Source organism: Ruegeria sp. CF2 (genome assembly GCF_056537385.1).
The window spans coordinates 1,340,797-1,453,452 of record NZ_JBQFRL010000001.1; the positions used below are offsets into that span (position 1 = coordinate 1,340,797).

The 112,656-nt window shown below is 63.1% G+C and carries 107 protein-coding genes and 2 tRNA genes (2 of these 109 cut by a window edge); 55 read left to right on the plus strand and 54 right to left on the minus strand.

From position 1 onward, the window contains the following. Positions 1-697, minus strand: the 5' portion of a protein-coding gene (locus tag ACR0IR_RS06655; protein WP_170363378.1) for an ATP-binding protein. 623 nt of this gene lie to the left of the window's left edge; 697 of the gene's 1,320 nt are visible here — the first part of the coding sequence; its start codon is at positions 695-697; its stop codon lies beyond the left edge, outside the window. Between the two features lie 44 nt (positions 698-741). Here ACR0IR_RS06655 and ACR0IR_RS06660 point away from each other — a divergent pair, with 44 nt between their 5' ends. After that, positions 742-1,656 carry an MBL fold metallo-hydrolase gene (locus ACR0IR_RS06660; RefSeq protein WP_170363377.1) on the plus strand — a complete coding sequence of 305 codons (915 nt, stop codon included), beginning with the start codon at positions 742-744 and terminating at the stop codon, positions 1,654-1,656. 74 nt (positions 1,657-1,730) lie between these two features. Continuing rightward, positions 1,731-1,805: transfer RNA gene (locus tag ACR0IR_RS06665), tRNA-Asn, on the plus strand. 259 nt (positions 1,806-2,064) lie between these two features. Here the strand turns inward: ACR0IR_RS06665 and ACR0IR_RS06670 are convergent. After that, on the minus strand, positions 2,065-3,387 hold the full coding sequence (locus tag ACR0IR_RS06670; protein ID WP_217357070.1) for a metal-dependent hydrolase family protein: 1,323 nt from the start codon (positions 3,385-3,387) through the stop codon (positions 2,065-2,067). Positions 3,388-3,643: 256 nt separating this feature from the next. Between ACR0IR_RS06670 and ACR0IR_RS06675 the strand changes: the two genes are divergently transcribed. Beyond that, positions 3,644-3,718 (plus strand) — tRNA-Asn (locus tag ACR0IR_RS06675). A 21-nt stretch (positions 3,719-3,739) separates the two neighbouring features. Here the strand turns inward: ACR0IR_RS06675 and ACR0IR_RS06680 are convergent. From ACR0IR_RS06680 to ACR0IR_RS06700, 5 genes are all read right to left on the minus strand, one after another. Then, complete coding sequence (locus tag ACR0IR_RS06680) at positions 3,740-5,359, minus strand: long-chain-fatty-acid--CoA ligase (protein WP_170363376.1); 1,620 nt, start codon at positions 5,357-5,359, stop codon at positions 3,740-3,742. Between the two features lie 175 nt (positions 5,360-5,534). Further along, positions 5,535-7,145: a glucose-6-phosphate isomerase gene (gene pgi / locus ACR0IR_RS06685; RefSeq protein WP_170363375.1), complete on the minus strand. Its 1,611-nt coding sequence runs from the start codon at positions 7,143-7,145 to the stop codon at positions 5,535-5,537. Positions 7,146-7,149: 4 nt separating this feature from the next. Then, positions 7,150-7,821 carry a 6-phosphogluconolactonase gene (gene pgl, locus ACR0IR_RS06690; RefSeq protein WP_170363374.1) on the minus strand — a complete coding sequence of 224 codons (672 nt, stop codon included), beginning with the start codon at positions 7,819-7,821 and terminating at the stop codon, positions 7,150-7,152. Beyond that, complete coding sequence (zwf, locus tag ACR0IR_RS06695; protein WP_170359052.1) at positions 7,818-9,272, minus strand: glucose-6-phosphate dehydrogenase; 1,455 nt, start codon at positions 9,270-9,272, stop codon at positions 7,818-7,820. Before zwf ends, pgl begins: the two co-directional genes overlap by 4 nt. A gap of 293 nt (positions 9,273-9,565) precedes the next feature. After that, positions 9,566-9,835, minus strand: coding sequence for an usg protein (locus ACR0IR_RS06700; RefSeq protein ID WP_093962206.1), 270 nt, complete (start codon positions 9,833-9,835; stop codon positions 9,566-9,568). Positions 9,836-10,059: 224 nt separating this feature from the next. Between ACR0IR_RS06700 and gyrA the strand changes: the two genes are divergently transcribed. From gyrA to ACR0IR_RS06715, 3 genes are all read left to right on the plus strand, one after another. After that, entirely contained in the window at positions 10,060-12,762 is a 2,703-nt protein-coding gene (gyrA, locus tag ACR0IR_RS06705; RefSeq protein WP_170363869.1) for a DNA gyrase subunit A, read from the plus strand. Between the two features lie 138 nt (positions 12,763-12,900). After that, entirely contained in the window at positions 12,901-13,626 is a 726-nt protein-coding gene (locus ACR0IR_RS06710) for an ArsR/SmtB family transcription factor (RefSeq protein WP_170363373.1), read from the plus strand. A gap of 56 nt (positions 13,627-13,682) precedes the next feature. Beyond that, entirely contained in the window at positions 13,683-14,129 is a 447-nt protein-coding gene (locus ACR0IR_RS06715; RefSeq protein ID WP_170363372.1) for a YqfO family protein, read from the plus strand. Positions 14,130-14,167: 38 nt separating this feature from the next. On the opposite strand, the gene ACR0IR_RS06720 is transcribed toward ACR0IR_RS06715, so the two are convergent. Genes ACR0IR_RS06720 through ACR0IR_RS06730 form a run of 3 tightly spaced genes read right to left on the minus strand, consistent with a single transcriptional unit; the run spans position 14,168 to position 17,591 of the window. Beyond that, positions 14,168-15,637: a carboxypeptidase M32 gene (locus ACR0IR_RS06720; protein ID WP_170363371.1), complete on the minus strand. Its 1,470-nt coding sequence runs from the start codon at positions 15,635-15,637 to the stop codon at positions 14,168-14,170. 4 nt (positions 15,638-15,641) lie between these two features. Next, positions 15,642-16,787, minus strand: coding sequence for a heme A synthase (ctaA, locus tag ACR0IR_RS06725; RefSeq protein WP_170363370.1), 1,146 nt, complete (start codon positions 16,785-16,787; stop codon positions 15,642-15,644). Between the two features lie 60 nt (positions 16,788-16,847). Continuing rightward, entirely contained in the window at positions 16,848-17,591 is a 744-nt protein-coding gene (locus ACR0IR_RS06730; RefSeq protein WP_170363369.1) for an RNA methyltransferase, read from the minus strand. Positions 17,592-17,753: 162 nt separating this feature from the next. Here ACR0IR_RS06730 and ACR0IR_RS06735 point away from each other — a divergent pair, with 162 nt between their 5' ends. Next, on the plus strand, positions 17,754-18,383 hold the full coding sequence (locus ACR0IR_RS06735; protein ID WP_170363368.1) for a thiamine phosphate synthase: 630 nt from the start codon (positions 17,754-17,756) through the stop codon (positions 18,381-18,383). On the opposite strand, the gene ACR0IR_RS06740 is transcribed toward ACR0IR_RS06735, so the two are convergent. Continuing rightward, a complete protein-coding gene (locus tag ACR0IR_RS06740; RefSeq protein ID WP_170363367.1) occupies positions 18,380-19,516 on the minus strand; it encodes a HupE/UreJ family protein in 1,137 nt (378 codons plus the stop codon). The genes ACR0IR_RS06735 and ACR0IR_RS06740 overlap by 4 nt on opposite strands. A gap of 143 nt (positions 19,517-19,659) precedes the next feature. On the opposite strand from ACR0IR_RS06740, the gene ACR0IR_RS06745 reads away from it, so the two are divergent. From ACR0IR_RS06745 to ACR0IR_RS06755, 3 genes are all read left to right on the plus strand, one after another. Further along, the gene (locus ACR0IR_RS06745) at positions 19,660-20,553 is read left to right on the plus strand and encodes a PfkB family carbohydrate kinase (protein WP_170363366.1); all 894 of its coding nucleotides are present in this window, start codon (positions 19,660-19,662) and stop codon (positions 20,551-20,553) included. Next, positions 20,550-21,464 carry a pseudouridine-5'-phosphate glycosidase gene (locus ACR0IR_RS06750; protein ID WP_170363365.1) on the plus strand — a complete coding sequence of 305 codons (915 nt, stop codon included), beginning with the start codon at positions 20,550-20,552 and terminating at the stop codon, positions 21,462-21,464. The genes ACR0IR_RS06745 and ACR0IR_RS06750 overlap by 4 nt, the downstream gene beginning before the upstream one ends. A gap of 70 nt (positions 21,465-21,534) precedes the next feature. Beyond that, a complete protein-coding gene (locus ACR0IR_RS06755) occupies positions 21,535-22,212 on the plus strand; it encodes a DUF502 domain-containing protein (RefSeq protein WP_093962217.1) in 678 nt (225 codons plus the stop codon). On the opposite strand, the gene ACR0IR_RS06760 is transcribed toward ACR0IR_RS06755, so the two are convergent. Both ACR0IR_RS06760 and ACR0IR_RS06765 read right to left on the minus strand, forming a co-directional pair. Next, positions 22,213-23,241 carry a patatin-like phospholipase family protein gene (locus tag ACR0IR_RS06760; protein WP_170363364.1) on the minus strand — a complete coding sequence of 343 codons (1,029 nt, stop codon included), beginning with the start codon at positions 23,239-23,241 and terminating at the stop codon, positions 22,213-22,215. It lies immediately after the preceding gene. A 28-nt stretch (positions 23,242-23,269) separates the two neighbouring features. Beyond that, positions 23,270-24,043: a 3-hydroxybutyrate dehydrogenase gene (locus ACR0IR_RS06765; protein ID WP_170363363.1), complete on the minus strand. Its 774-nt coding sequence runs from the start codon at positions 24,041-24,043 to the stop codon at positions 23,270-23,272. Positions 24,044-24,357: 314 nt separating this feature from the next. On the opposite strand from ACR0IR_RS06765, the gene ACR0IR_RS06770 reads away from it, so the two are divergent. Continuing rightward, positions 24,358-26,184, plus strand: coding sequence for an extracellular solute-binding protein (locus ACR0IR_RS06770; RefSeq protein WP_170363362.1), 1,827 nt, complete (start codon positions 24,358-24,360; stop codon positions 26,182-26,184). Between the two features lie 478 nt (positions 26,185-26,662). After that, entirely contained in the window at positions 26,663-26,890 is a 228-nt protein-coding gene (locus ACR0IR_RS06775) for a hypothetical protein (RefSeq protein WP_093962974.1), read from the plus strand. Here the strand turns inward: ACR0IR_RS06775 and ACR0IR_RS06780 are convergent. Next, a complete protein-coding gene (locus tag ACR0IR_RS06780) occupies positions 26,887-27,510 on the minus strand; it encodes a helix-turn-helix domain-containing protein (protein WP_093962221.1) in 624 nt (207 codons plus the stop codon). The genes ACR0IR_RS06775 and ACR0IR_RS06780 overlap by 4 nt on opposite strands. Positions 27,511-27,575: 65 nt before the next feature. Here ACR0IR_RS06780 and ACR0IR_RS06785 point away from each other — a divergent pair, with 65 nt between their 5' ends. From ACR0IR_RS06785 to ACR0IR_RS06805, 5 genes are all read left to right on the plus strand, one after another. Continuing rightward, positions 27,576-29,093, plus strand: coding sequence for a class I adenylate-forming enzyme family protein (locus ACR0IR_RS06785; protein ID WP_170363361.1), 1,518 nt, complete (start codon positions 27,576-27,578; stop codon positions 29,091-29,093). Beyond that, complete coding sequence (locus ACR0IR_RS06790) at positions 29,090-29,749, plus strand: DsbA family oxidoreductase (RefSeq protein WP_170363360.1); 660 nt, start codon at positions 29,090-29,092, stop codon at positions 29,747-29,749. The genes ACR0IR_RS06785 and ACR0IR_RS06790 overlap by 4 nt, the downstream gene beginning before the upstream one ends. Positions 29,750-29,825: 76 nt before the next feature. After that, entirely contained in the window at positions 29,826-31,034 is a 1,209-nt protein-coding gene (locus tag ACR0IR_RS06795) for a multidrug effflux MFS transporter (RefSeq protein ID WP_170363359.1), read from the plus strand. 55 nt (positions 31,035-31,089) lie between these two features. After that, positions 31,090-32,754, plus strand: coding sequence for a tetratricopeptide repeat protein (locus ACR0IR_RS06800; RefSeq protein WP_170363358.1), 1,665 nt, complete (start codon positions 31,090-31,092; stop codon positions 32,752-32,754). Next, positions 32,751-33,428 (plus strand): SH3 domain-containing protein, encoded by a 678-nt coding sequence (locus ACR0IR_RS06805; RefSeq protein WP_170363357.1) that lies wholly within the window; start codon positions 32,751-32,753, stop codon positions 33,426-33,428. Before ACR0IR_RS06800 ends, ACR0IR_RS06805 begins: the two co-directional genes overlap by 4 nt. A gap of 9 nt (positions 33,429-33,437) precedes the next feature. Here ACR0IR_RS06805 and mfd read toward each other — a convergent pair whose 3' ends face one another. Next, entirely contained in the window at positions 33,438-36,896 is a 3,459-nt protein-coding gene (gene mfd / locus ACR0IR_RS06810) for a transcription-repair coupling factor (RefSeq protein ID WP_170363356.1), read from the minus strand. Positions 36,897-36,917: 21 nt separating this feature from the next. Next, entirely contained in the window at positions 36,918-37,442 is a 525-nt protein-coding gene (locus tag ACR0IR_RS06815; RefSeq protein WP_170363355.1) for a component of SufBCD complex, read from the minus strand. Positions 37,443-37,562: 120 nt separating this feature from the next. Here ACR0IR_RS06815 and hemB point away from each other — a divergent pair, with 120 nt between their 5' ends. The 4 genes from hemB (at position 37,563) to ACR0IR_RS06835 (ending at position 42,397) form a co-directional block, all read left to right on the plus strand. Continuing rightward, positions 37,563-38,561, plus strand: coding sequence for a porphobilinogen synthase (hemB, locus tag ACR0IR_RS06820; protein ID WP_170363354.1), 999 nt, complete (start codon positions 37,563-37,565; stop codon positions 38,559-38,561). 144 nt (positions 38,562-38,705) lie between these two features. Then, a complete protein-coding gene (locus ACR0IR_RS06825; protein WP_170363353.1) occupies positions 38,706-39,278 on the plus strand; it encodes a lipid-binding SYLF domain-containing protein in 573 nt (190 codons plus the stop codon). Between the two features lie 152 nt (positions 39,279-39,430). Beyond that, the gene (locus ACR0IR_RS06830) at positions 39,431-41,893 is read left to right on the plus strand and encodes a penicillin acylase family protein (RefSeq protein WP_170363352.1); all 2,463 of its coding nucleotides are present in this window, start codon (positions 39,431-39,433) and stop codon (positions 41,891-41,893) included. Between the two features lie 108 nt (positions 41,894-42,001). Further along, positions 42,002-42,397 (plus strand): nuclear transport factor 2 family protein, encoded by a 396-nt coding sequence (locus ACR0IR_RS06835; RefSeq protein WP_170363351.1) that lies wholly within the window; start codon positions 42,002-42,004, stop codon positions 42,395-42,397. A 3-nt stretch (positions 42,398-42,400) separates the two neighbouring features. Here the strand turns inward: ACR0IR_RS06835 and hflX are convergent, their stop codons facing one another. The 4 genes from hflX to trkA form a co-directional block, all read right to left on the minus strand. Further along, positions 42,401-43,672, minus strand: coding sequence for a GTPase HflX (gene hflX / locus ACR0IR_RS06840; RefSeq protein WP_093962232.1), 1,272 nt, complete (start codon positions 43,670-43,672; stop codon positions 42,401-42,403). Then, entirely contained in the window at positions 43,672-43,911 is a 240-nt protein-coding gene (hfq, locus tag ACR0IR_RS06845) for an RNA chaperone Hfq (protein ID WP_005982826.1), read from the minus strand. Before hfq ends, hflX begins: the two co-directional genes overlap by 1 nt. Positions 43,912-44,044: 133 nt before the next feature. Beyond that, the gene (locus ACR0IR_RS06850; RefSeq protein ID WP_170363350.1) at positions 44,045-45,583 is read right to left on the minus strand and encodes a TrkH family potassium uptake protein; all 1,539 of its coding nucleotides are present in this window, start codon (positions 45,581-45,583) and stop codon (positions 44,045-44,047) included. Continuing rightward, complete coding sequence (gene trkA / locus ACR0IR_RS06855; protein ID WP_093962234.1) at positions 45,583-46,959, minus strand: Trk system potassium transporter TrkA; 1,377 nt, start codon at positions 46,957-46,959, stop codon at positions 45,583-45,585. Before trkA ends, ACR0IR_RS06850 begins: the two co-directional genes overlap by 1 nt. 96 nt (positions 46,960-47,055) lie before the next feature. Between trkA and ACR0IR_RS06860 the strand changes: the two genes are divergently transcribed. Next, positions 47,056-47,535: a hypothetical protein gene (locus tag ACR0IR_RS06860; protein WP_093962235.1), complete on the plus strand. Its 480-nt coding sequence runs from the start codon at positions 47,056-47,058 to the stop codon at positions 47,533-47,535. A 10-nt stretch (positions 47,536-47,545) separates the two neighbouring features. On the opposite strand, the gene ACR0IR_RS06865 is transcribed toward ACR0IR_RS06860, so the two are convergent. The 7 genes from ACR0IR_RS06865 to dusB all read right to left on the minus strand — a co-directional run bounded on the left by ACR0IR_RS06865 (position 47,546) and on the right by dusB (position 56,654). After that, complete coding sequence (locus ACR0IR_RS06865; protein ID WP_170363349.1) at positions 47,546-48,727, minus strand: MFS transporter; 1,182 nt, start codon at positions 48,725-48,727, stop codon at positions 47,546-47,548. A gap of 43 nt (positions 48,728-48,770) precedes the next feature. Then, positions 48,771-49,343 carry a helix-turn-helix domain-containing protein gene (locus ACR0IR_RS06870; RefSeq protein WP_254441518.1) on the minus strand — a complete coding sequence of 191 codons (573 nt, stop codon included), beginning with the start codon at positions 49,341-49,343 and terminating at the stop codon, positions 48,771-48,773. 40 nt (positions 49,344-49,383) lie between these two features. Then, the gene (ntrX, locus tag ACR0IR_RS06875) at positions 49,384-50,793 is read right to left on the minus strand and encodes a nitrogen assimilation response regulator NtrX (protein WP_170338876.1); all 1,410 of its coding nucleotides are present in this window, start codon (positions 50,791-50,793) and stop codon (positions 49,384-49,386) included. Further along, positions 50,790-53,078 carry a sensor histidine kinase NtrY-like gene (locus ACR0IR_RS06880; protein ID WP_170363348.1) on the minus strand — a complete coding sequence of 763 codons (2,289 nt, stop codon included), beginning with the start codon at positions 53,076-53,078 and terminating at the stop codon, positions 50,790-50,792. Before ACR0IR_RS06880 ends, ntrX begins: the two co-directional genes overlap by 4 nt. Positions 53,079-53,177: 99 nt before the next feature. Further along, positions 53,178-54,545, minus strand: coding sequence for a response regulator (locus tag ACR0IR_RS06885; protein WP_170338872.1), 1,368 nt, complete (start codon positions 54,543-54,545; stop codon positions 53,178-53,180). A gap of 16 nt (positions 54,546-54,561) precedes the next feature. Beyond that, the gene (locus ACR0IR_RS06890) at positions 54,562-55,641 is read right to left on the minus strand and encodes a two-component system sensor histidine kinase NtrB (RefSeq protein ID WP_170363347.1); all 1,080 of its coding nucleotides are present in this window, start codon (positions 55,639-55,641) and stop codon (positions 54,562-54,564) included. After that, positions 55,638-56,654, minus strand: coding sequence for a tRNA dihydrouridine synthase DusB (dusB, locus tag ACR0IR_RS06895; RefSeq protein WP_170363346.1), 1,017 nt, complete (start codon positions 56,652-56,654; stop codon positions 55,638-55,640). The genes ACR0IR_RS06890 and dusB overlap by 4 nt, the downstream gene beginning before the upstream one ends. 152 nt (positions 56,655-56,806) lie before the next feature. Between dusB and ACR0IR_RS06900 the strand changes: the two genes are divergently transcribed. The 17 genes from ACR0IR_RS06900 to ACR0IR_RS06980 all read left to right on the plus strand — a co-directional run bounded on the left by ACR0IR_RS06900 (position 56,807) and on the right by ACR0IR_RS06980 (position 72,695). Further along, positions 56,807-57,937: a bifunctional 2-C-methyl-D-erythritol 4-phosphate cytidylyltransferase/2-C-methyl-D-erythritol 2,4-cyclodiphosphate synthase gene (locus ACR0IR_RS06900; RefSeq protein WP_170363345.1), complete on the plus strand. Its 1,131-nt coding sequence runs from the start codon at positions 56,807-56,809 to the stop codon at positions 57,935-57,937. Further along, on the plus strand, positions 57,934-58,431 hold the full coding sequence (locus tag ACR0IR_RS06905; protein ID WP_170338864.1) for a phosphatidylglycerophosphatase A family protein: 498 nt from the start codon (positions 57,934-57,936) through the stop codon (positions 58,429-58,431). Before ACR0IR_RS06900 ends, ACR0IR_RS06905 begins: the two co-directional genes overlap by 4 nt. After that, positions 58,428-58,904, plus strand: a complete 477-nt coding sequence (locus ACR0IR_RS06910) for a CinA family protein (RefSeq protein WP_170363344.1) — start codon at positions 58,428-58,430, stop codon at positions 58,902-58,904. Before ACR0IR_RS06905 ends, ACR0IR_RS06910 begins: the two co-directional genes overlap by 4 nt. A 180-nt stretch (positions 58,905-59,084) precedes the next feature. Further along, entirely contained in the window at positions 59,085-60,266 is a 1,182-nt protein-coding gene (locus ACR0IR_RS06915) for an ammonium transporter (RefSeq protein ID WP_170363343.1), read from the plus strand. A 146-nt stretch (positions 60,267-60,412) separates the two neighbouring features. Further along, entirely contained in the window at positions 60,413-61,090 is a 678-nt protein-coding gene (locus tag ACR0IR_RS06920) for an orotate phosphoribosyltransferase (RefSeq protein ID WP_093962247.1), read from the plus strand. A 201-nt stretch (positions 61,091-61,291) separates the two neighbouring features. Further along, the gene (locus tag ACR0IR_RS06925; protein WP_170338856.1) at positions 61,292-62,782 is read left to right on the plus strand and encodes a replicative DNA helicase; all 1,491 of its coding nucleotides are present in this window, start codon (positions 61,292-61,294) and stop codon (positions 62,780-62,782) included. 231 nt (positions 62,783-63,013) lie between these two features. Further along, positions 63,014-64,048: an alanine racemase gene (gene alr / locus ACR0IR_RS06930; protein ID WP_170363342.1), complete on the plus strand. Its 1,035-nt coding sequence runs from the start codon at positions 63,014-63,016 to the stop codon at positions 64,046-64,048. Beyond that, positions 64,045-64,827: an MlaE family ABC transporter permease gene (locus ACR0IR_RS06935; RefSeq protein ID WP_170338351.1), complete on the plus strand. Its 783-nt coding sequence runs from the start codon at positions 64,045-64,047 to the stop codon at positions 64,825-64,827. The genes alr and ACR0IR_RS06935 overlap by 4 nt, the downstream gene beginning before the upstream one ends. Continuing rightward, complete coding sequence (locus ACR0IR_RS06940; protein WP_170363341.1) at positions 64,824-65,570, plus strand: ABC transporter ATP-binding protein; 747 nt, start codon at positions 64,824-64,826, stop codon at positions 65,568-65,570. Before ACR0IR_RS06935 ends, ACR0IR_RS06940 begins: the two co-directional genes overlap by 4 nt. After that, the gene (locus ACR0IR_RS06945) at positions 65,567-66,124 is read left to right on the plus strand and encodes a HEPN domain-containing protein (RefSeq protein WP_170363340.1); all 558 of its coding nucleotides are present in this window, start codon (positions 65,567-65,569) and stop codon (positions 66,122-66,124) included. Before ACR0IR_RS06940 ends, ACR0IR_RS06945 begins: the two co-directional genes overlap by 4 nt. Further along, positions 66,124-66,576 carry a paraquat-inducible protein A gene (locus tag ACR0IR_RS06950; protein WP_170363339.1) on the plus strand — a complete coding sequence of 151 codons (453 nt, stop codon included), beginning with the start codon at positions 66,124-66,126 and terminating at the stop codon, positions 66,574-66,576. Before ACR0IR_RS06945 ends, ACR0IR_RS06950 begins: the two co-directional genes overlap by 1 nt. Before the next feature lie 149 nt (positions 66,577-66,725). Continuing rightward, positions 66,726-67,508: a kinetochore Spc7 family protein gene (locus ACR0IR_RS06955; RefSeq protein ID WP_170363338.1), complete on the plus strand. Its 783-nt coding sequence runs from the start codon at positions 66,726-66,728 to the stop codon at positions 67,506-67,508. Positions 67,509-67,641: 133 nt separating this feature from the next. Then, positions 67,642-69,006 (plus strand): DNA repair protein RadA, encoded by a 1,365-nt coding sequence (radA, locus tag ACR0IR_RS06960; RefSeq protein ID WP_170338845.1) that lies wholly within the window; start codon positions 67,642-67,644, stop codon positions 69,004-69,006. 40 nt (positions 69,007-69,046) lie between these two features. Next, positions 69,047-69,616 carry a CvpA family protein gene (locus ACR0IR_RS06965; RefSeq protein ID WP_093962256.1) on the plus strand — a complete coding sequence of 190 codons (570 nt, stop codon included), beginning with the start codon at positions 69,047-69,049 and terminating at the stop codon, positions 69,614-69,616. Between the two features lie 495 nt (positions 69,617-70,111). Further along, positions 70,112-71,572: an amidophosphoribosyltransferase gene (gene purF, locus ACR0IR_RS06970; RefSeq protein ID WP_170363337.1), complete on the plus strand. Its 1,461-nt coding sequence runs from the start codon at positions 70,112-70,114 to the stop codon at positions 71,570-71,572. Positions 71,573-71,756: 184 nt separating this feature from the next. Next, the gene (locus tag ACR0IR_RS06975; RefSeq protein ID WP_093962257.1) at positions 71,757-72,005 is read left to right on the plus strand and encodes a hypothetical protein; all 249 of its coding nucleotides are present in this window, start codon (positions 71,757-71,759) and stop codon (positions 72,003-72,005) included. Between the two features lie 42 nt (positions 72,006-72,047). After that, positions 72,048-72,695: an SDR family NAD(P)-dependent oxidoreductase gene (locus ACR0IR_RS06980; protein WP_170363336.1), complete on the plus strand. Its 648-nt coding sequence runs from the start codon at positions 72,048-72,050 to the stop codon at positions 72,693-72,695. 57 nt (positions 72,696-72,752) lie between these two features. Here the strand turns inward: ACR0IR_RS06980 and ACR0IR_RS06985 are convergent, their stop codons facing one another. The 4 genes from ACR0IR_RS06985 to ACR0IR_RS07000 form a co-directional block, all read right to left on the minus strand. After that, the gene (locus ACR0IR_RS06985) at positions 72,753-73,595 is read right to left on the minus strand and encodes an ATP-binding protein (protein ID WP_170363335.1); all 843 of its coding nucleotides are present in this window, start codon (positions 73,593-73,595) and stop codon (positions 72,753-72,755) included. Between the two features lie 115 nt (positions 73,596-73,710). Continuing rightward, positions 73,711-74,592, minus strand: a complete 882-nt coding sequence (tatC, locus tag ACR0IR_RS06990) for a twin-arginine translocase subunit TatC (protein ID WP_170363334.1) — start codon at positions 74,590-74,592, stop codon at positions 73,711-73,713. Beyond that, complete coding sequence (gene tatB / locus ACR0IR_RS06995) at positions 74,589-75,047, minus strand: Sec-independent protein translocase protein TatB (RefSeq protein ID WP_170338835.1); 459 nt, start codon at positions 75,045-75,047, stop codon at positions 74,589-74,591. The genes tatC and tatB overlap by 4 nt, the downstream gene beginning before the upstream one ends. Positions 75,048-75,053: 6 nt before the next feature. Further along, positions 75,054-75,269 carry a twin-arginine translocase TatA/TatE family subunit gene (locus ACR0IR_RS07000; RefSeq protein ID WP_170338833.1) on the minus strand — a complete coding sequence of 72 codons (216 nt, stop codon included), beginning with the start codon at positions 75,267-75,269 and terminating at the stop codon, positions 75,054-75,056. A 219-nt stretch (positions 75,270-75,488) separates the two neighbouring features. Here ACR0IR_RS07000 and ACR0IR_RS07005 point away from each other — a divergent pair, with 219 nt between their 5' ends. Then, entirely contained in the window at positions 75,489-75,794 is a 306-nt protein-coding gene (locus ACR0IR_RS07005) for a hypothetical protein (RefSeq protein WP_170363333.1), read from the plus strand. A 21-nt stretch (positions 75,795-75,815) separates the two neighbouring features. Beyond that, positions 75,816-76,487: a helix-turn-helix transcriptional regulator gene (locus tag ACR0IR_RS07010; protein ID WP_170363332.1), complete on the plus strand. Its 672-nt coding sequence runs from the start codon at positions 75,816-75,818 to the stop codon at positions 76,485-76,487. A 44-nt stretch (positions 76,488-76,531) separates the two neighbouring features. Here the strand turns inward: ACR0IR_RS07010 and ACR0IR_RS07015 are convergent, their stop codons facing one another. The 7 genes from ACR0IR_RS07015 to ACR0IR_RS07045 form a co-directional block, all read right to left on the minus strand. Beyond that, positions 76,532-77,683 (minus strand): M23 family metallopeptidase, encoded by a 1,152-nt coding sequence (locus tag ACR0IR_RS07015; RefSeq protein WP_170338325.1) that lies wholly within the window; start codon positions 77,681-77,683, stop codon positions 76,532-76,534. 63 nt (positions 77,684-77,746) lie between these two features. After that, on the minus strand, positions 77,747-78,397 hold the full coding sequence (locus ACR0IR_RS07020; protein ID WP_170338827.1) for a protein-L-isoaspartate(D-aspartate) O-methyltransferase: 651 nt from the start codon (positions 78,395-78,397) through the stop codon (positions 77,747-77,749). Then, positions 78,394-79,176 (minus strand): 5'/3'-nucleotidase SurE, encoded by a 783-nt coding sequence (surE, locus tag ACR0IR_RS07025; RefSeq protein ID WP_170363331.1) that lies wholly within the window; start codon positions 79,174-79,176, stop codon positions 78,394-78,396. The genes ACR0IR_RS07020 and surE overlap by 4 nt, the downstream gene beginning before the upstream one ends. Before the next feature lie 123 nt (positions 79,177-79,299). Then, on the minus strand, positions 79,300-80,385 hold the full coding sequence (locus ACR0IR_RS07030; RefSeq protein ID WP_170338320.1) for an ABC transporter ATP-binding protein: 1,086 nt from the start codon (positions 80,383-80,385) through the stop codon (positions 79,300-79,302). 86 nt (positions 80,386-80,471) lie between these two features. Further along, on the minus strand, positions 80,472-81,584 hold the full coding sequence (locus ACR0IR_RS07035; protein ID WP_170363867.1) for a hypothetical protein: 1,113 nt from the start codon (positions 81,582-81,584) through the stop codon (positions 80,472-80,474). Between the two features lie 2 nt (positions 81,585-81,586). Next, complete coding sequence (locus ACR0IR_RS07040; protein ID WP_170363330.1) at positions 81,587-82,366, minus strand: SDR family oxidoreductase; 780 nt, start codon at positions 82,364-82,366, stop codon at positions 81,587-81,589. 75 nt (positions 82,367-82,441) lie between these two features. Beyond that, positions 82,442-82,804: a nuclear transport factor 2 family protein gene (locus ACR0IR_RS07045; protein WP_093962268.1), complete on the minus strand. Its 363-nt coding sequence runs from the start codon at positions 82,802-82,804 to the stop codon at positions 82,442-82,444. A gap of 109 nt (positions 82,805-82,913) precedes the next feature. On the opposite strand from ACR0IR_RS07045, the gene ACR0IR_RS07050 reads away from it, so the two are divergent. The 3 genes from ACR0IR_RS07050 to ACR0IR_RS07060 all read left to right on the plus strand — a co-directional run bounded on the left by ACR0IR_RS07050 (position 82,914) and on the right by ACR0IR_RS07060 (position 87,080). Continuing rightward, positions 82,914-84,521, plus strand: coding sequence for a peptide chain release factor 3 (locus ACR0IR_RS07050; RefSeq protein ID WP_170363329.1), 1,608 nt, complete (start codon positions 82,914-82,916; stop codon positions 84,519-84,521). A gap of 43 nt (positions 84,522-84,564) precedes the next feature. Next, positions 84,565-85,506, plus strand: coding sequence for a glycosyltransferase family 2 protein (locus ACR0IR_RS07055; protein WP_170363328.1), 942 nt, complete (start codon positions 84,565-84,567; stop codon positions 85,504-85,506). 185 nt (positions 85,507-85,691) lie between these two features. Continuing rightward, the gene (locus ACR0IR_RS07060) at positions 85,692-87,080 is read left to right on the plus strand and encodes a DEAD/DEAH box helicase (protein ID WP_170363866.1); all 1,389 of its coding nucleotides are present in this window, start codon (positions 85,692-85,694) and stop codon (positions 87,078-87,080) included. A 59-nt stretch (positions 87,081-87,139) separates the two neighbouring features. Here the strand turns inward: ACR0IR_RS07060 and ACR0IR_RS07065 are convergent, their stop codons facing one another. Genes ACR0IR_RS07065 through ACR0IR_RS07075 form a run of 3 tightly spaced genes read right to left on the minus strand, consistent with a single transcriptional unit; the run spans position 87,140 to position 89,162 of the window. After that, positions 87,140-88,042: an EamA family transporter gene (locus ACR0IR_RS07065; protein WP_170363327.1), complete on the minus strand. Its 903-nt coding sequence runs from the start codon at positions 88,040-88,042 to the stop codon at positions 87,140-87,142. 21 nt (positions 88,043-88,063) lie between these two features. Continuing rightward, positions 88,064-88,966 carry a fatty acid desaturase gene (locus tag ACR0IR_RS07070; protein ID WP_170363326.1) on the minus strand — a complete coding sequence of 301 codons (903 nt, stop codon included), beginning with the start codon at positions 88,964-88,966 and terminating at the stop codon, positions 88,064-88,066. Continuing rightward, entirely contained in the window at positions 88,959-89,162 is a 204-nt protein-coding gene (locus tag ACR0IR_RS07075; protein ID WP_149774534.1) for a DUF2061 domain-containing protein, read from the minus strand. Before ACR0IR_RS07075 ends, ACR0IR_RS07070 begins: the two co-directional genes overlap by 8 nt. A 110-nt stretch (positions 89,163-89,272) precedes the next feature. Between ACR0IR_RS07075 and ACR0IR_RS07080 the strand changes: the two genes are divergently transcribed. Beyond that, positions 89,273-90,139, plus strand: a complete 867-nt coding sequence (locus ACR0IR_RS07080; protein WP_170363325.1) for a helix-turn-helix domain-containing protein — start codon at positions 89,273-89,275, stop codon at positions 90,137-90,139. A gap of 90 nt (positions 90,140-90,229) precedes the next feature. Beyond that, positions 90,230-90,412: a hypothetical protein gene (locus ACR0IR_RS07085; RefSeq protein ID WP_093962276.1), complete on the plus strand. Its 183-nt coding sequence runs from the start codon at positions 90,230-90,232 to the stop codon at positions 90,410-90,412. On the opposite strand, the gene ACR0IR_RS07090 is transcribed toward ACR0IR_RS07085, so the two are convergent. The 3 genes from ACR0IR_RS07090 to bcoG all read right to left on the minus strand — a co-directional run bounded on the left by ACR0IR_RS07090 (position 90,409) and on the right by bcoG (position 93,626). Next, on the minus strand, positions 90,409-91,170 hold the full coding sequence (locus ACR0IR_RS07090; RefSeq protein WP_170363324.1) for an SDR family oxidoreductase: 762 nt from the start codon (positions 91,168-91,170) through the stop codon (positions 90,409-90,411). The genes ACR0IR_RS07085 and ACR0IR_RS07090 overlap by 4 nt on opposite strands. Next, positions 91,167-92,630 carry a carnitine 3-dehydrogenase gene (locus ACR0IR_RS07095; RefSeq protein WP_170363323.1) on the minus strand — a complete coding sequence of 488 codons (1,464 nt, stop codon included), beginning with the start codon at positions 92,628-92,630 and terminating at the stop codon, positions 91,167-91,169. Before ACR0IR_RS07095 ends, ACR0IR_RS07090 begins: the two co-directional genes overlap by 4 nt. Positions 92,631-92,711: 81 nt before the next feature. Next, a complete protein-coding gene (bcoG, locus tag ACR0IR_RS07100) occupies positions 92,712-93,626 on the minus strand; it encodes a 3-dehydrocarnitine:acetyl-CoA trimethylamine transferase BcoG (protein WP_170363322.1) in 915 nt (304 codons plus the stop codon). A gap of 133 nt (positions 93,627-93,759) precedes the next feature. Here bcoG and ACR0IR_RS07105 point away from each other — a divergent pair, with 133 nt between their 5' ends. Further along, positions 93,760-94,746 carry a GlxA family transcriptional regulator gene (locus ACR0IR_RS07105; RefSeq protein ID WP_170363321.1) on the plus strand — a complete coding sequence of 329 codons (987 nt, stop codon included), beginning with the start codon at positions 93,760-93,762 and terminating at the stop codon, positions 94,744-94,746. A 70-nt stretch (positions 94,747-94,816) separates the two neighbouring features. On the opposite strand, the gene ACR0IR_RS07110 is transcribed toward ACR0IR_RS07105, so the two are convergent. The 3 genes from ACR0IR_RS07110 to ACR0IR_RS07120 are packed head-to-tail and all read right to left on the minus strand — an operon-like array spanning position 94,817 to position 97,852. Then, positions 94,817-95,863, minus strand: coding sequence for an aldo/keto reductase (locus ACR0IR_RS07110; RefSeq protein WP_170363320.1), 1,047 nt, complete (start codon positions 95,861-95,863; stop codon positions 94,817-94,819). Between the two features lie 56 nt (positions 95,864-95,919). Further along, complete coding sequence (locus tag ACR0IR_RS07115) at positions 95,920-96,381, minus strand: DNA polymerase III subunit chi (protein ID WP_170358951.1); 462 nt, start codon at positions 96,379-96,381, stop codon at positions 95,920-95,922. 4 nt (positions 96,382-96,385) lie between these two features. Further along, on the minus strand, positions 96,386-97,852 hold the full coding sequence (locus tag ACR0IR_RS07120) for a leucyl aminopeptidase (protein ID WP_093962283.1): 1,467 nt from the start codon (positions 97,850-97,852) through the stop codon (positions 96,386-96,388). A 228-nt stretch (positions 97,853-98,080) separates the two neighbouring features. Between ACR0IR_RS07120 and lptG the strand changes: the two genes are divergently transcribed. From lptG to rsmA, 5 genes are all read left to right on the plus strand, one after another. Then, the gene (gene lptG / locus ACR0IR_RS07125; RefSeq protein WP_170363319.1) at positions 98,081-99,181 is read left to right on the plus strand and encodes an LPS export ABC transporter permease LptG; all 1,101 of its coding nucleotides are present in this window, start codon (positions 98,081-98,083) and stop codon (positions 99,179-99,181) included. After that, positions 99,181-101,349 (plus strand): LPS-assembly protein LptD, encoded by a 2,169-nt coding sequence (locus ACR0IR_RS07130; RefSeq protein WP_170363318.1) that lies wholly within the window; start codon positions 99,181-99,183, stop codon positions 101,347-101,349. Before lptG ends, ACR0IR_RS07130 begins: the two co-directional genes overlap by 1 nt. After that, complete coding sequence (locus ACR0IR_RS07135) at positions 101,340-102,593, plus strand: peptidylprolyl isomerase (protein WP_170363317.1); 1,254 nt, start codon at positions 101,340-101,342, stop codon at positions 102,591-102,593. Before ACR0IR_RS07130 ends, ACR0IR_RS07135 begins: the two co-directional genes overlap by 10 nt. Next, positions 102,590-103,555: a 4-hydroxythreonine-4-phosphate dehydrogenase PdxA gene (gene pdxA, locus ACR0IR_RS07140; protein ID WP_170363316.1), complete on the plus strand. Its 966-nt coding sequence runs from the start codon at positions 102,590-102,592 to the stop codon at positions 103,553-103,555. Before ACR0IR_RS07135 ends, pdxA begins: the two co-directional genes overlap by 4 nt. An 84-nt stretch (positions 103,556-103,639) precedes the next feature. After that, positions 103,640-104,482, plus strand: coding sequence for a 16S rRNA (adenine(1518)-N(6)/adenine(1519)-N(6))-dimethyltransferase RsmA (gene rsmA / locus ACR0IR_RS07145; RefSeq protein WP_170363315.1), 843 nt, complete (start codon positions 103,640-103,642; stop codon positions 104,480-104,482). A gap of 68 nt (positions 104,483-104,550) precedes the next feature. On the opposite strand, the gene ACR0IR_RS07150 is transcribed toward rsmA, so the two are convergent. The 3 genes from ACR0IR_RS07150 to prfA form a co-directional block, all read right to left on the minus strand. Beyond that, on the minus strand, positions 104,551-105,123 hold the full coding sequence (locus tag ACR0IR_RS07150; RefSeq protein WP_170338278.1) for a DUF4167 domain-containing protein: 573 nt from the start codon (positions 105,121-105,123) through the stop codon (positions 104,551-104,553). A gap of 239 nt (positions 105,124-105,362) precedes the next feature. Next, positions 105,363-106,208, minus strand: a complete 846-nt coding sequence (prmC, locus tag ACR0IR_RS07155; RefSeq protein ID WP_170363314.1) for a peptide chain release factor N(5)-glutamine methyltransferase — start codon at positions 106,206-106,208, stop codon at positions 105,363-105,365. Next, a complete protein-coding gene (prfA, locus tag ACR0IR_RS07160; protein ID WP_170363313.1) occupies positions 106,205-107,260 on the minus strand; it encodes a peptide chain release factor 1 in 1,056 nt (351 codons plus the stop codon). Before prfA ends, prmC begins: the two co-directional genes overlap by 4 nt. Positions 107,261-107,322: 62 nt before the next feature. Between prfA and ACR0IR_RS07165 the strand changes: the two genes are divergently transcribed. Beyond that, the gene (locus ACR0IR_RS07165) at positions 107,323-107,625 is read left to right on the plus strand and encodes a hypothetical protein (protein WP_260063104.1); all 303 of its coding nucleotides are present in this window, start codon (positions 107,323-107,325) and stop codon (positions 107,623-107,625) included. Here the strand turns inward: ACR0IR_RS07165 and ACR0IR_RS07170 are convergent. From ACR0IR_RS07170 to ACR0IR_RS07185, 4 genes are all read right to left on the minus strand, one after another. Next, positions 107,551-107,958, minus strand: a complete 408-nt coding sequence (locus tag ACR0IR_RS07170) for a DUF1499 domain-containing protein (protein WP_170363311.1) — start codon at positions 107,956-107,958, stop codon at positions 107,551-107,553. The two genes, ACR0IR_RS07165 and ACR0IR_RS07170, sit on opposite strands and share 75 nt — an antisense overlap. Before the next feature lie 66 nt (positions 107,959-108,024). Further along, complete coding sequence (gene speB, locus ACR0IR_RS07175) at positions 108,025-108,972, minus strand: agmatinase (RefSeq protein ID WP_170363310.1); 948 nt, start codon at positions 108,970-108,972, stop codon at positions 108,025-108,027. Between the two features lie 69 nt (positions 108,973-109,041). After that, positions 109,042-110,019 (minus strand): agmatinase, encoded by a 978-nt coding sequence (gene speB / locus ACR0IR_RS07180; RefSeq protein ID WP_170363309.1) that lies wholly within the window; start codon positions 110,017-110,019, stop codon positions 109,042-109,044. A 35-nt stretch (positions 110,020-110,054) separates the two neighbouring features. Further along, on the minus strand, positions 110,055-111,218 hold the full coding sequence (locus ACR0IR_RS07185; protein WP_170363308.1) for a M20 aminoacylase family protein: 1,164 nt from the start codon (positions 111,216-111,218) through the stop codon (positions 110,055-110,057). Between the two features lie 66 nt (positions 111,219-111,284). On the opposite strand from ACR0IR_RS07185, the gene mazG reads away from it, so the two are divergent. Next, complete coding sequence (gene mazG / locus ACR0IR_RS07190) at positions 111,285-112,142, plus strand: nucleoside triphosphate pyrophosphohydrolase (protein ID WP_170363307.1); 858 nt, start codon at positions 111,285-111,287, stop codon at positions 112,140-112,142. A gap of 61 nt (positions 112,143-112,203) precedes the next feature. Then, positions 112,204-112,656, plus strand: the beginning of a protein-coding gene (locus tag ACR0IR_RS07195) for a nucleoside hydrolase (protein WP_170363306.1). It continues 489 nt past the right edge of the window; 453 of the gene's 942 nt are visible here — the first part of the coding sequence; its start codon is at positions 112,204-112,206; its stop codon lies beyond the right edge, outside the window.

Consider the following 112,656-nt stretch of genomic DNA (forward strand, 5'->3'; position numbering starts at 1 on the left):
CGATCTGCCGCTCGATCCGGGCGCGCATGTCAAGAAACGCGCTACCGGCGGCCCGCACCTCGACGGCCCCTCCGGGGGTGAACGGCACGACCCGACCGCGACCAAAAGCCTGCGCCGCATCGGCCAGCCGAGTGATCGGCCGCAACTGATTGCGCATGTACAAGAACGAAATCGAGGTCATGATCACCGCAAAGAACAGCATCGTGACGATCAACTGGTGCGGGGCGACCGTCGACAGACGCCGGCGATCAAAGCCAAGCTCCAACACACCCAGATGGGTGTTCAAGAACAAAGTCGCGACCTGACTGTCCGGCAACGATACCGCTACGAGGTTCGGCAGCAGCTCTCGAAGATCAGCGTCGATCTGCGGTGCGATGAAATCATACCAGCGCCGAGGTTCAATCGTAGGCGTTTCGTTGATCCCCAGAAAACGGGCCTGCATGTCCAGCACCCTCAGATCCGGACGCACCGCGGCCAGCGCCTGCTGTTGGGTTTCGGCACCCTGAATGTCTTCCAGAACCAGCCGCACTTCGCGCGACGCCGCCCGGGTCATCTGACCGGTCACATCCTCGAGGTGTTCACGCACGAATGCCACCGACACCACCAACAGAACCACGATCACCGGCAGCACCAGAATCAGGGCCGCCCGGGCATACAAGCTGCGGGGCAAATAGGGTTTGAGCCAGCGCGAGGACATGCGCTAAACCTAGCGGGCTGCCCCGCCAAGAGAAAGAGGCCAAGATGCTGCAAGCAGACGATTTCAACCCGAAACCGGGGATCCCTGTCGCCCTGCAGCCGGGCCTCAGGCTCTTGCTGGCCCCAAACCCGTCGCCGATGACCTATCTGGGGACAAATACATACCTCCTGGGCACCAGCGACCTTGCCGTAATCGACCCCGGACCGTTGAGCGACAGTCACATGCAAGCCATTCTGGATGCGCTGCAGCCCGGGCAAAAGATCAGCCATATCGTGGTCACCCACAGCCACTTGGACCATTCGCCGCTGGCTGCTCCGCTGTCAGAGCGGACAGGTGCCCCGATCTACGCCTTTGGCGGGCCACAGGCAGGGCGCAGCGCGATCATGTCCCAACTGGCCGAGCAAGGCCTCGCCGGCGGCGGCGAGGGAATCGACACGGAATTCCGCCCGGACATCGAGTTGGCGGACGGCGACCGGATCGAGGGGAACGGATGGGGCCTTGAGGTCATTCACACGCCGGGTCATCTGGGCAATCACATCGCGCTGGCCTGGGGAGACGTGTGTTTCACCGCCGATCACGTGATGGGCTGGGCCAGTTCGCTGGTTTCGCCTCCGGATGGCGATCTGACAGACTTCATGAAAGCCTGCCACCGGCTACGCGCACGCGACTGGTCCGTCTTCCATGCCGGACACGGCGCGCCGATCACAGACCCCTCGGGAAGGCTTGACTGGTTGATCCGCCATCGGCTGGAACGCGAGGCACAAATCCTCGACGCGCTGGCCGAGCGCCCGGGCACAGCCCGGGATCTGGCCCAGCGGATCTATGTCGAAACCCCGCCTGCCCTGCTTCCAGCGGCCGAGCGCAACGTGTTTGCCCATCTGGTGGATCTGACCGGAAAAGACCGCGTCGCTCCCCGGGGCGCGCTGTCGGTGCAGAGCAGTTTTCACCGCATCGCCTAAACGCGCAAAAAATTCACCCTGGGTGCTTTTCCCCTCTGGACGCCGAAAAACCGGATTGCTATATGCGCCTCAGTTCCGGCGTAGCTCAGCGGTAGAGCAGTTGACTGTTAATCAATTGGTCGTAGGTTCGATCCCTACCGCCGGAGCCAAAATCCTCTGATTTCAGAAGTTTGTGGCGCTCCCAACCGCTCGCGTCCCGTGTATGGTCGGTTGCCGATCCAACAGGCCGGGTTTTCAGCTGGTTCAAGGCATACAATCAGCCTGCCCCCAAGGACCTGCGCCGCAGAGATCGGAGTTGGTCTTTCGATCAGCCCAATCCTGCCAACCACACCCGGGAAACATCAGAGAATTTTCCAGCGCCTTTGACGCAAGTTTGGTCCGCCATGCATTTGCACAGCAGATCGTCCGCTACAGTTCGTTTTTGTAGATCACCCCGCCTTTCATGATCAGATCGAAGCGCTCTTCGTATTCGGTCATGACAGACATGTTCTCCAGAGGGTTGCCGTCAATCAGAAGGATATCCGCATGAGCACCTTCCGCAATGACACCCAGCGCCCCGGGATAAGGATTGCGCGGCCCCGACAAGGCAAGCAACTCGGCTGATTTCGAGGTTGCCTGACGGAGTATTTCGGCATTGTCGAACCATTCCGTTCTCAGAACGAACTCCTCGTTTGCGCGCTTGATCATCTCAGGAGAAGTGATCACGTCCGTGCCGAAGACGATATTCTCGAATCCAAGCTCCTTGGCCATGGTGAACATCTGGTTGATGCCGTCATAGGCTTCGTCATGCTTGGCTTTTTGTTCGTCGTTGTAGCCTGCCGGATGGAATGTGTAGACGATGACCTGCGGCGACAGCCAGGCATCATGCTCCATCATCACGCGCATGGCCTCTTCGCTCATCAGATTGCCATGCTCGATGGACTTCACCCCATTCTCGACGGCGCGGATGATGCCATCCGAGTTGTAGACATGGGCGGTAACGTAGGTGTTCCAGTCTTCGGCCGCCTCGACGGCTGCACGGATTTCGTCTTCCGTGTACTGCGTGGTATCCAATGGATCAGCAAATGACCCGGTGCCGCCACCGACCGAAATCTTGATCTGCGAGGCTCTGCGGCGCAACACCTCGCGTACGGTTTTCAGAACCTCGTCACGCCCATCGGCAACTGCGACATGGAAGTATTTCATCGGAATGCTGGGCTCGAACACCAATGAACCGGGCTCGTTTGCGTCCGTCCGATGATCCGAGTGGCCCGAGCTCTGCGAGATCATGGGACCCGAAGGATAGACCCGAGGCCCCGTCAGGATGCCCTCGTCTATGGCGCGTTTCAGTGAAAACGAGTTCCCGCCGACATCGCGGACCGTCGTGAACCCCTGCATCAGGTATTGTTCGGCGACGGTTGCGGCAACATAGGCCCAGTATTCGCGATCGGCATTGAATGCGATACCGAACGGCATCTGAAACATCAGATGCGCATGCATGTCGGCAAATCCGGGCATCAGGAACCGACCCTGCGCATCGATCACCGTCGCCCCCTCCGGCGCATCCAGATCAGGGCCAATGGCCGTGATCATGCCGTCTTGGATCAAAACGTCCTGACCCTCGATCAGGTCGGAACTGACCCCGTCGAAAATCCGAGCGCCGGTGATCAGGGTTCCGGCCTCTTGGGCGATCCCCGGCGCGGCAAGAACAAAGAAGAAAAGCTTCGCTACAATCCTGCAAGCTGTCCGCATCTTGGGTTCCTTTCCGGTTTCAACAGGTTCACCGAAGCATGGTGCATTATCGAGAGGCTAGTCTCTTTCTGATCCGGATGAAACGATCACGTCGCGGCCGGCGCGTAGATCAACGCAACGATTCACTGCCGCAGGAAACAACAAACCTGTGCAGCCCGATTGAAATCCGAAACGGAAACCTGGAGCGCGCAATTCGTCCGGAGAAAGCAATTTTCGTCTGGACCTCGTCTTTGCAGATTGGTACACGCCCCTCAGTTCCGGCGTAGCTCAGCGGTAGAGCAGTTGACTGTTAATCAATTGGTCGTAGGTTCGATCCCTACCGCCGGAGCCAAAAATCCTTATAAATCAAGCGTTAACCTGCCAAGGCGTCCTTGAATTCATCCCGCAGTTTGCGTTTCAGGACCTTGCCCGTCGCATTGAGTGGCAGCGCGTCGACGAAGACCACTTTGTCCGGCACCTGCCACTTGGCAATCTTGCCGTCGAAAAACTCCAGCAGCTCGGCCTCGGACGGATCTTCGCCCTCGGCCTTGACCGCCACCAGCAGCGGGCGTTCGTCCCATTTGGGATGCGGCACGCCGATCACCGCCGCGGTGGCCAGTTTCGGGTGCGCTACGGCGATGTTTTCCAGCTCGACCGAGCTGATCCACTCACCGCCCGACTTGATGATGTCCTTGGAGCGGTCGCGGATGGTCATGTAGCCATCGGGGTCCAACGTCGCCACATCGCCGGTGGCGAACCAGCCATCCTGCAGAAGATCTTGATCCTGCAGCTGAAAATAGCTGTCCAACACCCAATGGCCGCGCACCATCAGGTCGCCCTGCGTGACCCCGTCATGCGGCAGGTCGTTGCCGTCGTCATCGACGATCTTCAGCTCGACCCCAAAGGGCGGACGACCCTGATTCTCGCGCAGTTTGTGCTGTTCCTCGATCGGCAGCTTGCGATGCTTGGCCAGCGGAATGTTGGCAGTGCCCAGCGGGCTCATCTCGCTCATCCCCCAGGCATGCACGGTGTCGACGCCGTATTTTTCCCGGAAGGTCGCGATCATCGAGGGCGGGCACGCCGCGCCGCCGATCACCGTACGTTCGAGGCTTTCCAGCTTGGTGCCGCATTTGGCGGCATGGGCCAGCAAACCCTGCCAGATCGTGGGAACCCCCATCGCCAGAGTCACGCCATAGGTGTCGATCAGGTTCACCAGCGCCTCGCCATGCAGGTCCGGCCCGGGCAACACCATCTGCGAACCGGACATGGCGCAGCCATAGGGCGACCCCCAGGCATTGACGTGGAACATGGGCACCACCGGCATCACCACATCTATCGCCGAATACCCGATCACGTCGCGGGTGTTCGAGGCAAAGCTGTGCAGAACGGTCGAACGGTGCGAATACAGCACGCCTTTGGGGTGGCCGGTCGTGCCCGAGGTGTAGCACAGGCTCGAGGCGGTGTTTTCATCGAAGACCGGCCATTCGAAATCGGCGTCGCCGGTCTCGATCAAGTCGTCATAGAATTCCAGTCCGGGGATCTGCTGCAGTGCGTCCTCGCTGCGCGGTCCCATCAGGACGAAATGCTTCACTTCGGTCAATTGATCGCGGATCGCGGCAACCAGCGGGATGAAGGTGGCGTCGAAGAACAGCACCCGGTCCTGCGCATGGTTGATGATGTAAACCAGCTGTTCGGGGAACAGGCGCGGATTGATCGTGTGGCAGACGAACCCGGCACCCGAGGCGGCATAGTAGATTTCCAGATGCCGGCGGTTGTTCCAGGCCAGAGTGCCGATCCGATCCTGCGGCTGCAGGCCCAGTTTGGTCAGCGCTGACCCCATGCGCCCGGCCTTGGCGGCGATCTCGCCCCAGTTCGTCCGGGTGACGGTTCCGTCGGTTTCGACCGACACGATCTCGGTCTGACCATGATAGCGCGCAGCATGATCGATCAGTGACGAAATCAACAGCGGCTGCGTCATCATCTGTCCCAGCATGGACATCCTCCCATTCATCGCGCCGGCTTGATGCGGCGTCTGTTGCGGCCCGGCGGCACGGCGGCGTGGCCGGCCCCAGGGCTTCTCCTCGGGGCCGATCCTGCCAATCATTTAATTGTCTGACAATAAAAGAATGCGGCCTGCCGTGGCGGCAGGCCGTCAGATTTGCAGGGCTTCAGCCCCGGTGCCGCAGCGCATAAGCCACAAGTGCGGCGGTCGAGCCGTCCTTGCCCTCGGTGCCCGCATCGCCATCGACGATCGGCCCCAGCGAGGTGGCTAACTCCTTGCCCAGTTCCACCCCCCACTGGTCGAACGAGTTGATGCCCAACAGCACGCCTTCGACGAACACCCGGTGTTCATACAGCGCAATGATCTGGCCCAGAACGAAGGGCGTCAGCTGCGGATAGATCAGCGTGGTCGAGGGCCGGTTGCCCGGGAACACGCGATGCCGGGCCTGACGCTCCAACTCGTCGCCCTGCAGGCCCATCTCGGCCATGCGCGCTCGCGCTTCCTCAAGCGACCGGCCACGCATCAACGCCTCGGACTGAGCCAGGCAGTTGGCCAGCAGCAGACGGTGATGATGGGCCAGTTCGGGCTCGTGGCCTTCGGCGGCCACCATGAATTCGCAGGGGATCACGTCGGTGCCCTGATGGATCAGTTGGTAAAACGCGTGCTGCCCGTTGGTGCCGGGCTCGCCCCAGACCACCGGTCCCGAAGGCACGCTCAGCGCCGAGCCGTCCATGGCCACCGATTTCCCGTTCGATTCCATCTCGAGCTGTTGGAAATAGGCCGGCAACCGCAGCAACCGTTGATCATAGGGCAGCACCGCGCGGCTGGCATGACCCAGCACCTGACGGTGCCAGATGCCCACCAGAGCCAGCATCACCGGCATGTTCTCGGCCCAGTCCGCGGCGCGGAAATGCACGTCCATCGCCTGCCCGCCGCGCAGGAACGCGTCGAAGGCGTTCGAGCCCACCGCGATCATCACCGGCAGCCCGACCGGACCCCAGACCGAATAGCGCCCGCCGACCCAATCGGCAAAGCCGAACACGCGGTCCGACGGGATGCCGAAGTCTGCCGTCTTGTCCACGGCGCTGGACACGGCCGCGAACTGCCGCCCCGGGTCGCCGCCGCCGTCCAGCATCCAGGCCCGCGCCGTCCGCGCGTTGGTCATGGTTTCGATGGTGGTAAATGTCTTGGACGCCACGATCACCAGCGTCCGCGTCGGGTCCAGTTCGCGCAGCGTGTCGGCGATGTGCGCGCCATCCACGTTCGAGACATAGTGCAGGCGCGGCCCGTCGTGATAGGGCGCCAGCGCCAGCGTCGCCATCACCGGCCCAAGGTCCGAACCGCCGATGCCGATATTCACCACGTCAGTAAAGCTGCCCCCTGCCCCCTGGGCCGTTCCGCCCCGGACCTCTTCGGCGAACACGCGCATGCGCTGCAGGGTGTCCAGAACGTCGGGCATCACGTCCTGGCCATCAACCTCGACCGGGCCGCCGTCCAGATTGCGCAGCGCAGTATGCAGCACCGCGCGGCCCTCGGTCTCGTTGATCTTGTCACCGCGGAACATCGCGTCGCGCCGCTCGGCCAGACCGGCTTGATCGCACAGGTCGATCAGCGCCGCGCGGATGTCCGCGTCGATCAGGGTCTTCGAATAGTCGAACAGCAAATCGCCGGTCGAGGCCGAGAAGCTCTGCGCCCGGTCGGGATCCTGCGCAAACAGGTCGAGGATGCGGGTATCCGCCGCCTGCGCTGCAAGGGTTCTGAGAGTGTCCAGTTGCATGAGATCAATCCGCCCAGTGTACCGTCATTCCATCCAAGACTGCCGCAATTGGCGCCTCCTCGGGCGGCAGGCTCATGGCACGCTCAAGCGCTGCGCGCTTTTTTTCACCATAGATGACCAGGTGTTTGGACAGGGCCCCATCCAGAACCGGACCCGTCAGAGTGATGCGCGTCTCGGGCTGTGTCTGGGGCCGAGCAACGGCCAATGCCGGTGCGTTGCTTGCCAATGCCTGCGCCAGCCCCTCCATCCCCGGAAACAACGAGGCCGTATGCATGTCGTCGCCCATTCCAAGAACCAGCACCGCCAACGGGCGCAGCGGCTCGATCAGAGCTTCGATTTGGGGCAGAACCTCTTCGGGCGCCTTGCCGGGAATATAGAGCGGGACATAGTCCGCCGCCGCCGCCCGGTTGGTCAGAAGACGGTCGCGGATCAAGCGTTCGTTCGACCGGTCACTGTCTGCCGGGACGCAGCGTTCGTCGGTGGGCAGCACACGGACACGCTCCCACTCAAGATCCGCGGCGCACAGGCTGTCGAAGATCGGTCCGGGCGTGGTGCCGCCGGGAACTGCAAAGGCCACGACATCGTTGTGCAGCAGTGCGGCCTCCAACTCTCCGGCCAGAACGTTGGCAACATCAATGGCCAGCATGTCCCTGTCGGCATATTCCTGAATCTTCATGGCTTGATCCCTTGCCAATGGCGACCGTCGCGTTTCATCAGCAGTTCGGCGTCGCCGGGACCGGTACTGCCGCTGTCATAGGGTTTTGGCACGTCGCCGCGCGCCTGCCACCCCGCAATGATAGGGTCGGTCCAGGCCCAGGCGGCCTCGACCTCGTCTCCGCGCATGAACAGGGTTTGGTTGCCCCGGATCACGTCCATCACCAAACGCTCATAAGCATCCGGCGCTTCCTGGTTTTCGGGCCCGAGCGCTTCGGCAAAGCTCATGTCCAACGGGACGTCGATCAAACGCATTCCGCCCTGCCCCGGCTCTTTGATCGTGACTTTCAGCGTGATGCCTTCGTTCGGCTGCAGCCGGATCGACAGCGTGTTGGCATGCCGCCCGGCCTCGGCCCCGAAGATCGAATGCGGCGCGTCCTTGAAGATGACGTTGATCACCGAGGACCGCGCCACCAGCCGTTTGCCGGTGCGCAGGTAGAACGGAGTCCCCGCCCACCGCCAATTGCTGACATGCGCCCGAAGCGCAACATAGCTTTCGGTGGTCGAGCGCGGATTGCCCACCGCTTCGCGGTAGCCCGGCCCGTCGGGACCACCCGAATACTGCCCACGCACGATATGGTGCGGCTGCACCGGGTCCAGCGCGCGGATTACCTTGAGCTTTTCATCGCGCACGGCGTCCGAATCGAACTTGGCAGGCGGCTCCATCGCGATCAGGCACAGAAGCTGCATCAGGTGGTTTTGCACCATGTCGCGCATTGCCCCAGCGCGCTCGTAATACTCTTCGCGACCATCCACGCCGACGGTCTCGGCGACGGTGATCTGGATATGGTCGACATACTGACTGTTCCACAGCGGCTCGAACAGCATGTTGCCGAACCGGACTGCCATCAGGTTCTGGACGGTTTCCTTGCCCAGATAATGATCGATCCGGTAGATTTGGTTTTCGCTGAAATATGAGGCCAGCGTGGCATTCAACGCCCGCGCGCTGTCCAGGTCGTGACCGAACGGCTTTTCGACGACGATCCTCGTCTGCTCGTTTGCCAGACCGTGCTGGCGGATTTTCTCCGCCAACGGGGCGAACAATCCGGGTCCGACCGAGAAATAGAAGGCGCGGATCCGCGAATCCGTCAACAGACCTGAAAGGTTTTCCCACCCATCATCAGAGCTGGCATCCAACCGCAGATACTGCAGCCGGTTCAGGAACCCATCAAGGTTGCCGGGATCTGCCGCTTGACGAGGTGCGTGCTGGGCCAGCGACTCAGCGACGATCGCACGATAGCCCGCCTGATCATGTGCGGACCTTGCTGCGGCGATTATCCGAACATCGTCATTCCACTGTCCCGCGCAATAACGACGAAACAAGGCAGGCAAAATCTTGCGCTGCGCCAGATCCCCGGTGCCACCAAAAATGACCAGATCAAATGGGTCGACGGGTATAACGCGAGAAACCATGAGCCGTCCTTAACGCGCCATCGCCGGCATGTCCAATGTTAGCGCAATCATATCCTGGACTTTCTCTGGTTTTCCAATCTGTACCAATCGTGTGCGCCGCACCGGACCGCCACCGAAACGCACAAGAATATTCAACCGCTCAACGCGTCCGCCGTCAACGGATTGCCAAGATCTGGTTGTGTTCAGAAATTATGAGAGTGAGTAACCTGCGCCGAAACGCAGGTCGGCATTCATTCGATGATCCATCGGCCGGATCAAGGCGCATTGGCCTCGAGCGCAACCTGGCCGAAACGCTAGTTCAGCCGGTATTCTCCGACGACGTTCCGCCATTCTCCGGGTGCGATCATCTTGCGGTGGGTAAAGCGCACCGAATGCAGCGGACCCTCGATTTCGCGCTGCCAGAACTCGATGAAATTGAACAGCTTGGGATGATCCGGCGCCAAGTCGTAATCCTGCCAGATGAACGTGTTCAGAACATGGATGTAATCCGGCATGCGATAGAAAATTTCAGCCGTTGTCAGGCCATACCCCTTCAGCATCAATTCGGTTTCGTTTTTCTCCATTCAGACCTCCAGATTTCCTCAAAGGTCCCTTCAGGGTAACATGATTCCTTTTCAATCCGTATTAAAACAATGTGTTACCCGAAAAACACCGCGGTTTCAGGCCACTTCCGGGTTGCTTGCTTGCACCCTATGTGCCGGGTCTGATAAGATGCATCCACAAGATATAGACCCAGCACAATAAACGGGCAGTTTACGTGAGCGATACGCCAGAAATCCCCGAAAACATGGATGAAACCCCGCCCGAGCGCCCGGTTTATGACGGCCCGACGGTATCCATCGAATCCGAGATGCGGACGTCCTATCTGGACTATGCCATGTCGGTCATCGTGTCCCGTGCGATCCCCGATCTGCGCGACGGCTTGAAACCGGTGCATCGGCGCATCCTCTACGCGATGCACGAGACCGGGAACACCCACGACAAAGCTTACCGCAAATCGGCCCGTCCCGTGGGCGATGTGATGGGTAAATACCACCCGCACGGGGACAGCGCGATCTATGACGCGCTGGTGCGGATGGCGCAAGATTTCTCGATGTCGCTGCCGCTGCTGGACGGCCAGGGCAACTTCGGCTCGATGGACGGCGACAACCCGGCGGCCATGCGTTACACCGAGGTCCGCATGGACAAGCCTGCCGCCGCTCTGCTGGCGGATATTGAGAAAGAGACGGTAGATTTTCAGGACAACTACGACGGCAAGGACAAGGAACCCACCGTCCTGCCCGCGCGGTTCCCGAACATGCTGGTCAACGGCGCCGGCGGCATCGCGGTGGGTATGGCCACCAACATCCCGCCGCACAACCTGGGCGAAGTGGTCGACGCGACGCTGGCGCTGATCGACGATCCGGACCTGACCAGCGAACAGCTGATCGAATACATCCCCGGCCCCGATTTCCCCACGGGCGGCGTGATGCTGGGCCGGTCCGGCGCGCGCAAGGCCTATCTGGAAGGCCGCGGCAGCGTCATCATCCGCGCCAAGACCCGCGTCGAGGAACTGCGCAAAGACCGCTATGCCATCATCGTGGACGAGATCCCCTATCAGGTGAACAAGGCCTCGATGATCGAGAAGATCGCCGAAGCCGTGCGCGAAAAGCGCATCGAAGGCGTCAGCCACGTTCAGGACGAATCCGACCGGAACGGCGTGCGGGTGGTGGTCGAGCTGAAGCGCGACGCAACGCCCGAGGTGGTGCTGAACCAGCTGTACCGGTTCACGCCGATGCAGACCTCGTTCGGCTGCAACATGCTGGCACTGAATGGTGGCCGCCCCGAGCAGCTGACCCTGCGCCGGTTCCTGACCAGCTTCATCGACTTCCGCGAAGATGTCGTTGCCCGCCGCACCGCATACGACCTGCGCAAGGCGCGGGAACGCAGCCATATCCTGTGCGGTCTGGCCGTGGCAGTCTCGAACGTGGACGAGGTCGTGGCCACGATCCGGTCCTCGGCCGACGCGGCCGAGGCGCGCGAAAAGCTGATGACCCGCCGCTGGCCGGCAGCCGAGATCGAGAGCTATCTTCGCCTGATCGACGATCCGCTGTCCAAGATGAACGACGACGGCACCTACAACCTGACCGAGGTTCAGGCCCGCGCGATCCTTGATCTGCGCCTGCAACGCCTGACCCAGATTGGCGTCAAAGAGGTCACGGACGAGCTGGAAGACCTCGCTGCCAAGATCAAGGAATACCTGGACATTCTGTCCTCGCGCGAGCGCATCATGAGCATCATCGCCGACGAGCTGCGCGAGGTTCGAGAGCAGTTTGCAGTGCCGCGCCGCACTGAAATCGTCGACTGGTCCGGCGATATGGAAGACGAAGACCTGATCGAACGCGAGGACATGGTCGTAACCGTGACCTCGGGCGGCTACATCAAGCGTACGCCGCTGGCCGACTTCCGCGCGCAGAAGCGCGGCGGCAAGGGTCTGTCGGGGATGCAGACCAAGGAAGAGGACGTCGTCACCAATCTGTTCGTGGCGAACACGCATACGCAACTGCTGTTCTTCACCACCGATGGGATGGTCTACAAGCTCAAGACATGGCGCCTGCCCCAATCGGGGCGCACCGGCAAGGGCAAGGCCATCGTCAACATCCTGCCGATTCCCGCCGGTGTTTCGATTGCGGCGATCATGCCGGTCGATGTGCCGGATGAAGAGTGGGAAAACCTGCAGATCGTCTTCGCCACCAGTGCCGGCGACGTGCGCCGCAACGCGCTGAGCGATTTCACCAACGTCAAGCGCAACGGCAAGATCGCGATGGATCTGCCCGAGGGTGTGGAACTGGTCAACGCGCGCATCTGTTCCGAGGATGACGACGTGATGATGGTCACCAACGCCGGCCGGGCGATCCGCTTCCCGACCACTGCCGTGCGCGTGTTCAAGGGCCGCAAATCGACCGGTGTGCGCGGCATCAAGCTGACGAATGGCGATCGGGTCGTCTCGATGTCCGTCATTCGCCACTTCGAGGCCACGGCAGACGAGCGCGCCGCCTACCTGAAGATGCGCCGCCTGATGGCAGGCGTCACCGAAGAGACCGAAACCGACGAAGACGAAGGCAACGCAGACAGCATCCTGCCTCAGGAGCGCTATGCCGAGATGTCTGCGGCGGAAAACCTTATCCTGACTATCACGGCCGGCGGGTCGGGCAAGCTCAGCTCGTCGCATGACTACCCGGTGCGCGGCCGCGGTGGAATGGGCGTGATGGCGATGGACAAGGCGATGCGGGGCGGCCCGCTGGTGGCCTCGTTCCCCGTCGAAATCGACGACCAGATTATGCTGGCCACGTCCAAGGGGCAGTCGATCCGGGTTCCGGTCGACGGTATATCGTTCCGGTCCCGCAGTGCGGGCGGGGTCAAGGTGTTCAACACCGGCAAAGGCGAGGAAGTCGTCAGCGTCGCTTGGATCGCAGACCAGGGTGACGAGGAAGACGATAGCGAAACGTAAGGATGGCCGCCTCTGATCGGCGGCCCTCATTTCAACGACGACGGAGTGGCTCTGCAACAGCAGCCGCTCCTTTTCGTTTCGGCGAATGTCGAAGCGTTCTTTCTGGGGTCAAGCCGGGCTTTGCGATAGGCTCATCCAATGAGACCCGAACCCAGACTCGACATCATCGGCGCCGCCCTCGCCGACCCAACCCGCGCACGCATCCTGTGCGAACTGATGGATGGGCGGGCGTTCACCAACAAGGAGTTGTCCTGCGCAGCCAACATAACGCCGCCAACTGCAACGGCCCATCTCAAGCAGTTGGAGCAGGCCGGCCTGACCACTTCGATACGCAGCGGCAGGCACGTCTATCACCGAATCGCAAACGCACAGGTCGCATCGGCTTTGGAAAAGCTGTCGACGCTAACCCCCAGCGACCATGTCCGACGGGCCGCGAAACCGGACTCGGGCGTCCTGTTGACCCGTTGCTGCTATAACCATCTTGCCGGGCGTCTCGGTGTGTGGATCACGGACAACCTGCTGGATACGGGTGTTCTGCAACTGGCACATGGGGTTCTGGCGCCGGGTCCGCGATATCACGCGTTTCTGACCGATCTCGACCTTGCCCCACCGCGGGTCAACGCCCACAGGCCGATCGCCAATTTCTGTCTGGACTGGACGGAACGCCGCCATCACATCTCAGGACCCTTGGGAATCGCGATTCTGGAAAAAGCTCTGAAAGACAAATGGTTGACGCGCCAGAGGTCCAGTCGCGCCCTGACCATCACGCCGGACGGCAAGATCGCACTGACTCGCCATTTCGGCTTGTCGGACTCCTTGCTCGATTGCCTCGGGCCGTCAGTTCGGTCGATGGCGAAGCGATAAGTCACACTTGAGGTGCAAACCCGGTCATTCTGACGTTGCTTGGTTAGGAGACTGGAATGACCCAAAAAACACAGGACACCGAACGATATCTGACAGACGAAGGTTGGCGCGTGATCGTTCAGGTCCCCGAGGACCGCGCGCAGGCGGTGATTGATGCTGTTTTGGCCGAAGCCAACCTGGTTTACGGGGATTATGATCACGTCACCTTCCGGTCGACGCCCGGAACTCAGAGCTTTCGGTCACTCGGGACCGGACGCAATGCCGTCACCTGCGACACGGTGGATGTTCCCTGCGTCGAAGTCTCGTTCTTTCTGGATAGGTCGGACGGCGTGCGGTCGACCGTGCTGCGCGCAATCTACGCGGCCCATCCCTATGAAGAACCGGTGATCTTTCTGCACCCGTGTTTTCGAACGCTGCACATCCGCGGGCAGGATGAAGACAACCCGAACCGGTTCTGGAACCGGCCTCTGGAAGACTGGGTGCCCGATGCACACCGCAGCTAGATGACCCCCATCATACCCATAGCGGTCATCTTTCCAGATCAAAGGCCGTAGAGCGTGCCAAATTTGTCTTCGAGATAGGCCAACAACGGCTCAGGTCCGGGTTCCATGCCGCTGGCGCGGCGGATGACATCGCGTGGGGCATACAGACCGCCGTGTTGCTGAACATGCTCGCGCAGCCAGCCGGTTGCAGTGGCGGTATCGCCCTGCGCCAGTTGATCGTCCAAGCTTGGAACTGCCGCTCGGAGAGCCTGATACAGACAGCCTGCGTACACATTGCCCAGCGAATAGGTCGGGAAGTAGCCAAACAGACCGACCGACCAATGCACGTCCTGCAGACACCCGTTCGAAGGCTTGTCGACCGCGTAGCCGAAATCGGCATGGAAGCGGTCGTTCCACGCGGCCTCGAGGTCCTTCACCTGCAGTTCGCCCGACATAAGTGCGCGCTCCAGATCGAACCGCAGCATTACGTGCAGATTGTACTGAACCTCGTCCGCTTCGGTTCGGATGTATCCGTTGTGCACCCGGTTTACGGCGGCATAGAAGGCATCTTCATCTGCTATGCCGAAATCGCCGAAGGTGTCCATCATCTGCCGGAACAGCCAGCCCGTGAAGGCGCGCGAGCGGCCCAGCTGATTTTCATAGATGCGGCTCTGGCTTTCATGAACGCCCATTGACACGCCCTGGCCCAGCGGTGTCAGCGCGTAGGCCGGGTCGATGCCCTGCTCATAGCAGGCGTGCCCGACCTCATGGATGGTCGAATAGAAACAGTTGAACGGGTCGGTTTCGCTGGTCCGGGTGGTGACGCGCACGTCGTCGCCGCTGCCCGAACAGAACGGGTGTACGGCCTTGTCCACCCGCCCCCGGTTCAAGTCGTACCCGAAAGTCTCCGCCAGCTTTTGCGTCAGCTTCATCTGGGCCGTTTCGTCAAACGTTCCGGTCACTCCCGCGGGGGACGGCCGGTCAAAAACCGCGGAGCGCAGCGCAACCAGACGCGGGCGCAGGGCGTCGAAGATGCCGGCGATCTGGGCAGCGGTCGTGTAGGGCTCGTAATCCTCGACCAGCGCGTCATAGACATCGCCGCTCTGTGCCAGAGCCGCCCCTTCCTCACGCCGCAGCGCCACGACTTCCTCCAGAACCGGAAGAAACGCGGCAACATCCTCGTCAGCGCGGGCCTGTGCCCACTTGCCCTGCGCGGCCGATGTCACGCGGGCGATGGCCGTGGCAAGATCGGCGGGCACCTTGACCGTGCGCTCGTATGTGCGACGGATTTCGCGCAACTGCGCCTGACCAACCTCGGTGTCGGCATGGGCATTCTCCAGCCACTCGGCCACGCGCGGATCCGAACGGCGCGCATGCAACACGGCTTCGATTGCGGCCATCTCCTCGGCGCGCTGGTTGGCGGCCCCGCGCGGCATGACGGTCTCCTGATCCCAGCCCAGGCGCCCGGCGATCTGTGCCAGGGCCGAGGTTTCGCGCTGAAAGGCCATCAGGTCATTGAATGCAGTCATTGGGTCAAGCTCCGCGCAGCGAGGTTGCGATGGGATAAGCGGTCAGGAACCGGGCGCGCAGGATCAGGGTCCAGACGACCACGGCCATAAACTGGTGAAAGATGGCGATCTTCCAGGGCGCGCCATAGACCACGGTGAGGATGCCTACGACCACCTGCAGCGAAAGCGCCGCGAACATGGCGTTGAAGGCGAACCGGGTCTGCGGGTGGGCGCTGCAGCTGCCGCGTCGCCAGACGAAGATGCCGAAGGCGAACAGCACATAGCCCACGCAGCGGTGGATGAACTGCACCAGCCCCGGACTTTCGAAAAAGTTGCGCCACATCGGTTCAAGCGCGGTGGCGTCCGGCGGCAGCAGTTGCCCGCCGATCAGCGGCCAGTCGGTATAGGACCGGCCGGCGTCGATACCCGCCACCAATGCACCGATCAGGATCTGCAGAAAGGCAAAGTGCAGCAGCCCGGTCGACAGCGAGAACAGCCGCGCCTCTTTCGCGCGACGGGCCTGCATCAGGTCGCGTTCCTCGCGCCCCAGCATGAAGATGTACCAGGCCAGAAAGCCCAGGATCACGAACGCGAGGCCAAGATGGGTGGCCAGACGATAACTGGCAACGGCGGTCATCCCTTCGCCCTGCGTCACCCCCGAGGCCACCATCCACCAACCGACGGCGCCCTGCACGCCGCCCAGCAGTCCGGGGATCGCAAGGCGCCCGGTCCAGCCTGCGGGGATCTTGCGCAGCACCAGAAAGCCAAAGAACCCAAGCGCCCAGACCAGGCCGATCACGCGGCCCAGTTGCCGGTGACCCCATTCCCACCAGTAGATGGTCTTGAAGTCATCCAGCTCCATCCACTGGTTCATGATGCGCCACTGGTCGATCTGTTTGTACTTGTCGAACTCGGCCTGCCAGTCGGCCCCGGACATCGGCGGGATCGCTCCGGTGACCGGTCGCCATTCGGTGATCGACAGGCCGCTGTCGGTCAGGCGGGTCAGCCCACCCACCGCGATCATCACGACGACAAGCGCGAACAAGATCATCAGCCAGATACGGATGGCCTTGCGTGCACCGCCCCGGCCGCGGTCGATCATGCCGGGCTGGACCGTTTCCTGCTTTTGTTCACCCGAGACTTCTTCGAAGATGCTGCGCTTGCCGCTCATGCTGTCCTCATGTCCTTGATTTTCCCGCAAGCTAGGGCCAGTGCCCGGGAAGGTCCAGCCTCAGCCCTTGTCCTTCCAGCGGACCATCTGACGCATGATCCCGTGCAGCATCTGCACATCGGCCCGCGTCATGCGCATGCGCGACCACAGGTTGCGCAGGTTCACCTTCATCCCTTCGGCCTTTTCCGGCGGGTAGAAGAACCCGGCCTCGTCCAGCCGCTGCTCATAATGCTCGACCAGTCTCTCGACCTCGATGCCGGTGGCCCAGTCGCCTTTGCCCAGATCGGTGGCCTCGTGCACCACGTCGCCGGTCTGGCGCATCCACTCATAGGCGGTCAGCAACACGCACTGCCCCAGGTTCAGCGAGGCGTATTCGGGGTTCACAGGCACCGAGATGATCGCATTGGCCTTGGCGATGTCTTCATTCTCCAACCCTGCCCGCTCCGGCCCGAACAGCACGGCCACCTTTTCGCCCGCCGCCACCTTTTGGGCCGCGATCTGCATGGCACGCTCGGGGCTGTAGACGGGTTTGGTCAAGCCGCGCTGACGGGCGGTGGTGGCGAAAACGTATGTGCGGTCGCCCAACGCGCCGGCCAGATCGTCGAACAGCTGCGCCTCGTCCAGCAGCCGCCCGGCACCGCTCGACATGGCCACGGCCTTGGGGTTGGGCCAGCCGTCGCGTGGGGCGACGATGCGCATCCGGTCCAGGCCGAAATTCCACATCGCCCGCGCCGCGGCGCCGATGTTTTCGCCCATCTGCGGGCGGACAAGCACGAATGAGGGCTGGGGTCTGTCGCTGGGCATTCTGATCTCCGAAAGTTGCGCCTGCCATACTGCCGCCGCTGGCACAGGGCAAGCCCGGCCGCCCTGCCCGATTGCAATTCACACGGTCTGCGGGCAATAAAGTTTGCTTCGCCGCCGCAATCGGCTAAACCGCGCCAAAGACCAACCGCGAAGGATCCACCAATGGACACCCCCGAGCAGCCTCAGATCTATCTGATCACCCCGCCGACCATCGACCCGGCCACCTTTCCCGACCGGCTGGCCCGCGTTCTGGACGGTACCGAGATCGCCTGCATCCGACTTGCGCTGGCTGGCAGCGATGAGGATGTCATCGCCCGCGCAGCCGACGCCTGCCGCGAGGTGGCCCATGCGCGCGACGTGGCGCTGGTGATCTCGAACCATGTCCTGTTGGCGCAACGGCTGGGGCTGGACGGGGTGCATCTGGACGATGCTGCCCGCTCGGTCCGGGCCGCGCGCAAAGAGCTGGGGGCGGATGCTATCGTGGGCAGTTTCTGCGGAACCTCGCGCCATGATGGGATGAACGCGGGCGAAGCCGGGGTTGACTATGTGGCCTTTGGGCCCGTTGGAGAGGTGTCCTTGGGCAAAGGGACCCGTGCCGAGCGTGATCTGTTCCAATGGTGGTCCGAGATGATCGAGGTTCCGGTTGTCGCCGAAGGCGGCCTGGCACCCGAACTGGTTGCCGAACTGGCTGAATGTACCGACTTCTTCGGTATCGGAGACGAGATCTGGACCGCAGAGGACCCGCTCAGCGCGCTGAACACGCTGATCGCGCCGATGAAAACCGGCGGTTAGGACATAACCGCCCAGTACAGCCCCAAGCCCGCCAACAACAGCGAGGCGACCGTGGAAATTCGGCCGCGCAGCCTGGGCGAATCCGGCAAGAGCACGGTCAGGGTGGCGAGGATCAGGATCGCGACTCCGCTCAGCGCCAACAGGATGCCAGCTGCAAAACCCAGCACCGCCGGCGCGACATGATGCGGCGGCACACCCAGGCGCGACGATGCTTCTGACAGTGTAAGGCCAAGGACCGCACCGGCCGCCAAAAGGAACAGCACGCGCCAGACCCCCAACCGGTCGGTGACGAGGTTCCAAAGCGCCAACAAGGCGATGGCCGCCGGCACGACCGGCCACGGCAGGAACGGCCTCGCATTCAACACGTCGAACATCCCAAGCGGCAGCGTCAACAGAACGCCCAGCCCCAGCGCGGCAAGCTGAACAACGACCGGGCGCAACTTCAGTGACAAGAAAACCAGCACCGAGGCCAGCGCCAGAAGCTGTGCCCCCGCGCCCGCGACATGCAGCAGCCCGGCCCGGAAAAAAGCCTCGGCCGCTTGCTGCGCCCCCAGCCCGGCCCCGCCTGCCAAGGGAATGCGAGGACTGACCTCGCCGCCGCTCAGAAACCCGGTATAGGGCGCCTCGACCCCTTGCTGGCGCAAGACCACGGGGCCGATCCCTTCAGGCCAGGTCAGGCGCAGGCTGCTTGCATCAGGCGGCAGAGGACCGGCCAGCAGCACTCGGGAAATCCGCGGCACGTCAGGATTGCCGACCACCGGAATACTTGCGCCTTCATAGGACAACGCAACCGGCCCGTTCACGTCAATCTGCAAGGATTGCTTCCAATTCGTCACAAAATCGTGGACGTGTTCCTCAAGCTCGGACGAGACCAGCCGACGCAACTGTGCGTAACGCGCGCTCCCGCCGCCGCCGCCCTTCGCGACCTCTTGCGGATCGACCCCGGCCAGAACGGCCTCGGCGTTCATGGCGATTTCGACCAGAAGCCGACCGTCCCGGACCTGAAAGTCAACGATTGTCCGTCCGCTCTGTTGCGCCCATGCCGGCATTGCCAAAAAAATACATGCCAGCAATGGCGCAATGATCGAGGCGCGAAACCGCAGGAAGGTCAGCAAACGGATATTGAGACCCATCCGAAAATATCCAAAAGAACCAAAAAACACTGTGTCTGAGTGTTTCGTCCTTCCAAACAATTGGCAAGCCAAATCGCCGACGCGGACCCAGCCCGCGCAGCTTCCGGCTTGCGCGCGCCCTGCGCCTGCGGCATGACGAGGAAATGACTCAGAACAGCGACATCCTGTGCATCGGATCCGTCCTGTGGGACGTGATCGGACGATCCGCCAGCCACATGCGGCAAGGATCGGACGTGCCCGGCCGCATCACGCGCCTGCCCGGTGGCGTGGCGATGAACATCGCCATGACCCTTGTGCGCTTCGGCATGACCCCGACCCTTCTGACCGCCATCGGCAGCGACCCCGAGGGCGACGAGTTGGTCCATGCCTGCAAGCGGCTCGGTATGGACACGACCCATATCTATCGCTCGCAGGACCTGCCCACCGACCGTTACATGGCGGTCGAAGGCGCAAACGGACTGATCGCCGCCATTGCCGACGCCCATTCGCTGGAGGCTGCTGGCGCCAAGATCCTGCGCCCGCTGATCCATGGCCCGCTGGGCTATGAAAACACCCCGTTCGAAGGGCAGATCGCGCTGGACGGCAACCTGACGCTGGACCTTCTGGAAGAAATCGCCGTCAGCCCGGCCTTCGCTCGTGCCGACCTACGCGTCGCCCCGGCCTCGCCCGGCAAGGCCGAGCGGCTGCTGCCGTTCCTCAAGCACAGCCGGGCCACGCTGTATGTGAACCTCGAAGAAGCCGGGCTGCTGTGCCAGCGCGAGTTCGACGATTCCGAATCCGCTGCCCGCGCCCTGCTGGACCGAGGTGCGCTGCGTGCGCTGGTGACCGACGGGGGCAACTCGGCCACCGTGGCCAGTGCCGAAGCGGTCATCACCCAGAAACCCCCGTCGGTTCTGGTCACGCGCGTGACCGGCGCAGGCGACACGTTCATGGCGGCCCATATCGCCGCCGAAGCCAATGGCGCCAGCATTGACGAGGCGCTGACCCGCGCCTTGCATGCCGCTGCAACCTATGTATCCGGAGAGACCCCCCTGTGATCGACATCCAGTATTCCGCCGAAGTGCGCGCGGCCAAGGACGACGGAACCCCCATCGTTGCCTTGGAGAGCACCATCATCACCCACGGCATGCCCTACCCTCAGAACATCGAGGTGGCGGCCCAGGTCGAGCAGGACATCCGCGACGCGGGCGCCGTTCCGGCCACGATCGCGGTGATCGACGGCCGGCTGCATGTGGGGCTGGAACCCGATCAGTTGAAGGATTTGGGACAGGCGCAGGGCGTGGCCAAGATTTCGCGCGCGGATATGGCAGCCTGCATCGCTTCGGGCGGAACCGGGGCCACCACCGTTGCCGCCACGATGATCGCCGCCCATTTCGCGGGGATCCAGGTCTTTGCCACCGGCGGCATCGGCGGGGTGCATCGCGGCGCAGAAACCAGCTTTGACATCTCGGCCGACCTGCACGAACTGGCGCAGACGCCGGTCACAGTCGTGGCCGCCGGGGCCAAGGCCATCCTCGATCTGGCCAAAACGCTCGAAGTGCTTGAGACACTGGGCGTGCCGGTCATCGCCCATGGGCAGGATGAATTCCCAGCCTTCTGGTCGGCCAAGTCGCCCTTTGCCGCGCCCCTGCGGATGGACACGGCCGAGCAGATCGCCAAGGCCCATGCGACGCGCCGCGCGCTGGGTCTGCCCGGCGGACAACTGGTGGCCAACCCGATCCCGTTGGCCGACCAGATCCCGTCCGAGGAACTGGACCCGATCATTGCCTCGGCGCAGCAGGACGCCGAAGCGCATCGCATCACCGGCAAAGCCGTCACGCCCTATCTGCTGCAGCGCATCTACGAGCGGACCGAAGGCCGATCGCTGATCGCCAACATCGCCCTGGTGCGCAACAATGCGCGCCTTGCGGCTGGTATCGCCAAGGCTTTGAAGGCTCAGGCTGACTGAACGTCAAACGGACCTATTGTACCAAGACGCCGGACTGATTAACTAGTCCGGCAAACCGCTCGGAACCGCGATGAACACACCGTTTGATGAAGAACCCCACCGCCGCCCCGGCCTGCTGTCGCGGCTACGCGCATCGTTTCTGACGGGTATCGTCGTCATCGCACCGGTCTGGCTGACGCTGTGGCTGATCCTGTCGGTGGTCGGTTGGATCGACAGCGCGGTCCTGCCCCTGATCCCACACCAGTTCCGCCCCGAGCAATATGTTGGCATCAACCTGCGCGGCGTGGGCGTGCTGTTCTTCCTGATCTTCACGGTTCTGGTCGGCTGGATCGCCAAAGGTATCCTGGGCCGGTCACTGATCCATTTTGCCGAAAGCCTGGTCAACCGGATGCCCGTCGTCCGGTCGATCTATTCCGGGATCAAGCAGATCTCGGAAACCGTTTTTGCCCAGACCGAGCGGTCGTTCGAGAAGGCCTGCCTGGTGCAGTATCCCCGCCGGGGCATCTGGGCCATCGGCTTCGTCTCGACCGAGGCCAAAGGCGAGATCAACAAACGCGCCGAAACCGGCGGCGGTCTGCTGAGCGTGTTCATCCCAACCACGCCGAACCCGACTTCGGGTTTTCTGCTGTTCTTCCCCGAGGAAGACGTGATCCTGCTGGACATGTCGATCGAGGATGCCGCCAAGCTGGTGATCTCGGCCGGGCTGGTCTATCCGAACCAGAAAGACCCAACCCAGCCGCCCGAGTGATCAGCCGAACATCGCGGGCAGATCAACGGTGCTGCGCACTCCCAGATCGGGCTTGTGATCGGCCAGAAACCGGTCGGCCGCGGCCCGTCCGGCCTGTTTCAGGCCGTGCAGAACCACCGGGTTGGGCACCGTCTTGGTCGCCACCGACAGGCTGTTCATCAGGGCGTTATCGGCAATCATGTGCACGAAGACCCGGCTCATCTCGCCCGCCTGCAGTTTGCCATCGGCCAGCAGGCGCTGCACGAAGTTGATCGCCCGCAACTCGCGCAGAAGGGACGAATTGAAGCTGATCTCGTTGATCCGGTTCTGAATCTGCTGCGGGGTCTTGGGAACCTCGTCGCGCTCCAGCGGGTTGATGTTCACGATCACCACATCTTCGGGCAGGCCCGCGTTGAACAGCGGAAACAGCGCCGGGTTGCCGGTATAGCCGCCATCCCAATAGGCTTCGGTCCGGTCGGTTTCGGGGTCGTGGATTTCAACCGCCTGGAACAGGTTCGGCAGGCAGGCCGAGGCGAGAATCGCGTCAGTCGTCACCTCATCGCCCGTGAAAACACGGATCTTGCCGCTGCGCACACAGGTGGCGCAGACGAACAGGCGTGGCCCCTGATCGGCGCAGACCTCGCCAAAATCAAACGCCTCGACCACCGGGGCCAGCGGATTGCGGTAGAACGGTCCATAGGCATAGGGCGACACCATCCGCGACCAGGTATCAGCCACCGAGAACGGCAGGGAATACTCCATCGCCTGCGCGATCTGGGCGGGTTCCATCCCGGCCAGCCAGTTTGCGATACGCATGTCGCCCACCGCGCCCATCCTCTCCCACAGGGCGTTCAGGGTCTCGCGCGCGCCATCGCGACCGGCATGAACCATGCCGGCCTTGAACGCGGCTCCGTTCAGCGCCCCGGCCGAGGTTCCGGTAATCGCCGCAACCTCGATGTCTTCGTCGTCCAGCAGACGGTCCAGCACGCCCCAGGTAAAGGCGCCATGCGCGCCGCCGCCCTGCAGGGCAAGATTGATGCGCTTTACCATGTCCGCCGGCCCCGGCGCGCGCCGCGGATCACAACGCGGTCCAGCCGCCGTCGACCGAGATCGTAGTGCCGGTGATCTGGGCCGCGGCGTCCGAGCACAGGAACACGGTGGTTCCACCCAGCTGTTCGACAGTCGCGAACTCTTTCGAGGGTTGCCGTTCGAGCATGACGTTCTTGATCACGTCCTCGCGGCTCATGTTGTATTCCTTCATCGTGTCGGGGATCTGCGCCTCGACCAACGGCGTCAGCACATAGCCCGGACAGATGGCGTTGCAGGTGATGGGCTCCTGCGCGGTTTCCAGCGCAACAGTCTTGGTCATGCCGACGACCCCGTGCTTGGCCGCCACATAAGCCGCCTTGTAGGGCGATGCAGTCAGCCCATGCGCCGAGGCGATGTTGACGATCCGCCCCCACCCGGCCTTGCGCATCATCGGCAGCGCCGCCGCCATTGTGTGAAAGGCCGAGTTCATGTTGATGGCGATGATCGCGTCCCATTTCTCGACCGGGAACTGGTCGATCGGCGCGACGTGCTGAATGCCTGCGTTGTTGACCAGGATGTCGCAGGCTCCGGCCTGTTCGATCAGCGCGCGGCACTCCTCGCCCTTGGACATGTCGGCCTTGATGTAGCGCGCGTTGGTTCCGGTCTCCTTGCTGATCTCGGCCGCCAGCGCGTGATCTTCATCGCGGTCGGTGAACGAGTTCAGAACCACGTCGGCCCCCGCCTTGGCCAATTCGCGCGCAATGCCCAACCCGATGCCCGAGTTCGATCCGGTGATGATTGCTGTTTTTCCCGACAGGTTCATTTTGGGTCTCCCACAGACTCATGATTTGGAGACACAGTGCCATGCTGCACCTGCAAAATAAACGGGGAAAGACCCGGTTGCGGATACGGTCGATTTATGGGCTGGAATCTCAGAGCTCGAGGCAGAAAAAAACGCCCGCACGAAGCGGGCGTTAAGTTATTGAGGCAGGTTTCATACAGGCAAGAAACCTATCGAGCAGTGGAACCTTTATAAGCAATTCCGCGCCGTCATCCAAGCTAAAAGTTTGATAATAAGAAAAATCATCGGTACGGTGAATCCCAACAAAATAAGGCCAGAGCAGGATTGTTTCCAAAATGAGCCCCGATATTCTCCGTCCCATCCGCCCGTTGATCGCGGGAATCGCTGCCTCGGTTGTCGCCACGTTAGCGCAAGCAGAATCGACCCATGGCATAGCTATGTATGGAGACCCGGCCCTACCACCGGATTTTGTGTCGCTGCCTTATGCCAACCCCGACGCGCCCAAGGGCGGTAAGGTCGTGTTCGGCAATACCGGCGGCTATAACAGTCTCAACCCGTTTGTGCAAAAAGGCACCGCTCCGTGGCAGCTGAGATTTTGGACCCACGAGGGGTTGATGGGACGTTCCTGGGACGAACCTTTCACTCTTTACGGGCTTTTGGCCGAATCAATCGACACCGCACCGGACCGATCCTGGGTCGAATTCACCCTGCGTGAGACTGCCCGATTCTCCGACGGATCTCCGGTCACGGTAGACGATGTGATCTGGTCCTACGAAACCCTCGGAACGCAGGGGCATCTGCGCTATCGCGGTTTGTGGTCCAAGATCGACAGCATTCAGCAAACCGGACCACGCTCGGTCCGGATCATCTTCAACGAGCCAGACCGCGAGCTGGCCCTGATCGCAGGGCTGCGGCCGATCCTCAAGAAGGCCCAATGGGAGGGCAAGGATTTCGCCGAGGCAGCGCTCCAAGATGTCCCGATCGGCACCGGCCCCTATGTCATCGATGACTACGAGGCCGGGCGTTTCGTGAACCTCAAACGCAATCCGGATTATTGGGGCAACGATGTGCCGTTCCGCCGGGGCACCATGAATTTCGACGAGATGCGGTTGGAGTTCTACGGCGACCAGACGGTTCTGTTCGAGGCCTTCAAGGCCGGCGCGCTGTCGGCCGTCCGCGAGTTCAACGCCGACAAATGGGCCACGCAATACGATTTCCCGGCCGTTCAGCGCGGTGATGTCATCAAAACCGAGATCCCACATAAAAAGCCCTCGGGCATGACAGGTCTGGTCATGAACACGCGCAAAGCGCGCTTTGACGATTGGCGCGTGCGCGAGGCGCTGACGCTTGCGTTCAATTTTGAATTCATCAACGGCACGATCACGGGCGGGGCTCAGCCTCGGATCACCTCGTATTTCTCGGGGTCTGAACTGGCGATGCAGCCTGGCCCGGCAACCGGTCGGGTGGCTGAGATGTTGCAGCCCTACGCGGCTGATCTGCCTCCGGGAACTCTGGAAGGGTATGTTCTGCCCGAAGGCGACGACTCGGTTCGCAACCGAAAGGACATCCGCAAGGCGGCAGATCTGCTGGAGCAAGCCGGATGGACAATCCAGGACGGCGTGCTGAAGAACGCAGCGGGAGAGCCGCTCAAGATAACTCTCGTCATCAGTCAGGGGAGCTTGAATGTGGTTCAGAACGTGGATGCGATTGCCGAGATGTATGCCCGCGCGCTGGAACGGCTGGGGATCGAGCTTACCGTCGACAAGGTGGATGACGCACAATACACCCAGCGGGTGTCCGAGCTGGATTTCGACATGACCCCGTTCCGCCGCGCGCTGTCGCTGTCGCCGGGCAACGAACAACGCCTCTACTGGGGCAGCGAAGGCGCGGATGCTTCAGGGACACGCAACCTGATGGGGGTCACCTCTCCGGCAGTGGATGGGCTGATCGATGCGATGCTGGCCTCGGAAAGCCGTGAGGATTTCGTGGCCGCCACCCGCGCGCTTGACAGGGTTCTGACCGCCGGACGGTATGTCATTCCGATCTGGAGCTTTGACGTTGGCCGCATCGCCCATGTGAAGGAAATGAAGCATCCTCAGATCTTGCCAATCTACGGCGACGGACCGCAGTTCATGCCCGATGTCTGGTGGTACGAGGAGTAGCAGGCAACCGGTAGGGGCTTGAGCCCCTGCCCATTTCAAGTGATGCCCTTGGCACGGATCGGACGCTGCGCGGGCGTCGGCAATTTTCAGCACATGTGACCAAACACCAAAAAGGCGATCAAACAACCCCGCTGGCCGCTACTTCTAGAGCATTTGGCTACTTTTTGCGGATGGAGCGGTTGTCACCACGATATCTCGCAATCCAAGTGAGGATCGACGCAACGGACACCTGCACCGAAAACAGATTTCTTAGATAGATCAAAGCCCTGTATTCGGCGCAGTCCAGAGTGCGAGTACTTGAACGATCGCCAAAACCGACAGGGAGTGGGAAAACGGGCCGAGCACGGCGTGAAAAACCGCTTTGATTTTCCAGCGCCCTAACCTGCGACATTTTGTCATGTCTTCGCGCGGGCTGCGCGATCCGTACGCTGGTCTGGGGAAGAGCAGTCCTGAAACCCGAACCACGGAAGGCTCGCAGATGTTGAACTGGACTGATTTGACACAAGATTGGAGCGCGTCCTACGCACGTGCCAAGCGCCGTTTTCCGAACCTGCGCGATCAGGATATGGCGCGCGTGAGGACGGACAGGAAACGCTTTGAGGCCTATCTGGCCGAGCGGCACCACCTGACGGTGAACGAGGCCCATGAAGAGGTCGAGGATTTCCTTTACACCGAAGGCCTGAACCGCGAGCTTGCCCGGCGTTAGGCCAGCGACGTGACCCACAGGATGGTCGCATCCTCATCGCTTACCGAGATCACGTTGTGCCCCATGCTGCCGTCGTAATAGGCGCTGTCGCCCCGACGCATCTCAACCGGTTCATAAAACTCGGTGTACAGGCGGATCACGCCAGTCAGCACATACAGGAATTCTTCACCATCGTGACGCACCCAGCCGTCGAACTCGTCCATTGACCGGGCGCGCACGCGGGCCCGATAGGGCAGCATCTGCTTCTTGGTCAGCGTTTCGGCCAGCAACTCGTGCTCGTAGGTCGTTGTGGCGTGCGCGGTGCCTTCACCCATCTTGGTCACTGCCATGCGACCGATCACTTGATCCCGCTCGGGCGGGGTGAACAGCTGCGGTACAGAGATTTCGAGACCGATCGCCAGTTTCTTGAGCGCGTCATAGGTCGGCGACATTTGGCCATTTTCGATCTTGCTGAGCGTGGACCGGGCCAACCCGGCCTGGTTCGCCGCCTGCTCGAGGGTCCATTTCCGCGCCTTGCGCAGTTCACGCACGCGGGCACCCAGATCTACCGGCTCCAGCTCGGTGCGGGAACCGTTGTCGCGGGCGATGCGTACGATGGATTTGTGGTCTTTGCTCGTCATGCGTCATTCTATAGGGCCAGCGCCGCGCGCTTGCAACGCGTGACAAAGGGCAATAGCCAAGGCGCATGTTGTCGATCTTCGATCAGGGGCCGCCGACGCCCTGCCCCGCGCTGTTCAACCTGGCCGCCCATGTGTTGCGCCGCGCCGATGCCACGCCCGACAAGGTGGCCCTGTCCGTGCTGCGCCCTGACGGTTCGGACGACTGGACCTTTGCGAAGTTGAAATCCGCGGTTCTGGGCACCGGAACCGGGCTGCTGCGTGCGGGCCTGGTGCCCGGCGACATCGTGCTGATGCGTCTGGGCAATACGGTCGATTTTCCCATAGCCTATCTCGGGGCGATCGCCGTCGGGCTGATCCCGGTACCGACCTCCTCGCAACTGACCGAGCCGGAAACGGAGCGGATGATCCGGGAACTGTCTCCAGCCGCCATTCTGCGCGATCCGTCCGTGAACTGCGCCACGCATCCCAACCAGATCGGCCTGACCGACCTTGCCGCCATGCGCAACCTGCCGCCCGCGTCGTTCGACATGGGCGATCCGGAACGCATGGCCTATGTCGTCTATACCTCGGGCACCTCGGGCAAACCACGCGCCGTGGCCCATGCGCATCGGGCGATCTGGGCGCGGCAGATGATGGTCGATGGCTGGTACGGCCTGCGTGAGGCCGACCGCCTGTGCCACGCGGGCGCGTTCAACTGGACCTACACGTTGGGCACCGGCCTGTTGGACCCGTGGACCATCGGCGCCACCGCGCTGATCCCCGAACCCGGAACCGACCCGACCGCCTTGCCCGGGTTGCTGCGCCGCCACCACGCCTCGATCTTTGCGGCCGCCCCCGGCGTGTACCGCAAGATGCTGAATGCGGCGGACACGCTGCCCCTGCCCGATCTGCGCCACGGCCTGAGCGCCGGCGAGAAACTGTCGCGCGCCCTGCACGAACGCTGGGTACAGGCCACCGGGACCGAGCTGTACGAGGCCTATGGCATGTCGGAATGCTCGACCTTCATCTCATCCAGCCCATCCCACCCCGCGCGCGGCGATGCGCTGGGCCAGCCTCAACCGGGGCGCCGCGTGGCGATCCTGGGGCCTGACGGGCCGGTTCCGCAGGGGCAGGAAGGCACCATCGCCATTCACCGCTCGGACCCGGGGCTGATGCTGACCTACCTCAACGCCCCGGACGAGGCCCGCGCGCGCATGCAGGGCGACTGGTTCCTGACCGGCGATCAGGGCGCGATGGCCGTGGATGGGCAGATCACCTATCTGGGGCGCGACGACGACATGATGAACGCCGGCGGCTATCGCGTGTCCCCGGTCGAGGTCGAATCCGTCCTGTCGCGGTTTCCCGGAATCGCTCAGGTCGGCGCGGCGGCGGTCGAGGTCAAACCGGACACTTTCGTGATCGCCGCCTTCTATTCCGGGCCGGAAAAACTGGACGAAACCGCCCTGCGCGCTTATGTCGAGGCCAACCTGGCGCGCTACAAGCAACCCCGCGCCTTCATCCACCTTCCCGAACTGCCCACCGGGGGCAACGGAAAACTCCTGCGCCGCGCATTGCCGGCCTATTTCAAGGCACCCGAAGAATGACCCAGACCGTCAAGCTTGATATCCTGTCCGACCCGATCTGCCCGTGGTGCTATATCGGCAAGACCAACCTGGACAAGGCGCTGGCCTCGGTCCCGGACCATCCGTTCGTGATCGAATGGCATCCGTTCCAGCTGAACCCCGACATGCCCGAAGGCGGCATGGACAGGCGCGAATACCTGGAACGCAAATTCGGTGGCAAGGAGGGTGCGGTTCGCGCCTATGCGCCGGTGGTGGAGCATGCCGAAAAGGCCGGCCTGAACATCGATTTCGAGGCCATGAAACGCACTCCGAACACGCTGGACGCCCATCGCCTGATCCATTGGGCAGGGATCGAGGGCAAGCAGAACCAGGTGGTGGATGCGCTGTTCACTGCGTATTTCGTGCAGGGCCGCGACATCGGCGACCACGAGGTTTTGGCCGACATCGCCGACAGCGTGGGCATGGACGCCGCAGTTGTTCTGAAGCTGCTGAAATCCGACGCCGACCGGGACGACATTCGTCAGCGGGATACGCACTCGCGTGAGAAGGGCGTAAACTCGGTCCCCACCTTCATCGTCGACAACCAGCACGCGGTCCCTGGGGCGCAACCACCGGAATTGTGGGCGCAAGTGATCGGCGAAATCATGTCTCAGCTTGAGCCTTCCTCTGCAGAATAGCACAGAGTTCTGTGCGCGATTGCACCTAGCCCACCTTGCCCTGTCGTGTTAGCGCGTTTGGGCAAGGAGTCCCCGCATGGCTGACCGTATTTCCAAGGCCGAATTCATCGCGCTGATCGCGATGATGTTTGCCACGATCGCATTTTCGATTGATTCAATGCTGCCTGCCCTGCCCGAGATCGGCGCGCAGCTCAGCCCTGATGACGTGAACCGGGCGCAGTTGATCCTGACCAGCTTTGTTCTGGGAATGGGGATCGGAACGTTCTTCACCGGCCCGATCTCGGATGCCGTAGGGCGCAGGCCAGTGATCTTTGCCGGAGCAGCAGTCTATATTCTGGCATCGGCCGTGGCCTGGGCCAGTTCATCGCTGGAGTTGGTTCTGGCTGCCCGGGTGGTTCAGGGACTGGGGGCCGCCGGGCCCCGCGTGGTCGCGATGGCGATCATCCGCGATCTGTTCTCGGGCCGGGAAATGGCGCGGATCGTGTCCATCGCGATGATGATCTTCACCCTGGTGCCCGCCATCGCGCCCATGGCCGGAGCCGCCGTGATCGCCTTTGCCGGTTGGCGCGGCGTGTTCATGTCGTTCATCCTGTTCGCGCTGGTCATCATTGTCTGGATGGGGTTCCGACTGCCGGAGTCCCTCGCGCCGGAAAATCGCCGCCCGTTCCGCCTGCCGCTGATGGTCCGTGCCGTGAAAGAGATGTTCGCCCACCCCACCGTGCGCCTGTCGATCTTTGTTCAGACCCTGTGCATGGGCATGCTGTTCACCATGCTGACCATGGTGCAGCCGGTCTATGACGTGATCCACGACCGCGCCGACAGCTTCCCTTTCTGGTTCGGGTTCGTGGCGCTGATGTCCGGCTCGGCCAGCTTGCTGAACGCGGCCGTCGTGGTGCGCGTGGGGATGCGCCGGATGGTGACCTGGGCGCTGGCCGGACAGATCCTGATCACCTCTCTGGTGATTGCCCTCAACATGTCGAACCTGTCGTCGCAGGCCTCGTTTGCGCTGTTCGTGTTCTGGCAGACCACGGTCTTTTTCATGGCCGGGGTCACCATGGGCAACCTGAATGCCATCGCGATGGAGCCGATGGGCCATATCGCGGGCATGGCGGCCTCGGTCATCGGGTCGATCTCGACCGTGCTGGCCGCCGCGATCGCCGCACCGGTGGGGCTGCTGTTCGACGGTACGCTGGGGCCGTTGACCATCGGCATCCTGACCATGTGCGTGCTGGCCTTCGGACTTATGGTCCACATGGGCCGGATCGAAGACCGCGTCCCCGCCTGACCTGTGCAGCGCACCCGAACTGCGCTAGGCTCACCCCAGTCAGGGAGGGTTCGGCATGAGCGACTATTACGATCTGGGCACGCATGGCTGCCCCGTCACAACGTCCTCGGATCAGGCGCAGCTTTGGTTCAACCGGGGCCTTGTCTGGACCTACGGCTACAACCACGAAGAGGCGGTCGTGTGCTTCCAGCGCGCGCTGGAGCATGACCCGGACTGCGCCATGGCCCATTGGGGCGTGGCCTATGCTGCCGGGCCCAACTACAACCTGCCCTGGGATCTGCTGGACGACCGCGGTAAGGCCAAGGCCCTGAACTGCGCCTATGACGCAACCCAGTGCGCACTGGCCCTGCTGGATCGCTGCACGCCCGTCGAACGCGAACTGATACGCGCCCTGCCTGCCCGCTATCCCCAGCGCGACCCGGCGCCCGACATGCACAGCTGGGACCACGACTTCGCCGACGCCATGCGCGCCGCCTTTGCGGCCCAGCCCGACCATCTGGACCTGCGCACCATCTATGTCGAGGCGCTGCTGAACCTGACCCCCTGGCAGATGTGGGACCTGAGGACAGGACAGCCTGCCGAGGGAGCCGCCACGCTTGAAGCGCAGGAGGCGTTGGAATGGGCCATGACCAACGATCCGGCGGCGATGTCGCATCCGGGTCTGCTGCACCTCTATGTGCATCTGATGGAGATGTCGCCCACGCCGGAAAAGGCGCTGAAGGCCGGTGACGTGCTGCGCACGTTGGTGCCGGATGCCGGGCATCTGGTGCACATGCCCACCCATATCGACGTGCTGTGCGGCCACTACCAGAACGTCGTCCACTGGAACGAACAGGCCGTCATCGCTGATCTGAAATATTACCAGCGCGAAGGCGCGTTCAACATCTATACCGGCTATCGCCAGCACAATTACCACTTCGTCATCTATGGCGCGTTGTTCCTGGGCCAGATGGAGCCCGCCCTGCGCGCCAACAAGGGCCTGTGGGACACCACGCCCGAGGAAATGCTGCGCATCGAAAGCCCGCCGATGGCGGATTACTTCGAAAGCTACATGGCCATGGGGCCGCATATCCTGATCCGCTTTGGCCGGTGGGAAGAAGCCAAGGCTCTGTCCCTGCCCCCCGATCCCGACCTGTATCTGACGGTGACGGCCGCCACGCATTACGCCCGCGCCATCGCCCATGCTGCCACCGGCGACGTGGCCGAGGCCGAGGCCGAGGAACTGCTGTTCCTCGCCGCCAAAGACCGCGTGCCGGAAACCCGCCTGCTGCACAACAACCGCGTGATCGACCTGCTGGAGATCGCGCGCGAGATGCTGCGGGGCGAGATCGAGTACCGCAAAGGCAATTTCGACACGGCCTTCGCCCACCTGCGCCGCTCGGTCGAGCTGGACGACAATCTGCCCTATGACGAGCCCTGGGGCTGGATGCAGCCCACCCGCCACGCGCTGGGGGCGCTGCTGTTCGAGCAGGGCCACGTGGCCGAGGCCGAAGCCGTCTATCGCGAAGATCTGGGATTGGGCGGCACCCTCAGCCGCGCCTCGATCCATCCCGACAACGTCTGGAGCCTCAAGGGCTTGCACGATTGCCTCAAGGCGCGCGGCGCACGAGAGGAATTGCAGCTGATCCGACAACGACTTGACCTGGCCCTGGCGCGGGCCGACCGCAGCGTCGGCGCCTCGTGCTTCTGCGCCCAGGCCGCGATGAGAGCCGCTGAATGAAACTGTTGAACGCTGCGCTGATCGCGCTGTGCTGCGGTCCCGCCTGGGCCGACCGTCAGACCTTTCCGCCTGTGGACGAGGCCAGCCAAGACCCGGCACTGGAGGCCTTCCGTGCGGACCTGCGCGCAAAGGTCGCCGCCCGCGACCTTGAGGGCGTGATGGCCGCCACCTGCCCCGAGATCTACACCAGCCACGGCGACGAGGACGGCCCCGAGACGTTCCGCGCCAATCTGACGGTCGATCCCGAGAGCCTACCCGAGTCCGACCGCCGTCATGCCGCCACCATCCGCGAGGACTACTGGCGCGACCTCGAGACCACGCTGGCCCAGCCCGGCTATTTCGACGAGGATGGCGAATTCTGGATGCCGCACCAGTGGCGGCTTTCCCTGCCAGCGAAGCTGGATCCGTTCACCGCCTATTTCGTGACCGGTCAGGATGTCACCCTGCGCCAGGCCCCAAACCGCGGCGCGCCCATTCTGGACCTGATCAGCCACGAGGTGGTGATCGTGCCGGACTATCTGGAAGAGGCCGAATATCAGGGCGTCATCCTGACCGACGGGACGCGCGGCTATATCTATTCCGAATTCCTGTGGTCGATGGTCGGCTATCGCGCGGCCTTCGTGAAGTCGGACAGCGGTGACTGGCAGCTGTGTACGTTCGTGGCCGGGGACTAGGCCGCGCCCTCAGGCGCTGGCCTTCTTCTTTTTCTCGGCGGCGACCTTCTCGGCCAGATCGCGGGCAATGGCAAAGGCGCCCTTGATCTTGTCGCTGTCCTTTTTCCAGTCGCGCCGCACCACGATCTTGTTGTCCTTGACCTTGGCCAGCCCACGCTGGTTCTGGATGAACTCGACCAAACCTTCCGGCGAGGCGAACTTGTCATTGTGGAACTGGATCGTAGCCCCCTTCGGTCCGCCGTCCAGCTTGGCAATGCCGGCGCGTTTGCACATGGCCTTGATCCGCACCACCAGAAGCAGGGTGTTCACCTCTTTCGGCAGCGGGCCGAACCGGTCGATCAACTCGGCGGCAAAGCCCTCCAGTTCGACCTTGGTCGACAGCGACGACAGGCGGCGGTAGAGGCCCAACCGCACGTCCAGATCAGGCACATAGTCTTCGGGGATCAGTACCGGAACGCTCAGGTTGATCTGCGGCGCCCACTGGTCGTCGGCCTCGCTCAGCCCCTCCATCTCACCGGCCTTGATCTTGCCGATCGCCTCTTCCAGCATCGACTGGTAGAGTTCATAGCCCACGTCGCGCATCTGGCCCGACTGTTGCTCGCCCAGCAAGTTGCCCGCGCCGCGAATGTCCAGGTCCTGGCTGGCCAGCGTGAACCCCGCCCCCAGCGTATCGAGCGACCCCAGAACCCGCAGCCGCTTTTCGGCGGCCGGCGTCAACCGCGCGCGCGGCTTGGTGGTCAGATAGGCGTAGGCGCGGGTCTTGGACCGCCCCACCCGGCCCCGGATCTGATAGAGCTGCGCCAGCCCGAACATGTCGGCCCGGTGAACGACCATCGTGTTCGCGGTGGGAATGTCCAAACCGCTTTCCACGATCGTGGTGGCCAGCAGGATGTCATACTTGCCGTCATAGAAGGCGTTCATCCGGTCGTCCAACTCGCCCGCGGCCATCTGGCCATGGGCCACCACATAGGTCAGTTCCGGCAGCTGTTCCTTCAGGAATTCCTCGATCTCGGGGAGGTCCGAGATGCGCGGCACCACATAGAAACTCTGCCCGCCACGATAGTGCTCACGCAGCAGTGCCTCGCGGATGGTGACGGCATCGAACTCGCTGACATAGGTGCGGATCGCCAGACGATCGACGGGCGGCGTGCCGATGATCGACAGGTCGCGCACGCCGGTCAGGCTCAGTTGCAGGGTGCGCGGGATCGGCGTTGCGGTCAGTGTCAGCACATGCACGTCCGAGCGCAACTGCTTGAGCCGCTCCTTGTGGGCCACGCCGAAATGCTGTTCTTCGTCGATGATCAGCAGGCCCAGATTCTGGAACCGGATGCCCTTGGCCAGCAGCGCATGGGTGCCGATCACGATATCGACCGTGCCCTTTGCCAGCCCTTCGCGGGTCTGCTGCGCCTCTTTGGCCGAGGCGAAGCGTGACAATTGCCGGACTTCCAGCGGGAAGCCCCGGAACCGGTCCTTGAAGCTGGCGGCGTGCTGACGCGCCAGCAATGTTGTGGGAGCAATCACCGCCACCTGCAGGCCGGACATGGCCGCAACAAAGGCCGCACGCATGGCAACCTCGGTCTTGCCAAAGCCTACATCGCCGCAGATCAGGCGATCCATCGGCGTGCCCGAGTGCAGGTCCTCCATCACGTCGGCGATGGCGCGCAGCTGGTCCTCGGTTTCCTGATAAGGGAAGCGGGCGCTGAACTCCTCCCACGCGTGGGGCGGCGGGTCCATGATCGGGGCCTTGCGCAGGGCGCGTTCGGCCGCGATGCGGATCAGCCGGTCGGCCATCTCGCGGATGCGTTCCTTGAGCTTGGCCTTCTTGGCCTGCCACGCACCACCGCCCAGCTTGTCGAGCAAGCCTTCCTCGTGTCCGTATTTCGACAGCAGTTCGATGTTTTCGACCGGAAGGTACAGCTTGGCGCCTTCGGCATATTCCAGCAGCAGGCATTCATGCGCGGCGCCAAGGGCGGTCACGACCTCCATGCCCATGTACCGGCCGATGCCGTGATCGACATGCACCACCAGATCGCCGGGGCTGAGCGACTGGGTCTCGGTCAGGAAATTCTCGGCCTTGCGGCGTTTCTTGGGCTGGCGGATCAGCCGGTCGCCCAGCACGTCCTGCTCCGAGATCACCGTCATGTCGGGCGTCTCGAACCCATGCTCCAGCGCCCAGACTGCCAGGTGCAGACCGCGCTTGCCGATGCGCGAGCCGTCGGTCACAGGGATCGCCTCGGCCAGGCCCTCATCCTCGATCAACCCGGTCAGGCGTTCGCGCGCGCCCTCGGAGTACGAAGCGACCAGAACCGGCCCCTTCTCCAGCTTGTTCTTGATGTGGCTGGCCAGCGCGCCGAACAGGCTGATGCTTTCCTGCTGCCGCTCGGGGGCAAAGCTGCGCCCGATCCGACCGCCCGCGTCGATCACCCCCGGGCCGCTGGCCTGCGGCAGGGGGCTGAACTGCAGCACCCGCCGCTGCGCCACCGCCTGGGTCCATGCGTCGTCGTCCAGATACAGCAGGCTCGGCGGCGTAGGCTTATAGACCGAATCCATGCGCGAGCGGTTCTCGAGCGCCAGGCGCCGGGTTTCATATTGATCGGCGATGCTGTCCCACCGCGCCAGACGCGCGGGCGTGACCTGATCGTCCAGCGTGATCGTCGCGTCCGGCAGATAGTCGAACAGCGTTTCCAGCTTTTCGTGGAACAGGGGCAACCAGTGCTCCATGCCCTGATGCTTACGTCCGGCGCTGACCGCCTCGTACAGCGGATCATCCGTGCCGGCCGCACCGAATTCGATGCGATAGTTCTGACGGAACCGGGTGATGGCGGCCTCGTCCAGGATCACCTCGGAAACCGGGGCCAATTCGACCAGATCAAGCTTTTCGGTGGTGCGCTGAGTGGCCGGATCGAACCGGCGCGCGCCGTCCAGCACGTCTCCGAACAGGTCCAGCCGCACCGGCCCTGCCTCGCCCGGCGGGAAGATGTCGATGATCCCGCCGCGCACGGCATAGTCGCCGGGCTCCATCACCGTGGGGCTTTGGCTGAACCCCATGCGCACCAGGAAATCGCGCAGCGCGGCCTCGTCGATGCGCTGACCGACCCGAGCGGTGAACGCCGCCTGCCGCAGCACGTCGCGCGCCGGCACGCGCTGGGTGGCCGCGTTCAGCGTGGTCAGCAGAACAAAGCGCTCGGGCATCTGATGCACCAGCGCCGCCAGGGTCGCCACCCGCGCCGCCGCGATGTCGGGGTTGGGCGACACCCGGTCAAAGGGCAGGCAATCCCAGCCGGGAAACAGGACCACCGGCATGTCGGGTGCAAAGAAACGCAGCGCCGCGCGCATCGCCTCGGCACGTTTGTCGTCGCGCGCCACATGCACAACCGGCCCGCCCGAGCGGGTAACCTCGTTCAGCACCAGCTGCGCGTCAAACCCCTCGGGGGCGCCGCCGACTGTCACGTGGTTCGGAGCCTTCATCGCCTCGCCTTTCTGAATTTTCTATCCCAGAACGCCCAGTGAAAGGTTCTGATACATGCCCCACATCGAAGTGACCAGTATCGCAAACATGCCGATGACCTGGGTCGCCAGCCGGCATCGATGCAGCGCCTTGGAAACACCTTCAAAGGTCAACTCCTGCCGCCGCAGGTTCCGAGCCACCCGCAGGCTGTTTGCGCCAATTAGAACCATCGGGAATAGCAGCAGGAACACCGCCTGGGCGAACTCGACCTGATAGTAAAACCCCAGCGTCGCCAGCCCCGCAAACAGGAAACAGCACAGCGCCAAGATTACGACCCCCGAAACGTCGGCAATGTAGAGGATGCGATTGGTGTTGATCCGTACGATGTCCAGCAGGTCGGTCTCGGCCTGGCCTCCGACGCGGCGGGCGCGCACGACCAGATCATAGGGAACGCCCATCACCCAATGGCTGGCTGTCGACCACAGCACCGCAAGCGCGATCCAGTACCACAGATTCGAAAAGCTGCGCATGTCGATGAGTTCGAAAATCGAGGAGTACCAGTCCAAACTCGGTCCTTTAATTCAAAATTCTCAGGCGGTTCTATCGCAACGGCGCGGCTATTGGTACCCTTGAGACCTGTGCAAATTCATGCCACCCAATGCGCGAATGTTCAAGGAGAACGCGCCATGAAACCGACAATCGCCCCCTACCCCCACGGCCGCTTTCGTCGCGCCCGCCAGTCCGAGGCGATCCGGGGCCTGGTACGCGAGAACACCCTGACCGTTGATGACCTGATCTGGCCGGTGTTCGTGCGCGACGGCGAGGGCATCGAAGAGCCCGTGCCCTCGATGCCCGGCGTGGTGCGCCGCTCGGTCGATCTGATCGCCAAGGCCGCAGCCGAGGCGCAGGCCATGGGCATCCCGGCGATCTGCCTGTTTCCCTACACCGATCCCAGCCTCAAGACGCAGGATTGCGCCGAGGCGTGGAACCCCGACAACCTGTCGAACCGCGCCATCCGCGCGATCAAGCAGGCCGCGCCCGAAATTGCGGTGATGACCGACGTCGCGCTGGACCCCTACAACATCAACGGCCATGACGGATACGTGGTGGACGGCAAGATCGTGAATGACGAAACGGTCGAGGCGCTGGTCAAGATGACGCTGGCCCAGGCCGAAGCCGGAGCCGACATCATCGGCCCGTCCGACATGATGGACGGCCGGATCGGCGCGATGCGCCGGGCGCTCGAGGCCGCCGGCCATCACGACGTCATGATCCTCAGCTACGCGGCGAAATATGCCAGCGCCTTCTACGGGCCTTTCCGCGATGCGGTGGGCGCCTCGGGCGCGTTGACCGGCGACAAGAAGACCTACCAGATGGACCCGGCCAACTCGAACGAGGCGCTGCGCTTGATCGAACGCGACCTGACCGAGGGCGCCGACATGGTGATGATCAAGCCCGGCATGCCCTATCTGGACATCTGCCGGCGGGTCAAAGACACGTTCGGCGCTCCCACCTATGCCTATCAGGTGTCGGGTGAATACGCGATGATCCAGGCCGCGGCGCAGAACGGGTGGATCGACGGCGAAAAGGTGATGCTGGAAAGCCTGCTGGCCTTCAAACGCGCAGGCTGCGACGGCATCCTGACCTATTTCGCACCGCAGGTCGCCCGGCTGCTGCAAGGCTAATCCCACGGGACTCCGCGATTTTTCGCCGATCGGCCGGCCTTGGCCTGCCGGTTTTCCCGTGACACCCGACGCCGTTCGGCGTATTCTTGCACACAAGACCGGGACCACCCGGCTTTTCAGGCACATCGACAGAGAAAAAGAAACATGAGCAGTTCCAACACACCACGACTGAGCCGTCGCGGCTTTGCCTTTGGCATGGCCGGACTGACCCTGACCGCCGCTTGCGGCAACGGCGTCGGAAACTCGAACGCGGCAACGATCGATGCCCGCGTCGATGCGACGCTGACCGAGATGTATACCCGCTACCCGAACACCCAGGAAATCGCCAACAAGGCCAACGGGATGCTGGTCATGCCGCTTATCACCGAGGCGGGGTTCGTCTTTGGCGGTGGCTACGGAAAAGGCGCCTTGCGCATCAATGGCGCCACGGTCGACTTCTACTCGGCCGTCAAGGGTACCGCGGGGCTGCAGATTGGCGCCCAGCAATACGCCCATGTCCTGTTCTTCATGACCGAGGACGCCCTGAACGATTTCCGCCGCTCAAGCGGATGGACCGCCGGCGCGGACATTGGATATGTCGTCAGCGACCAGGCGGACCAGTTGTCGACCGACCTGACTACCCTGCGCAAACCTGTGCTGGCGGCGGTCTTCGGTCAGGCTGGGCTGCAATTGGGCGCGACGGTCGAGGGCATCAAATACACGCGCATTATTCCCTGACCCCCTGCCCCCCTCAAGAAAACTCCGTCACTGGCCAATGCCGTGGCGGAGTTTTTCGTTTCAGACGCAGATTCCGCGGCGCGGCCTCTTTCGGTCGCCAGAGCCATGAATTAACCTTCGCCTGATCTGCAAATTCAAATGGTGCGCTGCTGATGGGTGTCGTCTTTCGCTGGTTGATGCGTATCGCCTCGGGTCTGGTCCTGCTGACCCTCGCGGCGATCGGTCTGGTGTATTTCCTGGCCAGCCAGTCGCTGCCTGACTACGATCAAACGCTGCAGGTCAAAGGCCTGAATGCCCCGGTCGAGATCGTGCGCGACACCGCCAACGTGCCTCACATCCTGGGACGGACCGACCCCGACGTGTTCTTCGGTCTGGGCTATGCGCATGCCCAGGACCGGTTGTGGCAGATGACAGTCATGCGCCGGACCGTGCAGGGGCGCCTGTCCGAGGTTTTTGGCCAGCGAACCGTGCATATCGACAAGCTCATGCGTCGGCTGGATCTATACGGGCTGGCGCATCAGTCCTTCGAGGTTCAGGACGATTACACCAAGGCCGCTCTTCGCGCCTATGCCGCGGGTGTCAATGCACGGCTGGACGAAATCAACGAAAACGCCTTGGGCCGCGGCGCGCCCGAAATGTTCTTGGTCAACGCACCGGTTGCTCCTTGGCAACCGGGTGACAGCATAGCCATGATCAAGCTGATGGCGATTCAGCTGTCCGGGCACTTGCAGGACGAAGTGCTGCGGGCGCGCACCTCGTTGATGCTGAACGATCCGCAGCGGCTGTCAGATATTCTGCCCGACGTGCCTGGCGCGGGCATTGCAGCGCTGCCCGAATATGCGGCGTTGTTTCCCGACCTGCCCCGCTATGCCGCCAGTTCTGAACCCGCGGCCGCATGGCTGAACCCGGTCCCGCAGCGCGGGTTGGCGGGTGCCTCGAATGCATGGTCTGCGGCTCCTTCGCGTTCGGCCACCGGTGGAACCCTGTTGGCCAACGATCCGCATCTGGGCCTGACTGCGCCGGGGATCTGGTATCTGGCGCGTCTTGAACTGACCAAGGGCGGCGTGATCGGCGCCACCATCCCCGGCATTCCGGCGGTTATGTCCGGCCGCAGTGACCGGCTGGGATGGGGCTTGACCTCGTCCTATCTGGACGATCAGGACGTGCATATCGAGAAGGTCAACCCCGAAAACCCCGAGGAATACCTGACGCCTGAAGGCTTCAAACCCTTCAAGTCGCGCCCCTCAATCATCGAGATCAAGGACGCCCCCCCGATCACCCTGACCCTGCGCTGGACCGAGAACGGCCCCGTTCTGCCCGGCACCCATTACAACCTGGAAACCATCACACCGCCGGGCCATGTCGCCTCGCTGTCCTGGACGGCGCTCAGCCCGCGCGACACCTCGATTAGCGCGTCGATGGCGCTGATGAGCGCGGATACCGTGCGTGAAGCGATTGAAGCTGCCGAGCGGTTCATCGCACCGTCGCAAAACCTGTCGGTGGTCGACAAGACGACCGTCGGCATGAAACTCATCGGCGCCATGCCCAGCCGCGACCTCAACAACCAGAGCCGGGGGCGCATCCCGACCCCGGGCTGGATCGCGGCAAACCGCTGGCAGGGGCGTCTGCCCTATTCCGACAACCCCGAATTCGTGGCCCCCGCCGGCGGCGTTCTGGGCAACACCAACAACAAGATCATCGACCGGCCCTTCCCCCTGCACGTGTCCTATGAATGGGGCGATACGCAGCGCGTCCACCGCTGGGAATTCCTCATGCAATCCCGCGAGGTGCACACCCGCGACAGCTTCATCGAGGCGCAGCTGGACACGGTCAGCTTCACCGCGCGGTCGCTGCTGCCGCTGATTGGGGCCGACCTGTGGTTCACCGGCGAGGCCGCGCCTGAAGGCACCCCCGAACGCCAGCGCCAGATCGCCCTGACCCTGCTGGCCGAATGGAACGGCGAGATGAACGAGCACCTGCCCGAGCCGCTGATCTATGCGGCTTGGGTCCGCGCGCTGCAAAAACGCCTGATCGCCGATGACCTCGGGCCGCTGGCCAAGGAATTCAAGCATGTCGAGCCCCTGTTCATCGAACGCGTCTTCCGCGACATCGACGGGGCCTCGGCCTGGTGCGACGTCCGGCAGAGCGCGCCGGTGGAAACCTGCACCGACATGGCCCGGCTGGCCCTGGACGATGCGCTGGTCTGGATCTCCGAACGTTATGGCAGCCAACTGGAATCCTTGCGCTGGGGCGATGCCCACCAGGCCACCCATGACCACCCGGTGCTGGGCGAGGTTCCGGTGCTGCGCTATTTCGTCAACATCCGCCAATCGACCAGCGGCGGCGACAACACCCTGCTGCGCGGACGCACCTCGGGCGAAGGGCCGGACCCGTTCCAGAACGTGCACGGCGCGGGCTATCGCGGAGTCTATGACTTTGCCGACCCCGACAGCTCGGTCTTCATCACGGCCACCGGGCAATCGGGCCACTTCCTGTCGCGCTACTATGACGATCAGGCGCAACTTTGGCGCAGGGGTGAGTATATTCCAATGTCGCTGGATCTGGATCTGGCCCGCGCCGCCGCCGTCGGGACCACCCGTCTGATGCCGCAATAGGCGGGGTTTCGGCGGACCCCCGCCCCTTTTTTGTCGCCCCGTGGACGTGGCCCCGTGGCTTGGCCTACCATTCCGGTGCGCCCGGACCGCAGCGCGAGGGGGAAAATCATGGCCAGTTTGCGCGATACCCTGAACAATCTTGCCCGCGACTATGCCATCGCCTGGAGCTCGGGTGACGCCAATGCCGTGGCCGAATTCTTTACGCCGGACGGGCAGATCACGATCAATCGCGGCGCTCCCATTGTCGGGCGGGCAGCCATCGCCGACATGGCGCGCGGGTTTCATACCGACTTTCCCGATCTTGAAGTGCGCTGCGATATGCTGCGATGGGCCGGTTCCCACGCCATTTTCGTCTGGACCCTTGAAGGGCACCATGCCCAGACCGGCAATGCGGTGATCACGCGCGGCTGGGAAGAATGGGAGCTGGATGCGGAGTACAAAATCCAGTCGTCGTTGGGCTGGTTCGATGCCGACGACCATCAGCGCCAGATCGACGGGGCCTGATCGTCAGAGGCCCGCGAACTGATTGGCCTGCTTGTCGGTCCACAGAACGGTGATCTCGAACCCGTCCTCGGTCTGTTTTTCATCGCGCACCACGTCCTGACGGAACAGCCAGGCGCGTTTGTCGCCGTCGGCAAAGCCCAGCTTCAAAACCTCTTCCCGGCGCACGCCCTGCAGGATCGTGGCGATCTCGGTCAACAGCGGGTCGATCCCCTCGCCGGTCACGGCCGATATCGGGAACACCGCCGGATCGCGCTCGGCCCGGGCCTGCACGGCATCGCGGTCCTCATCGGACAGCAGGTCGATCTTGTTCCAGACTTCAAGCTGAGGGCGGGTATTGTCCACACCCAGCGAGGCCATGATCGTGCGCACATCCTCGGCCTGCTCTTCGGTCTCGGCATGGCTGATGTCGCGCACATGCACGATCAGGTCGGCGGCCAGAACCTCTTCGAGCGTGGCGCGGAAGGCCGCGACCAGTTCGGTCGGCAGGTTCGAGATGAAACCCACCGTGTCTGACAGGATCACCTCGGGTCCGTCGGGCAGTTCGATCCGGCGCATAGTCGGGTCCAGCGTGGCAAACAGCATGTCCTTGGCCATGACTTCAGCCCCGGTCAGGCGATTGAACAGCGTGGACTTGCCCGCGTTGGTATAGCCGACCAGCGCCACGATCGGATAGGGCACCTTGGCCCGCGCGGCTCGGTGGAGCGTCCGGGTCTTCACGACCTTCTGCAACTGGCGACGCAAGCGCACCAATTGATCGTCGATCGCACGCCGGTCGGCCTCGATCTGGGTTTCCCCCGGTCCGCCGACAAAGCCCAGCCCACCGCGCTGACGTTCCAGGTGGGTCCAGGCTCGCACCAGCCGCGTCCGCTGATAGCTCAGCGCGGCCATCTCGACCTGCAGCACACCCTCGCGCGTGCGGGCGCGGTCCGAGAAGATTTCCAGAATCAACCCCGTCCGGTCGAGGATCTTGACCTTCCACGCCTTCTCCAGATTGCGCTGTTGAACCGGGGTAACCGGTCCGTCGATCAGAACCAGCTCGATCTCGTTTTCCGCAAAACGCGCGCCCAGTTCCTCGATCTTGCCGCTGCCGAACAGCAGGCCGGGCTGCGCCCGCGGCAGGCGCACGATCTCGGACCCGATCACATCCAGATCGGGCAAGGCGGCAGCCAGAGCCACCGCCTCTTCCAGCGCCGGAACGGGGTCGCGGCGCTGGTCATCTGACTTGATATCGGGATGCAGCACCCAAGCCCGGGTGCGCCTCCGGTCATGTTCCATCAAGAGGCGTCTTCGCCCTCATACAGGTTGATCGGCTGCGACGGCATGATGGTCGAGATCGCGTGCTTGTAGACAAGCTGCGACTGTCCGTCGCGGCGCAACAATACGCAGAAATTGTCGAACCAGGTGATGACACCCTGCAATTTCACGCCGTTGATCAGGAAAATTGTAACGGGAACCTTTGCTTTCCGTACATTGTTCAGGAAGGCATCCTGAAGATTCTGTCTGTCCGAAGCCATATTTTGTTATCTCGCCGTTGTTCTTGCTTACGCGCTGCGGACCAACGCGCTCCCTCCGCGCGAGTATGGAGTGACGCGCAGAGATATTCCAGATGAAAAATCAGGCAGTAACGTGAAGGCCCGAATTGGCGGTTCAATCCCGCCACAGGGCCGGAGTGATCAACGCGATGATCGCCAGAGTCTCCAGCCGGCCGATCACCATCCCGGCGCACATGGTCAGCTTGGACCCGGCCGACAGATCGATCAGGCGGATCGGCAGATCAGTGGCCAGTTCGATCAACGGACCGGTCGTGCTCAGCACCGCGACGCTCAGCACCATGGCGCGCTCAAACCCAACCCCCTCGGCGGCCAGAACGACATCAAGCAACGCGAGCGTCAGCGCGAACATCATCAGAAAGACCCACGCGATGAACGCGCCCTGGCTTTGGATGCGGCGGTTGCCACCGCCCGCCCCGCTGACCGATGACGGGTGGATCAGCCTGTCCAGTTCACGCGCGCCATTCAGGTACAAAGCATAGACCCGCAACAGCTTGACCCCGCCGGCGGTGGTGGCGACCCCGCCCCCGATAAGCGCAAGCCCCATCAACACAAGCCCCGGTGTTCCCAGGCCAGACAACTGTTGCGCATCGTTCCAATAAGCGCTTTCGAACCCGGCCGTCGTCAGGAACGACATCACCGTGAACAACATGCCCCAGATGACGTTCAGCGTTTGCAGGCCCGTCACTTGCCCGCCGATCTCGGCAACGCCGGCCAGCACTCGGAAGACCAACAATGCCGCCACGCCGACGACGATCATCAGGCCGATCCGAAATTCCGGATCGTGGTCCAGCCGGGAATAGCCGGTTGTTGCGGTGTCCTTTGAGAATGTCAGGCGGGACAAGGCAAAGAACAGGAACAGAAACAGGATGGCCTCGCCGGTGATCCCGGCGGTGGACCCTTCCAACCCGCCCACTGGCGATATGCCGGACGTGGCCATCACCGACATTGCGTGGCAGATGGCCGTCAGGCCCTTTTCTCCGGCGATCAACAGCAAGACCCAGATTACCGCTGTGAGGCTGGCGTAAACCGGCGTCAGTGTCGCCGTCACACGGAGCAGTCGCCCCCGCGGGTCGACCTTTTCGCTCTGGGCTACGCCAGAAACCGGGCGGCCCGGCTGCCCGCGCGCGGTAATCTCGAACCCGCCCAACGACAGTGGCGCCAGGATCGCAGCTGCCGAGATCCACATCAGCAGCCCACCCATCCAGCCGACGAGCGCCCGCCACAGGTGAACCGGCGCCGACAGGCGCTCGGGGTCGGGAAACAGGTCCGCTCCGGTGGTGGTGATGGCGCTGACCATGTCAAAATAGGCGTTCAGAAAGGTCGTGTTCCCCAACGCGTCATGGACAGGAACGGCCAGAAACAGCGGCAATACCGTCAGCGAGCCCAGTAGGACAGCCAACTGTCCCAAGGTCCCACGCCGCGGTTGCCGGCTGGCCGTCGCCAGGCCAACGATCGTGACCAGGAACAGCCCAACCAAACCCGAATAAAAGAAAGACCGCGACGTGGGGTGGTCATCCAAGGCAAGGGCGTAGATTGCCGGGATCCACATGGCCAGGGACACAACCGCCGTGATCAACAGAAACAGCGGCAGCCGCCGAATAACGCTGATTCTGGGTGCGCGGGCGACAGCCATCAGAAAAAGTCGATCGAAACCTGCATCAGGCGTTCGACCTCGGGTACATCATTGGCCATTGCGAAAATCGCAACCACGTCCTTTTCGTCAATCCGCAGACTGCCAGTAGGCCGCAGGACCTCGTCGCCCTTGCGCACCGCGCCGACCAAGACGCCTTCGGGAAAGTCGATGTCGCGCAGTTTCTGCCCGGCCATTGGCGAGGTTGATAGCACTTCGGCCTCGATCACTTCGGCCTCGGCATCACCGATCGAATAGACCTGTCGCACCCGGCCATGCCGGATATGGCGCAGGATCGAACTGACGGTCGTGGCCCGCGGGTTGATATAGGCGTCAATCCCCAACGGCCCCATCAGGGCCACCATGCTGGGGTCGTTGATCAACGCAATCGCCAGCGGGCAACCTTCGGCCTTGGCGCGCACGGCAGCCAGCATGTTGGTCCGGTCGTCATCGGTGACGGCCAGCATCGCGTCCGCGCGCTCGATCCCCGCTTCGCTCAACAGCGCGGAATCCAGACCATCGCCGTTCAGAACGATCGTACGCTCCAGCGACTCGGCGGCCAGTTCCGCACAGCGCCGGTCACGTTCGATAACCTTTGCTCGGATGCGGCCCTCGCGCTCTTCCAGTGTCCGGGCGACTTCAAGGCCGACGTTTCCGCCACCTACAATGACCACGCGATCCTGCTTTTTCTGTGACTTACCAAAGACTTCCATCGTACGATCAACGTCCTGGACGCTGGTAAATACATAGCATTCGTCACCGACGAACAATTGGTCCTCGGATTCCGGCGCAAACAGCGTTCCGTCGCGGCGAATACCCACCACAATGGCGCTGAGCGTTGAAAACAGGTCGGTCAGCTGGCGCAGAGGCGTGTTGACGATCGGGCAATCCTCGGCAATCCGAATGCCCAGAAGCTGCGCCTTGCCATCCATGAACAGTTCCGTGTCAAAAGCCGCAGGCGCCGACAGGCGGCGCATGGCTGCGGCGGCCACTTCACGTTCGGGGCTGATCACCACGTCGATCGGAAGATGGTCGCGGCGGTACAGGTCGCGATGGATCGCTTCGAGGTAGGATTTCGACCGCAACCGCGCGATCTTGCGCTGGATCGAGAACACCGAGTGCGCCATCTGGCAGGTGACCATGTTCACCTCGTCAGAATGGGTCGCGGCGATGATCATGTCGGCGTCACGGGCTCCGGCCCGCTCGAGCACGTCGGGATAGCTGGCAAAGCCGGCGATGCCCTGAACGTCCAGCGTCTCGGTCGCCCGGCGTACCAGGTCAGGGTTGTTGTCCACAACGGTGACGTCATTCAACTCGCCCGAAAGGTGCCGAGCAATCTGCCAGCCCACCTGGCCGGCGCCACAAATGATGACCTTCATGCCTTTGGCCTTTCTGCCTGAGCGTTTTGAATGACAGATGCCCACAGAGCGGTCAATCGAATTGTCATGACGGCCTGTGTGATGCAAGATAAGCGAATGAAAACAGTGCTTAGATTGCTTGTTCCCCTTGCCCTGCTGGCCGGATGCGGGCCGTTGTCTATGTATTATCGCGAAGGCGAAAGCGTCTCGCGGATGCAGGCCGAAACGACCGAATGCCAAGTGCAGGCGCTGAAGGATGCACCGGTTGCAAACCAGGTGCGCCAAAGCCCCCCCACCTATTGGCCGGGCCGCACCTATTGCGACGGGCGCGGGCGATGCTACCGCACCGGAGGATGGTGGGAGCCGGGCCGCGTTTACACCGTAGATGTAAATCAGGGGCTGCGAAACACGGTCGAGGCGCAGTGCATGGCCAAGAAGGGATACCGCCCCATCAGCCTGCCGCCCTGCAAACAGTCGGTCAAATCGGGCGTTCCGCCGACCCGAACAACCGTCCTGCCACCATTGGGCACGGCCTCTTGTTTCGTCAAATTCGACGACGGGTCATTCCAGATCATCACGCCGGGGTTGCCGGGCTGACCGACTGACCTCAGCCCAGATCGTCGGGTGACGATCGCCGGCGGAGTGACAGGAACAGATGTGCTGCGATGGCGGCTGCATAAAATACAAGTACAGCCACGAACATCGAGCCTTCTCCAGCGCGCCAAAGGATTGCAAGCAGAACAGGTGTGCCCAGCAGGTTGCCCGCATTTCCCATCTGCGCCATCGCCCCGTAGCTCAGCGCCTGATCCCGGGCCGAGCCATTCAGTTGAGGAACCGCCGCGAAACTACCGCCCTGCACCAGGCCCAACACCGCAAACAGCGCAATGCCGACAACGGGCAGAGGCGCTCCGAAAAACAGCAGGGCAAGGGCAACCATCCCGGCCGCAAAACCAAGATTTACAACCGTGACCGCGGTCAGGAACGTCAAGAGCACGGGTACCGCGATCCACGACAGCACGATACCTGCCAGCGGCATCAGGCTGGCCACAAGAACCGACTGATCTTCGGGCATACGGCCGGGCAGGATCGCCAGCAACGACACGAAGGTCAGTGTGTAGAAGAACCATCCGATCGCCGGTGCTGCCATGCGGGACGAGCGGTAGGTTTCAAGATGCGTCTGCAGGATGGATCCCAGCCCCCACCCCTGCCGTTCCGTCGCGATGGGCGGAACCTTTGGCGGAAACACGGCGACCAGTCCTGCAATCAGCGCCATCAGGAACCCGTGGCCCATGAAGTAATCCGCCAATCCAAAACGCTGGATTATCGGCAGACCGAACCAAGCGTTCAGCGCAAAGGCAACTCCAAAGAACGAACTCCACAACACCATGGCGGCATTGCGCGCGGCTCCGCGTGTGATCTGTGCGATCAGCGTCGGAGCGGCAACCACGATCGCCAGATGCGAAACGCCCTCAATGATCCGGCTGCCCAGCATCACGTGAAAACCAGGAATGGTGGACTGGAAGACCGATACAACGCCGCCCAGAAGCAAACCGAACACCAGCAGGCGGACCGGTCCTAACTGCGCGGTAATGGCGCCTGACATGGCCCCCAGCACGGCGCCCATCAAACTGATGATCGACAACAACCAGCCGATCGAATCCCCATAGCCTGGGTACAATGCACCGACCGCGTCGAAGGCAACGGCGATCTTGGCGAACTGCGTGGCCGCGCTCAGTCCAGCCACCCATAACAGGATCACCTGCAGGAATATGCGAAAAGATTGAGTCACACCCGCGTTCTACCCTCGGCCTCCGGCGAGGTGAACGCATATATTATGCGGCGCGTTCGCGCGTGCCGCTGACAAGGCGCACTGGGGTTCCATCGGCCAGATACAGTCGCTCCCATACGATTTGGCCTGCGCTGATGGTGATCTGGTCGTGCACGGCCTGAGAAGTGATGAAAGCTTTGGGATTTGGCACCTGAAGGTCCCACCAACCCTCGTCCGTCAGCTCCATTTCGGCCTGGCGGATCTCGTCGGTCGCAAACTGCCACAGCGACACCCCCAACAACGAGTGCTGGCTCGCTGACCAATCCCGTGCGCGGCTGGGTGAATAGGCCAGACAAACATGGCTCGCTTCGTCCACCAGATGCAGACAGGCTTGCGAAGTGCCGACAAGCCGCTTCAGTGCTGCATCGTCGGCGCGGTGATCCGAAAGCGCCGCGAAAACCGCGGCTTGTTGTTCAGGGCTTGGGGTCTGGACCCCGTTTTCCCAGCGCGACACCGTGGCCTGATCGACCCGCATCACATGTGCAAGCGCCGCCTGCTTCATCCCGGTGGCCCGCCGAAGCCGTTTGAGACGACGACCAAAGGCGGGAAATCCCTTCTGGATCATCGATAGCGTCATGGCCGGGCGCCTCCCGTTGTCCTGCCGGTATGGCCGGCCCCTATTCCGCCGGTTCAGGCTCGTCCAGTTGCGCCACCCGCGCGCCCGACTTGTTCGACGTGACTACACCCAACGATTTCAGCTTGCGGTGCAAGGCGCTGCGTTCCATTCCAACGAAACTGGCCGTGCGGCTGATATTGCCGCCAAAGCGATTGATCTGGGTCAGCAGATACTCACGCTCGAACGCCTCTCGTGCCTCGCGCAGTGGCAGCGTTGCCAGAGCGCCCGACAGCACGACCCGGCCGGAATCGTCGGCCTTTTCCTCCTCATTCGGCAATTCCCGCGCTTCGATCGGTCCGGTGCCATCACCAAGGATCAAGACCCGCTCGACCAGGTTCTTCAACTGGCGCACGTTGCCGGGCCAACTCATGGTCTGCAGCAGAGCGACGGCCTCTTCCGACAACTCGCGCACGGGGAGGCCCTGGGTTTCGTTGCACATCTCGATGAAATGCTTGGCTAGGACAGGAATATCTTCGCGCCGTTCTTCCAAAGACGGCACCGCGATCGGGACGACGTTGAGACGGTGATACAGCTCTTCGCGGAACCGGTCCGCGGCAATCTCGGTTTCAAGGTCGCGGTTGGTGGAAGAGATCACACGCAGATCGACACGGACGTTGTCCGAGCCACCCACCCGCTGAAACTGCTGATCAACGAGAACGCGCAAGATCTTGGACTGCGTGCCCAACGGCATGTCGGCGACCTCGTCGAAATAGACCACACCGCCATGGGCCTGTTCGAGCAGACCGGATTCAACGCCGCGTTCGGCGGATTCACGGCCGAACAGAACTTCTTCCATGCGCTCGGGTTCGACGCCGGCGCAGTTGACCGTGACAAAGGGCGCGTTCGCCCGGTTCGAGTGCGCATGAATGTAGCGCGCGGCGATTTCCTTGCCCGATCCGGCGGGACCGCGCAGCATGACCCGACCGTTGGATTTGGTCACCTTGTCCAACTGGCTCAGCATCGCGCGGAACGCAGCCGACTTGCCGATCATATCGGAATTGCTGACTTCCTTGCGCTTGAGCGAGGCATTCTCGCGACGAAGGCGCGACGTTTCCATCGCGCGGCGGATCACCACCATCAACTGATCGATGTTGAAGGGTTTTTCGATAAAATCATATGCCCCCTGCTTGATCGCAGCGACGGCGATTTCGATATTTCCGTGCCCCGATATGATCACCACCGGAACATCCGGATTGTCGCGTTTGACCGCCTTCAGAATGTCGATCCCATCCATGCGGCTGTCCTTGAGCCAGATGTCCAGGATCAACAGCCCGGGTGGTTCCGCGTTGATCGCAGCCATGCACTCGTCCGAGTTGCCGGCCAGCCGGGTGGAATATCCTTCGTCCTCCAGAATGTCGGACACCAGTTCGCGAATATCGCGCTCGTCATCTACGATCAGAATGTCGCTCATCTTTGGCCTGCTTTCAGTGTCTTGGATTTAATTGCCTGCTTCTGCGGCGCTGCGACCGGGGCCGTATTGGCCTTCGGCAACCGGATCACGGCCATTGCGCCAAAATGGTCCTGTCCGTCGAACACGGGCGCATCCTCGAGGGTCAGCGTACCGCCGTGTTCTTCAATAATTTTCTTGACGATGGGCAGGCCCAGGCCAGTCCCTTCGTCGCGCGTCGTCACATAGGGCTCGAACAGCCGTGCCCGGTCTTCCGGCAGCCCGATGCCGTTGTCCGCGATGGTGATCAGTGTTCCGTCGTCATCCGTGGACAGGCGCACCTTGATCTGCGGGCTGAGGTTGTCGGGCGGACCTTTCTTTTTCAGGGTTTCGATCGCTTCGCCGGCGTTCTTGATAAGATTCGTGAGCGCTTGGTTCAACATCGTCGCGTCCACATCAGCCAATACTGGCTGGTCCGGGATCTCCGCATCGATCTGAACGTCTGGCTGACCGGCCTGCTGCAGCAGAACCGCCTCACGCACCAAGCCCGCGATGTCTTCCTCGTGCTGGTCGGGCTCGGGCATGCGCGCGAACTTCGAGAATTCGTCGACGATCCGGCGCAGATCGTTGGTCTGGCGAACGATCACGTCGGTCATGGACTCAAGGCTGGCGCTGTCCTCTTCATCCAGCTTCCGCGCAAACTTCCGCCGGATGCGTTCGGCGCTCAGCTGAATGGGGGTCAGCGGGTTCTTGATCTCATGCGCGATGCGGCGTGCCACATCACCCCAGGCCGCCATCCGCTGGGCACTGACCAGATCGGTAACGTCGTCAAAGGCGACCACGTAACCTTCCAGCCTGCCGTCCTCGCCGCGTCGGGTCGCCATCCGGACCAGCAGGTTTTCCAACTGTCCCTTGCGGGTGACCTTGATTTCGTCCTGAATTGCTTCCTGGCTGCCTTCTTTCAGCGCTTCGAACAAAGGCAGGAACTCGGGCACGGCGATGCCGATAGCCAGTTGTTGTTCATGGCCTTTCCAGTCAAGCAAGCGCTCGGCCGAGCGGTTGACGAATGTCACCTGACCATCCGGATCCACCCCGACCACGCCCGAAGTCACCGAGCTGAGCACGGAGTCGAACAGCCGGCGGCGGCTTTCGATCTGGCGGGTGTTTTCCAGCAGCGTACCCCGCTGCACCTTCAATTGCCGGGTCATCTGGTTGAAATACCGCCCCAGCATGGCGATTTCGTCGTCGCTGGCCTCTTCGATGACCTGCACGTCCAGATCACCGGCCCCGACCCGCTGCGCGGCGGTGGTCAGACGACCAACCGGGCGCGAGAGCCGCTCGGCGAACCACATGCCCAAGGAAACGGCCGCCAAGATGAGGATTACCGCGAACCCCAGATACAGCAGCCCGAACTCGAACAGCACCCTGCCCCGTTCGTTTTCCAACTGTTGATAGAACTGCGCGGTTTCCTTGGTGTCATCCAAAAGGGTCAACAACTGGCCATCTACGGCGCGACTGACATACAGGTATCGGTCCAGATAGGCGCGCAGCGGCACCAGAGCGCGAAATTCGTTGTTGGGCCAGTCCGCGATGATCAACAGACCCTCTTCTCGGGCCTGCTCCAACTGCTCGGGTTTCGGCGGTTCGTAGTTGAACAGATAAGACCTGTCTCCGCGGGCCCGGATTTCACCACTGCCGTCAATCACGTAGGCTTCGCGCAGTCCGCGCTGAATCTGTGCCTGCCCCTGGGCCAGCACCTCGCGCAGCTCGGCGTCCGAGATGTAGAAGTCCAGCTTGCGTGCATTGTCAAGAAACCGCGCAAGAACCGTGGCATCCTGCGTCAGACCCTGTTCGTGCTCTTGTTCATAGGCCTCGGCGGCCGTCAGCGAAGATCCGACCACCTGCCTGACCCTGTCCGAGAACCATCCCTCAAGCCCGATATTCACGGTCAGACCGGCAAAAATCGCAACCGTCACCGTGGGCACCAGCGCCAACAGCGTGAACGCACCGATCAGCCTCAGGTGTAGGCGAGAGCCCGCCGATTTGGCCCGGCGCGCCGCAATAAGATTGCCCAACTGCCCCAGAACCAGGGCCGCCACGACCAGAATGTAGACAAGGTCTGCCAGCAGAATCAGCCGAAGCGTGGGGGCATTCGCACCCAGGTCAAACGGCCCGATTACAAGGTAGGTCGCAAGGGTCAGGACCGGCCCCAACACAACCAGCCCCAAGGTGCCGAAATTGCGCAGTTTCCGGGACTTACGCCACCGATTCAGGGATAATGCCGGCCGTTTCTGTGCCCGGGATACCACCGTCTGCCCTCATCCTGATGTGCCGCTTTCGCGGCGTACCGCCATATGTCGTGGTCTTTTCCGGGACTGTGCCCGGATGCCACGGTTTGTGTGGCGAGATTACATCAGTTTGCGTCGACGTGTCACCTGAATATCGAGATCCGTGATTTTTTTGCGCAGCGTGTTCCGGTTGATCCCCAGCAAATCGGCACATTTTGCCTGATTTCCTCCGGTCGCATCCAGAGCGATTTCGATCAACGGTGCCTCGACCTCGCGCAGAATGCGCTGGTACAGACCCGGTGGCGGCAGCATGTTTCCATGAAGGTCAAAGTAGCGCCGCAGATGCCGTGCAACCGACGACGACAGCTTCTCTCGTTCGCTCCCGCTCAGCAGTGGTTCGGCCTCGGGCTGGCTGCCCAGGACGGCCTCGACCTCGGACTTGGTGATTTCGTCGGATCGGCTGGTCAGGCTCAGCCGCCGGATCGCGTTTTCCAGTTGCCGCACGTTGCCGGGCCAGGAATACCGGCGCACAAGCTCGATCGCGTCAGGACCCAATCGCCGCTTTGTGCCGTTTTCGCGTTCTTCACGGGCCAGAAAATGCTCGGCCAGCAGCAGGATGTCGTCGACCCGCTCGCGCAGGGCTGGCACATGGATGGTGGCACCGCAGAGGCGGTAATAAAGGTCCTGCCGCACCCGCCCGCTTTCCATCGCCTCGGTCAGGTCCGACTGGCTGGTCGCCATGAAGCGCGGAACGTGGTCGCCGGGCGTGTCCATCATCCGCACGATCCGGGCCTGGATTTCATCGTCCAGGTCTGCAATTTCGTCGATCAGCAAGGTACCGCCGCGCACCCGGGCCATGACCCGGGCCGGACCCTCCAGGTCGCGCAGGTCTGCTGCAGTAGCAGTCACAAAAGGCAGTGTCCGCCGGTCTGAGAAATCGTGAATTGCCCTCGCAATCAACGACTTGCCCGTGCCACTTTCACCGGAAATCATGACCGAAAGATCGGTGTTCATGACCCGGGCAACCAACCTGTACAGGGCTTGCATCACCGGGGTCCGGCCGACCAATGGCAGTTCGTCGGGGCGGTCTTCGGATGTGTCCGCGGGTTCGATCTGAACCCGCTGCTTGCGGTCCAACGCCCGGGCGGTGCGCTTCATCAGATCCGGCAGGTCGAACGGCTTGGGCAGATAGTCATAGGCATCCGCCTCGGCCGCCTGGATCGCCGTCATGATCGTGTTCTGGGCCGAGATCACGATCACCGGCAGGCCCGGCCGGTCCTGCGCGATCTTGGGCAGCATTTCTAACCCGTTGCCATCGGGCATGACCACATCCGAGATCACCACGTCGCCCTTGCCCTCGCCGACCCAACGCATCAGCGTCGTCAGGGACGAGGTCGCATGCACCTTGCAGCCCGCCCGCGTCAGGGCCTGGGTCAGAACCGTCCGGATCGTTCTGTCATCATCTGCAACCAGTACCGTGCCATCCATCTGGTGTTCTCCTTGATTATTCTTTGTCCTGCCCTGCCTCGCGCGGCGCGCGGCGCAGTGACAGCCGGAAGACTGTCCGCCCCGGCACCGACTCGGCCGTGATCCAACCGTCGTGGTCGGATACGATCTTGCTGACCAGTGCCAAGCCAAGGCCGGTGCCGTTTTCCTTGCCGGAAACGAACGGGTCGAAAATATCGCCGCGGATGTCCTCGGGCAGGCCCGGGCCATCGTCGATGATCTCGATCTGCAACGGCAACGAGTGACCCGAGCCATCACTGCGCCGCAGACGGAAGGAATGTTCGAAATAGGTGTGCAGGCGGATCGTCCCGCCCTCGGGGCCGGCGGCCTCGGACGCGTTCTTGAGCAGGTTCAGAACCACCTGCAACAGCTGATCCGGATCACCATAGGCCAATGGCAGCGACGGGTCGTAGTCCTCGATGATAGTCATGTCCGCGCCAAAGCCCAGCAGCGCCGAGCGGCGCGCGCGGTCCAGAACATCGTGGATGTTGACCGGCTTGAACTCGGGCCGCGAGAGGTTTCCGAACTGCTCGACCTGCTCAAGCAGCTTCACGATCCGGCGACTCTCGGCCACGATAAGGTCTGTCAACTCAATATCTTGCGGGCCGATATTCATGCTCAGCAACTGTGCAGCACCGGTGATCCCAGCCAGCGGGTTCTTGATTTCATGCGCCAGCATCTCGGCCATGCCGATCGCCGACTGCGCCGCCGATTTGACCGTGTTGCCGCGAGTCATGCGGGTGGCCAGTTCGCGCGGCGAGACGATCATGATCATCGACCCCGGATGCCCCAGCAGAGGCGCGATCTGCAGCGCGCATTGCAGCGGCGCGCGATTGCCCGAACCCACATCCACGTCATTCACGAACAACGGCGTGCCCTGCGCGCGGGCGCGCGTGAACGCCTCTTCCAGCGGCGCGTCCACGGCGATCTGGTCCCAGACCGGATGCCCGACCACCGATTTGCGCGAAGCGTTCAGGAACCCCTCACCCGAGGAATTGACATCCGCGATGCGATCCTCGGGGTCGATGATGAAGGCGGGAACCGGCAGCGAAGCCCAGATGACCTGATCCGAAATCATGCTGCCACCTCGGAATTTTCCGTCAACGCGTCGCCGATCAGCCGCAGAACCTCGGCCGGATCGCGCGAGGTCAGGACCGCGCGGCGCAGGGACGCCGGCGTTCTGGCCTCGTCCATGTACCAGCCCAGATGCTTGCGCGCGACACGCAGCCCCAGGTCGGCGCCGTAGAACCCCAGCATCGCTTCATAATGCACCCGCACCATGTCGGCCAGATCGTCGCCTTCGGGAACGTCTGGCGCCGGCGTCCCCCACAGCTCGTGCGCGATCTGCGCAAGCAGCCACGGTTTGCCCTGCGCGCCGCGGCCCACCATGACGCCTTCCGCGCCCGACTGCTCCAGCGCTGTCTGCGCTCGCCCGGGGCTGGTGATGTCGCCATTGGCCACGACCGGAATGCTGACGGCCTCTTTGACCGCCCGGATCGCGGCCCAATCCGCCTCACCCTTGTAGAACTGACAGCGCGTGCGCCCGTGGATCGTCACCATCTGAACGCCGGCCTCCTGCGCCCGCCGCGCCACGTCCGGCGCGTTCAGCAGCGTGTCGTCCCACCCCAGCCGGGTCTTGAGCGTCACCGGAACGTCCACTGCGCCCACGACCGCCTCGATCAGGGTCAGGGCATGGTCGGGCGTCTTCAGCAGGGCCGAGCCGGAATAGCCGTTCGTCACCTTCTTGGCCGGGCAGCCCATGTTGATGTCGATCACCCGCGCGCCCCGATCGGCAACCTGCCGCGCTGCTTCGGCCATCCAATAGGCGTCGCGCCCAGCCAGTTGTACGGCGGTGTTTTCCACATCCGCCGACAGCTCGGCCCGTTCGCGCACGCCGGGCTTGGCCTGCACCATTTCCTGGCTGGCGACCATCTCGCTGACCACCATGCCGGCGCCGAACCGCATGACGAGGTCGCGAAACGGCCGGTCGGTGATTCCGGCCATCGGCGCCAGCAGAACCGGCGGGGTCAAAATTTTCTCGGCAATGCGCAGCGTCAACGTGCCTAATCCTTGAGCATTTGCGGGTTTCATATCGAATCCGGCGCGTATGAACAACAAAACCACGGCTCGCAAGCCTGCAAAATCATCACCTGCCTATTTTTTAATCAGCGCATCGCGAGTGATTGCCTCTGCTTTCACCGCCGCCTAAACACGGAAGCCAAACGAAGTTCGGAAATTCAGACATGACGACCGCCGCCATCATCGTCGCCGCCGGGCGCGGCCTGCGCGCCGGAGGGGGCCAGCCCAAACAGTGGCGCCCTTTGGCCGGGCGGCGTGTGGCCGACTGGACGATCGAACGGATCAAGGCGCAGGTGCCGCTGGTCGTTCTGGTCCTGTCCCCCGACGACCCCGAGGCCTGGACGGAATTCGCCGACAGCGGCCTGATCCTTGCGCCCGGCGGCGCCGACCGGGCGGAATCCGTGCGCAACGGCTTGCAGGCGCTGGCCGATCGCGGCGTCAGCAGGGTTCTGATTCACGACGTGGCCCGGCCCTGTGTCAGCGCGCGGGTCATTGGTGACGTGCTGGCGGCCCTCGATACCCACGCCGCTGCGGCGCCGGGGCTGACGGTCACCGATGCGCTGTGGACCGGAGAGAACGACCAGGTCACCGGCACCCGAGATCGCGCAGGCCTGTTCGCCGCGCAGACGCCGCAGGGGTTTCGCTATGACGCCATCGTCGCCGCGCATGCGGCGCATCCCGGAGGGGCCGCCGACGATGTCGAGGTGGCCCGGGCCGCCGGACTTGACGTGGCCATCGTGCCGGGCGACGCGGACAATCTGAAAATCACACGGCCCGAGGATTTTGCCCGGGCCAAACGCATATTGAGGTCAGACATGGATGTAAGGCTGGGCAACGGATATGACGTGCACCGGTTCGGGCCGGGCGATCACGTGATCCTGTGCGGCGTCGATATCCCGCATGATCGGGGGCTGCAGGGCCATTCCGACGCGGATGTGGGCATGCACGCCGTCACCGACGCGATCTATGGCGCGCTGGCGCAGGGCGATATCGGTCAGCACTTTCCCCCATCCGACCCACAGTGGAAAGGCGCCGCCAGCGAGATCTTTCTGCGCCATGCGGTGGATCTGGCCACGCGCATGGGCTTTCGCATCTCGAACATCGACTGCACGCTGGTCTGCGAATACCCCAAGATCGGCCCGCACGCTGCGGCGATGCGGCAGAAAATTAGCGAAATCATGGAGCTGGAGGCCGACCGCGTGTCAATCAAGGCCACCACGTCCGAGCGGCTGGGCTTTACCGGCCGCAAGGAAGGCATCGCCGCTATCGCGACCGCCTGTCTGGTGAAACCATGACCCTGGCGCGCCTGATCGGAACCGTCGGCGGGATCGGTTACCTTCGCCCTGCCCCCGGCACCTGGGGTTCGCTGGCCGCCCTGCCTTTGGCCTTGGCGCTGCACCTGCTGGGCGGCTTCCCGCTGCTGGCCGTCGCAACCGTCGCCGTTTTTGCGGCCGGCACGTGGGCCACGGGCGTCATGACTGCCGGGCAGGACGATCACGACCCTTCAGAGATCGTCATCGACGAGGTCGCGGGCCAATTCATCGCTATCTGGGCCGTGTCTTATCCGGCCTGGGCGCATGACATCGCGGTCACCGCCCTGTGGCCGGGCTGGATCGCCGGGTTTTTGCTGTTCCGCTTGTTCGACATCACCAAGCCAGGCCCCGTCGGCTGGGCCGACCGTCGTGGCGACCCCTTGGGCGTGATGCTGGATGACGTGATCGCGGGCTTGTTCGCGGCCGTGGGCGTTCTGATCCTGGCCGGGATCTCACATGGAGTACTGGGCTTATGACCGTCGCCGAACTGCTCGACCGCGCCAAGGCGCTGAACGTCATGATCGCCACAGCAGAAAGTTGCACGGGCGGCATGGTCGCCGCCGCGCTGACCGACATTCCCGGCAGCTCGGCCGTGGTTGACCGAGGCTTCGTCACCTATACCAACGCCGCCAAGCAGGACATGCTGGGCGTGCGTGCCGAGACGCTGGAGGCCCATGGTGCCGTTTCTGAAGAGGTCGCCCGCGAGATGGCCGAGGGTGCGCTGGCGCACTCCCAGGCGCAGCTTGCGGTCTCGATCACCGGCATCGCGGGGCCCGGCGGGTCCGAGTTCAAGCCCGAGGGCCGGGTCTGTTTCGGCCTTGCCGTCACAGGCCACCCCACCCTGACCGAAACCGTCGAGTTCGGCGCCGCGGGCCGCGCCAACGTCCGACGCGCGGCACGGGATCATGCACTGAAACTGCTAGAAAACGGCCTTCCCGAACTCGCCTAAAATTTTGGCACTTGCCCGGACAAGGCGCACTTTTTGTCACCACTTGGAAAAAGGACGCCAAAACAGGCACCTTTTTCGCACCCTGCCTCTTTTTTCCTCGGCGCCCGTTCGATTGAACCCTCGGCACGTCACTCACACCGCGCCGCTTGGCGCAGCTTCAGGAAAGAGGAGAACGGCCCAATGAACGGAGCCGATACCGCCTGGATCATCGTCGCGACGGCGCTGGTCCTGTTCATGACCTTGCCGGGCCTGGCCCTGTTCTATGGCGGACTGGTGCGCGCCCGCAACGTGCTGAGCGTTTTCATGCACTGCTTCGCGATCGCCTGTCTGATGAGCATCCTGTGGCTGGTCGCCGGGTATTCGATCGCCTTCGGTGACGGCGGTTCAGGCCTGTGGGGCGGGCTGGGAAAGGCGTTTCTGAACGGCGTCGATGCCGACAGCCTGTCGGGCACCCTGCCCGAGGTGCTGTTCTTTGCCTTCCAGATGACCTTTGCCATCATCACCCCGGCCCTGATCGTCGGCGCCTATGTGGAACGCGTGGGCTTTGGCTTCGTGCTGGTGTTCTCGGGCCTTTGGATGCTGCTGTGCTATGCGCCGGTGGTGCATTGGATCTGGGGCGGCGGCATCCTGACCGATGGCGGCATTCTGGGTGAAATCGGCGTGCGCGACTTTGCCGGTGGCATCGTGGTGCATGAAACCGCCGGTCTGGCCGCTCTGATCATCGCGTGGGTCCTGGGGCCGCGCAAGAACCGTACCACCCCGCCGCACAACCCCGGATACGTCATGATCGGGGCCGCGATGCTGTGGGTCGGCTGGTTCGGCTTCAACGGCGGCTCGCAGCTGGCCGCGGATGGCGGCGCGGCCATGGCGCTGACGGTCACGCATATCTCGGCCGCCACCGCATCGCTCAGCTGGGCGCTGTGGGAGCGGATCAAATACGGCAAAGCCTCGCTGGTCGGCCTCGTCACCGGGACCATCGCGGGTCTGGCCTCGATCACGCCGGCCTCGGGCTATGTCGATCCGGTTCAGGCGCTGATCATCGGCTCGGTCGCCGGCATCCTGTGCCAGGAGGCGGTGAACGTTGTCCGCAACGTGCTGAACATCGACGATACGCTGGACGTGTTCGCCGTGCATGGCGTGGGCGGCATTTTCGGCACCATCATGATCGCCGTCTTCGGCCTGGGCGCCTGGACCGCGCAGCTGGGCGGATTGGTGATCGTGGGTGTCTTTACGTCAGTTGTCACATTTGTGCTAATCAAGATGGTTGCGCTTGTCACCCCGCTTCGCGTAGACGCCGAGACCGAAACGAACGGGCTCGACCTGTCGGTCCACGGCGAACGGGCCTATGACATGAGCAGCTAAGCCCACCTTGGCTGTCTCGACTGCCCATCCGGGCATCAAGCGGACCTCTTGCGAGGTCCGCTTTTCTTTTGGGCCAACCCCTCTCGACATCGGGCCGGTCGGCAGGCTATCAGCCCGCAACGTCATTTCAGCACCGAGGTCCCGCCATGATCCCCAGTTCCTTTCCCGACAGCACGGAAATCGCCCGCCTGACCGCGCGGATGCTGCTGGAGATCAAGGCGGTGCATTTCAACGCGCGCGAGCCGTTCACGCTGGCCAGTGGCCTGCCCAGCCCCACCTATATCGATTGCCGCAAGCTGATCTCGTACCCGCGCATCCGGTCGACCCTGATGGATTTCCTGACGGTCACCGTCATGCGGAATGCCGGGTTCGAGGCCTTCGACAACATCGCCGGCGGTGAAACCGCGGGCATTCCCTTTGCCGCAATGGTAGCCGAGCGCATGGCCCTGCCGATGACCTATGTGCGCAAGAAGCCCAAGGGCTATGGCCGCAACGCCCGGATCGAAGGGGCCATGACCGAGGGCCAGCGCGTGCTGCTGGTCGAGGACCTGACCACCGATGGCGGCTCGAAACTGTCCTTTGTGGACGCGATCCGCGAAACGGGCGCCACCTGCGGGCATACGGCGGTGATCTTCTACTATGGCATCTTCCCCGAAACCGAGAAGACGCTCGGCGATCATGGCGTGCAGTTGCACCACCTGTGCACCTGGTGGGACGTTCTGGCCGAGGCCAAGGCGCAGGGCACGTTTGACGCAGAAACGCTGGACGGGGTCGAAGCCTTCCTGAACGACCCGCGCGCCTGGCAGGAGGCCAACAAGAGCTGACTATCTGGCCATTGTTGACGGTCGGGAAACACTGGCCGTCAGCCTTTCTGCCTATCCACAAGATGTTGACGAATGACCGGCCCCTGCGGCAAGATGCAGGAGCGGAAGATATGCACAGCATATCCCCAGAAAACATACAATTTGCCCCGACTCACGGGGCCGAGATATGACCTTTGTCCCATGGGGACAGCGAGAGCAGCAATGAACGAGATCAGCAGTATCGAGCAGGCAGCGGCGCAGATTCAGAACGCCGAGACCATGCCGCATTCCATCGAGGCCGAACAGCAGCTTCTGGGCGCGATCCTGACCAACAACGACCTGTATGACCGGGTCGCCTCGATCATCGGGCCCGAGCATTTTTATGACCCGGTCCATGCCCGCATCTATGAAGTCGCCGCCGCGCGCATCGCCAAGAACGCGCTGGCATCGCCGGTGACGCTGAAATCCTTCATGGCCGAGGACGAAGGTTTGAAGGAACTCGGCGGCCCTGCCTATCTGGTCAAGCTGGCCGGGGCCTCGATCAGCGCCTTCGCCGTGCATGACTATGCCCAGATGATCTATGATCTGGCGATCCGGCGCGAATTGATCCGGCTTGGCCGCGACATCTCGGACAAGGCCGCGCGGGTCGAAGTGGCCAGCGAACCCAAGGAACAGATCGTCGAGGCCGAGCAGAAGCTCTACAAGCTGTCCGAACAGGGCCAGACCGAACAGGGGTTCAAATCCTTCCTCAAGGCCGTGACCGAGGCGGTGAATGTCACCAACGAGGCCTATCAGCGCGGCGGCGGCATGGCCGGGATTTCGACCGGGCTGGTCGACCTGGACAAACAGCTGGGCGGGTTGCACCCGTCGGACCTGATCATCCTTGCCGGGCGTCCGTCGATGGGTAAGACCTCGCTGGCGACCAACATCGCGTTCAACGTGGCCAAAGCCTATAAGCGGGGTCAGCGCGCCGATGGCACCGAGGGTGCGGTGGACGGCGGCGTCGTCGGATTCTTCTCGCTGGAAATGAGCGCCGAGCAGCTGGCCGGACGGGTTCTGGCCGAGGCGTCCGAAATTTCCAGCCACAAGATCCGTCAAGGCGACATGACCGAGGACGAGTTCCGCCGTTTCGTCGATGCGGCCAAAGCGCTGGAAGCCTGTCCGCTTTACATCGACGACACACCGGCTCTACCGATCTCACAATTGGCGGCTCGGGCGCGGCGGCTCAAGCGGACGCATGGGCTGGACCTGCTGGTCATCGACTATCTGCAGCTGTGCCGCGGCATGTCCGACAACCGCGTGAACGAGATCGCCGAGATCTCGATGGGCATGAAGGCCATCGCGAAAGAGCTGAATATTCCCGTCATCGCCCTGTCGCAGTTGTCGCGTCAGGTGGAAAACCGCGACGATAAGCGCCCGCAGCTGTCCGACCTGCGCGAATCCGGGTCGATCGAGCAGGACGCCGACGTGGTGATGTTCGTGTTCCGCGAGGAATACTACAAAGAGCGCGAAAAGCCCGGCGATCACGAGCTGGAGAAGATGGAAGAGTGGAAGCAGGCGATGGAGCGCCTGCACGGCAAGGCCGAAGTCATCGTCGGCAAGCAGCGCCACGGCCCCATCGGCACGGTCGAGCTGTCCTTCGAGGCGCAGTTCACCCGATTTGGCAACCTTGTCAAACCCTGGCAGCAGGGTGGCCAGATCGAAGGCTACTAAGCCCATCAGGCCCGAATCCATGTGCCGCGGCCCAATGCGCCGGATGAACGATCTGGATCAGCCAACGGTTTTGGCCCGGATAGGCGGACAATGCTGGCAGGCTGTCTTGCCCGCGTTCAAGCCCGCAAGGACCTGCGCAACCCGGCTACAAGCCGCCCATGGCAAGGACTTTACGCGCGTTTGCAGCGCATTCCCCCTTGACCTCGTGCGGCGCAATGTCATGAACGGGTCATGAGTACTGCACGTTTGACGATCAACCTTCATGCGCTGGCCAGTAACTGGCGGGCGCTGGACGCAAAAACCGATGTCGAGACCGGAGCCGTGGTCAAGGCCGACGCCTATGGTCTGGGCGCCGGACCTGTCGCCAACACGCTGGCCGAAGAAGGCGTCCGCAAGTTCTTTGTCGCCGTTGCCGAGGAAGGTGCCGCCGTCCGTCAGGCGATTGGCCCCGGCCCGCTGATCTGCGTCTTTTCAGGCCATATGGAGGGCGACGCCGACCTGTTGCGCGATCACGACCTTGTGCCGCTGATCAACTCGCCCGAGCAATTCCAACGCCACCTGCAGGCGCTGCCGGTCCATCCGTTCGGGATTCAGTTGGACAGTGGCATGAACCGCCTCGGGCTGGAGCCTTCCGACTGGGCCGCTCTGCGCAGCCGGGCCGAGGCGCTGAACCCTGTCGTGGTCATGTCGCACCTGGCCTGTTCGGACGAACCCGACCATCCCATGAACCGGCAACAGCTGAAAACCTTCCGCGAGATGACCGATGGCGTATCAGCTCCGCGTTCGTTGGCGGCCACCGGTGGCCTTCTGCTGGGGCCGGAGTTCCACTTTGATTTCTGTCGGCCCGGCATCGGCCTGTATGGCGGCTTGCCTTTTGCGGGCGCCAAACCTGTGGTCACCGTCGATCTGCCGGTGATACAGGTGCGCGAGCTGGCGGTCGGAGAAACCGTCGGCTACGGCAACACGTGGAAGGCCCGGCGCCCCTCGCGGATCGCAACCGTAGCCGCGGGTTATGCCGACGGGCTGCACCGCGCCATCGGTGGCGGCATCGACACGTTTGCCGGCGACCTGCCCTGCCCCGTCGTCGGACGCATCTCGATGGATCTGATCACCGTCGACGTGACCGACCTGCCGCACACGCCCGAACGTCTGCGCATTCTGAATGGCCATCAGACGGTGGACGACCTGGCCGAGGCCGCAGGCACCATCGGGTACGAGATCCTGACCTCACTCGGCAGCCGCTATTCGCGGGGCTATGTTGAATGAATCCACTCGCATGGCTTGGCGAACTGGGCCGCGCGGTCCTGAACCTGCTGGCGGCGTTCGGCCGCGTGGCGCTGTTTGCATTGGATGCTCTGTCACACATCTTTCGACCGCCGTTCTACCCGCGTGAACTGGGCATGGCCCTGCTGAACATCGGCTGGCTGTCGCTGCCGGTCGTCGGCCTGACGACCATATTCACCGGCGGCGCGCTGGCGCTGCAGATCTACGCCGGCGGCGCGCGTTTCAACGCCGAAGCCGTCGTGCCCCAGATCGTGGCCATCGGCATGGTCCGCGAGTTGGGTCCTGTCATGGTCGGCCTGATGATTGCGGCGCGCGTCACCTCGTCGATCGCCGCCGAGATCGCCACAATGAAGGTGACCGAGCAGATCGACGCCCTGGTCACTCTGTCGACCCACCCGATGAAATACCTGGCGGCCCCGCGCGTTCTGGCCGCATTGATCACCGTCCCTGTTCTGGTTGCCGTGGGCGACATCATCGGCATCGCGGGCGGCTATGCGGTGGCGACACAGAACCTCGGTTTCAACCCGGCAGCCTATCTGAAAAACACGGTCGATTTCCTCGAGCCGCTCGACATCCTGTCCTCGCTGGTCAAAGGGGCGGCGTTCGGCATGATCGCGGCCATCATGGGCTGCTATTTCGGCATGCATTCGGGACGCGGCGCGCAAGGCGTGGGCCGCGCAACCAAGGGCTCGGTCGAGGCCGCCGCTGTGCTGATCCTTGCCGCCAACTTCGTTCTCACGGGGGTGTTCTTCTCGCTATGATCCGAATGGAGAACGTACACAAGGCCTTCGGCGACAACCACGTGCTCAGGGGCATGAACCTCGAGATTGCCAAAGGCACGTCCATGGTGATCATCGGTGGTTCGGGCACCGGAAAATCCGTGGCGCTGAAATGCATCCTTGGCCTGATCAAACCCGACAGCGGCAAGATTTTTGTCGATGGGCAGGACGCCCAAACCGGTGACCGAGATGCCTTTCTGGCCAGGTTCGGGATGCTGTTCCAAGGGGCGGCCCTGTTTGACTCACTGCCCGTCTGGCAGAACGTGGCCTTCCGCCTGCTGCGCGGCTCGCTGAAACGACCGACGGACGAGGCACGTGAAATCGCGATCGAGAAACTGCGCCGCGTGGGCCTTCGCGCCAAGGTGGCCGATCTCTACCCCTCCGAGCTGTCGGGCGGCATGCAGAAACGCGTGGGTCTGGCCCGCGCCATCGCCGCCGAGCCCGAGATCATCTTTTTCGACGAACCCACCACGGGGCTGGACCCGATCATGTCGGGCGTCATCAACGACCTGATCCGCGAGATCGTGACCGAAATGGGCGCCACCGCGATGACCATCACCCACGACATGAGTTCCGTGCGCGCGATTGCTGACAACGTGGCGATGCTGCATGACGGGGTGATCCAGTGGACCGGTCCGGTCAGCCAGATGGATTCCTCGGGTGATCCTTTCGTCGAGCAGTTCATCAGTGGGAGTGCGGAAGGGCCGATTGAGGCGGTGCGGTGACTGAACTGGAGAAGAACCGCGAGTCGACGAGCCCTATCCTTTTTGCTGGTATATCTGAGAAGTATCTTCAGGCAGCAAAAATTCTGTGGAAATCTGAATTTGAGAACCAAAACCGAGTCAATTGGGACCTAGCACTAATTTTTCATCCGCTTTCGCAATTGCTGGGGGTAGCTCTTGAAACGTCACTGAAAGGTTTGATTGCCTGTCGTTCAGAAGTTCCACCAAAAACCCACAGCATCTCAAAACTCTTTCAGAAACTAGGCGACCACGACCTAGAAAAGCGCATCGAAGCCCAACTGCAAAATCTAAGTGTTCCAAAAGAAATCCAGGAAGCAAACAACTCCATGGACATCCAGGAGTTAACAGAAGCTTATCGGCGGCATCACATTCATGTGGACTTATTAGACCGTGTCTACGATCGACCTTTTATGTCCAGATACCCCATACTAGGCGGCCACAGCCTACCTGACGCAATCGCACTTATCGCTATTGCCGATACTGTTTTGTCCAAGTTGAATGTCGAAAAAAGACGTTGGCAACCGAAGACGAACTAATGACCCTCCGCCTCGCCACCCTCTCTCTCCTGATCCTCTACCCCATCGCGTGGTTCGCCCCGCTGATGCGCGCGGGCCTGCTGCCGATCTTCGGCCTCAGCGAGATCAGCGTCATCACCGGGCTCCAGTCCTTGTGGAAATCCGACATCTTCCTCGCGCTGGTCGTCACCGTCTTTGCCCTGTTCGCCCCGTACGTCAAAACCATCGGAACCGCGCTGGTCCAATGGGACCTGCTGGACCCGCGCGCCCAACCGGCGCTGAACATCATGGGCAAGCTGGCCATGGCCGATATCTTCCTCATCGCGCTCTACATCACGTTGGCAAAGGGCATCTCATACGCAACGATCGAAACAGCGTGGGGCCTGTACCTGTTCACCGGCTGCATCCTTGCGTCGATCGCACTGGGATACGTTACCGAAGTGAAACTTGGTTCACGAAACCGCCGGACCTGATTGATTGAAAACGCATTTCTGGCTATGATGGCCAGTATTCGAGCAGCCAAGTCATTTTTGTTTCAGGGTCCGACGCGGACCGTCTTGCACGTTTGATGGATACTCCGCCCGGGCCCGGTTTTGCCGGTTTCAAAAGGAGTAGGACTGCCATGGCCGCCCTCCATTCGATTTCAATTCATTTCCAGAACGTATTCCTGCGACTGACTTTTTTCCTGATCTGTGCCGCTGCCCTGTTTGCCGTATCCGCCACCATGCTCGCCGCCGTGAATGTCTGGCCTTGGCTGACGATGCAGGCTGGATTGGGCGGGCAGGATATCCCGAACGCCGGCGTCTACATCCAGATCGGCCTGACCGCTCTGGTTCTGATGCTCGCCTTCTATCTGCCCTCCAGCGCGCGCATGATGGCGTTGGAAAACGCGCATCGGAAGTTCTCGCTGCAGATGCAGGACGTGGTCGATGCCTACCAGATCGCCCATGCGGCCGACCGCAGCGGCGTGTTCGCGCTGGCCTCGGAGTTTGACGCGGTCAAGGAACGCATGGCCTTCCTGCGCGATCACCCCGACCTGCAATCGCTGGAGCCCGAGATCCTTGAACTGGCCGCGCAGATGAGCCAGGTCAGCCACGAACTGGCCGAGACCTACGGCGCGGCCAAAGTCGCCCGAGCGCGGGCGTTCCTGCAACAGCGGCAGGAAGAGGTCGAACTGTTCCAGCAACGGATCGAAGACGCCCAGACCATACAGCATGAATTGCGCCAGTGGACCCGCGACATCGAGATCGAGGAGTCCATCGCCAAGGCGCAACTGGCCCGTCTGCGCGAGGAATTGTTCGAGCTTTTGCCCGAGCTTTCCGCCCAGTTGCAGACACCTCCGGACGACAGCGACCCGACCGCGTCGAGCGTCATCGCGATGCCCCCGCCCCGCGCCGCCGAATAGCCACTCACTCACCAGGTGCGTCAGCACCTGCCGCGAAGGATGGCCCGCCCGGGCCTGACGCCGCGGCCCGTCAGTCCGGATTGAACACCGGAAGGGCTTGAAGAACCGCGCAAGCTCGGGCACGAATTGCGCCATGGCAAAGACGACGACTTTCACCTGCTCGGCCTGTGGCGCCTCGCATTCCCGCTGGTCCGGCCGCTGCGACGGCTGTGGCGAGTGGAACACCATAGTTCAAGAGGCCCCATTGTCGGCAGGCCCGGCCAAGAAATCTCTGGGCGGCAAACGCGGCCAGGCCGTCACCCTGACGGACCTCTCCACCGAGGAGACCCCGCCCCCCCGCACAGTCTGCGGTGTCGAAGAGCTGGACCGTGTCCTGGGCGGCGGGCTGGTCCCGGCCTCGGCCCTGCTGGTGGGCGGCGATCCGGGCATCGGCAAATCCACCCTGCTGTTGCAGGCCGCCGCGCGCTTTGCCCGGTCGGGGCTGAAAACCATCTATGTCTCGGGCGAAGAAGCCAGCGCGCAGGTCCGCATGCGCGCGCGCCGTCTGGGGCTCGAGGACGCGCCGGTGCAACTGGCGGCCGAGACCAACCTGCGCGACATTCTCACCACGCTCGAGGCCGAGAAACCCGGCCTGGCCATCATCGACTCGATCCAGACCATGTGGGCGGACAATGTCGACAGCGCACCGGGATCGGTCAGTCAGGTCCGCGCCGCCGCGCACGAACTGACCAGCTTTGCCAAGCGCCACGGCGTATCCATCATCATGGTCGGCCACGTCACCAAGGAAGGCCAGATCGCCGGCCCCCGCGTGGTCGAACACATGGTCGATACCGTCCTCTATTTCGAGGGCGAGCGCGGCCACCAGTTCCGTATCCTGCGCGCGGTCAAGAACCGCTTTGGCCCCGCCGACGAGATCGGCGTGTTTGAGATGACGGGCAAGGGTCTGGCGCAGGTCACCAACCCCTCGGCCCTGTTTCTGTCGGAACGCGGCACACCCAGCCCCGGCTCGGCGGTTTTCGCAGGCATCGAGGGCACGCGGCCGGTTCTGGTCGAACTGCAGGCGCTGGTCGCCCCCTCGCCCCATTCTCAACCGCGCCGCACGGTCGTTGGCTGGGACAGCGGGCGGCTCGCGATGATCCTCGCCGTGCTCGAAGCGCGCTGCGGCATCCCTTTTGCGGGGCTCGACGTCTATCTGAACGTGGCCGGGGGGCTGAAGATCAGCGAGCCCGCAGCTGACCTTGCCGTGGCCGCCGCCCTGCTGAGCGCGCGCGAAGACACCGCCCTGCCCGCCGACACCGTGGTTTTCGGAGAAATCTCGCTATCCGGGGCACTTAGACCAGCGCCGCAGACCGAAAACAGGTTGAAAGAAGCGCAAAAACTTGGTTTCACAGCAGCAATTGCTCCGGCAGGCGGCAAAACCGGTACTGTGGCAGGTCTGACACTCACCCGACCCTCTGATTTGGTCGGGTTTGTTGGCGAAACCTTCGGAGCAGGTTAAAGTCGCGCCTCGAGGGGCAGAAAAAGAACAGGCGAGGGCCATGGAAGGTTTTACAATAATTGACGGGCTCGTTGCCCTGATCATCGTGCTGTCGGGGATTCTGGCCTATTCGCGCGGCTTCATGCGCGAGGTCATGGCCATTGCAGGTTGGGTCGCCGCCGCAGTTCTGGCCTTCATCTTTGCACCGCAAGCCGTGCCGCTGGTCAAGGAAATCCCTGTGGTCGGAGACTTCTTGCGTGACAGCTGCGAATTGTCGGTGATTACGGGCTTTGCCGCGGTGTTTGCCATTGCGCTGATCGTGGTCAGCATCTTCACTCCGTTGTTCTCGTCCCTGGTACAGCGCTCGGCGCTGGGTGGGCTGGATCAGGCGCTGGGTTTCTTCTTCGGCATTGCCCGCGGCATTCTGCTGGTTGCCATCGCCTTCTTTGTCTACGACACCGTGATGACCGGCCAGTCCTACACGATCGTCGACGAAAGCCGCTCGGCCAAGGTGTTTGAGCAGTTCAGCGACAGGATCGAAGAGCAGAACCCCGAGGCCGCCCTGGGTTGGGTGACCACCCAGTACGAAGAGCTTGTTGCATCCTGCACCGCGGATTCGCAGGGCCAGTAACAGCCGCCAGCCAAGCAAAACGAACCAGCCCGGCTGCCAGCCGGGCTTTTTTTGTCAGAGGGTCAGACGAACCCTTCGCCCCCACAAACCGAGCAGCGGTTGGTTTTCAGGCCAAAGCATCCGTCACACCGGCTGAACTGCGGCTTGCCCAATTGATCTCGGCCCTTCAGGACTTCGCCCTTGCCATTGCATATCTGGCAAGGTGCACGTCCCATTCCGCGGCATCGATGGCACCGGCGTTTGACGTGTTCGTCCTTTTTCTGGCTCGGTCGTCCCTGCCACATAGTTGTTTTGCCCTCGGTCAAATGCTGCCGGCATGATTCCACGCAGCGCGTTCAAAACACGGGAAACACTCATGTTCGCGGCCCCATCAAACCAGAAACCCGGCCTGCGGCAAAACGAATTATGATCCTTTGGTGACATGGGGGGCATTAGGCATTATGTGAGGGCCAACTCGCCATGGAATCGGAGCTGCCTGTCTTGCATAGCCCGCAGATGCCCCCCGCCCACCCGTTCGATGATGACAAGCTCCGCGAGGAATGCGGGATTTTCGGGGTCGTCGGCGTCAAGGATGCCGCCAATTTCGTTGCTCTTGGTCTGCATGCCCTGCAGCACCGCGGGCAGGAAGCCGGCGGGATCGTCACCCATGATCCTGAACTCGGCTTCAACTCGGCCCGTCGATTTGGCTATGTACGCGACAATTTCACCTCGTCCGACGTGATGGAAAGCCTGCCCGGGCCGATCGGGATCGGCCATGTGCGCTATTCCACGGCCGGGTCCAAGGGCCAGACCGCTATCCGTGACGTACAGCCGTTCTTCGGCGAGTTTTCGATGGGCGGCGCGGCGATTGCGCACAATGGCAACATCACGAACGCCAATGCCCTGCGGCGCGAGCTGATCGAGCGCGGCTCGATCTTCCAGAGTTCGTCCGACAGCGAATGCATCATCCACCTGATGGCCCGCTCGCTACAGCGCAACATCCCCGAACGGATGGAGGACGCGCTGCGCCGGGTCGAGGGTGCATTCTCGGTGGTCGCCATGACCCGCACCAAGCTGATCGGCGTCCGCGACCCGTTGGGCGTGCGCCCGCTGGTCTTGGGAAAGATCGGCGATGGCTGGTGTCTTGCTTCGGAAACTTGTGCCCTGGACATCATCGGTGCCGAATTCCTGCGCGAGATCGAGCCCGGAGAAATGGTGGTGATCAATGCCCAGAACGGTGTTGAAAGCCACTTCCCGTTCCGCCGGCAACCCAGCAAATTCTGTATCTTCGAGCATGTCTACTTCTCGCGCCCAGACTCGATTCTGGGCGGACGCTCGGTCTATGAGACACGCGAAGCCATCGGGCGCGAGCTGGCCAAGGAAAGCCCCGTGGACGCGGATCTGGTCTGCCCCGTGCCAGACAGCGGCACGCCCGCGGCGATTGGGTACTCGCTTGAGTCGGGCATCCCCTATGCGATGGGTATCATCCGCAACCAATACATGGGCCGCACCTTCATCGAACCCACCGAACAGATCCGCAACATGGGCGTGCGGCTCAAGCTGAACGTGAACCGCGCCCTGATCGAGGGCAAGCGGGTGATACTGGTCGACGACTCGGTGGTGCGCGGTACGACCAGCCGCAAGATCAAGGAAATGATCCTGGATGCCGGCGCGAAAGAGGTGCATTTCCGCATCGCCTCGCCGCCCACGGCCTGGCCCTGTTTCTATGGCGTGGATACGCCACAGCGCGAAAAGCTGCTGGCCGCCACGATGACCGAGGAAGAAATGACCCAGCATCTGGCGGTCGACAGCCTCAAGTTCATCTCGCTGGACGGGCTGTACCGGGCGGTCGGCGAATCGCAGGGCCGCAGCAAGGACTGCCCGCAATACTGCGATGCATGCTTCTCGGGCGAGTATCCCGTCACTCCGGCGGACATGGTTGAACAAGGGTTCAAGATGCAACCGGCGGCCGAATAAGGCCGGAATTCAGAGACTTCTCAAAGGGGCCGCAGGGCCCCTTTTTTCATGGGCCGGATCAGCGTGGCGAAACATGGCCGAAACCTGCTGCACCGGCTTTTCCTTCCCCTTTGGCTCTGCTAGCCGACCGGCTGCTCACTCACGCAATCACACGGAGGCCGGGCCACCGGGCCGGCCAGTTTACATGGCAAATCCCAGAGTCGACAGCGCGGCCACCCAAAAGGGCGCGCTCAGCAAGAATGGTACGACCGTCCTGGGCGTCTTTGGCCCGCAGAACGACATGCGCGCCCTGATGCGCTCATCGTCTGGACGGGTGAAAGAGGTCAAGACAGGCAGCCGGTTTGGTTCGGGCACGATCGTGGCCATCGACAAAGACGGCATCATGCTGCGACAAAGCGGCCGGACCCAGCGCATCGCCATCCCCGGAAGCTGATCCGGGCTTGACGGGCTGCGCGCTTGGGTTCAAACCCCGCGCATGACCGATCAGACCAAAATCGCACTTGTCACCGGCGCATCACGCGGCCTTGGTGCCGCTCTGGCCGAGGCGCTGGCGCCCGAGTATCACATCGTCGCCGTTGCCCGTACCACCGGCGGGCTGGAAGACCTGGATGACCGCATCAAGGCCAAAGGGGGCGCGGCCACCCTGGCGCCGATGGACATCGCCGACCCCAATGCCATGGCCACGCTGTGCCGGGGCATCCATGACCGCTGGGGCAAGCTGGATCTGTGGCTGCATACGGCCATCCACACCGCACCGCTGACGCCCGCAAATTTCATCGACCCCAAGGATTGGCAAAAGTCCGTGGACGTGAACGCCTCGGCAACTTCGGTGCTGATCCCCTATGTCGCGCCCTTGCTGGGCGAGGCTGGACAGGCCGTGTTCTTTGACGACCCGCGTGCCGGCGAGAAGTTCTGCGCCACCTACGGCGCAACCAAGGCCGCGCAGATCGCCATGGCGCGCAGCTGGGCCGCCGAAACCGTGCGCACCGGGCCGAAGGTTCACGTGTTGCAGCCCCAGCCGATTGCCACAGCCCTGCGCGCGCGTTTCTTCCCCGGTGAGGACCGTTCGAAGCTGGCCAGCCCCTCGGACGAGGCAGCGCGCCTGCTGTCCATGCTGGGCTGAGACCTTTCGGTCAGATCGACGAGAAAGATGTTGCGGCGCCCCAAGCGGGCGCCGTTTTCATTCGATGTGAACGCCCTTCCGGCCCGCCAGATCGACAAAGAACTGCCACGCCACGCGGCCCGAACGTGCGCCGCGCGTGGCTTGCCATTCGATCGCCTCGGCCCGCAGAACGTCGGCATCGACGCTGACGCCATAAGCCGCGCAATACCGGTCGATCATAGCAAGGTATTCGTCCTGATCGCAGGGGTGGAACCCCAGCCACAGGCCGAACCGGTCGGACAGCGAAACCTTTTCCTCGACCGCCTCGGACGGGTTGATCGCGCTCGAGCGTTCGTTCTCGATCATGTCGCGCGGCATCAGGTGGCGGCGGTTTGACGTGGCATAGAACACCACGTTTTCGGGCCGGCCCTCGATCCCGCCATCCAACACGGCCTTCAGCGACTTGTAGTGCTGGTCGTCATGGCTGAACGACAGGTCATCGCAGAACAGGATGAACCGGTAAGGTGCGGCGCGCAGGTGGTTCAGCAGCCGCGCGACCGAGCCCATGTCCTCGCGCTGCAGCTCGACCAATTTCAGGTCGGGAAACTCGGGCTGAAGGGTCCCATGCACCGCCTTGACCAGACTGGACTTGCCCATGCCGCGGGCACCCCACAGCAGCGCGTTGTTGGCCTTGTACCCGGCGGCGAAGCGGCGCGTGTTGTCCAGCAGCGTATCGCGCGACCGGTTGATGCCCACCAGCAGATCCAGATCGACGCGGTTGACATGGTGCACCGGCTCCAGCCGGTCGGGCCCGATGTGCCAGACAAAGGCGGGGGCGGCCGAGAAATCAGGCGCGGCCAACGGCGCCGGGGCCATGCGCTCCAAGGCGTCGGCGATGCGGTTCAGGGCTTGGTCGTCCATGGGTCCTCCGAAGTCTTGCGGCCGATTTCAACCACGTTCACGGGCCGCCAACAAGACCCGCATGAAGAAAGGGCGCACCCGCCAAGGCACGCCCTTCCCCATTTACTGCTCAAGTTTATTTGCCGTCTTCTGCGTCAAACTCGTCCTTCATCGCATCATCGGCGGCTTCTTCATCGTCATAGTAGCCTTCGGCCCGCAGCTGTTCTTCGCGCTTTCTCTCGACCCGGGCCACCAGGAAGATCGAAATCTCGTACAGGCCATAGACCACAACGAACAGGATGATTTGGGTGATCACGTCCGGCGGGGTCACGATGGCGGCCAGGACCAGAATGCCCACCACGGCATATTTGCGCACCGCGCCCAAACCTTCGGCGCTGACCAGCCCGGCCTTGCCCATCAGGGTCAGCAGAACCGGCAACTGGAAACACAGGCCAAAGGCCACGATGAACTTGATCGTCAGGTTCAGATATTCCTGCGCCGATCCCTGGAACACCACGCTCAGCGGCGCGGTGGCGCCATCTGCCAAGGCCTCGCCCTCGGCCCCGAATTGCTGGAACCCAAGGAAGAAGTCATAGGCCAGCGGCGTGACCACGTAAAAGGCAAAGCTCGCGCCCAGCAGGAACATGAAGGGCGAGGCCAGCAGGAACGGCAGGAAGGCGTTCTTCTCGGATCGATAGAGCCCCGGCGCCACGAACCGCCACATCTGCATACCGATATACGGAAAGGCCAGAATGAACCCACCCAAGAGCGAGACTTTGATCGCCACGAAGAAGCCCTCCTGCGGCGAAATGAAGATCAGGTCGCAGTCCTGTCCGCGCTCGGACAGAACATCGCACAGGGGCTGGGTCAGAAAGTTGAAGATCGGCGTGGCTACCGTGAAACAGATGATCATACCGATCAAAAATGCCACGACGCTGTGGATCAGCCGCGTGCGCAGCTCGGCCAGATGTTCGATCAGGGGGGCCGAGGTATCTTCGATCTCGTCGGTCTTGCTCATGACTTGCCTTCGGTTTTCAGCGCGGCTTCGGCCTCTTCGGCCTTGGCCAGGGCCTCGGCGGCTTCTTTCGCTTTGCGCTCGGCAGCGGCACGGGCGGTCGAGGCCTGGATCTTCTTGGCCTGCTCGGCGCGCTCAGCGGCCAGTTTGCCGGTTTCGCTGTCGGGGTCGAACTTGGTCGGGTCCATGCTCTTGGCCATGTCCTGGGCCGCCTGCTTGACGCCGTCCATCGCACTGCCCACCGGGTTGGTGGCCGCGTCCAGACCTTTCTTTATGTCGTTCACGCCCGCCTGGTCGGCCGCCTCGTTCATGGCGCTTGAGAACTCGCGCGCCATACCGCGGGCCTTGCCGACGAACCGTCCGACATTGCGGAACAGAACCGGCAGGTCCTTGGGCCCCACGACGATCAGGGCAACGATGCCGATGACCAGAAGTTCGGTCCAGCCCAGATCAAACATGGGCGATTAGACCTTGTCTTTGTCGGACTCGGGCGTGACATCCTTGGCCAGCTCGGACGCGTCCTGTTCGATCTCTTCGGTACCGTCCTTGACGCCTTTCTTGAATGCGGTGATGCCCTTGCCCACTTCACCCATCAACGAGCTGATCTTGCCGCGGCCGAACAGCACCAGCACCACGACGGCGATCAGCAGCAGGCCGGGAAGGCCGATATTGTTGAGCATGTCTCTTCTCCTTCTACGTCGGCGCATCGCGCCGGGAATGTGATCTGGAAGCCTGTCTACGCCCACCAGGCCGTCGAAAAAAGTGACGCAAGTCAAATCCGCGTTCAAATCCGCGCTGCTCACGTGGTTTTTGAGGGCTGGCAATTTCCAACTGACAGGTTTATGTCAGTTGTGGGCGGCTAGGAACAGGGCATCGAAACCTGGTCAACGGAGACTCACATGACCCATGTTGCTGAAATCGTCACCTTCACCCTCGCTGATGGCACCACACCGGAAGAGTTCGTCAGGCTCAGCCAGACGACCGAGGCCTTCGTGCGCGCGGCCCCGGGCTTTGCCCACCGCCAGCTGAGCCAGGGCGAGGATGGCCGCTGGACCGATTATGTCATCTGGACCGACATGAAGGCCGCAAAGGACGCCGCCGTGCAGTTCCCCCAACAGGATTTTGCCGCCGGTCTGATGGCGGCCATCGACCCCGCAAGCATCCAGATGCGTCACGAGAAAGTGCTATGGAACATGACCGCCTGATCGCGGTCCGGACGGCGTGTCATGCGCCGCACTGACCGCCTGTTCGACATCATCCAGATCCTGCGCGACGGCAAACTGCACCGCGCGCAGGACATCGCGGACCGGCTCGAGGTTTCGGTCCGCACCATCTATCGCGACATGGACACGCTGGTGGCGTCGGGCGTCCCGGTCGAGGGTGAACGCGGCGTGGGATACATGGTGCGCGAGCAGATCACCCTGCCCCCGCTGAACCTCACCCCGGCCGAGCTTGAGGCCCTGAACCTCGGCATGGCGATCGTGGCCGAGGCCGCCGACCCCGACCTGAAAGCCGCCGCCGAGTCGCTGGCCGCCAAGATCGACGCGGTACTGCCCACCCAGGTGGTGGCCGAGGCGGATGCGTGGAAATTCGCCGTCTACCCCTTTGCCGATGCCGCCCGCGGGCTGGCGCATATGGCGCCGATCCGGGCGGCCATCAAATCGCGCCAGAAACTGCGGCTGACCTACCGGCGCATCGACGGCACTCTGACCGAACGCACGATCCGCCCCCTGCACATGGAATACTGGGGCCGGGTCTGGACCCTGACCGCCTGGTGCGAACTGCGCGACGCCTTCCGCGTGTTCCGCATCGACCTGATCGAAAGCGTCACACCGCTGCCCGAGATATTTGCGGACGAACCCGGAAAGCGGCTGGCTGACTACAACCCGACCGCCTGATCCCGTTTTTCACCCAAGGCCACTTGGAAACGGCGCTCAGACCCTCAGCGCAGATAGGTTTCGGGGTCGACGGACTCGAACCCTTTGCGTACCTCGAAGTGCACATAGGCGTTCTCACCCCCGCGCAACTTGGCAATGCTCTGGCCGCGGCTGACCCGGTCGCCTTTCTTGACCGAGATGTTCTCGACATTCGCGTAGACTGTCAGCAAATCGTTAGTGTGCTTGACGACGATGATCGGGATCTGATCCGCATCCGCCGTAATGGCCGCCACGGTACCGGCTTCAGCCGCCTTGACCGATGCACCGGGCGAACCGGCGATGTCGATCCCTTCGTTCTTGCCCTTGGCATACGGGCGAATGATCTTGCCAGTTACCGGCAGAGCCAAGGCTGACGAGCTTGAATTCGTCGGGGCCTCGGCCGTCACGTCCGGAGCGGGCGTCAACGGCGCAACTTTTTCGTCCGGCAGCGGCTGCGTTGCACTGGGCGGCGTCGGGGTGGGCGATCCCTGCCCCGGTTCAGTGGTCGCCGTGGGCGCTGCGGCGGCAGCTTGGCGCGGTGCAGCCTGATTCTTGACGGGGATCAGCAGAAACTGCCCTTCGCGCACGGCGAAGTCCGAACCCAAACCGTTCCATTCAGCCAGCGCATCGACCGGAACCTGATACAGGCGCGAAATGGTATAGGCCGTCTCACCCCGCTTGACCTTGTGCCGGATCGGCTCGTCCGTCGAGGTGACGGGCGCCGGTTTGGCCGGCTCAAGGTTCGTGACCCGCACGCCGCCCGTGTCCGGCGCCTGATCAATTGCGGTCGTGGCAATCGAGGCGATATCGACGTTCCCCGCTCCGGCGCCGACGGACCGTGGCAAGGCCAGCACCTCGCCCTCGCGCAGCTGGTCGGTGGGCTTGAGACCGTTGAACCGGGCCAGCTCGGCCTCGGGCAGACCGACCCGCGCAGCCACGGCGGCGACGTTGTCACCCCGTTGCGCGACGGCAACCTGATATGTCGGATAGGTGATCACGCCACGGCTGTCCGGCGCCGGTCGGTTCGTGGTGGCTGATTGTGCGGCCGGAGTGGTCGAAAAACCGCCGACCTGACCGCGCAGGTCGTAATCCAACGGGCCTTCGCAACCGGCAAGCACCAGCGCGGCAACCATCGCCGTTGTTCCACGACCCAAGACTGACTTGGAAACTGCTCTCATATCACTGTCCTCAACACCTGCCCCTGTTTGCCGGGGTTCTGGCGCCCAATTCCTAAACCTACGTTACGCCTCGTCCTTTCCAAGCCCTTCCAGCAAGGGCACGAACCGAACAGGCAACAGTTCGTCATATTCCAGCCCGGTCTCGGTTCTGGTGACCCGTATCAGGGTCTGAACCGCATCCGACTGCCCAACGGGCAAGACCATGATACCGCCGATTTTGAGCTGCGCCAAGAGCGGGCCCGGCGGGTCCTCGGCTGCGGCGGTGACGATGATGCGGTCAAAAGGAGCCTGTTCGGGCAACCCGAAAGATCCATCCGACAGCATCGCCGTGATATTCGTCAGACCCAACTCGCGAAACAGCTCACCGGTTTCGCGTACCAGACGCTTGTGGCGTTCCACGGTGTAGACCCGCCGCGCCAGCTTGGACAGCACTGCAGCCTGATACCCCGAACCCGTCCCCACCTCGAGCACCTTGTCGCGCGGCGTGACCTGCAGCGCCTGCGTCATCAGACCCACGACCGAGGGCTGGCTGATCGTCTGGCCGCATGCAATCGGCAGCGGCGTGTCCTCGTAGGCACGCTCGGCGAACAGGCCGCGCACGAACTTGCCGCGGTCGATCTGCTCCATCGCGTCCAGAACACGCGCATCCGTCACCCCGCGAGACCGCAGGGCGAACAGGAACTGCATCTTGGTTTCGGGGTCCAGTCCGGTCATTCGATCGTCTTCAACGCCTCCAGCGCATCATCGGCGGTCAGGTCGGCCCGCATCGGCGTGACCGAGATATAGCCGTCCAGGTTCGCCGCAGCATCCGTTCCCGGAGCCGTCGGGTTGTGCTGATAGCCTCCCTTGATCCACAGGAAACGGCGGCCCGAGGGCGAGCTGTGCGGTTCCACCCCAAAATGCGTGTCGCGTCGGAATCCCTGACGCACGACGCGGGTACCAAGAACTTCATCGGCAGGCACCGGAGGGAAATTCACGTTGTAAAACAGGCGGTAGTCTTCCTGCGCGGGCGGATCGGCCTCAAGGATGCGTCGTACCAGGTCCGCTCCGAACCGTGTGGCGGCCTCGAACGGTTCTTCCAGCCCAAGATTGCGCGGGCCAAAGTACTGCGACAAGGCGATCGCCGGAATGCCCTGAAGTGCGGCCTCCATCGCGCCGCCGATCGTGCCCGAATACAAAGTGTTCTCGGCCGAATTGTTGCCCCGGTTCACGCCTGAAAGAACCAGATCAGGTCGCGCGTCCTTCATCACGTCATGAAGCCCGGCCAGTACGCAGTCGGCCGGCGACCCTTCGGCCGCGTAACGACGCTCGCCCAGTTTGGCCACCATCATGGGATGGGTATAGCTGATGCAATGCCCGACCCCTGACTGTTCGAAAGCCGGAGCCACGATCCAGACCTCACCATCTGGGCCGGCCACATCCGCGGCAATCGCCTCGAGCGCGATCAGGCCCGGGGCGTTGATCCCGTCGTCATTTGTCAGAAGTATGCGCATTGCCTGCCTGTGCCCCCACGTTTCGCCCTTGATAGACGGCCCCAAAGGATGCGGCAAGCGATGCCCCGGTGCATTCTGCGGCATTCGCGCACCACTCGCCGGGAAATCGACCGGTTGCGGCGTCTAGGCTGGAAAAACGAAGCAGCGATCCCGCCGGATGGTCAACCACATCACCCGGCCCGGATTGGGCACGAACACGTTCGGGACGGTCGCCTTGAGGATCGAGCCGTCATAGTCCATCCGAAACTCGATCAGGCTTTCGTTGCCCAGAAAGCGAGCGCGCTCGACTACGCCGCGGGCCGCAACGCCATCGGTCGCCGTCGGCAGCGGTCCCTTGCCATTGCGATCAAAGTCCAGCCGCACATGCTGAGGGCGGAAAACGATTTCGACGTCCGTGCCATCGGGGACACCCGGCGCCAGGAATTGGCCAAATGGCGTTTGCGCCAATGCTCCATTCACCTGGGACTGCAACACATTGACATCACTAAAAAATGCCACGGCAGCCTTGTCTACGGGTCGGGTGTAGACATTGTAGGGCGCGCCCTGCTGCACGATTTTGCCGCGGCGCATCAGTGCGATCTCATCGGCCATGCGCATCGCCTCTTCGGGCTCGTGCGTGACCAGCAGCACTGCGGCGTCCTCTTCCTTGAGGATGGCGAGGGTCTCGTCGCGGATGCCGTCGCGCAGACGATTGTCGAGGCCCGAGAACGGCTCGTCCATCAACATGATCCGCGGCCGCGGTGCCAACGCTCGGGCCAGCGCGACCCGCTGCTGCTCGCCCCCTGACAGTTGATGCGGAAACCCGTCGATATGGCGGATCAGGTCGACCTTTCTCAGCAACTCTTCGACACGTTCCCGTTTTTGCTCTTTGGCCCCTTTCAGGCCAAAAGCCACGTTGTCGGCCACGCTGAGGTGAGGAAACAATGCGAAATCCTGGAACATCAGTCCGATCTCGCGACGTTCCGGCGGCACCCTGAACACCGTGTCACAGACCAACTTGCCATCGACGTAGATTTCGCCTGAGTCCTGCATTTCGACGCCGGCAATCATCCGCAACGTAGTGGATTTGCCGCAACCCGACGGGCCCAGCAGACAGGTCACCTGCCCCGCCTGAACGGTCAGCGAGACATCATCCACCACCGTGCGCCCGCCGAACCGGCAGACCAGATTGCGGATTTCCAATCGCGGAGGAGCTGTGTTGATTGCCACCGACGGACCCCAATTGCCTTTTCCCGATCAATTTCATCGGGCTTGCGCCGGGATAACAACCCCGCCCATCGGGCGCAAGAGAGGCGCTAGGCCAGCAGCTCGAACGGCACACCCGAGCGGACCTTGCCGTTGACCTGAATCTCAAGCCGATGCGGCCCCGGCACCAGCCGAAACGTGGTGGCGTCGCCCTTGAGCTTGTGCCGCTTGCTCAGCCGCAGGTGGCCATCTGACAGATTGGCTTGCTTGAGCTTGTGAACCTTGGGTGAGATTTTCCCTCCAGGCCGCTGAAAATGCACAACATAGTCAATCAAGACCGGTTGGTCATCGGGGCCTGAAACCGAGACGGCGAACTCCAGAACCCCGCCGATGCGGGCGTCGCCAATCACCGCAACATCCACCTCCAGCGGTGCGTCGGGATCATAGCCCAGCAGCGCCATGGCCCCGCCGTGGCCGGACTTGACCAACCCGCGCAGCGCATGTGCGGTGATCCACCGCATCTCGTCGGCCTCCTGCGCGCCCGAGGCGCGCCACGCCTTCAGGCGGTTCAATGCCAGGTCGGGGTCTTTCTTGGTGATGTCGTTGAGATGGTTCGCCACCGACCGCGTGACATAGCGCGTCGGATCCGAGTGCAACCGATCCAGCAGCGGCAGCGGGTCAGACAGGTCCAGCCCGACCGCCTGCCCCCAGGGCAGACGCGGGCGCGTGCCTTCGGGGACCAGTCGCCGGACGTGATAGCTGGAATGCCCGCACCAGTCCTGCATCCGGTCCAACACCAGATCGGGATGGCTGTTCAGAAAGGGCCGGATCGCCCATTCCATCGAAAATCGCTGAGTGATCTCTGCAAGGACATCCAGCGCCAGGTCGGGGTGGTCCGCGCCGACCTGCGCCACCCACTCGCCCAATGGGGCAAAGATGAAGTCACCGAAATCGTCATCGCTCAGGGATGGGTCCAGAGGCGGCGGCAAGGCGCGCAGGATCACCGGTGCCACGTCGGGCAGCGCGCCGGGAAAGGCCGTCTGCAAACAATCGGCAATCCACGCGATCCGCTGCTTCAGCTCCAGCTCCGGCAGGCGCGACATGACCCGCGCCACGAATGCGTCGCCGTCAAACCCGGCGTCGGCCTGCGTGAACAGGCCGGCAAGGTAACGGGTCTTTTCCGCGTTGAACAGCTGATCCTTCAGCGAAAACCCCTGCGCCACGATCACATCGTCAGGTTGGTTGCGCCACCATCCAGCAGGATGTTCTGCCCCACGATGAACCCGGCATGTTGCGAGCACAGAAACGCGCAGGTCGCGCCGAATTCCTGCCGCGTGCCATAGCGCCGCGCCGGAATCGTGGCCGCGCGCTCGGCCCTTGCCTCGTCCAGCGAGATGCCCTTCTGTGCCGAAACCCCGGCATCCAGCGAGTCCGCCCGGTCGGTGGCATGAATGCCGGGCAACAGGTTGTTGATGGTCACGCCGTAGGGCGCCACCTGCCGCGCCGTTCCGGCCACATAGCCGGTCAGCCCGGTGCGCGCCGCGTTCGACAGGCCCAGTACCGCGATCGGCGCCCGCACGGATTGCGAGGTGATGTTCACCACCCGGCCCCAACCCTTGTCCATCATCGACGGCAAAAGCGCCTTCATGAAGGCGATCGGCGTCAGCATGTTGGCATCCAGCGCCTTGATGAAATCGTCGCGATCCCAGTCGGACCACAGGCCCGGCGGCGGACCACCGGCGTTTGTCACAAGGATATCAACGCCCTGCGCGGCCTCGATCACCTGCGCCTGGCCTTCGGGCGTGGTCACGTCGCAGGCGACCGTCTGCACCTCGACACCGTAATCGGCGCGCAACCGGTCGGCCTGCGCCTCCAGCGCGTCAGGCCCACGTGCGTTCATCACCAAATCGACACCCTCGGCGGCCAGCGCCTCGGCGCAGCCCAGCCCCAAGCCCTTGCTGCTGGCACAGACCAGCGCGCGTTTTCCTTGTAGTCCCAGATCCATGTGATCCCCCCTGTCATTTGTTACCCGCATGTCTAGCACCGGCCAGACAGGGAAGACCAGATTGGCGTCGGCAAATCAGTAGAAGAACTCTTCCCGCACGATCTTGCCGTTGACCACGTGATAGACGCCGACCTCGCGCATGTCGAAAGCTTCACCGCTTTCCTTCACCTTGCCCTGCACTTCAAAAATCACGGCAAAGCTGTTTTCACCATGCAGGAACGGGTCGCTGACCGACGCGCCCGAGACCTCGTGCGCGCTTTCCCACCAATCATGCTTGCCGCGGATGCCCTCGATGCCGTGGGTCTCGCGGCCCATGCCCTGCATGTCCATCGCCTCGACCGAGACGGCATCGGCTGCATACAACTTGTCCAGATTCTCCTTGGCGCGGTTTTCGCGGCAACCCGCCACCAGTTCCTGGGCGATTTCTTTCAAATTCATTGATCCACTCCATTATTTGTTCACTATATGTTCTTATTGGCATATCCACCCGATTCGAACCACCCCCTTTGTCTTGCCTCGGCAGGATTCCCCGCCTATACGCGCCTTCATGCTTGATACCGCCTCGAACCAACCCACCCTGCCGCCCGAGATCGCACGGCGCCGGACCTTTGCCATCATCTCGCACCCGGATGCGGGCAAGACGACCCTGACCGAAAAGTTCCTTCTGTATGGGGGTGCTATCCAGATGGCCGGACAGGTGCGCGCCAAGGGCGAGGCACGGCGTACGCGCTCGGACTTCATGCAAATGGAAAAGGACCGGGGGATCTCGGTCTCGGCCTCGGCTATGTCGTTTGACTATGGCCCCTACCGGTTCAACCTGGTGGACACGCCCGGCCACTCGGACTTTTCCGAGGACACCTATCGCACGCTGACCGCAGTTGACGCCGCGGTCATGGTGATCGACGGGGCCAAGGGCGTTGAAAGCCAGACGCAGAAGCTGTTCGAGGTCTGCCGCCTGCGCGACCTGCCAATCCTGACCTTCTGTAACAAGATGGACCGCGAGAGTCGCGATACGTTCGAGATCATCGACGAGATCCAGGAAATGCTGGCCATCGACGTGACCCCGGCCAGCTGGCCCATCGGCGTGGGGCGCGATTTCATCGGCTGCTATGACATGCTGCGTGACCGGTTGGAACTGATGGACCGCGCCGACCGCAACAAAGTGGCTGAAAGCATCGAGATCAACGGGCTGGACGACCCCAAACTGGCCGAGCATGTGCCCGCCGAATTGCTGGACAAGCTGCTGGAAGAGGTCGAGATGGCGCGCGAATTGCTGCCCGCGCTGGACCCTCAGGCGGTTCTGGAAGGCCACATGACCCCGATCTGGTTCGGCTCGGCGATCAACTCGTTCGGCGTCAAGGAACTGATGGAGGGGATCGGCCAATATGGCCCGCAACCGCAGGTGCAATCGGCCGAACCGCGCCAGATTTCGCCAGACGAGAAAAAGGTGGCGGGCTTTGTCTTCAAGGTGCAGGCCAACATGGACCCCAAGCACCGCGACCGGGTGGCCTTTGTGCGCATGGCCAGTGGCCACTTCAAGCGCGGCATGAAGCTGACCCATGTGCGCAGCAAGAAGCCCATGGCGATCACGAACCCGGTGCTGTTCCTCGCATCCGACCGGGAACTGGCCGACGAGGCCTGGGCCGGCGATATCATCGGCATCCCCAACCACGGCCAGCTGCGCATCGGCGACACCTTGACCGAGGGCGAGGCGATCCGCGTGACCGGCATCCCGTCCTTCGCGCCCGAGCTGTTGCAGGGCGTGCGCGCGGGCGATCCGATGAAGGCCAAGCACCTGGAAAAGGCGCTGATGCAGTTTGCCGAGGAAGGCGCGGCCAAGGTGTTCAAACCCTCGATCGGCTCGGGCTTTATCGTCGGCGTGGTGGGCGCGCTGCAGTTCGAAGTGCTGGCCAGCCGGATCGAGCTGGAATACGGTCTGCCGGTTCGGTTCGAGGCCTCGCAATTCACCAGTGCGCGCTGGGTGTCGGGCGACAAGGCCGAGGTCGAGAAGTTCGTCAATGCGAACAAGCAGCACATTGCCCACGATCACGACGGCGACATCGTCTATCTGACCCGCCTGCAATGGGACATCGACCGCGTGGTGCGCGACTATCCCAAACTGACGCTTACCGCGACCAAGGAAATGATGACGTGATGCTGACCCCGCCCCCCGCCAAAGCAACAGAGGCCGTCATCGCATGACCGCAGCAGGGCCGAGCTGGGGCATCGTCTCGACGGTGCGTGGATCGGCCCGCGACATTCTGAGTTTTGCGGCCTACCACCTGGATTTGGGCGCGGATCACCTCTACCTCTACCTTGATGAGCCCAACCGGCGGGCTTTTCGCGCCCTGCGCCGCCACACCAAGGTGACCGCCCGCATCTGCGACGATGCGTTCTGGGCGGCGCGCAAACGGGACAAGCCCGAGCGCCACCAGGTCCGCCAGACCGTTCATGCGACCTTTACCTATCGCCACACCGATCTCGATTGGCTGGCGCATATCGATGTGGACGAGTTCCTGTGGCCCACGGCCCCCATCGCAGACTTGCTGGGCGAAGTGCCCGAAACGGTGCACGCGGTTCGGGTTCGTCCGATCGAGGCCCTGGCCTGCGGCGACGATCTCTACAAAGCGTTCATCCCCCAGGGCCCCGAACGCGAAGCGCTTGTCGAGACGATCTATCCAAACTACGGCGCTTTCGTTCTGGGCGGCTTTCTGAGCCACGTACAGGGCAAGCTGTTCGTGCGCGCGGGGATGGAGAACCTCAATTATCGCATCCACAATCTGTTTCAGAACAAGGTCATCTTGCCCTGCAAGACCGAGATGCCGCAGATCGACCTGTGCCACCGCCACGCCCCGGATTGGGAGCATTGGTGGTCACACTATCGGTTTCGACTGGAACGCGGCTCGTACCAGCCCGGCATGGCTCCGAACGTACATCGCGATCGGGGCGGGTTGAACATGAACGAACTGCTCAGTTGGATCGAAGCCGAAGAAGGCGAGCAAGGTCTGCGCAAGTTCTTTGACGAACTCAGCGCCACCGACCCGCAGGTTCGCGCGCGCCTGCAGGAACGGGGCCTCATCAAGCACCGACCGCTTGATCTTGAGGAAAAGCTGAAGAAACACTTTCCCGGAAGCTGCTGAATTGTTGCACGAAATCGCCAGTGACGCGATGTAGCGGTATAGATGAAACTGTCTTCATTTGACCCTGCCACACCTTTTTGTTATGTCCGCATCCAAGCCGAAACGCGCATGGTGCGCATGGCCATCCGGGCCCGGCATTTTTCATACGCGCGGGCCAGGTCAGTGTCCGCATGAACCGGACATACATGACGAAATTCAACGATCTGAACCTGAACCCCAAGGTCCTCAAAGCTATTGAGGAAGCCGGCTACGAAACCCCGACCCCGATCCAGAAAGGCGCCATCCCGCCAGCCTTGGAGGGACGTGACGTTCTGGGCATCGCCCAAACCGGAACCGGCAAGACGGCCAGTTTCGTCTTGCCCATGATCACCCTGTTGGCGCGCGGTCGTGCGCGGGCGCGGATGCCGCGTTCGCTGGTGCTGTGCCCGACGCGGGAACTGGCGGCGCAGGTGGCCGAAAACTTCGACACCTATACCAAGCATCTGAAGCTGACCAAGGCGCTGCTGATCGGCGGCGTCAGCTTCAAGGAACAGGATGCTCTGATCGACCGCGGCGTGGACGTGCTGATCGCCACGCCCGGCCGTCTGCTGGACCATTTCGAACGTGGCAAGCTGCTGCTGACCGGCGTACAGATCATGGTCGTGGACGAGGCTGACCGGATGCTGGACATGGGGTTCATTCCCGATATCGAACGCATCTTCTCGCTGACGCCCTTTACCCGGCAGACGCTGTTTTTCTCGGCCACCATGGCGCCCGAGATCGAGCGGATCACCGACACGTTCCTGTCGGCCCCGGCCCGGATCGAAGTGGCCCGTCAGGCCACCGCGTCCGAGACCATCGAACAGGGTGTCGTGATGGTCAAAGGCGGCCGCCGCGACCGCGAGGGCAGCACCAAACGCAAGGTCCTGCGCGCGCTGATCGATGCCGAAGGTGACAAATGCACCAACGCCATCATCTTCTGCAACCGCAAGACCGATGTGGACATCACCGCGAAATCGCTCAAGAAATACGGCTACAACGCCGCGCCGATCCACGGTGATCTGGACCAGTCGCAGCGGATGAAGACACTGGACGGGTTCCGCGACGGCTCGGTGCGTTTGCTGGTGGCGTCTGACGTGGCCGCGCGCGGGCTCGACATTCCGTCGGTCAGCCATGTGTTCAACTTCGACGTGCCCAGCCACCCCGAGGACTATGTGCACCGCATCGGCCGCACTGGCCGCGCCGGGCGCGAGGGCAAGGCGATCACCATCTGCTCGGCCCGCGATGAAAAGGCGCTGGATGCAATCGAGAAGCTGATCCAGAAGGAAATCCCGCGTCTGGACAACCCGGTTCAGGCCGAACCGGCCGAGGCCGAGGACAAAAAGCCCGAAAAGAAATCGCGCGCCTCGACCCGCAAGGACGAGGGCAAGAAGGAAAAACCCGCCAAGGACGCTGCGTCGAACGACAAACCTGCTAAGGAAAAACGTGGCAAAGGCCGCGGACGTCGCGACGATGGCGGTCCAGCCGTCGTCGGCATGGGCGATCACCTGCCCAGCTTCATCGCACTCAGCTTTGACGAACGCCGCGCGGGCTGACCCGCCGGCACAGCAAAAGATCAAAAGGCGCACGGACCTCCGCGCGCCTTTTTTGCATCTCAGATCGCGGCGACCAGAATCAGGATCGACAGCCCCAGCAGGACCATCCCCGCAATCTCGCGCCGGGTCACCGTCTCGCGGAACACCAGAACCGAGGCCATGAGGCTGAAAATCAGCTCAACCTGCCCCAGCGCCTTGACGTAGGCCGCGTTCTGCAGGCTGAAGGCCCAGAACCAGCAGAACGACCCGCCCAGACTGGTCAGCCCGACGAAGATACCGGTGCGCCGCGTGTCCCACACCGCGCGCAGCTCGGCCCGGTCGCGCCAAACCAGCCACAGCGCCATCGACAGGAACTGGATCGAGACCACGACCGCCAGCGTCACCAGCGCCCGAAACCAGGCCTCGCCATCGCCCAGTTGCAGCGACGCGCCGCGATAGCTGACCGCAGAAAAGGCGAACAAGACGCCCGATCCCAACCCCAGTTGCGAGGCCCGGTTCGTCAGGTGACGCCACCACGCCCCACTGCCGCCCGGCGTTTTCGACAACAGCAGAACCGCCAGAAGCCCCAGCAGGATGGCCCCGAACGCACCGGCAGAAACCTGGTCACCCAGCACGACGAAACCGACGATTGCGGTCTGGATCACCTCGGTTTTCTTGAAGGTGATGCCGACGGCAAAGTTGCGCTGTTTGAACAGCGCCACGACGCAGATCGTGGCGAGGATCTGGGACACCCCACCGATGGCGGCATAGAGCCAGAACAGAGGCGGCAGCGCAGGCAGCGGCAGACCGCTGAGCCGCATCGCCACCACCAACCCCAACAACACCAGAGGCATCGAGTAGGCAAAGCGCGCAAAGGTCGCGCCGGTCGCCGACAGCTTCACGCTGCTCAGCGATTTCTGCAGCATGAAGCGCACCGTCTGAAAGGTGGCGGCGGCCAAGGTTACGGGAATCCACAAACTCATGGCTTCCCTTCTGTCGTCAAATCAAGGTTTTGGCCAGAGCGGATGCGCCACCGGATCCTTGGCGCGCCAGATATACTGCCGGAAAACCTGCCCGTAGGAACGATAGACATAGGCCTCGTTGCAGGCCAGATAGCGCTCTTTCCCTCGGCGATAGAGCGCGGGCAACCGATACCATGGCGCCGCCGGGTTCATGTGATGAACGACGTGCAAGTTGTTGTTCAGAAACAGAAAGGCAAGCGGCCCTCGGTCTTCGACAATCACCGTGCGGGCGCGCGACTTTTCGTGCGCGCGGTGTTCCAGAAAGGTGCGGATCTTGACCAGCGCAAGTCCCAGATAGGCCGAAAGGACAAAGGCCCAGACCGGCATCGCTGATTGCGCCACGACCCACAGAACCACCGCCACGCCCGGCAGATGCAAGGCCCAGGCCAGCCAAATGTCACGTCCCCCGCGCACTGCGCCGCGCCAGTCGTCGCGCAGAAAAGCCAACTGGCCGATGATCGGACCCAGCGCCATGCGCCCCAACAGCGTGTTGTTCGCCTGATAGACCCACCGCTGCCACCGCGGCAGCCTGATCCAGACCGCCGGGTCCAGATAGTTGGACTCCGGATCGTCATAGGGGTCGGTCAGGTTGGCATCCTGATGGTGCGCCAGATGCAGATCGCGGAAGCGGTTGTAGGGGATGAACAGGGTCAGCGGCAGCGCCATCAGCGCCTCGTTCAACCACTTTGCACGGAACGGGTGGCCGTGCAGCGCTTCATGCGTCAGCGAAGAATGCAGCGCCGCGACGACACCCATCATCGGCACCGCCAGCCACAGCGAACACGCCGCCACGCCGAAAATCGCAATCAGCCAAAGGGCATAGCAGGCTACGATCAGGGCAAAGGTCGGCCATTCGGGGGATTTTGGGGTGGTCGGCTCAGCCATGCCGCCCCCAAGAAATTCCGGCCCAGATGCGTTCGTAAATCACGTAGAGCGTCAGCCCGATGGCCGTGTTCACCACCGCCAATACGCCTCCGACGGCGGCCGAGCCGGTGGCGATCAGCCCCACCACGGTCATGACCGCAAGGCCCATCGCATTCCAAATGATTGCCTTCACGACAGATCTTCGCCGCGTTTCCATTCCGGTCCCCAGTCTTTTTTGGTTTTCACATAAGCGTTACCTGCCGCCGGCCCTGTCGAGAATTCCGAATATGATTAACAAATCTCAGCGACCGTGATATTTATCACCACATGCAGGAAAATTTCGACAAACGAGACCGCGCCGCGCAGTTCCGCCTGCGCCTGGCCCGCGCGATGGACCAGCGGAAGATGAGCCAAAGCGCGCTGGCGCGCACCGTCGGGGTCGATCGCTCAACCGTTTCCCAGTTGCTGACCGATACGGGCGCACGCCTGCCCAACGCCCATGTCGTGGGCAGCTGCGCCTCGGCTCTGGGGGTGTCGGCGGATTGGCTGCTCAGCCTCTCGAACCGACCCGAGAGCGCGGCCGAGCTGCTGGCCAGTTCTCTGACCATGACCGAGGCACCCCGCGCCCTGGTCGACGAGCGCATCTTTGAATGGCATCAGGAGGCCGCCGGCTACAAAATCCGCTATGTTCCGGCCACCCTGCCCGACATGCTGAAAACCCGCGCCGTGCTGGAATGGGAATATGCGCCGCATCTGGGCCGAACCGCCGACCAGGCCATCGGCGCCTCCGAGGACCGCCTGACCTGGATGCGCGGGGCCCAGTCCGACTATGAAATAGCCATGCCGCTGTATGAGATTCACAGCTTTGTTTGTGGCACCGGCTATTATGACGGGCTGCCCCTGCAGGTGCGGCTGGACCAGATCGATCATATGCTGGAGCTGTGCGAACAGCTGTATCCGCGCATGCGCATCTACCTGTTCGATGCCAAGCGGCTCTATTCCGCGCCGGTCACCATCTTCGGTCCGCTGCTCTGCGTGTTCTATGCCGGCAGCCACTACATGGCCTTCCGCGACCGGGACCGGATCGAGGTTTTTACGCGCCATTTCGATACCTTGGTCCGCGAAGCTGATCTGACTGCCCGGCATTTCCCGATTCACCTGCGCCAACTGCGCGCGGCCATTTCGGCAGGGTAACACAAGCCAACAGGTGCAATTTCCCACCCGATCCCCTATATTGAGGTGCGCGAAAATCCGAACGATCCGACCAAAAGGAGGATATCAGGAATGGACGCTCTCAAAACCGCTCAATACGCGCGCGCCCTCTACTCGGCGCATGGCGACAAGGCCGAGGCCGAAGCCGCCCAGAAAGCCCGCGAATTCGAAGCCGCCGGAAACGTGGAAGAGGCACAGAACTGGCAGGCCGTTCGCGCCTCGATCCGTCAGATGCGCGGCCCCAACCAGGGCTAAAGCTTGGGGTCGGGGTTCACGGTGTGCCCATCGACGGCGATGACCTGCCCCGACACCAGCCGTGCCGCATCCGAGGCCAGGAACACCGCCATCGCGGCAATGTCATGCGCTTCGACGAAGCGGCCCATCGAAGTACCCGCCGCATAGCCCTGATAGACCTGATCGCGGGTCATGCCCTTGGCGGTCGCTTCGCGCTGCAGCACGCCCTCCATCCGAGGGCCTTCCACCGCGCCGGGGCAGATGACGTTGCACCGCACGCCGTGCGGCCCCAGCTCCATCGCCAGGGTCTTGCCCAACCCGATCACCGCCCATTTCGCCGCTGCATAAGGCGCACGGTTGGGATAGCCGTACTGCCCGGCGGTCGAGGATGTGATCAGCACCACGCCGCGCCCCTGCCGTTTGAGCATCGGCGCCGCGTATTTCGCGCACAGAAACGCCCCGTCCAGATTGACGGAAATACATTTTTGCCAATCGCTTAGCGCCACATCTTCGACCAATGCGGTCGGCCCCGCGACCCCCGCATTCGCGCACAGAACGTCCAATCCGCCCCACTGCGCCGCGATCTCGTTGAAAAGCGCTGCAACGGCGGCCTCATCAGACACATCGACCTGCGACCGCCCCCAGTGATCCGGGCAGGCCTGTAGCGCAGCCGCGTCCACATCCGCCACCCAGACCTGCGCGCCGGCGGCGTCGAACGCTTCGGCCATCGCGCGCCCCACGCCCGAAGCCCCGGCGGTGATCAGAACCCGCCCCGTCATGCCGGTTTGCGGATGGCCGCCCCTGCGCCCTCGGGATAGGGCAACCCGGCCTGCGCTTCGGCGATGCGGGCCATTGCGGCTTCGATCTGCGGCGACGGCGCACAGGGCCGACGGGTTTCCAAGCTGACATGCAGCAGAAAGCTCTCGCCCGTGGCCAGCAGTTTGTCGCCCTCGTACATGCTGTGGAACAGGTGCAGCTTCTTGCCCTGCCCCAACAGCATCTGCGTGCGCACCTCGATTCTCGCCCCGGCATGGGCCTCGTCCAGATACCGGATGTGATTTTCAGCCGTGAAATAGCTGCCGCCCGAGGCGATGTAGTCGGTATCGCAGCCGATGATCTCCATGAAACGGTCGGTCGCTGCGGCAAAGGCCTCGAGATACCGCGCCTCGTTCATGTGACCGTTGTAATCGGTCCAGTCCAGCGGCACCGCGCGGGCCAGCGTCAGGATCGGCTGGCTCAGATCCGCCTGTTCCAGCGTCGGCAGGGCACCCGACTTCAGCAGCGCGTCATGCTGGTTCAGCACTGCCCCCGCGCCCCAGTCGCGCGCCTTCAGCGCCCGCATCATGCCCACCAGATTGTTGTCACGAATGCGCTCCAACTCGCGGATCGAGTGCATCCCCGATTGCGCGTCCGACTGGTCGGCGATCATATCGACCAAATCATCGGTGAACTCGGGCACATCCATCAGCTTGGTCCAGGGCCATTTCAGCGCCGGGCCGAACTGGGCCATGAAGTGCCGCATCCCGGCCTCGCCCCCGGCCACGCGATAGGTCTCGAACAGGCCCATCTGCGCCCAGCGGATGCCAAAGCCCATCCGGATCGCCTCGTCCACCTCCTCGGTCGTGGCCACGCCGTCCTTGACCAGCCACAGCGCCTCGCGCCAGACGGCCTCGAGGAACCGGTCGGCGATATGCGCGTCGATCTCCTTGCGGACCTGCAGCGGGAAAAAACCGACCGAGCGCAACACGTCCTTGGCCTGCGCTACCAGTTCGGGCGGGTTGACGGCCGAGGGCACCAATTCGACCAGCGGCAGCAGATAGACCGGGTTGAACGGGTGCGTCACCACGATCTGTTCGGGCCGCAGCGCGCCTTCCTGCAGCTCGGATGGTTTGAACCCGCTGGTCGAGGACCCGATGATCGCCCCCGGATCACAGGCCTCCTGTAGCCCATTGTAGACCTTCCGCTTCAGATCCAGACGCTCGGGCACGCTCTCCTGTATCCAAGTGGCCCCCTGCACCGCGTCGGCCATGTCGCCATGAAAGCTCAGCGCGCCTTCGGGCGGCAGCGGCACATCGCTCAGCCCGGGCAGCGACCGCCGCGCGTTGTCCAGGACCTCGCCGATCTTGCGCTCGGCCTCGGGGTCCGGGTCGAACACCCGTACATCCCAACCATTCAGCAGAAACCGCGCGGCCCATCCGCCGCCGATCACGCCACCACCGATGATCGCTGCCGTCTTCATCTTCTCTCCTTCGCCCCGAACGTCCAAGCCGCACCGGGGGCCATCGTTGTTCGACAGATTTTGTGAGGGTAGCCCCGCCCGTCAGGACGCCACAGGCGCCCGTTTGACCAATCCCAGCTTCTCGCGCACCTCGGCCGGGCCGATCACCCGCGCGCCCATGTTCTCGATGATCGTTCCGGCGCGCTCGACCAGTTGCCAGTTTTCGGCCAGCACCCCCTTGTCCAGCCACAGGTTGTCCTCGAGCCCCACGCGCACGTTGCCGCCCGCCAGAACCGAGGCCGCCACATAGGCCATCTGATGCCGCCCCAGCGAGAACGCGCTGAATGTCCAGTCGTTGGGCACGTTGTTCACCATCGCCATGAAGGTGTTCAGGTCATCCGGCGCGCCCCACGGCACGCCCATGCACAGCTGCACCAGCGCGTTCGGGGCCAGAACGCCCTCTTTCACCAGTTGCTTGGCAAACCACAGATGGCCGGTGTCAAAGGCCTCGATCTCGGGCTTCACGCCCAGATCAGTCATCATCTGCCCCATCGCCCGCAACGCGCCCGGCGTGTTGGTCATCACATAGTCGGCCTCGGCAAAGTTCATGGTGCCGCAATCCAGCGTGCAGATCTCGGGCAGACATTCGGCCACATGGGCCACGCGTTCCGACGCACCGATCATGTCGGTCCCCTCGGCCACGGGAAACGGAGCTTCGACCCCACCGAACACGATGTCACCGCCCATGCCGGCGGTCAGGTTCAGAACCACGTCCACCTCGGCGTCGCGGATGCGGTCGGTCACCTCGCGATACAGGTCCAGACGGCGGCTGGGCGCGCCGGTTTCGGGGTCGCGCACATGGCAATGCACCACCGCGGCCCCGGCCTTGGCCGCCGCGATGGCGCTTTCGGCGATCTGCTTGGGTGAACGCGGCACATGTGGGCTGCGATCCTGCGTCCCACCCGAGCCGGTCACGGCGCAGGTGATGAAGACTTCGCGGTTCATTTCCAAAGGCATGGTGTTATCCCCAGGTTATACCGGGCTTCGCCATGGGTTTTCCCCAGGCTTCTCCCCGGATTCCGATTTGCGTCTGGCCCCGACTCTGGCGCAGCCTTGACCAGACAACTTGCCAGAATGCGAATCAGACTTGATGAAATCCGCAAAAAACATCCTCCAGCCCGAGCACCGCGCGCTGAAAACCGCCGTTCTGGTGCTGGACGAGTGCAACACGCTCAGCTTCGCCTCGGCGGTGGACCCGATGCGCGCCGCCAACCGGCTGGCCGACCGCCCGGCCTTCGACTGGGACTACGTGACCGCCACGCCCGAGCCGGCGATGCTGACCAGCGCGCTGCAAGTGCCGGGCATCCCGCTGGCGCGTCTCGACCACTGTGACCTGATGATCGTGATCGCGGGGTTCAATCTGGTGCGCCACGCCACCCCCGGCCTGCTGGCCGGGCTGCGCCGCATCGCCAATACCGGTGCCACGATGGCGGGCATCGACGGAGGCCCCTGGCTGCTGGCCGAAGCGGGGCTGCTTGACGGTCACGCCGCCACCACCCATTGGGAGGATCTCGAGACCTTCGCCACCCGTTTCCCCGAAGTCGACGTGCGCCCCGACCGGTTCACCGTGTCCGGCAACCGCCTGACCTCGGGCGGCGCGATCCCCGCGGTCGAGATGATGCTGCATATCATCGCCGCACGCCACGGCGCCGGCTTCGCGGCCCGTGTCTCGGGCCTGTTCCTCTACGAAGGCGCCCCCGACCCCGGCAAACCGCAGAGCCGCACCGGCGCGCCGCATCGCCACAGCGCTCTGACTGCCCGCGCCAACGCGATCATGCAGGCCGCGCTGGACGATCCGCTGCCCCTGGCTGAGATCGCACAGGCCTTGGGAACCAGCCCGCGCACCCTGCAGCAGCAATTCCGCCTGCGCCTCAACACCACGCCACAGGACCACTATTTGCAACTGCGCCTGGCCGAAGCCCGCCGTCTGGTCACCGACACCGACATGGCGCTGATGGATGTGGCACTGGCCACGGGGTTCACGTCCCAATCCAGCTTTGCGCGCGCTTTCCGCACGGCGCATGGACTATCCGCCCGCGACCTCAGGCAGGACCGCACCCAGCCCACCCATCACTGACGGGCGAGCTTCATCTGGTCATAGATTTGGGGGGAGTTGGCCACGGCGACGGGCGCAGCGCCCCCATCCCTCAATACGGCATCGGATGCGCGCGATGGGCCGCGTTGATCTCGGCCATAACCTCATCGGACAGCACGACATCCCGCCCCTCCAGGATCCGCTCCAGCTGCGCCTGCGTGGTCGCGCCGAAGATGACCGAGGTCATGAATGGCCGCGCCTGGCACCAGGCCAGCGCCATGTGCACCGGGTCCAGCCCGTGTTTAGCGGCAATCGCCAGATAGGCTTCGACCGCGTCGAAAACCCGGTCGCCTTTGCGCCCGCCCATCTGCGGCACGATCGACATGCGCGATCCCTCGGGCACCGCCCCGCCCTGATACTTGCCGGTCAGAAATCCGGCGGCCAGTGGCGAGAAGGCCAACAGACCCACATCCTCATAGGCGCTCAACTCGGCCATGTCGGTGTCATACAGGCGGCACAGCAGGGAATACTCATTCTGGACCGAGGCCACCCGCGGCGCACCCATCTCTTCCGACAAGCGCAGCCACTGGGCGGTTCCCCAGGCGCTTTCGTTCGACAGGCCGAAGGCGCGGATATTGCCCTTGTCCACCTGCGACTGCAGCGCCTCGAGGCATTCGCGCATGTTGTCCAGAACCGCCTGCCTGTCGCCGCCCGAGGGGTCATAGTCCCAGTTCTGCCGGAACATGTAACTGCCTCGGTTGGGCCAGTGAAATTGGTACAGGTCGATGTAGTCGGTCTGCAGACGCCGCAACGATCCCTCGATGGCCCCGGGGATCGTGCTGGCCGAGATCGGTGCTCCGTCCCGCGCATGCGTGAAGCCGGCCCCCGAGTGCTTGGTCGCCAGAACATAGCTTCCGCGGCGGGCCGGATGTGCCGCATTCCAGTTGCCGATGATCTGCTCGGTCTTGCCCACGGTCTCCTTGGTGATCGGGTTGACCGGATACATCTCGGCGGCATCAAGGAAATTGATCCCGGCCGCCAGCGCCGTGTCGATCTGACGATGCGCATCCGCCTCGGGGGTCTGCGTGCCGAATGTCATGGTTCCGAGGCACAGGTCCGAGACCTGGATGCCCGTGCGGCCCAACGGTTTCATTTTCATCAATCAATCTCCTGTCGCGCGGATCGCCACGCCTGCAATCTGATTTCGGTCCCGTGTCAGCCGGATTCGGCCTTTTTCTCCCAGCGGCCGGATTCCTCCGACCAATACTGCGCCGCGCAACCCGCCGCGGTCAGCGTCTTCCATTGACCGCGCGCATGATCCACCGCGCTTGGATCGTTGCCATCGAACAGGATGCAAACCCGCTCCGAGGCGGTCACCTCATCCGGCGTCACCTCGGCCCCGTCCACCGCCATCAGGCAAGACGGGTTGTTGGCAGCGTCAGCCTCGGTGGTCAGCAGAATCGGCTGAACCGCGTCATGCGGCCCACCTGCCTGCCCATGCGGCAGAAACGCGTCTTCGGGGCCCAGCCAAAGCCTTTCGTCCAGCCAGTCCATCCGCGCAGGGTCAGTGCCTCGCACCGCAATCCGCCACCCGGCCTGCCGGGCCTTGTCCAGCAACACCGGCAATGTCTGCTCAAGTGGATGGCGGGTCAGGTGGTAGAAGTAGACGGCGCCCATCGACCTACTCGAAATTGTCCTGCACGAAACGGCTGAGCGCACGGACGCCCCAACCCGTGGCGCCCTTGGGCGCATAGGACGTTTCCGCCGCGACCGAGGCCACGCCCGCGATATCCAAATGGATCCAGGGTGTTTCTTCCTTGACGAAACGCTGCAGAAACTGCGCTGCGGTGATCGAACCGGCCGGCCGGCCGCCCACGTTCTTCATGTCCGCGATGCGCGACTTCAGCAGATCGTCATAAGCCTGCCCCAGCGGCATACGCCACGCGCCTTCATCCTCGGCCCGGGCCGCTTTGAGGAACGCGTCACAGAAGGTGTCGTTGTTGGAAAACACGCCTGCGTTTTCATGCCCCAGCCCGATGATGATGGCGCCGGTCAGGGTGGCCAGATCGATCATGCCGACCGGATTGAACCGCTCCTGCGCGTACCACATGACGTCACACAGCACCAAACGTCCCTCGGCATCGGTGTTGATGATCTCGACCGTATCGCCCTTCATCGACTTGACGACGTCGCCCGGCCGCGTGGCACTGCCCGAGGGCATGTTCTCGACGAGCCCGACCAGGCCCACGACATTGGCCTTGGCCTTACGCTTGGCCAATGCGCGCATGGTGCCCGCAACGACGCCTGCGCCGCCCATGTCCATGGTCATCTCTTCCATGCCCGCGGCCGGTTTGATCGAGATACCTCCAGTATCGAAAACGACCCCCTTGCCGACCAGAGCCAGCGGCGCGTCATCGGCATCGCCGCCATTCCACTGCATCACGACGACTTTCGAGGGGCTGTCCGAGCCTTGCCCGACGCTCAGCAGGGTCCGCATGCCCAACTCGGCCAGTTTGTCTTCGTCCAGCACCTCGACCTTCAGGCCCAACTCCTCCATCTCTTTCAGACGGTTGGCAAATTCGGTCGTCGTCAGGATGTTGGCGGGTTCGTTCGTCAGGTCGCGGGTCATGCGCACACCATCAGCCACTGCATAGAGCGGTGCGAAGGCGGCCTCGGCGTCTTCGGGCTTGGCGTGGCAGATGGTCACCGCGCCCTTTGCGTCATCGTCCTTGGTTTTGTGTGCGTCGAAATCATAGCTGCGCAGGGCAATGCCCAGGGCCAGTTCCTCGGTCCGGACCTGGTTGCCCGCCATGACCAGCAGGTCCTTGCCACCTGCCAGCTTGGCCAGCGCAGCACCGCCCTTGCGGGCTTCGTCCGGTTCGGGGCGGCGTGGCAGGACGAGAATGTCCAATGCCTCTGCCTCCATCCCGCCGGGCCAAGCCAACGAGATCACGTCGCCAGTCTTGACCTTGGCGAAACGGTCGCTTTCCACCAGCCGGGCCACGGCACCACGGGTCAGTCGGTTTGCGCGGCGCGCGGCGGGGTTCATCTTGCCATCGGCGGGAATGAGAATGGCCACCCGGCCTTGGGCCTGCGCCATCAGGTCCAGTTCGAAGGCTTGAAAACGGATCGGTACCAGACTGCTCATTTCTTGCTCCTGAAAAACTCTGCCCACAGACCTAGCCCGCGCCGCCGCCATTGACCAGATAGCAGTTTTCCCCGCCCGCCAATTGCATTAAGGTCGCGCCAAAATGACCGGCAGGCTCGGGGGAGAAAACTTGGCATCATTCGGCAGGCATAGGCCGTCGCGCATGTTTTTGTGCCTTGGCGATTCTGGCAACAGGCCTGCTGGACGCCACGTGCCGGGGATGCGGCCGTGATTCTGGACCGGTACTTCGCCCGCCGCTTTTTGCAGAGCTTTCTGGTGATTGGGGCCATCTTCCTGACACTGATGATCCTGATCGACCTGATCGAACAGGCCCGTCGGTTCAATGACGCCGACCTGTCATTTGGCCAGGTTCTGCAGCTGACGCTGTTGAACACACCCGCTGCGATCAGCGAGATGCTGCCGCTGTTGATGATCCTGTCGACCATTGCCCTATTTGTCGGACTCGCACGCAGCTCGGAGTTGGTGGTGACCCGGGCGATCGGCCGCTCGGGTATCCGCGCGCTGTTGGCACCGGTCCTTCTGGCGCTGATAATCGGAACTCTGGCGGTGGCCCTGCTGAACCCGATTGCGGCGGCCACGTCCGAGCAGTACCGGCATTTCTCGGATCTATACAAAAACGGCGGCAGTTCCGCCCTCTCGATCAGCCGCGATGGGCTTTGGCTGCGTCAGGGCTCGCCGCAGGGCCAATCGGTGATCCATGCCCGCGCATCGACCAACGACGCCGAGCTTGAATTGATCGACGTGACCATCATCACGTTTTCGCCCGAAGGTCTTCCGACCCGTCAAATCATCGCCGACGGCGCTCGCCTCGACGACGGGGCCTGGATCCTGCGCAACACCAAGGAATGGCCCCTGTCCAACGACACCAACCCCGAGACCCATGCCGTCACGCATGAGACCCTGCGGCTGCCCACTTCGCTGACCCGTCAGCGCATCCTTGAAACCTTGGGCCAACAGGACAGCGTCTCGGTCTATGACCTGCCCCAACTGATCCGTGACCTGCGCGAGGCGGGCTTTTCGACCAAGCAATACGAGGTTTGGCTGCAGGTGCAGCTGGCGCGCCCATTCTTCCTGATCTCGATGGTGTTGATCGGCGCGGCTTTCACCATGCGGCATGTGCGGTTCGGCGGCACCGGCGTCGCCGTGCTGACGGCTGTTCTTCTGGGGTTCGGCGTATACTTCGTGCGCAATTTCGCTCAGATTTTGGGAGAGAACGGCCAATTGCCGATTGTGATTGCGGCCTGGGCACCACCGTTTGCGGCCATTTTGCTGTCGCTCGGCCTTCTGCTGCACGCGGAGGACGGTTGATGCGGCGCCTTCTGCCCCTTCTTTTGTCCAGTGCCGTGTTCTTTTCCGGTCCGGGGCTGGCATTGGCCCAGACCTCGGAGACCACTACGCCCGCGTCTGACACGGCACAACCGCAGGATCAGCCTGCCCTGCTGGTGGCCGACCGGATCTTCATCACCCCGGATCGCAAACTGGTGGCCGAGGGCAATATCGAAGCCTTTCAGGGCGACGTCAAACTGTCCGCACAGCGCGTGGTGTTCGACCGCGAGTCGGGCGAACTGACGCTGGAAGGTCCGATACGGATCGATCAGGGCGGACGCTCGACCGTCCTTGCGGACTCAGCGCAACTGGATGACGGCATCCAGAACGGGTTGTTGACCGGCGCACGGCTGGTGTTCGATCAGCAGGTGCAGATCGCGTCGGTTCAGGCGACCCGTGCGGCAGGACGCTACACGCAGTTCAGCAAGGTCTCGGCCACGTCTTGCCATGTCTGCGCCGACGGTCGGCCGCCCCTCTGGCAGATCCGGGCCCGCAAGGTCACGCATGATCAGCTCGAACGGCAGTTGTATTTCGAGGGCGCCCAGTTCCGCATTCTGGATGTGCCGGTTTTCTACTTTCCAACCCTGCGGCTGCCGGACCCGACACTGGACAGGGCAACCGGATTTCTGGTGCCGTCAATCCGCACGACCTCGCAGTTGGGTACCGGCGTCAAGACGCCGTATTTCTTCAAACTGGGCGATCACAGGGATCTGACGCTGACCCCCTACCTGTCGTCCAAGACCACGACGCTTGGCTATCGCTACCGGCAGGCCTTCAAGAACGGCCGCATCCAGTTTGAAGGGGCCTATACCCGCGACGATGTCCAGCAGGAGCAGGATCGGGGCTATTTCTTTGCGAATGGCTGGTTCAATCTTCCGAACGACTTCCGGCTCACCTTTGACGTCCAGACCGCATCGGACGACTCATACTTGGCAGACTATGGGCTGCCTGACTATGACCGCCTGCGCAGCGAGATCGCGCTTGAGCGCATCAAACGCGACACGGCGTTTCGGACCAGCTTCATTCACTACAAGACCCTGCGCGACAGCGAAGAACAGGATGAGATCCCGTCGCAGGTCTTCGATCTGTTCTACCAGAAACGCTATTTCCCCGCGTCCGCTGTCGGCGGTGAGGTGCGGTTGGGCTTCGTCACGCACACCCACACCCGGACCAGCGACGAGGATACCATCGGGCGCGATGTGGCCCGCGCCACATTCGACGCCCAGTGGCTGCGCAGCTGGACCTTTGCCTCCGGGCTGCGCGCGGATGCTGAACTGGGGGCTTCAGTCGACACGTTCGACATTCGCAACGACAGCGCCTACCCCGACCAGATCACCCGGTCGACCCCGCGTGCGGCTTTGACACTTCGCTATCCGATGACCCGGCGCGAAGCCTCTGGCGCGACCCAGTTTCTTGAGCCGATCGCGCAGTTTGGCTGGACCCATGTTTCGGACACCGATGTGCCCGATGACGAAAGCACCTTCCAGGAATTTGACCAGGGCAACCTGTTGTCCCTGTCGCGCTTTCCGGCCGAGGACCGACGCGAAGACGGCACGACCGCGGTCGTGGGCGTGAACTGGGCTCGGTATGCCCCGGGCGGTTGGCGGGCATTGGCCACGGTCGGCCAGGTCTTCCGCTCAACCGCCGATCCGAACTTCACCGCTACGTCCGGCCTGCAGGGAACTTCGTCCGACCTGCTGCTGGCGGGGCAGATCAAGACGAACAATGGCCTGACGCTGGCCGCACGCGGATTGATGGATGGCGATTTCAGCTTTACCAAGGCTGAATTGCGCGGAACCTGGGCCAACGAGGGGACCCAACTGGGCGGAAGCTATATCTGGCAGCAGCCGGACCCGGCCGAAAACCTTGACATGGAAACATCCGAGATACGGTTGACCGCACGTCAACGACTGGATGAAAACTGGAGAGCCAACGCCCTGGCCCGCTATGATCTGGCAGAATCCGAACCGCTGCGGCTGGGCTTGGGTGTGACGTATGAAAATGAATGTGTGCAGGTTAACATGTCCGTCAGCCGGCGATATACTTCGACATCAAGTATTGAGCCTTCGACGGAATTCGGCTTTACCGTTGCACTGACAGGATACGCCGTTGAAGGCGGGGGCAAGAAGTATAAAAGAAAATGCAGCTGATTTCAGGTTTTTCCAGGTTCTTTCGTTCCCGTTGGCTGACGGCATTTGCGCCCGGCCTCGCGGTCGCCATGCTGGCAGTTGCGCCTCAGCAAGCCCCCGCGCAAAGCTTGTTTTCACCGGCGATCCGCGTGAATCAGGATATCGTCACTTGGTACGAACTGGATCAGCGCCAGCGGTTTCTCGAAATTCTGGGTATCCCCGGCAGCTCGGAGGCCGAAGTCCGCAAGGCGCTGATCGACGAACGCCTGCGCAAACAGGCGATGCGCGAAGCCGGTATCCAGCCCACACCCGAAGACATTCAGGTTGCGATCGACGAATTCGCTTCGCGTGGTCAGCTGACCCCGGATCAATTCCTGAAGGCGCTGGCTGACGCGGGTATCGACCGGGAAACCGTGCGGGATTACGTATCCAGTCAGCTGGCATGGCGCGACTATGTCAGCGCCCGCTTTATCTCTCAGGCCCGTCCGACGGACGACGAGATCGACCGTGCAATGGGTCAGACCGGCGGTGGCGGTCTCCAGGTTTTGCTGTCCGAAATCATCATCCCCGTGAATGCGCAGACCTTGGCACAGGCCGAGGCCTTGGCCGACGAGATCGCCCGTGTCGAAACCATCGATGCGTTTTCGGCCGCCGCCACGCAGTACTCGGCAGCGCCGACACGCGAAAATGGCGGACGCCTGGACTGGTTGAACGTCAGCAACCTGCCTCCGGCGCTGCAACCGGTTATCCTTGGCCTGAAGAATGGCGAGGTCACGGCCCCGCTGAGCCTGCCCAACGCCGTAGCCCTGTTCCAGATGCGCGGCCTGCGAGAAGTGGCCGCCAGCACGCCGCGGTTCTCCAAGATCGACTATGCGGCCTATTACCTGCCTGGCGGACTCAGCCCCGAAACACTGCAAACAGCCGCCGAACTGAAGGAAACGGTGGATACCTGCGACGACCTGTACGGCATCGCCAAGGGGCAACCGCCCGAGGTACTCGACCGGGTCTCGGCAAGTCCGTCCGAAATCCCGCGCGACATCGCGCTGGAACTCGCCAAGCTGGACCCAAACGAGGTGTCGACCTCTCTGACCCGAAACAACGGCCAGACGCTGGTGTTCCTCATGCTGTGCAATCGGACGCGCGATCTGGGTGAGGACACGTCGCGCGAGGACGTGGCCAACGCGCTGACGCAGCAACGCCTGCAGGCATTCGCCAACAGCCTCGTCGAACAACTGCGCGCCGACGCCACCATCATCGAGCAATGACCGCGCCCATCGCGCTCAGCTGCGGAGAACCTTCGGGCATCGGTCCGGAGATCGCCGCCAAGGCTTGGACCGCATTGCGCGACAGCTGCCCATTCTTTTACATCGGCGACGCCGGTCACCTGCCCGACGACATCCCCACGACCGAGATCGTAGACCCGGCCCAAGTGGCTGACATCTGCGCAGAGGCGCTGCCGGTGTTGCCGCTGACCTTTCCGGCCCCGAACCTGCCCGGCCACCCCGATCCAGCCAATGCGCCTTCGGTGATAGACGCCATCGAAACCGGCGTGTCACTGGTGCAATCGGGCGCGGCCTCGGCCCTCTGCACGGCACCGATCCACAAGAAGGCCCTGATCGACGGCGCCGATTTCGCCTATCCTGGCCATACCGAATTTCTGGCGGCGCTGGCAGGCCGTTCCCGCGTGGTGATGATGCTGGCCAGCGAGCAACTCCGCGTGGTGCCCGCCACGATCCACATCCCGCTGTCGCAAGTGCCCTCGCGGCTCACGCCCGACCTGCTGCGCGACACGATCGCGATCACCGCCGACGGCCTGCGCCGCCAATTCGGCATCCCGAATCCTCGCATCGCGGTGGCCGGGCTCAACCCCCATGCCGGCGAAGGCGGCAAGATGGGCCGCGAGGAACTGGACTGGATCGCCCCTCTGCTGGCCGATCTCACCCCCGACGGTTACACCGTCACTGGCCCACACCCGGCCGACACGATGTTCCACGCCGCCGCGCGCGCTCGCTACGATGCCGCCATCGCCATGTATCACGATCAGGCGCTGATCCCGATCAAGACGCTCGATTTCGACCATGGCGTGAACGTTACCCTGGGCCTGCCCTTCATCCGCACCTCGCCCGACCACGGCACCGCGCTCGACATCGCCGGGAAAGGCATCGCCAACCCCACCAGCCTGATCGAGGCGCTGAAACTCGCCCAACGCATGGCACAAAGCACTTGATCCTTCAACTGGCGCCAAATATCCCCGCCGAAGGCAAAAATTCTCTGGCGCGCCGCCTGCACCCTGCGCCACGGTAACCGGATCATGAGCGCAATCGACACCCTCCCCCCGCTGCGCGAGGTCATCGCCAAGCACCAGCTCTCGGCCCGCAAGTCGCTGGGCCAGAACTTCCTGCTCGATCTCAACCTGACGGCCAAGATCGCCCGGCAGGCCGGCGACCTGAGCCAATGCGACGTGCTGGAGATCGGTCCCGGCCCCGGAGGCCTGACCCGCGGTTTGCTGGCCGAAGGTGCGCGCAAGGTGGTGGCGGTGGAAAAAGACACCCGCTGCATCGCCGCACTTCAGGAAATCGCTACCGCCTATCCCGGGCGGCTCGAGGTCATCAATGGCGACGCTCTAGAAATCGATCCGCTCGAACACTTGACGCCGCCCATCCGCGTGGCGGCCAATCTGCCCTACAATGTGGGCACGGAACTGCTGGTGCGCTGGCTGACCCCGCCGGAATGGCCACCCTTCTGGCAGAGCCTGACCCTGATGTTCCAGCGCGAGGTGGCCGAGCGCATCGTGGCGCAGCCCGGCACCAAGGCTTATGGGCGGCTGGCGATCCTGGCCCAGTGGCGGGCCGAGGCGCGCATCGCCATGTCCCTGCCCCCCGGTGCGTTCACGCCGCCGCCCAAGGTCAGCAGCGCCGTGGTCCACCTGACCGCCCTGCCCGAACCGCGCTTTCCGGCCGATGCCGGTATTCTGTCACGTGTCGTGGCCGCCGCGTTCAATCAGCGCCGCAAGATGCTGCGCGCCTCGCTCAAGGGGATGGCCCCCGATATCGAGGACCGCCTGACCGCCGCCGGCATCAAGCCGACCGACCGTGCCGAGCAGATATCGCTCGAAGCGTTCTGCGCGCTGGCGCGTGAGATACAAAAAACCTGATCCCGAACGAAAACGGCCCCGGACATCTCTGACCGGGGCCTTTGAACTCTGTGCGCAACCGCTATGGCTTATTCGGCAGCCTCTGGTGCATCACCGCCGCCTTGGGGGGCCTGCTCTTCTACGGCCTTGGGCTTGCGTGCGCGCGGTCTCCGGGCAGGTTTGTCCTTGCGCTCGGCCGCTTCGGCCTTGGCGCCCGCGCTTTCGGGCGTCTCGACAAGCCCGGATTCAGGAGTATCCGAATCGGCGTTCAGATCAACGATGTCCGGCTGCGGAGCCTCGGCCGGGTCCGCCTGGCGTGCGGCTTCACGTTCCTGCCGTTCCGCCCGCTCCCGATCGCGCTCGGCCTGACGCTCGCGGTTCTGGCGTTCCTGCTCTTCCCGACGCGCTTCCATTTCGCGTTGCGCCTCGCTCAGCAGGCGCAGGTAATGCTCGGCATGTTGCTGAAAGTTTTCGGCAGCGACGCGGTCATTGGCCAGCTGTGCATCGCGCGCCAGCTGGTTGTACTTGTCAATGATCTGCTGCGGCGTGCCGCGCACCTTGCCCTCGGGCCCCGAGCTGTCGAAAACCCGGTTAACGACGTTTCCACCAGAGGGACGATTGCGGTTGTTCTTTGCCCGCGAGCGGGATTTGGAGGATCTCATCTTACTGTACGTCAGCCTTGTCTTGCACTGTCGATCCACCCGTATTCTGCGCTGCTCTGTGGCCTGTGCCGTCACGGGATGTCGACTTTTTTGGGCTTGGCGTCAGGGGTGCGCCGAAGGGGCGTCAACCGCGCTGACTACTCTGAGTAAGCATGTCCTGACGGCGCAGACAAGGGGTTAATACACCAAATGCCGGGTTTTTTACCCCGACCGGCGTAAATCGGCCTCAGAATCCGCGGCTAGCCCGGCATTCTGGCGCCCACCACCCGGTCCCGCCCGTCCAGATCAGGAACCACACGGATATCCGCCAGCCCCGCTGCGTCGAACAACGCGCCGACCGCCTGCGCCTGTGTCGGGCCGATTTCCACCAGAAGCCGTCCGCCGGGCACAAGGTGATCAGGGGCGCCGGCCGCAATCCGGCGATAGGCGTCCAGCCCGTCCGCTTCATCCGTCAAGGCCAGGCGCGGCTCGTGCTCGCGCACTTCGGGCGACAGCCCATCCATCTCATCCAGCGCGATATAGGGCGGATTGGAAACGATCAGTTCGAAATGGCCGCCAATGTTTCCAAACCAGTCCGAGCGCTGGATTTCCGCCCGATCCTGCACCCCGTGGGCCACCGCATTGGCGCTGGCCTGCAGGCAGGCGGCCTCGCTCAGGTCGACGCCCAGCCCGGTTGCGCTGCTGCGTTCCGCCAGCAAGGTGATCAGGATGCAGCCCGAGCCGACGCCCAGGTCCAGTACGCGGTCAAACGGCTGGCTAAGGGCCGCTTCGATCAGCGCTTCGGTTTCGGGGCGCGGGTCCAGAACGTCGCGGCTGACACGGAAGCGTCGGCCGTAGAATTCACGCTCGCCCAGCAGATGGGAAACAGGCACCCGGATCGCGCGCAGCGACACCAGTTGCTCATAACGTTCGGCGATCTCGGGCGAGAGCTCTTCGGGCGCAATCAGGGTCACGCGGCTGGCCTCGATCCGGGCGGCATGGGCCAGCAGAACCCGGGCGTCCCGCGCCGGGTCGTCCACACCTGCGGCCCGCAGGCGCGCGGTGGCGGCCACCATGGCCTGTGCCGCTGTCAGCGCCGCGATCATTGCGCCATCTCCGCCAACAGGCGCGCCTGATCGTCGGCGGTCAGCGCGTCGATCACCTCGTCCAGGTCGCCCTGCATGATCTGATCGAGCTTGTAGAGCGTCAGGTTGATCCGGTGATCGGTCATCCGGCCCTGCGGGAAATTATAGGTCCGGATGCGCTCGGATCGGTCGCCCGACCCCACCTGGCTGGCCCGGTCGGCCGAGCGTTCGCTGTCGATCCGCTGACGTTCGAGGTCATAGAGACGCGTCTTGAGCACCTGCATCGCGATCTCGCGGTTGCGGTGCTGTGACTTCTCGGAACTGGTCACCACGATCCCCGTCGGCAGGTGGGTGATCCGTACCGCCGAGTCGGTGGTGTTAACATGCTGCCCGCCTGCACCCGAGCTGCGCATCGTGTCGATGCGAATGTCATTCGGGTCGATCTGGATGTCCACGTCCTCGGCCTCGGGCAGAACCGCCACAGTCGCCGCCGACGTGTGGATGCGCCCGCCGCTCTCGGTCTCGGGCACGCGTTGCACGCGGTGCACGCCGGATTCGTATTTCAGCCGCGCAAAGACGTTGTCGCCCTTGATGTGGGCCACCACTTCCTTGATGCCGCCCAACTCGGTCTGCTGTTCCTCGATGATCTCGAACTGCCAGCCGCGGGCCTCGGCATAGCGCTGATACATCCGCAGCAGGTCGCCCGCGAACAGCGCCGCCTCGTCGCCGCCGGTGCCGGGGCGGATCTCCAGCATCGCCGGCCGCGCATCGGCCGCGTCCTTGGGCAGCAGCGCCAGTTGCAGCGCATGCTCGGCCTCGGGGATGCGCGCCTTGAGCTGCGGGATCTCCTCCTCGGCCAGCTCTTTCATGTCGGGGTCGTCCAGCATCGCCTCGGCCTCGGCCAGATCGGCCCGCAGCTGGCGCCACGCTGCGATCTGTTCGACCACCGGCTTGAGGTCGGAATATTCCTTGGCCAAAGCCGCGATATCGCCGCCCGAGGCGCCATCAGACATGGCCGCTTCGAGGTACTGGAATCGCTGGGTGATCTGTTCAAGACGTTCTTCGGGGATCATTGGGGCGGTGTCTATCATCCGACGGCTTTGGTCAAGGCCCCGGCTTGTGCTAAGCTATGCGCATGAAACGGATCATTGCCCTGCTGATTGTCTGCGCAACGCCCGGTCTGGCCGATGTCATCGGCCCCGGTGGCAAAGTGCAGGATTGCTATTGCACCGACACGTCCGGCAGCCGCGTCGAACTGGGCGAGATGGTCTGCCTGCAGGTCGATGGCCGCATGTTCATGGCTCAGTGCCAGATGTCGCTGAACGTGCCGATGTGGCGCGAGGTGTCAGAGGGGTGCCTGTCTTCAGGACTGCAGAGCCGCCAGCCAACCGTCGACCCGAGTGCGGTTGACGTCGAAATCCCGTCGGCCAAATCGTAACCGTCCATAGATGCGCAGTGTGTCGCCCTCCTGCTGGGCGGTGGTGTAGTCGGGAAAGCCGAACACCCGACTGCGGGTGACATAGGTGATCAGGCCCGCATCCACCGATCCGGCCAGCACCGTCGTACGCGGCGTCGCCCGCGCCACTTGGTCCAGCCGCGCGAGGCCGTCCGGTCCGGTCTGCACCGCGCGGATCACGCCTCCGGGCAGGTCACGACCTGCCTCGGCCACGACCTGCACATGCCAGCGCGCGGGATCGGACGGTGCCAGCCGCACATAAAGGCCAAGCCCGACAACCGCGGCGACAACCAACCAAAGAACCATGCGTTTCATTCCATTCAGACCTTCCGGCAGAACCCTAGCCGCCCCTAGGTACGGGGCAAGACCTGCCGGCCCCGCCTACCGTGACGTCACACCGGGCAGGATGCACAGCAGCTCGAACAGCAGGTTGGCCGCCGTCAGCGCGGTGTTGCCCGACGGGTCATAGGGCGGTGAGACCTCGACCAGGTCGCAGCCCACCACGTTCATGCCCCCCAGCGCGTGGATCAGCTGCAGCGCCTGCGGCGTGGTCAGTCCGCCGATCTCGGGCGTGCCGGTGCCGGGGGCATAGGCCGGGTCCAAGCTGTCGATGTCGTAGGTGACATAAACCGGATGCTCGCCGATTTCCTTGCGGATCAACGCCCCGATCTGGGTCAGGTTTTGTTGCCACAACTCCCACGCAGGAAACTGCCGGAACCCCCAGCCCTTGGCCTCGGTGAAATCGCTGGCCGCATAGCCTGAGCCGCGGATACCGACCTGAAAGGTCTTGTCGGGCACGATCAGCCCCTCTTCATACGCGCGGCGGAAGACGGTTCCGTGGGTTTCGCGCTCGCCGAACATCTCGTCATTCACGTCGGCATGGGCGTCCACATGGACCAGGGCAACGGGCCCGTGTTTCGCGGCAACGGCCCGCAGAATTGGCAGGGTGATCGAATGATCGCCCCCCATCGCCACCGGGATCACGCCCTGCGCCAGGATCGCGTCATAGCTTTCCTTGATGATCCGCAGGCTGTCGGCTAGCGAGAAGGTGTTGATCGCCAGATCTCCGATATCGGCGATCTGGAGGCTGTCGAAAGGCGCGGCGAAGGTGGCCATGTTGTAGGGCCGGATCATCGCGCTTTCGGCGCGGATCTGCTTGGGGCCGAACCGGGTACCCGACCGCCATGAGGTTCCGATATCCATCGGCACGCCCAGCACCGCCACGTCCAGCCCCGCCAGAGAATCCGCCGCAGGCAACCGCATGAAGGTGTTGGGCCCGGAAAACCGCGCCAGATCATTGCCGCTGATGGGTTGGTTGAATTGGCTCATGGCGTGCGCGCCCCCTGTCCCGTTGCTTCACCTGATACCGGCCATAGCAAAACCATGGCTAACCAATGGTTAAAACCGCCCGTCTTTCGCCAGTTTGTTCCATCCCAGCAGGCAGATGATCTGGGTCGCCACATGCGCCCCCGCGATCGCCGTGGCCCCCGATGTATCAAACGGCGGAGACACCTCGACCACGTCGCCGCCCTTGATGTTGATCCCGGCGATGTCGCGCAGGATGATCTGCGCCTGGATCGAGCTGAGCCCACCCCAGACCGGCGTGCCGGTTCCGGGGGCAAAGGCCGGGTCCAGCCCGTCGATGTCAAAGCTCAGATAGACCGGGCTGTCGCCCAAAATGCCCTTGATCTTCTGCGACACGGCGGCGGGGCCGGATTCATAGACCTCGCGCGCGTCGATGATGTTGACGCCCAGCGTGTCCTCGTTGGTGGTGCGGATCCCCACCTGGACAGAGCGTTTCGGATCCACGATCCCCGACTTCACCGCCTTGTAGAACATGGTGCCGTGGTCCACCCGGCTCATGTCGTCATCGGCCCAGGTGTCGGTATGGGCGTCGAACTGCAACAGCGACATCGGGCCGTATTTCTCGGCATAGGCCTTGAGGATCGGAAAGCTGATATAGTGGTCGCCCCCCAGCGTGACCGAGGCCACATCCGCCGCCAGAATGGTGCGGATATGATTGGTCAGCGTGTCGGGAAAGGCGGGAATGTTGGCATAATCATAGGCCATGTCGCCATAGTCGATGATCGCCAGCTCGCTGAGCGCATCGAAGGGCCAGCCATAGGGCGCATCGGGCGATTGCAGGGCGCTGGCCTCACGGATCGCGCGCGGGCCCAGACGGGTGCCGGGGCGATTGGTCACCGCCTGATCAAACGGCACGCCGGTCACGGCGATATCCACGCCTTTCAGGTTCTTGGTGTAGAGCCGCCGTAGAAAGGACGTGGCCCCGCCAAAGGTGTTTTCATAGCTCAACCCCTTCAGGTCGGGGTTGGTAAAGGCCTCATCGACCTGGTTTTTTGCGTCTTCCAATGCCATTTTGGCCCGTTTCCTCCCTGGTATTGACCGGACCGTCAGGTCAACGGCTGCGCCTTTTCGACGATGCGCGCAAAGAACGAGGCACCCACCGGTGCGATCTCGTCGTTGAAATTGTACTTGGGGTGGTGCAACCCCGGCCCGTCGCCCTGCCCCAGGAACAGATAGGCGCCCGGGCGTTCCTGCAGCATGTACGAGAAATCTTCGGCCCCCATCTCGCGGCCCGAATTGGCGATCACCCGATCGGCGCCCGAGACCTCGCGCGCCACCTCGGCGGCGAAACCGGTCTTGTCCGCATCGTTGACCGTGGCCGGATAGCCGACGACATAGTCCAGCGTCGCCGTGACCCCGTAGGAAGCCGCCTGCCCCTGCACGATTTCCTCAAGCCGGGTCATCACCATCTTCTGCACCGCCGGATCGAAAGTGCGGACGGTGCCGTTCAGATAGGCGGTGTCGGGGATCACGTTGTTCACGGTCCCGGTGTGGATCTGGGTGACCGAGATCACCAGATCGTCCAGCGCATAGTGGTTGCGGCTGACGATGGTCTGGATCGCCTGGGCGATTCCGCAGGCGGCCATGACCGGGTCGCGCGTCTCGTGCGGCATGGCACCGTGGCCACCCACGCCCTGAATGTGGATGTCGAACGTATCGACCGCCGCCATGATCGGCCCGGGCGTGGTATAGAACGCGCCCTCGGCAAAGCCCGGCGCATTGTGCAGGGCATAGACCTGAGCGATGTCGAACCGGTCCATCACACCCTCTTTGACCATGATATCGGCACCGCCGCCCTCTTCCTCGGCGGGTTGGAACAGCAACGCCACCCGGCCCCGGAAATTCCGCGTCTCGGCAAGGTACCGCGCCGCGCCCAGCAGCATAGTGGTGTGCCCGTCATGCCCGCAAGCATGCATCATGCCCGGTGTCTTCGAGGCATAGTCCACACCCGTTTCCTCAGCGATCGGCAGCGCATCCATGTCGGCGCGCAGCCCGATCGTGGGGCCATCGCCCTGCCCGGTGATGATCGCCACGATCCCTGTCTGCGCGATCCCTTCGTGCAATTCGTCCACGCCGAATTCACGCAGCCGCTCGGCCACGAAGGCGGCGGTCTCGTGGCAGTCGAACTCCAGTTCCGGGATCGTGTGCAGGTGCTGGCGCCATTCGGCCATGTCGGCGGCGTAATCGGCAATGCGGTTGACGACGGGCATCGGGGGTGGACTCCTGATCCAAGCTGCGGGATGGATGCATCTGACACCGGAACAAGGGGCTTCGCAATGGCTGAAAATCCACTGATCCACGATACCGACGCCGGAATCGAGCGGCTGCTGGAGATCATGCGCCGCCTGCGCGACCCGGAAACCGGCTGCCCGTGGGACATCGAACAGGATTTCGCCACCATCGCCCCCTACACGATCGAAGAGGCCTATGAGGTCGCCGACGCCATCGAACGCCAGGCCTGGGACGAGCTCAAGGGCGAGCTGGGCGACCTGCTGTTCCAGTCGGTCTTTCATGCGCAGATGGCCGAAGAGGCCGGGCATTTCACTTTTCAGGACGTGGTGCGCACCATGTCCGACAAGATGGTGGCCCGCCACCCGCATGTCTTCGGCGACGAATCCCGCGACAAGTCTGCCGAACAACAGACCCGCGACTGGGAGGCGATCAAGGCCGCCGAGCGCGCCGGAAAGGAACAGAAAGGCGCGCTGGACGGTGTCGCCGCCAACCTGCCCGCCTTGCTGCGCGCCTACAAGCTGCAGAAACGCGCCGCACGGGTGGGGTTTGACTGGCCCGATGTCAGCCATGTGCTGGACAAGATCACCGAAGAAGCCGCCGAACTGACAGAGGCGCGCAACCAGATGGACGCCGACGCGCTCGAGGACGAGTTCGGCGACCTGCTGTTCGTGATCGTCAATCTCGGCCGCCATATGGGCATCGAGCCCGAGGCCGCGCTGCGCCGCACCAACGCCAAGTTCACCCGCCGGTTCGAACAGGTCGAAGCCCGGCTGGCCGCACGTGGCAAGACGCCGTCAGACAGCACGCTGGAAGAGATGGACGCCCTGTGGGACGCGGTGAAAACCGAAGAACACCGCGCCAACGGCAAACTCCCGCCGCTCAAGGCCGCAAGCGACGCCTGAAACCGCTGGACAAGCCGGGCCGCGCTTGCCAGTGTCCGCCCTTCAAGACCCCGGAGGCCCTATGACCGCGCGCAAGATCATCATCGACACCGACCCCGGACAGGACGACGCCGTCGCCATCCTGCTGGCCCTGGCCAGCCCCGACGAGATCGAGGTTCTGGGCATAACCGCCGTCGCCGGCAACGTGCCGCTGGAGCTGACTGCAAAGAATGCGCGCATCGTCTGCGAACTGGCCGGGCGCACGGACATTCCGGTCTTTGCCGGGTGCGACCGCCCGTTGAAACGTCCTCTGATCACCGCCGAGCACGTGCATGGCAAGACCGGGCTGGACGGCCCCGTCCTGCCTGACCCGCAGATGCCGTTGGCCGAGGGGCATGGCGTCGATTTCATCATCGACACGCTGCGCGCGCAGGATTCCGGCACCGTCACCCTCTGCCCGCTGGGGCCGCTGACAAACATCGCCACGGCTTTTCAGAAGGCGCCCGACATTGTTGAGCGCGTGCAGGAAATCGTG

Bases quoted from the DNA above. Each gene is read 5' to 3' on its own strand.
- ACR0IR_RS06660 (WP_170363377.1), top strand. From the start codon at position 742: ATGCTGCAAGCAGACGATTTCAACCCGAAACCGGGGATCCCTGTCGCC.
- ACR0IR_RS06670 (WP_217357070.1), bottom strand. From the start codon at position 3,387: ATGCGGACAGCTTGCAGGATTGTAGCGAAGCTTTTCTTCTTTGTTCTT.
- ACR0IR_RS06680 (WP_170363376.1), bottom strand. From the start codon at position 5,359: ATGCTGGGACAGATGATGACGCAGCCGCTGTTGATTTCGTCACTGATC.
- pgi (WP_170363375.1), bottom strand. From the start codon at position 7,145: ATGCAACTGGACACTCTCAGAACCCTTGCAGCGCAGGCGGCGGATACC.
- pgl (WP_170363374.1), bottom strand. From the start codon at position 7,821: ATGAAGATTCAGGAATATGCCGACAGGGACATGCTGGCCATTGATGTT.
- zwf (WP_170359052.1), bottom strand. From the start codon at position 9,272: ATGGTTTCTCGCGTTATACCCGTCGACCCATTTGATCTGGTCATTTTT.
- ACR0IR_RS06700 (WP_093962206.1), bottom strand. From the start codon at position 9,835: ATGGAGAAAAACGAAACCGAATTGATGCTGAAGGGGTATGGCCTGACA.
- gyrA (WP_170363869.1), top strand. From the start codon at position 10,060: ATGGATGAAACCCCGCCCGAGCGCCCGGTTTATGACGGCCCGACGGTA.
- ACR0IR_RS06710 (WP_170363373.1), top strand. From the start codon at position 12,901: ATGAGACCCGAACCCAGACTCGACATCATCGGCGCCGCCCTCGCCGAC.
- ACR0IR_RS06715 (WP_170363372.1), top strand. From the start codon at position 13,683: ATGACCCAAAAAACACAGGACACCGAACGATATCTGACAGACGAAGGT.
- ACR0IR_RS06720 (WP_170363371.1), bottom strand. From the start codon at position 15,637: ATGACTGCATTCAATGACCTGATGGCCTTTCAGCGCGAAACCTCGGCC.
- ctaA (WP_170363370.1), bottom strand. From the start codon at position 16,787: ATGAGCGGCAAGCGCAGCATCTTCGAAGAAGTCTCGGGTGAACAAAAG.
- ACR0IR_RS06730 (WP_170363369.1), bottom strand. From the start codon at position 17,591: ATGCCCAGCGACAGACCCCAGCCCTCATTCGTGCTTGTCCGCCCGCAG.
- ACR0IR_RS06735 (WP_170363368.1), top strand. From the start codon at position 17,754: ATGGACACCCCCGAGCAGCCTCAGATCTATCTGATCACCCCGCCGACC.
- ACR0IR_RS06740 (WP_170363367.1), bottom strand. From the start codon at position 19,516: ATGGGTCTCAATATCCGTTTGCTGACCTTCCTGCGGTTTCGCGCCTCG.
- ACR0IR_RS06745 (WP_170363366.1), top strand. From the start codon at position 19,660: ATGACTCAGAACAGCGACATCCTGTGCATCGGATCCGTCCTGTGGGAC.
- ACR0IR_RS06755 (WP_093962217.1), top strand. From the start codon at position 21,535: ATGAACACACCGTTTGATGAAGAACCCCACCGCCGCCCCGGCCTGCTG.
- ACR0IR_RS06760 (WP_170363364.1), bottom strand. From the start codon at position 23,241: ATGGTAAAGCGCATCAATCTTGCCCTGCAGGGCGGCGGCGCGCATGGC.
- ACR0IR_RS06765 (WP_170363363.1), bottom strand. From the start codon at position 24,043: ATGAACCTGTCGGGAAAAACAGCAATCATCACCGGATCGAACTCGGGC.
- ACR0IR_RS06770 (WP_170363362.1), top strand. From the start codon at position 24,358: ATGAGCCCCGATATTCTCCGTCCCATCCGCCCGTTGATCGCGGGAATC.
- ACR0IR_RS06775 (WP_093962974.1), top strand. From the start codon at position 26,663: ATGTTGAACTGGACTGATTTGACACAAGATTGGAGCGCGTCCTACGCA.
- ACR0IR_RS06780 (WP_093962221.1), bottom strand. From the start codon at position 27,510: ATGACGAGCAAAGACCACAAATCCATCGTACGCATCGCCCGCGACAAC.
- ACR0IR_RS06785 (WP_170363361.1), top strand. From the start codon at position 27,576: ATGTTGTCGATCTTCGATCAGGGGCCGCCGACGCCCTGCCCCGCGCTG.
- ACR0IR_RS06790 (WP_170363360.1), top strand. From the start codon at position 29,090: ATGACCCAGACCGTCAAGCTTGATATCCTGTCCGACCCGATCTGCCCG.
- ACR0IR_RS06795 (WP_170363359.1), top strand. From the start codon at position 29,826: ATGGCTGACCGTATTTCCAAGGCCGAATTCATCGCGCTGATCGCGATG.
- ACR0IR_RS06800 (WP_170363358.1), top strand. From the start codon at position 31,090: ATGAGCGACTATTACGATCTGGGCACGCATGGCTGCCCCGTCACAACG.
- ACR0IR_RS06805 (WP_170363357.1), top strand. From the start codon at position 32,751: ATGAAACTGTTGAACGCTGCGCTGATCGCGCTGTGCTGCGGTCCCGCC.
- mfd (WP_170363356.1), bottom strand. From the start codon at position 36,896: ATGAAGGCTCCGAACCACGTGACAGTCGGCGGCGCCCCCGAGGGGTTT.
- hemB (WP_170363354.1), top strand. From the start codon at position 37,563: ATGAAACCGACAATCGCCCCCTACCCCCACGGCCGCTTTCGTCGCGCC.
- ACR0IR_RS06825 (WP_170363353.1), top strand. From the start codon at position 38,706: ATGAGCAGTTCCAACACACCACGACTGAGCCGTCGCGGCTTTGCCTTT.
- ACR0IR_RS06830 (WP_170363352.1), top strand. From the start codon at position 39,431: ATGGGTGTCGTCTTTCGCTGGTTGATGCGTATCGCCTCGGGTCTGGTC.
- ACR0IR_RS06835 (WP_170363351.1), top strand. From the start codon at position 42,002: ATGGCCAGTTTGCGCGATACCCTGAACAATCTTGCCCGCGACTATGCC.
- hflX (WP_093962232.1), bottom strand. From the start codon at position 43,672: ATGGAACATGACCGGAGGCGCACCCGGGCTTGGGTGCTGCATCCCGAT.
- hfq (WP_005982826.1), bottom strand. From the start codon at position 43,911: ATGGCTTCGGACAGACAGAATCTTCAGGATGCCTTCCTGAACAATGTA.
- ACR0IR_RS06850 (WP_170363350.1), bottom strand. From the start codon at position 45,583: ATGGCTGTCGCCCGCGCACCCAGAATCAGCGTTATTCGGCGGCTGCCG.
- trkA (WP_093962234.1), bottom strand. From the start codon at position 46,959: ATGAAGGTCATCATTTGTGGCGCCGGCCAGGTGGGCTGGCAGATTGCT.
- ACR0IR_RS06860 (WP_093962235.1), top strand. From the start codon at position 47,056: ATGAAAACAGTGCTTAGATTGCTTGTTCCCCTTGCCCTGCTGGCCGGA.
- ACR0IR_RS06870 (WP_254441518.1), bottom strand. From the start codon at position 49,343: ATGACGCTATCGATGATCCAGAAGGGATTTCCCGCCTTTGGTCGTCGT.
- ntrX (WP_170338876.1), bottom strand. From the start codon at position 50,793: ATGAGCGACATTCTGATCGTAGATGACGAGCGCGATATTCGCGAACTG.
- ACR0IR_RS06885 (WP_170338872.1), bottom strand. From the start codon at position 54,545: ATGGATGGCACGGTACTGGTTGCAGATGATGACAGAACGATCCGGACG.
- ACR0IR_RS06890 (WP_170363347.1), bottom strand. From the start codon at position 55,641: ATGATTTCGGATCAGGTCATCTGGGCTTCGCTGCCGGTTCCCGCCTTC.
- dusB (WP_170363346.1), bottom strand. From the start codon at position 56,654: ATGAAACCCGCAAATGCTCAAGGATTAGGCACGTTGACGCTGCGCATT.
- ACR0IR_RS06900 (WP_170363345.1), top strand. From the start codon at position 56,807: ATGACGACCGCCGCCATCATCGTCGCCGCCGGGCGCGGCCTGCGCGCC.
- ACR0IR_RS06905 (WP_170338864.1), top strand. From the start codon at position 57,934: ATGACCCTGGCGCGCCTGATCGGAACCGTCGGCGGGATCGGTTACCTT.
- ACR0IR_RS06910 (WP_170363344.1), top strand. From the start codon at position 58,428: ATGACCGTCGCCGAACTGCTCGACCGCGCCAAGGCGCTGAACGTCATG.
- ACR0IR_RS06915 (WP_170363343.1), top strand. From the start codon at position 59,085: ATGAACGGAGCCGATACCGCCTGGATCATCGTCGCGACGGCGCTGGTC.
- ACR0IR_RS06920 (WP_093962247.1), top strand. From the start codon at position 60,413: ATGATCCCCAGTTCCTTTCCCGACAGCACGGAAATCGCCCGCCTGACC.
- ACR0IR_RS06925 (WP_170338856.1), top strand. From the start codon at position 61,292: ATGAACGAGATCAGCAGTATCGAGCAGGCAGCGGCGCAGATTCAGAAC.
- alr (WP_170363342.1), top strand. From the start codon at position 63,014: ATGAGTACTGCACGTTTGACGATCAACCTTCATGCGCTGGCCAGTAAC.
- ACR0IR_RS06935 (WP_170338351.1), top strand. From the start codon at position 64,045: ATGAATCCACTCGCATGGCTTGGCGAACTGGGCCGCGCGGTCCTGAAC.
- ACR0IR_RS06940 (WP_170363341.1), top strand. From the start codon at position 64,824: ATGATCCGAATGGAGAACGTACACAAGGCCTTCGGCGACAACCACGTG.
- ACR0IR_RS06950 (WP_170363339.1), top strand. From the start codon at position 66,124: ATGACCCTCCGCCTCGCCACCCTCTCTCTCCTGATCCTCTACCCCATC.
- ACR0IR_RS06955 (WP_170363338.1), top strand. From the start codon at position 66,726: ATGGCCGCCCTCCATTCGATTTCAATTCATTTCCAGAACGTATTCCTG.
- radA (WP_170338845.1), top strand. From the start codon at position 67,642: ATGGCAAAGACGACGACTTTCACCTGCTCGGCCTGTGGCGCCTCGCAT.
- ACR0IR_RS06965 (WP_093962256.1), top strand. From the start codon at position 69,047: ATGGAAGGTTTTACAATAATTGACGGGCTCGTTGCCCTGATCATCGTG.
- purF (WP_170363337.1), top strand. From the start codon at position 70,112: ATGCCCCCCGCCCACCCGTTCGATGATGACAAGCTCCGCGAGGAATGC.
- ACR0IR_RS06975 (WP_093962257.1), top strand. From the start codon at position 71,757: ATGGCAAATCCCAGAGTCGACAGCGCGGCCACCCAAAAGGGCGCGCTC.
- ACR0IR_RS06980 (WP_170363336.1), top strand. From the start codon at position 72,048: ATGACCGATCAGACCAAAATCGCACTTGTCACCGGCGCATCACGCGGC.
- ACR0IR_RS06985 (WP_170363335.1), bottom strand. From the start codon at position 73,595: ATGGACGACCAAGCCCTGAACCGCATCGCCGACGCCTTGGAGCGCATG.
- tatC (WP_170363334.1), bottom strand. From the start codon at position 74,592: ATGAGCAAGACCGACGAGATCGAAGATACCTCGGCCCCCCTGATCGAA.
- tatB (WP_170338835.1), bottom strand. From the start codon at position 75,047: ATGTTTGATCTGGGCTGGACCGAACTTCTGGTCATCGGCATCGTTGCC.
- ACR0IR_RS07000 (WP_170338833.1), bottom strand. From the start codon at position 75,269: ATGCTCAACAATATCGGCCTTCCCGGCCTGCTGCTGATCGCCGTCGTG.
- ACR0IR_RS07005 (WP_170363333.1), top strand. From the start codon at position 75,489: ATGACCCATGTTGCTGAAATCGTCACCTTCACCCTCGCTGATGGCACC.
- ACR0IR_RS07010 (WP_170363332.1), top strand. From the start codon at position 75,816: ATGCGCCGCACTGACCGCCTGTTCGACATCATCCAGATCCTGCGCGAC.
- ACR0IR_RS07015 (WP_170338325.1), bottom strand. From the start codon at position 77,683: ATGAGAGCAGTTTCCAAGTCAGTCTTGGGTCGTGGAACAACGGCGATG.
- ACR0IR_RS07020 (WP_170338827.1), bottom strand. From the start codon at position 78,397: ATGACCGGACTGGACCCCGAAACCAAGATGCAGTTCCTGTTCGCCCTG.
- surE (WP_170363331.1), bottom strand. From the start codon at position 79,176: ATGCGCATACTTCTGACAAATGACGACGGGATCAACGCCCCGGGCCTG.
- ACR0IR_RS07040 (WP_170363330.1), bottom strand. From the start codon at position 82,366: ATGGATCTGGGACTACAAGGAAAACGCGCGCTGGTCTGTGCCAGCAGC.
- ACR0IR_RS07045 (WP_093962268.1), bottom strand. From the start codon at position 82,804: ATGAATTTGAAAGAAATCGCCCAGGAACTGGTGGCGGGTTGCCGCGAA.
- ACR0IR_RS07050 (WP_170363329.1), top strand. From the start codon at position 82,914: ATGCTTGATACCGCCTCGAACCAACCCACCCTGCCGCCCGAGATCGCA.
- ACR0IR_RS07055 (WP_170363328.1), top strand. From the start codon at position 84,565: ATGACCGCAGCAGGGCCGAGCTGGGGCATCGTCTCGACGGTGCGTGGA.
- ACR0IR_RS07060 (WP_170363866.1), top strand. From the start codon at position 85,692: ATGACGAAATTCAACGATCTGAACCTGAACCCCAAGGTCCTCAAAGCT.
- ACR0IR_RS07065 (WP_170363327.1), bottom strand. From the start codon at position 88,042: ATGAGTTTGTGGATTCCCGTAACCTTGGCCGCCGCCACCTTTCAGACG.
- ACR0IR_RS07070 (WP_170363326.1), bottom strand. From the start codon at position 88,966: ATGGCTGAGCCGACCACCCCAAAATCCCCCGAATGGCCGACCTTTGCC.
- ACR0IR_RS07075 (WP_149774534.1), bottom strand. From the start codon at position 89,162: ATGGAAACGCGGCGAAGATCTGTCGTGAAGGCAATCATTTGGAATGCG.
- ACR0IR_RS07080 (WP_170363325.1), top strand. From the start codon at position 89,273: ATGCAGGAAAATTTCGACAAACGAGACCGCGCCGCGCAGTTCCGCCTG.
- ACR0IR_RS07085 (WP_093962276.1), top strand. From the start codon at position 90,230: ATGGACGCTCTCAAAACCGCTCAATACGCGCGCGCCCTCTACTCGGCG.
- ACR0IR_RS07090 (WP_170363324.1), bottom strand. From the start codon at position 91,170: ATGACGGGGCGGGTTCTGATCACCGCCGGGGCTTCGGGCGTGGGGCGC.
- ACR0IR_RS07095 (WP_170363323.1), bottom strand. From the start codon at position 92,630: ATGAAGACGGCAGCGATCATCGGTGGTGGCGTGATCGGCGGCGGATGG.
- bcoG (WP_170363322.1), bottom strand. From the start codon at position 93,626: ATGCCTTTGGAAATGAACCGCGAAGTCTTCATCACCTGCGCCGTGACC.
- ACR0IR_RS07105 (WP_170363321.1), top strand. From the start codon at position 93,760: ATGAAATCCGCAAAAAACATCCTCCAGCCCGAGCACCGCGCGCTGAAA.
- ACR0IR_RS07110 (WP_170363320.1), bottom strand. From the start codon at position 95,863: ATGAAAATGAAACCGTTGGGCCGCACGGGCATCCAGGTCTCGGACCTG.
- ACR0IR_RS07115 (WP_170358951.1), bottom strand. From the start codon at position 96,381: ATGGGCGCCGTCTACTTCTACCACCTGACCCGCCATCCACTTGAGCAG.
- ACR0IR_RS07120 (WP_093962283.1), bottom strand. From the start codon at position 97,852: ATGAGCAGTCTGGTACCGATCCGTTTTCAAGCCTTCGAACTGGACCTG.
- ACR0IR_RS07130 (WP_170363318.1), top strand. From the start codon at position 99,181: ATGCGGCGCCTTCTGCCCCTTCTTTTGTCCAGTGCCGTGTTCTTTTCC.
- ACR0IR_RS07135 (WP_170363317.1), top strand. From the start codon at position 101,340: ATGCAGCTGATTTCAGGTTTTTCCAGGTTCTTTCGTTCCCGTTGGCTG.
- pdxA (WP_170363316.1), top strand. From the start codon at position 102,590: ATGACCGCGCCCATCGCGCTCAGCTGCGGAGAACCTTCGGGCATCGGT.
- rsmA (WP_170363315.1), top strand. From the start codon at position 103,640: ATGAGCGCAATCGACACCCTCCCCCCGCTGCGCGAGGTCATCGCCAAG.
- ACR0IR_RS07150 (WP_170338278.1), bottom strand. From the start codon at position 105,123: ATGAGATCCTCCAAATCCCGCTCGCGGGCAAAGAACAACCGCAATCGT.
- prmC (WP_170363314.1), bottom strand. From the start codon at position 106,208: ATGATCGCGGCGCTGACAGCGGCACAGGCCATGGTGGCCGCCACCGCG.
- prfA (WP_170363313.1), bottom strand. From the start codon at position 107,260: ATGATCCCCGAAGAACGTCTTGAACAGATCACCCAGCGATTCCAGTAC.
- ACR0IR_RS07165 (WP_260063104.1), top strand. From the start codon at position 107,323: ATGAAACGGATCATTGCCCTGCTGATTGTCTGCGCAACGCCCGGTCTG.
- ACR0IR_RS07170 (WP_170363311.1), bottom strand. From the start codon at position 107,958: ATGAAACGCATGGTTCTTTGGTTGGTTGTCGCCGCGGTTGTCGGGCTT.
- speB (WP_170363310.1), bottom strand. From the start codon at position 108,972: ATGAGCCAATTCAACCAACCCATCAGCGGCAATGATCTGGCGCGGTTT.
- speB (WP_170363309.1), bottom strand. From the start codon at position 110,019: ATGGCATTGGAAGACGCAAAAAACCAGGTCGATGAGGCCTTTACCAAC.
- ACR0IR_RS07185 (WP_170363308.1), bottom strand. From the start codon at position 111,218: ATGCCCGTCGTCAACCGCATTGCCGATTACGCCGCCGACATGGCCGAA.
- mazG (WP_170363307.1), top strand. From the start codon at position 111,285: ATGGCTGAAAATCCACTGATCCACGATACCGACGCCGGAATCGAGCGG.